At 61.1% G+C, this 113,554-nt stretch carries 108 protein-coding genes, 1 pseudogene and 1 riboswitch (1 of these 110 cut by a window edge); of the genes and pseudogenes, 47 read left to right on the forward strand and 62 right to left on the reverse strand.

Features of this window, described 5'->3' with window-relative positions; translation table 11 throughout:
• Positions 1 to 54: 54 nt before the first annotated feature.
• The 3 genes from CQ007_RS14020 to CQ007_RS18955 form a co-directional block, all read right to left on the reverse strand.
• Positions 55 to 456 (reverse strand): DUF2306 domain-containing protein, encoded by a 402-nt coding sequence (locus CQ007_RS14020; RefSeq protein WP_105646464.1) that lies wholly within the window; start codon positions 454 to 456, stop codon positions 55 to 57.
• Between the two features lie 21 nt (positions 457 to 477).
• Positions 478 to 1,518: a hypothetical protein gene (locus tag CQ007_RS14025; protein WP_105646465.1), complete on the reverse strand. Its 1,041-nt coding sequence runs from the start codon at positions 1,516 to 1,518 to the stop codon at positions 478 to 480.
• Positions 1,519 to 2,459: 941 nt separating this feature from the next.
• Positions 2,460 to 3,635 carry a hypothetical protein gene (locus CQ007_RS18955; RefSeq protein WP_218278887.1) on the reverse strand — a complete coding sequence of 392 codons (1,176 nt, stop codon included), beginning with the start codon at positions 3,633 to 3,635 and terminating at the stop codon, positions 2,460 to 2,462.
• Positions 3,636 to 4,072: 437 nt separating this feature from the next.
• Here CQ007_RS18955 and CQ007_RS14040 point away from each other — a divergent pair, with 437 nt between their 5' ends.
• Genes CQ007_RS14040 through CQ007_RS14055 form a run of 4 tightly spaced genes read left to right on the forward strand, consistent with a single transcriptional unit; the run spans position 4,073 to position 8,758 of the window.
• Positions 4,073 to 5,455: a TolC family protein gene (locus CQ007_RS14040; RefSeq protein ID WP_105646467.1), complete on the forward strand. Its 1,383-nt coding sequence runs from the start codon at positions 4,073 to 4,075 to the stop codon at positions 5,453 to 5,455.
• Complete coding sequence (locus CQ007_RS14045; RefSeq protein WP_105646468.1) at positions 5,452 to 6,450, forward strand: HlyD family secretion protein; 999 nt, start codon at positions 5,452 to 5,454, stop codon at positions 6,448 to 6,450. Before CQ007_RS14040 ends, CQ007_RS14045 begins: the two co-directional genes overlap by 4 nt.
• Positions 6,435 to 7,631 (forward strand): ABC transporter permease, encoded by a 1,197-nt coding sequence (locus CQ007_RS14050; RefSeq protein WP_105646469.1) that lies wholly within the window; start codon positions 6,435 to 6,437, stop codon positions 7,629 to 7,631. The genes CQ007_RS14045 and CQ007_RS14050 overlap by 16 nt, the downstream gene beginning before the upstream one ends.
• Before the next feature lie 11 nt (positions 7,632 to 7,642).
• Positions 7,643 to 8,758, forward strand: a complete 1,116-nt coding sequence (locus CQ007_RS14055; RefSeq protein WP_105646566.1) for an ABC transporter permease — start codon at positions 7,643 to 7,645, stop codon at positions 8,756 to 8,758.
• Between the two features lie 92 nt (positions 8,759 to 8,850).
• Here the strand turns inward: CQ007_RS14055 and CQ007_RS14060 are convergent, their stop codons facing one another.
• Both CQ007_RS14060 and CQ007_RS14065 read right to left on the reverse strand, forming a co-directional pair.
• Complete coding sequence (locus CQ007_RS14060) at positions 8,851 to 9,555, reverse strand: SDR family oxidoreductase (RefSeq protein ID WP_105646470.1); 705 nt, start codon at positions 9,553 to 9,555, stop codon at positions 8,851 to 8,853.
• Positions 9,556 to 9,654: 99 nt separating this feature from the next.
• The gene (locus CQ007_RS14065) at positions 9,655 to 10,071 is read right to left on the reverse strand and encodes an HPF/RaiA family ribosome-associated protein (RefSeq protein ID WP_105646471.1); all 417 of its coding nucleotides are present in this window, start codon (positions 10,069 to 10,071) and stop codon (positions 9,655 to 9,657) included.
• 233 nt (positions 10,072 to 10,304) lie between these two features.
• Here CQ007_RS14065 and CQ007_RS14070 point away from each other — a divergent pair, with 233 nt between their 5' ends.
• On the forward strand, positions 10,305 to 11,162 hold the full coding sequence (locus CQ007_RS14070; RefSeq protein WP_158256779.1) for an alpha/beta fold hydrolase: 858 nt from the start codon (positions 10,305 to 10,307) through the stop codon (positions 11,160 to 11,162).
• A gap of 6 nt (positions 11,163 to 11,168) precedes the next feature.
• Here CQ007_RS14070 and CQ007_RS14075 read toward each other — a convergent pair whose 3' ends face one another.
• Complete coding sequence (locus tag CQ007_RS14075; protein ID WP_105646473.1) at positions 11,169 to 11,447, reverse strand: hypothetical protein; 279 nt, start codon at positions 11,445 to 11,447, stop codon at positions 11,169 to 11,171.
• Positions 11,448 to 11,575: 128 nt separating this feature from the next.
• The gene (locus tag CQ007_RS14080; protein WP_105646474.1) at positions 11,576 to 12,424 is read right to left on the reverse strand and encodes an SDR family NAD(P)-dependent oxidoreductase; all 849 of its coding nucleotides are present in this window, start codon (positions 12,422 to 12,424) and stop codon (positions 11,576 to 11,578) included.
• A gap of 251 nt (positions 12,425 to 12,675) precedes the next feature.
• Here CQ007_RS14080 and CQ007_RS14085 point away from each other — a divergent pair, with 251 nt between their 5' ends.
• The 5 genes from CQ007_RS14085 to phnE (CQ007_RS14105) all read left to right on the forward strand — a co-directional run bounded on the left by CQ007_RS14085 (position 12,676) and on the right by phnE (CQ007_RS14105) (position 16,645).
• Positions 12,676 to 13,104 carry a hypothetical protein gene (locus CQ007_RS14085; protein ID WP_105646475.1) on the forward strand — a complete coding sequence of 143 codons (429 nt, stop codon included), beginning with the start codon at positions 12,676 to 12,678 and terminating at the stop codon, positions 13,102 to 13,104.
• A gap of 277 nt (positions 13,105 to 13,381) precedes the next feature.
• The gene (locus tag CQ007_RS14090; protein ID WP_177424367.1) at positions 13,382 to 14,245 is read left to right on the forward strand and encodes a putative selenate ABC transporter substrate-binding protein; all 864 of its coding nucleotides are present in this window, start codon (positions 13,382 to 13,384) and stop codon (positions 14,243 to 14,245) included.
• The gene (locus tag CQ007_RS14095) at positions 14,242 to 15,057 is read left to right on the forward strand and encodes a phosphonate ABC transporter ATP-binding protein (RefSeq protein WP_105646477.1); all 816 of its coding nucleotides are present in this window, start codon (positions 14,242 to 14,244) and stop codon (positions 15,055 to 15,057) included. Before CQ007_RS14090 ends, CQ007_RS14095 begins: the two co-directional genes overlap by 4 nt.
• Positions 15,048 to 15,884, forward strand: coding sequence for a phosphonate ABC transporter, permease protein PhnE (gene phnE / locus CQ007_RS14100; protein WP_105646478.1), 837 nt, complete (start codon positions 15,048 to 15,050; stop codon positions 15,882 to 15,884). The genes CQ007_RS14095 and phnE (CQ007_RS14100) overlap by 10 nt, the downstream gene beginning before the upstream one ends.
• On the forward strand, positions 15,881 to 16,645 hold the full coding sequence (phnE, locus tag CQ007_RS14105; RefSeq protein WP_105646479.1) for a phosphonate ABC transporter, permease protein PhnE: 765 nt from the start codon (positions 15,881 to 15,883) through the stop codon (positions 16,643 to 16,645). Before phnE (CQ007_RS14100) ends, phnE (CQ007_RS14105) begins: the two co-directional genes overlap by 4 nt.
• A gap of 163 nt (positions 16,646 to 16,808) precedes the next feature.
• Here the strand turns inward: phnE (CQ007_RS14105) and CQ007_RS14110 are convergent, their stop codons facing one another.
• Positions 16,809 to 17,108: a DUF2288 domain-containing protein gene (locus tag CQ007_RS14110; RefSeq protein ID WP_105646567.1), complete on the reverse strand. Its 300-nt coding sequence runs from the start codon at positions 17,106 to 17,108 to the stop codon at positions 16,809 to 16,811.
• A gap of 167 nt (positions 17,109 to 17,275) precedes the next feature.
• Between CQ007_RS14110 and CQ007_RS14115 the strand changes: the two genes are divergently transcribed.
• Genes CQ007_RS14115 through CQ007_RS14135 form a run of 5 tightly spaced genes read left to right on the forward strand, consistent with a single transcriptional unit; the run spans position 17,276 to position 22,116 of the window.
• Positions 17,276 to 18,403 carry a branched-chain amino acid ABC transporter substrate-binding protein gene (locus CQ007_RS14115; protein WP_105646480.1) on the forward strand — a complete coding sequence of 376 codons (1,128 nt, stop codon included), beginning with the start codon at positions 17,276 to 17,278 and terminating at the stop codon, positions 18,401 to 18,403.
• A 58-nt stretch (positions 18,404 to 18,461) separates the two neighbouring features.
• The gene (gene livH, locus CQ007_RS14120) at positions 18,462 to 19,388 is read left to right on the forward strand and encodes a high-affinity branched-chain amino acid ABC transporter permease LivH (RefSeq protein WP_105646481.1); all 927 of its coding nucleotides are present in this window, start codon (positions 18,462 to 18,464) and stop codon (positions 19,386 to 19,388) included.
• Entirely contained in the window at positions 19,385 to 20,641 is a 1,257-nt protein-coding gene (locus tag CQ007_RS14125; RefSeq protein WP_105646482.1) for a high-affinity branched-chain amino acid ABC transporter permease LivM, read from the forward strand. The genes livH and CQ007_RS14125 overlap by 4 nt, the downstream gene beginning before the upstream one ends.
• Positions 20,638 to 21,411 (forward strand): high-affinity branched-chain amino acid ABC transporter ATP-binding protein LivG, encoded by a 774-nt coding sequence (gene livG / locus CQ007_RS14130; RefSeq protein WP_105646483.1) that lies wholly within the window; start codon positions 20,638 to 20,640, stop codon positions 21,409 to 21,411. The genes CQ007_RS14125 and livG overlap by 4 nt, the downstream gene beginning before the upstream one ends.
• 3 nt (positions 21,412 to 21,414) lie before the next feature.
• Complete coding sequence (locus CQ007_RS14135) at positions 21,415 to 22,116, forward strand: ABC transporter ATP-binding protein (RefSeq protein WP_105646484.1); 702 nt, start codon at positions 21,415 to 21,417, stop codon at positions 22,114 to 22,116.
• A 616-nt stretch (positions 22,117 to 22,732) separates the two neighbouring features.
• On the opposite strand, the gene CQ007_RS14140 is transcribed toward CQ007_RS14135, so the two are convergent.
• Positions 22,733 to 23,341: a hypothetical protein gene (locus CQ007_RS14140; RefSeq protein WP_105646485.1), complete on the reverse strand. Its 609-nt coding sequence runs from the start codon at positions 23,339 to 23,341 to the stop codon at positions 22,733 to 22,735.
• Between the two features lie 178 nt (positions 23,342 to 23,519).
• Here CQ007_RS14140 and CQ007_RS14145 point away from each other — a divergent pair, with 178 nt between their 5' ends.
• Complete coding sequence (locus CQ007_RS14145; protein WP_105646486.1) at positions 23,520 to 24,065, forward strand: OmpA family protein; 546 nt, start codon at positions 23,520 to 23,522, stop codon at positions 24,063 to 24,065.
• A gap of 238 nt (positions 24,066 to 24,303) precedes the next feature.
• On the opposite strand, the gene CQ007_RS14150 is transcribed toward CQ007_RS14145, so the two are convergent.
• The 7 genes from CQ007_RS14150 to CQ007_RS14180 form a co-directional block, all read right to left on the reverse strand.
• The gene (locus CQ007_RS14150) at positions 24,304 to 24,633 is read right to left on the reverse strand and encodes a Na+/H+ antiporter subunit G (RefSeq protein WP_105646487.1); all 330 of its coding nucleotides are present in this window, start codon (positions 24,631 to 24,633) and stop codon (positions 24,304 to 24,306) included.
• 8 nt (positions 24,634 to 24,641) lie between these two features.
• On the reverse strand, positions 24,642 to 24,911 hold the full coding sequence (locus CQ007_RS14155) for a K+/H+ antiporter subunit F (RefSeq protein ID WP_105646488.1): 270 nt from the start codon (positions 24,909 to 24,911) through the stop codon (positions 24,642 to 24,644).
• Positions 24,896 to 25,402: a Na+/H+ antiporter subunit E gene (locus CQ007_RS14160; protein ID WP_105646489.1), complete on the reverse strand. Its 507-nt coding sequence runs from the start codon at positions 25,400 to 25,402 to the stop codon at positions 24,896 to 24,898. Before CQ007_RS14160 ends, CQ007_RS14155 begins: the two co-directional genes overlap by 16 nt.
• Complete coding sequence (locus CQ007_RS14165; RefSeq protein ID WP_105646568.1) at positions 25,396 to 26,907, reverse strand: monovalent cation/H+ antiporter subunit D; 1,512 nt, start codon at positions 26,905 to 26,907, stop codon at positions 25,396 to 25,398. The genes CQ007_RS14160 and CQ007_RS14165 overlap by 7 nt, the downstream gene beginning before the upstream one ends.
• Positions 26,907 to 27,233, reverse strand: coding sequence for a Na+/H+ antiporter subunit C (locus CQ007_RS14170; RefSeq protein WP_105646490.1), 327 nt, complete (start codon positions 27,231 to 27,233; stop codon positions 26,907 to 26,909). Before CQ007_RS14170 ends, CQ007_RS14165 begins: the two co-directional genes overlap by 1 nt.
• Positions 27,233 to 30,022 carry a monovalent cation/H+ antiporter subunit A gene (locus CQ007_RS14175; protein WP_105646491.1) on the reverse strand — a complete coding sequence of 930 codons (2,790 nt, stop codon included), beginning with the start codon at positions 30,020 to 30,022 and terminating at the stop codon, positions 27,233 to 27,235. The genes CQ007_RS14170 and CQ007_RS14175 overlap by 1 nt, the downstream gene beginning before the upstream one ends.
• A 195-nt stretch (positions 30,023 to 30,217) precedes the next feature.
• The gene (locus CQ007_RS14180) at positions 30,218 to 30,679 is read right to left on the reverse strand and encodes a hypothetical protein (protein WP_105646492.1); all 462 of its coding nucleotides are present in this window, start codon (positions 30,677 to 30,679) and stop codon (positions 30,218 to 30,220) included.
• Between the two features lie 326 nt (positions 30,680 to 31,005).
• Here CQ007_RS14180 and CQ007_RS14185 point away from each other — a divergent pair, with 326 nt between their 5' ends.
• Entirely contained in the window at positions 31,006 to 31,281 is a 276-nt protein-coding gene (locus CQ007_RS14185; protein ID WP_105646493.1) for a hypothetical protein, read from the forward strand.
• On the opposite strand, the gene CQ007_RS14190 is transcribed toward CQ007_RS14185, so the two are convergent.
• On the reverse strand, positions 31,249 to 32,418 hold the full coding sequence (locus tag CQ007_RS14190) for a 1-acyl-sn-glycerol-3-phosphate acyltransferase (protein WP_105646494.1): 1,170 nt from the start codon (positions 32,416 to 32,418) through the stop codon (positions 31,249 to 31,251). The genes CQ007_RS14185 and CQ007_RS14190 overlap by 33 nt on opposite strands.
• Before the next feature lie 143 nt (positions 32,419 to 32,561).
• Here CQ007_RS14190 and CQ007_RS14195 point away from each other — a divergent pair, with 143 nt between their 5' ends.
• Together CQ007_RS14195 and CQ007_RS14200 are read left to right on the forward strand one after the other, a co-directional pair.
• Positions 32,562 to 32,762, forward strand: a complete 201-nt coding sequence (locus CQ007_RS14195; protein ID WP_105646495.1) for a CPXCG motif-containing cysteine-rich protein — start codon at positions 32,562 to 32,564, stop codon at positions 32,760 to 32,762.
• On the forward strand, positions 32,759 to 33,409 hold the full coding sequence (locus CQ007_RS14200; RefSeq protein ID WP_158256780.1) for an SOS response-associated peptidase: 651 nt from the start codon (positions 32,759 to 32,761) through the stop codon (positions 33,407 to 33,409). Before CQ007_RS14195 ends, CQ007_RS14200 begins: the two co-directional genes overlap by 4 nt.
• A gap of 57 nt (positions 33,410 to 33,466) precedes the next feature.
• On the opposite strand, the gene CQ007_RS19420 is transcribed toward CQ007_RS14200, so the two are convergent.
• Positions 33,467 to 34,309 carry a methyl-accepting chemotaxis protein gene (locus CQ007_RS19420; RefSeq protein ID WP_371919834.1) on the reverse strand — a complete coding sequence of 281 codons (843 nt, stop codon included), beginning with the start codon at positions 34,307 to 34,309 and terminating at the stop codon, positions 33,467 to 33,469.
• A 15-nt stretch (positions 34,310 to 34,324) separates the two neighbouring features.
• Positions 34,325 to 35,602, reverse strand: a pseudogene (locus tag CQ007_RS19425) (HAMP domain-containing protein); the annotation flags it as partial.
• A 137-nt stretch (positions 35,603 to 35,739) separates the two neighbouring features.
• On the opposite strand from CQ007_RS19425, the gene CQ007_RS14210 reads away from it, so the two are divergent.
• From CQ007_RS14210 to CQ007_RS14235, 6 genes are all read left to right on the forward strand, one after another.
• Positions 35,740 to 36,549, forward strand: a complete 810-nt coding sequence (locus CQ007_RS14210) for a M48 family metallopeptidase (protein ID WP_105646497.1) — start codon at positions 35,740 to 35,742, stop codon at positions 36,547 to 36,549.
• Between the two features lie 157 nt (positions 36,550 to 36,706).
• Positions 36,707 to 38,026: an OprD family porin gene (locus CQ007_RS14215; protein WP_105646498.1), complete on the forward strand. Its 1,320-nt coding sequence runs from the start codon at positions 36,707 to 36,709 to the stop codon at positions 38,024 to 38,026.
• 101 nt (positions 38,027 to 38,127) lie between these two features.
• Positions 38,128 to 38,502 (forward strand): YkvA family protein, encoded by a 375-nt coding sequence (locus CQ007_RS14220; RefSeq protein ID WP_105646499.1) that lies wholly within the window; start codon positions 38,128 to 38,130, stop codon positions 38,500 to 38,502.
• Positions 38,503 to 38,751: 249 nt separating this feature from the next.
• Positions 38,752 to 40,038 carry an OprD family porin gene (locus CQ007_RS14225; RefSeq protein ID WP_105646500.1) on the forward strand — a complete coding sequence of 429 codons (1,287 nt, stop codon included), beginning with the start codon at positions 38,752 to 38,754 and terminating at the stop codon, positions 40,036 to 40,038.
• A gap of 155 nt (positions 40,039 to 40,193) precedes the next feature.
• Positions 40,194 to 40,775, forward strand: coding sequence for an alpha/beta hydrolase (locus CQ007_RS14230; RefSeq protein WP_105646501.1), 582 nt, complete (start codon positions 40,194 to 40,196; stop codon positions 40,773 to 40,775).
• 18 nt (positions 40,776 to 40,793) lie between these two features.
• The gene (locus CQ007_RS14235) at positions 40,794 to 41,600 is read left to right on the forward strand and encodes a sigma 54-interacting transcriptional regulator (RefSeq protein ID WP_105646502.1); all 807 of its coding nucleotides are present in this window, start codon (positions 40,794 to 40,796) and stop codon (positions 41,598 to 41,600) included.
• Between the two features lie 9 nt (positions 41,601 to 41,609).
• Here CQ007_RS14235 and CQ007_RS14240 read toward each other — a convergent pair whose 3' ends face one another.
• The 4 genes from CQ007_RS14240 to CQ007_RS14255 form a co-directional block, all read right to left on the reverse strand.
• Positions 41,610 to 42,800: a YeeE/YedE family protein gene (locus tag CQ007_RS14240; protein ID WP_256582296.1), complete on the reverse strand. Its 1,191-nt coding sequence runs from the start codon at positions 42,798 to 42,800 to the stop codon at positions 41,610 to 41,612.
• A gap of 202 nt (positions 42,801 to 43,002) precedes the next feature.
• Positions 43,003 to 43,926: a sulfurtransferase gene (locus tag CQ007_RS14245; RefSeq protein ID WP_105646503.1), complete on the reverse strand. Its 924-nt coding sequence runs from the start codon at positions 43,924 to 43,926 to the stop codon at positions 43,003 to 43,005.
• Positions 43,927 to 44,013: 87 nt separating this feature from the next.
• On the reverse strand, positions 44,014 to 45,246 hold the full coding sequence (locus tag CQ007_RS14250; RefSeq protein WP_105646504.1) for an acyl-CoA dehydrogenase family protein: 1,233 nt from the start codon (positions 45,244 to 45,246) through the stop codon (positions 44,014 to 44,016).
• A gap of 9 nt (positions 45,247 to 45,255) precedes the next feature.
• Positions 45,256 to 46,230, reverse strand: coding sequence for an aliphatic sulfonate ABC transporter substrate-binding protein (locus CQ007_RS14255; RefSeq protein ID WP_105646505.1), 975 nt, complete (start codon positions 46,228 to 46,230; stop codon positions 45,256 to 45,258).
• 320 nt (positions 46,231 to 46,550) lie between these two features.
• On the opposite strand from CQ007_RS14255, the gene CQ007_RS14260 reads away from it, so the two are divergent.
• The 10 genes from CQ007_RS14260 to CQ007_RS14305 all read left to right on the forward strand — a co-directional run bounded on the left by CQ007_RS14260 (position 46,551) and on the right by CQ007_RS14305 (position 54,798).
• Positions 46,551 to 47,198 carry a peroxiredoxin gene (locus CQ007_RS14260; RefSeq protein WP_105646506.1) on the forward strand — a complete coding sequence of 216 codons (648 nt, stop codon included), beginning with the start codon at positions 46,551 to 46,553 and terminating at the stop codon, positions 47,196 to 47,198.
• A 109-nt stretch (positions 47,199 to 47,307) separates the two neighbouring features.
• Positions 47,308 to 48,282: an aliphatic sulfonate ABC transporter substrate-binding protein gene (locus CQ007_RS14265; protein ID WP_105646507.1), complete on the forward strand. Its 975-nt coding sequence runs from the start codon at positions 47,308 to 47,310 to the stop codon at positions 48,280 to 48,282.
• Positions 48,279 to 49,109 (forward strand): ABC transporter permease, encoded by an 831-nt coding sequence (locus tag CQ007_RS14270; protein ID WP_105646508.1) that lies wholly within the window; start codon positions 48,279 to 48,281, stop codon positions 49,107 to 49,109. The genes CQ007_RS14265 and CQ007_RS14270 overlap by 4 nt, the downstream gene beginning before the upstream one ends.
• Positions 49,106 to 49,834, forward strand: coding sequence for an ABC transporter ATP-binding protein (locus CQ007_RS14275; protein WP_105646509.1), 729 nt, complete (start codon positions 49,106 to 49,108; stop codon positions 49,832 to 49,834). Before CQ007_RS14270 ends, CQ007_RS14275 begins: the two co-directional genes overlap by 4 nt.
• Before the next feature lie 121 nt (positions 49,835 to 49,955).
• Positions 49,956 to 50,540, forward strand: a complete 585-nt coding sequence (gene ssuE / locus CQ007_RS14280) for an NADPH-dependent FMN reductase (RefSeq protein WP_105646510.1) — start codon at positions 49,956 to 49,958, stop codon at positions 50,538 to 50,540.
• An 88-nt stretch (positions 50,541 to 50,628) separates the two neighbouring features.
• Positions 50,629 to 51,594 carry a sulfonate ABC transporter substrate-binding protein gene (locus CQ007_RS14285; RefSeq protein ID WP_105646511.1) on the forward strand — a complete coding sequence of 322 codons (966 nt, stop codon included), beginning with the start codon at positions 50,629 to 50,631 and terminating at the stop codon, positions 51,592 to 51,594.
• Between the two features lie 209 nt (positions 51,595 to 51,803).
• On the forward strand, positions 51,804 to 52,952 hold the full coding sequence (ssuD, locus tag CQ007_RS14290) for an FMNH2-dependent alkanesulfonate monooxygenase (RefSeq protein ID WP_105646512.1): 1,149 nt from the start codon (positions 51,804 to 51,806) through the stop codon (positions 52,950 to 52,952).
• A gap of 10 nt (positions 52,953 to 52,962) precedes the next feature.
• Positions 52,963 to 53,751, forward strand: coding sequence for an aliphatic sulfonate ABC transporter permease SsuC (gene ssuC / locus CQ007_RS14295; protein ID WP_105646571.1), 789 nt, complete (start codon positions 52,963 to 52,965; stop codon positions 53,749 to 53,751).
• Complete coding sequence (ssuB, locus tag CQ007_RS14300; protein ID WP_105646513.1) at positions 53,748 to 54,554, forward strand: aliphatic sulfonates ABC transporter ATP-binding protein; 807 nt, start codon at positions 53,748 to 53,750, stop codon at positions 54,552 to 54,554. Before ssuC ends, ssuB begins: the two co-directional genes overlap by 4 nt.
• 28 nt (positions 54,555 to 54,582) lie before the next feature.
• A complete protein-coding gene (locus CQ007_RS14305) occupies positions 54,583 to 54,798 on the forward strand; it encodes a molybdopterin-binding protein (RefSeq protein ID WP_105646514.1) in 216 nt (71 codons plus the stop codon).
• Between the two features lie 52 nt (positions 54,799 to 54,850).
• Here the strand turns inward: CQ007_RS14305 and CQ007_RS14310 are convergent, their stop codons facing one another.
• Positions 54,851 to 56,038: a hypothetical protein gene (locus CQ007_RS14310; protein WP_105646515.1), complete on the reverse strand. Its 1,188-nt coding sequence runs from the start codon at positions 56,036 to 56,038 to the stop codon at positions 54,851 to 54,853.
• Positions 56,039 to 56,287: 249 nt separating this feature from the next.
• Between CQ007_RS14310 and epsC the strand changes: the two genes are divergently transcribed.
• Entirely contained in the window at positions 56,288 to 57,211 is a 924-nt protein-coding gene (gene epsC / locus CQ007_RS14315; protein WP_371919836.1) for a serine O-acetyltransferase EpsC, read from the forward strand.
• A gap of 6 nt (positions 57,212 to 57,217) precedes the next feature.
• Here epsC and CQ007_RS14320 read toward each other — a convergent pair whose 3' ends face one another.
• Entirely contained in the window at positions 57,218 to 57,997 is a 780-nt protein-coding gene (locus CQ007_RS14320; protein WP_105646516.1) for a class II glutamine amidotransferase, read from the reverse strand.
• 179 nt (positions 57,998 to 58,176) lie between these two features.
• On the opposite strand from CQ007_RS14320, the gene zapE reads away from it, so the two are divergent.
• On the forward strand, positions 58,177 to 59,289 hold the full coding sequence (gene zapE, locus CQ007_RS14325) for a cell division protein ZapE (protein WP_105646517.1): 1,113 nt from the start codon (positions 58,177 to 58,179) through the stop codon (positions 59,287 to 59,289).
• Positions 59,290 to 59,404: 115 nt separating this feature from the next.
• On the opposite strand, the gene yghU is transcribed toward zapE, so the two are convergent.
• The 10 genes from yghU to CQ007_RS14375 all read right to left on the reverse strand — a co-directional run bounded on the left by yghU (position 59,405) and on the right by CQ007_RS14375 (position 69,967).
• The gene (yghU, locus tag CQ007_RS14330; RefSeq protein WP_105646573.1) at positions 59,405 to 60,244 is read right to left on the reverse strand and encodes a glutathione-dependent disulfide-bond oxidoreductase; all 840 of its coding nucleotides are present in this window, start codon (positions 60,242 to 60,244) and stop codon (positions 59,405 to 59,407) included.
• A gap of 176 nt (positions 60,245 to 60,420) precedes the next feature.
• Positions 60,421 to 61,362 carry an ABC transporter substrate-binding protein gene (locus CQ007_RS14335; RefSeq protein ID WP_105646518.1) on the reverse strand — a complete coding sequence of 314 codons (942 nt, stop codon included), beginning with the start codon at positions 61,360 to 61,362 and terminating at the stop codon, positions 60,421 to 60,423.
• 9 nt (positions 61,363 to 61,371) lie between these two features.
• Positions 61,372 to 62,436 carry an LLM class flavin-dependent oxidoreductase gene (locus tag CQ007_RS14340; protein WP_105646519.1) on the reverse strand — a complete coding sequence of 355 codons (1,065 nt, stop codon included), beginning with the start codon at positions 62,434 to 62,436 and terminating at the stop codon, positions 61,372 to 61,374.
• A 67-nt stretch (positions 62,437 to 62,503) separates the two neighbouring features.
• Complete coding sequence (locus tag CQ007_RS14345; protein WP_105646520.1) at positions 62,504 to 63,499, reverse strand: tripartite tricarboxylate transporter substrate binding protein; 996 nt, start codon at positions 63,497 to 63,499, stop codon at positions 62,504 to 62,506.
• A gap of 28 nt (positions 63,500 to 63,527) precedes the next feature.
• Complete coding sequence (locus tag CQ007_RS14350; protein WP_105646521.1) at positions 63,528 to 64,514, reverse strand: tripartite tricarboxylate transporter substrate binding protein; 987 nt, start codon at positions 64,512 to 64,514, stop codon at positions 63,528 to 63,530.
• 105 nt (positions 64,515 to 64,619) lie between these two features.
• Positions 64,620 to 66,122 (reverse strand): tripartite tricarboxylate transporter permease, encoded by a 1,503-nt coding sequence (locus tag CQ007_RS14355; RefSeq protein ID WP_105646522.1) that lies wholly within the window; start codon positions 66,120 to 66,122, stop codon positions 64,620 to 64,622.
• 12 nt (positions 66,123 to 66,134) lie between these two features.
• Positions 66,135 to 66,596, reverse strand: a complete 462-nt coding sequence (locus CQ007_RS14360) for a tripartite tricarboxylate transporter TctB family protein (protein WP_256582297.1) — start codon at positions 66,594 to 66,596, stop codon at positions 66,135 to 66,137.
• Positions 66,577 to 67,668 carry an LLM class flavin-dependent oxidoreductase gene (locus CQ007_RS14365; protein ID WP_105646524.1) on the reverse strand — a complete coding sequence of 364 codons (1,092 nt, stop codon included), beginning with the start codon at positions 67,666 to 67,668 and terminating at the stop codon, positions 66,577 to 66,579. Before CQ007_RS14365 ends, CQ007_RS14360 begins: the two co-directional genes overlap by 20 nt.
• A 1-nt stretch (position 67,669) precedes the next feature.
• A complete protein-coding gene (locus CQ007_RS14370; protein ID WP_105646525.1) occupies positions 67,670 to 68,896 on the reverse strand; it encodes an acyl-CoA dehydrogenase family protein in 1,227 nt (408 codons plus the stop codon).
• Positions 68,897 to 69,076: 180 nt separating this feature from the next.
• Positions 69,077 to 69,967 (reverse strand): LysR family transcriptional regulator, encoded by an 891-nt coding sequence (locus CQ007_RS14375; RefSeq protein WP_105646526.1) that lies wholly within the window; start codon positions 69,965 to 69,967, stop codon positions 69,077 to 69,079.
• 104 nt (positions 69,968 to 70,071) lie between these two features.
• Between CQ007_RS14375 and CQ007_RS14380 the strand changes: the two genes are divergently transcribed.
• Together CQ007_RS14380 and CQ007_RS14385 are read left to right on the forward strand one after the other, a co-directional pair.
• Positions 70,072 to 70,680: a cysteine dioxygenase gene (locus CQ007_RS14380; RefSeq protein ID WP_105646527.1), complete on the forward strand. Its 609-nt coding sequence runs from the start codon at positions 70,072 to 70,074 to the stop codon at positions 70,678 to 70,680.
• On the forward strand, positions 70,677 to 72,260 hold the full coding sequence (locus tag CQ007_RS14385; protein WP_105646528.1) for a rhodanese homology domain-containing protein: 1,584 nt from the start codon (positions 70,677 to 70,679) through the stop codon (positions 72,258 to 72,260). Before CQ007_RS14380 ends, CQ007_RS14385 begins: the two co-directional genes overlap by 4 nt.
• A gap of 158 nt (positions 72,261 to 72,418) precedes the next feature.
• Here the strand turns inward: CQ007_RS14385 and CQ007_RS14390 are convergent, their stop codons facing one another.
• On the reverse strand, positions 72,419 to 73,468 hold the full coding sequence (locus CQ007_RS14390) for an NADP(H)-dependent aldo-keto reductase (protein ID WP_105646574.1): 1,050 nt from the start codon (positions 73,466 to 73,468) through the stop codon (positions 72,419 to 72,421).
• A 471-nt stretch (positions 73,469 to 73,939) separates the two neighbouring features.
• Between CQ007_RS14390 and CQ007_RS14395 the strand changes: the two genes are divergently transcribed.
• Positions 73,940 to 75,304: an LLM class flavin-dependent oxidoreductase gene (locus CQ007_RS14395; protein ID WP_105646529.1), complete on the forward strand. Its 1,365-nt coding sequence runs from the start codon at positions 73,940 to 73,942 to the stop codon at positions 75,302 to 75,304.
• A 134-nt stretch (positions 75,305 to 75,438) separates the two neighbouring features.
• The gene (locus tag CQ007_RS14400; RefSeq protein WP_158256781.1) at positions 75,439 to 76,500 is read left to right on the forward strand and encodes an ABC transporter substrate-binding protein; all 1,062 of its coding nucleotides are present in this window, start codon (positions 75,439 to 75,441) and stop codon (positions 76,498 to 76,500) included.
• Between the two features lie 105 nt (positions 76,501 to 76,605).
• Here the strand turns inward: CQ007_RS14400 and CQ007_RS14405 are convergent, their stop codons facing one another.
• The 16 genes from CQ007_RS14405 to CQ007_RS14480 form a co-directional block, all read right to left on the reverse strand.
• Positions 76,606 to 77,691 (reverse strand): ABC transporter substrate-binding protein, encoded by a 1,086-nt coding sequence (locus tag CQ007_RS14405; protein WP_158256782.1) that lies wholly within the window; start codon positions 77,689 to 77,691, stop codon positions 76,606 to 76,608.
• Positions 77,692 to 77,693: 2 nt separating this feature from the next.
• The gene (locus CQ007_RS14410; protein ID WP_218278888.1) at positions 77,694 to 78,671 is read right to left on the reverse strand and encodes an aldo/keto reductase; all 978 of its coding nucleotides are present in this window, start codon (positions 78,669 to 78,671) and stop codon (positions 77,694 to 77,696) included.
• A gap of 82 nt (positions 78,672 to 78,753) precedes the next feature.
• Complete coding sequence (locus CQ007_RS14415; protein WP_105646532.1) at positions 78,754 to 79,743, reverse strand: aldo/keto reductase; 990 nt, start codon at positions 79,741 to 79,743, stop codon at positions 78,754 to 78,756.
• Between the two features lie 201 nt (positions 79,744 to 79,944).
• The gene (locus tag CQ007_RS14420; protein WP_105646533.1) at positions 79,945 to 83,043 is read right to left on the reverse strand and encodes an efflux RND transporter permease subunit; all 3,099 of its coding nucleotides are present in this window, start codon (positions 83,041 to 83,043) and stop codon (positions 79,945 to 79,947) included.
• 25 nt (positions 83,044 to 83,068) lie between these two features.
• Positions 83,069 to 84,208 carry an efflux RND transporter periplasmic adaptor subunit gene (locus CQ007_RS14425; RefSeq protein ID WP_105646534.1) on the reverse strand — a complete coding sequence of 380 codons (1,140 nt, stop codon included), beginning with the start codon at positions 84,206 to 84,208 and terminating at the stop codon, positions 83,069 to 83,071.
• The gene (locus CQ007_RS14430; protein WP_105646535.1) at positions 84,208 to 84,807 is read right to left on the reverse strand and encodes a malonic semialdehyde reductase; all 600 of its coding nucleotides are present in this window, start codon (positions 84,805 to 84,807) and stop codon (positions 84,208 to 84,210) included. Before CQ007_RS14430 ends, CQ007_RS14425 begins: the two co-directional genes overlap by 1 nt.
• Before the next feature lie 43 nt (positions 84,808 to 84,850).
• Positions 84,851 to 86,818, reverse strand: coding sequence for an ABC transporter ATP-binding protein (locus tag CQ007_RS14435; protein WP_256582298.1), 1,968 nt, complete (start codon positions 86,816 to 86,818; stop codon positions 84,851 to 84,853).
• On the reverse strand, positions 86,800 to 87,627 hold the full coding sequence (locus CQ007_RS14440; protein ID WP_105646537.1) for an ABC transporter ATP-binding protein: 828 nt from the start codon (positions 87,625 to 87,627) through the stop codon (positions 86,800 to 86,802). The genes CQ007_RS14435 and CQ007_RS14440 overlap by 19 nt, the downstream gene beginning before the upstream one ends.
• A 41-nt stretch (positions 87,628 to 87,668) precedes the next feature.
• A complete protein-coding gene (locus tag CQ007_RS14445; protein WP_105646538.1) occupies positions 87,669 to 88,478 on the reverse strand; it encodes an ABC transporter permease in 810 nt (269 codons plus the stop codon).
• Between the two features lie 9 nt (positions 88,479 to 88,487).
• The gene (locus CQ007_RS14450; protein ID WP_105646539.1) at positions 88,488 to 89,351 is read right to left on the reverse strand and encodes an ABC transporter permease; all 864 of its coding nucleotides are present in this window, start codon (positions 89,349 to 89,351) and stop codon (positions 88,488 to 88,490) included.
• Between the two features lie 50 nt (positions 89,352 to 89,401).
• Positions 89,402 to 90,196, reverse strand: coding sequence for an ABC transporter permease (locus tag CQ007_RS14455; RefSeq protein ID WP_177424365.1), 795 nt, complete (start codon positions 90,194 to 90,196; stop codon positions 89,402 to 89,404).
• Positions 90,193 to 90,963 (reverse strand): ABC transporter permease, encoded by a 771-nt coding sequence (locus tag CQ007_RS14460; protein ID WP_218278889.1) that lies wholly within the window; start codon positions 90,961 to 90,963, stop codon positions 90,193 to 90,195. The genes CQ007_RS14455 and CQ007_RS14460 overlap by 4 nt, the downstream gene beginning before the upstream one ends.
• 103 nt (positions 90,964 to 91,066) lie before the next feature.
• Positions 91,067 to 92,296, reverse strand: coding sequence for an MFS transporter (locus CQ007_RS14465; RefSeq protein WP_105646540.1), 1,230 nt, complete (start codon positions 92,294 to 92,296; stop codon positions 91,067 to 91,069).
• 60 nt (positions 92,297 to 92,356) lie between these two features.
• Positions 92,357 to 93,499, reverse strand: a complete 1,143-nt coding sequence (locus CQ007_RS14470) for an ABC transporter substrate-binding protein (protein ID WP_218278890.1) — start codon at positions 93,497 to 93,499, stop codon at positions 92,357 to 92,359.
• 24 nt (positions 93,500 to 93,523) lie between these two features.
• Positions 93,524 to 94,933: a DUF3138 domain-containing protein gene (locus CQ007_RS14475; RefSeq protein WP_105646541.1), complete on the reverse strand. Its 1,410-nt coding sequence runs from the start codon at positions 94,931 to 94,933 to the stop codon at positions 93,524 to 93,526.
• Positions 94,934 to 95,201: 268 nt separating this feature from the next.
• Positions 95,202 to 96,740 (reverse strand): amidohydrolase family protein, encoded by a 1,539-nt coding sequence (locus tag CQ007_RS14480; protein WP_105646542.1) that lies wholly within the window; start codon positions 96,738 to 96,740, stop codon positions 95,202 to 95,204.
• A gap of 412 nt (positions 96,741 to 97,152) precedes the next feature.
• Here CQ007_RS14480 and CQ007_RS14485 point away from each other — a divergent pair, with 412 nt between their 5' ends.
• Positions 97,153 to 98,238 (forward strand): sigma-54-dependent Fis family transcriptional regulator, encoded by a 1,086-nt coding sequence (locus tag CQ007_RS14485; RefSeq protein ID WP_105646579.1) that lies wholly within the window; start codon positions 97,153 to 97,155, stop codon positions 98,236 to 98,238.
• A gap of 99 nt (positions 98,239 to 98,337) precedes the next feature.
• Here CQ007_RS14485 and CQ007_RS14490 read toward each other — a convergent pair whose 3' ends face one another.
• From CQ007_RS14490 to hrpB, 10 genes are all read right to left on the reverse strand, one after another.
• Entirely contained in the window at positions 98,338 to 99,717 is a 1,380-nt protein-coding gene (locus tag CQ007_RS14490) for an APC family permease (RefSeq protein ID WP_105646543.1), read from the reverse strand.
• The gene (locus CQ007_RS14495) at positions 99,701 to 100,522 is read right to left on the reverse strand and encodes a cyclopropane-fatty-acyl-phospholipid synthase family protein (RefSeq protein WP_105646544.1); all 822 of its coding nucleotides are present in this window, start codon (positions 100,520 to 100,522) and stop codon (positions 99,701 to 99,703) included. The genes CQ007_RS14490 and CQ007_RS14495 overlap by 17 nt, the downstream gene beginning before the upstream one ends.
• A gap of 128 nt (positions 100,523 to 100,650) precedes the next feature.
• A complete protein-coding gene (locus CQ007_RS14500) occupies positions 100,651 to 101,727 on the reverse strand; it encodes a sulfate/molybdate ABC transporter ATP-binding protein (protein ID WP_105646545.1) in 1,077 nt (358 codons plus the stop codon).
• A gap of 152 nt (positions 101,728 to 101,879) precedes the next feature.
• A complete protein-coding gene (gene cysW / locus CQ007_RS14505; protein WP_105646546.1) occupies positions 101,880 to 102,758 on the reverse strand; it encodes a sulfate ABC transporter permease subunit CysW in 879 nt (292 codons plus the stop codon).
• A 10-nt stretch (positions 102,759 to 102,768) separates the two neighbouring features.
• Positions 102,769 to 103,599 (reverse strand): sulfate ABC transporter permease subunit CysT, encoded by an 831-nt coding sequence (cysT, locus tag CQ007_RS14510; protein ID WP_105646547.1) that lies wholly within the window; start codon positions 103,597 to 103,599, stop codon positions 102,769 to 102,771.
• A gap of 60 nt (positions 103,600 to 103,659) precedes the next feature.
• On the reverse strand, positions 103,660 to 104,676 hold the full coding sequence (locus tag CQ007_RS14515) for a sulfate ABC transporter substrate-binding protein (protein ID WP_105646548.1): 1,017 nt from the start codon (positions 104,674 to 104,676) through the stop codon (positions 103,660 to 103,662).
• Positions 104,677 to 104,896: 220 nt separating this feature from the next.
• Positions 104,897 to 105,076 carry a DUF2292 domain-containing protein gene (locus CQ007_RS14520; protein WP_105646549.1) on the reverse strand — a complete coding sequence of 60 codons (180 nt, stop codon included), beginning with the start codon at positions 105,074 to 105,076 and terminating at the stop codon, positions 104,897 to 104,899.
• A gap of 273 nt (positions 105,077 to 105,349) precedes the next feature.
• On the reverse strand, positions 105,350 to 105,916 hold the full coding sequence (locus CQ007_RS14525; RefSeq protein WP_105646550.1) for a TMEM165/GDT1 family protein: 567 nt from the start codon (positions 105,914 to 105,916) through the stop codon (positions 105,350 to 105,352).
• A gap of 77 nt (positions 105,917 to 105,993) precedes the next feature.
• A riboswitch (yybP-ykoY riboswitch) is annotated at positions 105,994 to 106,122 on the reverse strand.
• A gap of 26 nt (positions 106,123 to 106,148) precedes the next feature.
• Positions 106,149 to 107,168, reverse strand: coding sequence for a methyltransferase (locus CQ007_RS14530; protein WP_105646551.1), 1,020 nt, complete (start codon positions 107,166 to 107,168; stop codon positions 106,149 to 106,151).
• A gap of 213 nt (positions 107,169 to 107,381) precedes the next feature.
• Complete coding sequence (hrpB, locus tag CQ007_RS14535) at positions 107,382 to 109,931, reverse strand: ATP-dependent helicase HrpB (protein WP_105646552.1); 2,550 nt, start codon at positions 109,929 to 109,931, stop codon at positions 107,382 to 107,384.
• Positions 109,932 to 110,046: 115 nt separating this feature from the next.
• Between hrpB and CQ007_RS14540 the strand changes: the two genes are divergently transcribed.
• The 5 genes from CQ007_RS14540 to CQ007_RS14560 form a co-directional block, all read left to right on the forward strand.
• The gene (locus CQ007_RS14540) at positions 110,047 to 110,457 is read left to right on the forward strand and encodes a polyribonucleotide nucleotidyltransferase (RefSeq protein WP_105646553.1); all 411 of its coding nucleotides are present in this window, start codon (positions 110,047 to 110,049) and stop codon (positions 110,455 to 110,457) included.
• On the forward strand, positions 110,457 to 111,341 hold the full coding sequence (locus tag CQ007_RS14545) for a cation diffusion facilitator family transporter (RefSeq protein ID WP_105646554.1): 885 nt from the start codon (positions 110,457 to 110,459) through the stop codon (positions 111,339 to 111,341). Before CQ007_RS14540 ends, CQ007_RS14545 begins: the two co-directional genes overlap by 1 nt.
• 320 nt (positions 111,342 to 111,661) lie before the next feature.
• Positions 111,662 to 112,150 (forward strand): Lrp/AsnC family transcriptional regulator, encoded by a 489-nt coding sequence (locus CQ007_RS14550; RefSeq protein ID WP_105646555.1) that lies wholly within the window; start codon positions 111,662 to 111,664, stop codon positions 112,148 to 112,150.
• 32 nt (positions 112,151 to 112,182) lie between these two features.
• A complete protein-coding gene (locus CQ007_RS14555; RefSeq protein WP_105646556.1) occupies positions 112,183 to 112,380 on the forward strand; it encodes a DUF2788 domain-containing protein in 198 nt (65 codons plus the stop codon).
• 77 nt (positions 112,381 to 112,457) lie between these two features.
• Positions 112,458 to 113,554, forward strand: the 5' portion of a protein-coding gene (locus tag CQ007_RS14560; RefSeq protein ID WP_105646557.1) for an acyl-CoA dehydrogenase family protein. 556 nt of this gene lie beyond the right edge of the window; 1,097 of the gene's 1,653 nt are visible here — the first part of the coding sequence; it begins with the start codon at positions 112,458 to 112,460; its stop codon lies beyond the right edge, outside the window.

Genomic DNA, 113,554 nt, shown 5'->3' on the forward strand with positions numbered 1-113,554 from the left:
CCCCCCCCCCAATGTCAGAGCTTGCGATGATAGCTCCCCTTCACGGTTACCTACCTAACCGAACAGCCATCCATGCAGCAGCCGACCTGGCATGAGAGCAAAGGCGCCCGCTATCAGAACTCCGCCGACATAGACGCCAAGCATATGCGCCCGATGGGCGATAAGCTGATGCCGCCGTGCGGCCCTGATGGCCAAGGGGATGCACACCAGCACCACCGCACTGAAAATATGAATCAAGCCGAAGTGGCCGCCCAGACTCGGGCCGACCTGGGCAGGCATGAACAGGGCGATGATTGCCGTGCTCAGCATCAGTGCCACATAGATCCGGCCAAGCCCGCGGTGAGAGGGCGTCCCCTTTGCCCTCAGTAGCAGGTAACCGCCAATCAGGAAGGCGGGGACCACTGTTGCCAGATGAGCGTAAGCGAGGTGCAGGTAGGTGGGGTACAAAGTCTCCATCCTGCTCCCCTTATCCAGACCTCATTGATCGTCTCCATCTGGCCGCAGCAAGCTGTCGAAGGCGCCCGGCGCTATCACAATCTTTCGCTTTTTTCTCAGCTTGCTCACTACGGGGTCAAAATGCTGGAGGATATTCTGGTGTGCTTCCTGCAGCCAGTTCTCCGCCTGCTTCCACGCCTGGTCCAGACGGCGCTCTACCTCGCTGAACTCTTCTTCCATCTGCCGGCAATCCGAGAGGAAATGTCGCCAACGGGTGCGCTCAAGGGCAACCGCATTATTGAACAGGAACAGGTAGTTGGCTTCCCCATGCTCACTCGTATCCTTCATGAATACGGCAGGGCTATCGCGCACGAATGACTGGCTGAGTTCGGTCCAGCGCTGCTGGAGGTAGTGGAACCACTGCCGCTGCAACTCTTCTAGCTGTTGCTCCAGGCCACCGGCATCCACTTGCATGTCCCAGAGCACACCGTCCTTTTCCTGTTTGCCGTGGTTCTTACCGTGAACATACTCATGGGGCAGCAAACACTGGATCAGATCCCGCCCCTGTTCTTCAAGCTGATCCGTTATATGACTGGCCAACGAACTGAGGGTGGCGTAATGCAGCTTGCCATCGATGATCAGTCGTGCCCAACGGGAAAACCGCAGCGCGTAGTAGTCCCGCTGCTGGTAATCCTCAATCTCCCTGCCGTTCACTTCTTCCTGGAACAGGTAATCGTCAACGTCGTAATCATGCAAGGTGCCGAAGTCGAGCAGGCTGGCATTCTCAGCCATGGACTCGTTGAGCCAGATCATGTCTTCGCCGATACCGGTGGTGAGCAGTTTGGCCCAGTTGAGATGCTCAAGTTTCGACAGTGGCAGATCGCGCCATATTTTCCGGGCGTTTTCGGCGGTACAGGAGATATCCAGCAACTCACCGAGCAATACGGCGTCCACCCTTCTGCTGGCGGCCTCACCCATGGTCGCACGAAACCGCTCCTGCTGATCCGCTGGCCAGGAGTGATAAAGCGGTTCCGCCGCCATCAGGGCCTTGCGGGCTGCGACTTTTATTACATTGTCATCCATGAGCGACACCATTGAGTTTGTGAGGGTGGCGTGTGTTGTGATTCTGGCACGAATCCGAGGCGACGCTCACGCCTCGGCTTGAAATAGATCAAGTACATTTCTGATGGCCACGACCCAGTCACATTTTTGCATACCCATTTTGCATTGAGCTGTGCTTTCCGAAATGTTGACTATTCATATGCCGGCCGCATTCAGGCTTGCGATAACAAGCACAGGCATATTTCAGATAAGGGAGAAGCAAAAAGGGGGCAGGTATATTTTCCACAGGCCTGCACTGCTGTGCTCCTGATCCCGTCGGACCAGGTCTCAGCTGGCTGACAAGCGCGTGTCATCAATGGCACCAGTAACAAGTCCGGTCAAACGAGTGGTTGGTCAAACGAAGAAAGAGCGAGGTATCGATCGCCAGGCCGTTTTCCTGGATCATCGATGTCATGCGGAAACCTGCACCTGCCTGATGAGTATGCAAGCCATAAAGCCCAAAGGGGAGCTTCCGCTCCCCTAATGGTTGTTCTTGTTTTTCTTGAGCTGTTTCTTGTTCTTTTGAGCCGGTGGCAGTGCCACCCTGAAACCCGTCCCGGGTTGTCTAAAGCAAGCGGATTGTTTTGGATGCGCAGGAAAGTCGCTTCCCATTCTCCAAAAAAATCAGTTTGCTGCACTCGCACGTTTTGTTCTTGTTGTGTGTGGAGCTGAATCTTGTTTTTGTTATTGAGTTTTGCGCTTCGCGTTATTATTTTTGTTGTGCTTAATACAAAGCAGGTTACGTGCCAGCTTTAAATATTTGATAAAAATCAATGCCTTATGTAAAAGCAGCAATATCAGAGCCAGCCCTCCATGGGGTAAGTGCTACCTTTCACCCCACTTGAGTGTTACCGAATGTGCGAGCGGTAGCAGAAAAGGGGTCAGATAAGCGCTGGCATCCAGAGGCACCCCTTACCCAGACCTTATTGATCGTCTTCATCCGGCCGCAGCAAGCTATCGAAGGCACCCGGCGCTATCACAATCTTCCGTTTTTTCCTCAGTCTGGTCACCCTTGGGTCATAGTTCTGCAGGATGTTCTGGTGGGCTTCCTGCAACCAGTTTTCCGCCTGTTTCCACGCCTGCTCCAGATGGCGTTCCACCTCGCTGAACGTTTTCTCCATCTGCCGGCAATCCGAGAGAAACTGCCGCCAACGGGTGCGCTCAAGAGCTACCGCATTGTTGAACAGGAAAAGGTAGTTGGCTTCACCATGCTCACTCGTATCCTTCATGAATACGGCAGGCGCATCATGCGTGAATGACTGGCTGAGTTCGGTCCAGCGCTGCTGGAGGTAGTGGAACCACTGCCGCTCCAGTTCCTCGAGCTGTTGCTCCAGGCCACCCGCATCCACTTGCATGTCCCAGAGCACACCGTCCTTTTCCTGTTTTCCATGATTCTTGCCATGAACATACTCATGGGGCAGCAGACGCTGGATCATGTCCTGCCCCTGCTCTTCAAGCTGATCCGTTACATGAGTAGCCAACGAGCTGAGGGTGGCGTAGTGCAGTTTGTCATCGATGATCAGGCGCGCCCAACGGGGAAACCGCAGCGCGTAGTACTCCCGTTTCTGGTAGCCCTCGATCTCCCTGCCGTTCACCTCTTCCTGGAACAGGTAATCGTCAACGTCGTAATCATGCAGGGTACCGAAGTCGAGCAGACTGACATTCTCGGCCATGGACTCGTTGAGCCAGATCATGTCTTCACCGATACCGGTGGTGAGCAGTTTCGCCCAGTTGAGGTCGTTGACTGCTGACAGGGGCAAGTCACGCCAGACATCTCTGGCATTTTCAGGGGCGCAGGCCATGCCCTGCAGTTCGCCGAGCAACACAGCATCCACCCTGTTGCTGGCGGTCTCGCTCATGGTCGCGCGAAATCGCTCCTGCTGATCCGATGACCAGGAGTGATAAAGAGGTTCCGCCGCCATCAGGGCCTTGCGGGCTGCTGCTCTTATTGCATTGTCATCCATGGGCGGCACCATTGAGTTTGTGAGGATGGCGTGTGTGTTGTGATTCTGGCATAAGCCCAGGCGACGGGCAGGAAACCCAGCAACCTGTCCAGAACACTGAAAACCATGTCCCACTATGGCATTGTCGACCTTCACAAAGAGAACAACCAGGTGCGGCCGGTAGCCAGAGCGACTGCATTCCAGATCATGACAGCCTGAGAATCAGCTGCGACAGCGGCCAGGTTCCAATGCCATATACCATCTCCACCCGCGTCATTGCGAGCCGCGTAGCGGCGTGGCAACCCACGGGGCTGGCAATCCAGTGTTGGCGGGGGCTCGGTGTTCATGGATTGCTTCGTCCTCCGGACTCGCAATGACGCGGTTCTGCTCAGATACATTCTCCCAGAACAGTGCATCCAAGCTTTTAGCCATATCGGTGAATGGCGTAGCGCAGGCGCGCTACACCCCATACCTCACCGAAGCAACAGCGAACGGACAGCAAAGGGGCAGCAACAGGCACTCCAGGGCTGAATTAAACGGTACGGCGCTCTATACTCCCTGCATCTTGCTTGCCAGGAATGAAAGGAGACACCATGCCAATATCCCCTGGTCGCAGACTGCTGGCGCTGCTGACACTGGGTTCCCTTACCGCATTCGTCTCTCTTGGTGCCCAGGCACAGCCGCTGGCGCTGGACTTTGAAGAAGCACAAGAGCGCCTCTCGCATGTCTCCGATGCCCTGGCCAGCTCACGCAGCCAGGTGGAGAGCCGTCGCCAGTTGGCCGAGGCCAGCCGCAGTTTGTCCTACCCGGATGTCTCCATTGACATCCGCCGCCTGCACTTCCAGAAAAGCCTCAAGCTTCCACTGGGTTCGCTGGAGCCGGTAGCTGAGGCCTTCGATATCTCCAGTCCGCTGGAGTTCGCAGAAAAGGATTGGCGTACCCGCCCGATCGTGACGGCGACGATGCCGGTCTGGACTGGTGGGCAAATCAGCGCTGCCAAGGCCGCCGCCAATGCAGCGGCGGACGAAGCCGACGCCCTGCTGGCCCGCGCCGGCCAGGATGAGACCGTGCAACTGGTGGAGGCCTACTTCGGGCAGCAGTTGGCGCAACAGGTTGTCGCGGTGCGACTGGAGGTTCGCAACGGCTTGCAGGAGCATTACGAACATGCGCGCAAACTGGAGCATGAGGGTTTTGCCACTCGCGCCCAGCTGTTGCAGGCGCAGGTGGCACTGGATAATGCCGAGCGCGAATACCTCAAGGCAATCAATGACCTGCGCGGTGCTGAAGCGGCACTGGCCGGCCTGTTGCGCAGTGAGGTTCCCATTCAACCCTTGTCGCCGCTGTTTGTAGTACAGGCACCGCTTGAACCCGTTGAATATTTTGTCGAGACAGCAGTGCGCCAGCACCCCGGCCTGGAGCAATTGCGCGCGGTAGGCGAGCAGGCCCGGCAAAAGGTTCTGGCGGAACAGGCCAATTGGAAACCGCGGGTGTATCTGTTCGGCCAATATGACCTGAAACGCGAAGATGCACTGCTCACCGAATCCGACTGGGCCTTTGGGGTCGGGGTGAGTTACACGCTGTTTTCCAATACCGATCGCCATCGCCAGGTGGGTGCGGCGCGCAGTCAACAACTGCAGGTGGAGCACGGTTTGCGCGATACCGCCGTCAAACTGGAAATTGGTGTGGCACGCGCCTGGCTGGCAGCCGACAGCGCGCGCCAGCAATTTACCCTGCTGGAAAGTGCCCTGGACAGCGCCGAAGAAAACCTGCGCTTGCAGGGCTTGTCGTTCCAGGAGGGGCAGGCAACCTCCCTCGATGTGATCGATGCCCGCCTCCAGCTGGGCAAAACCCGCACTGATCGCGCGCTGGCAGCCTGGGAGTTTGATCTTGCCTTGATTCAGTTGCTGGATGTCAGCGGACAGACCAGCCGCTATAGCCATTACCTTCGCCAAGCCGACAAAGTGCTTCCACCATGACCAATACCCGCTCTGCCCTCCCTCGCCTGCTGTTACTGCTGGCTGTTTCACTGGCGCTGGCCGTCGTCATTGTCGGGCTCTGGCTGGCCTTTCGCACCACCACAGGATTGGTACAAGGCATGGCCGACGCCGATTCGGTCAAGGTATCGGCAAAGATTCCGGCCCGGATTGCCGAACTGCATGTGCGCGAAGGTGAACGCGTCACTGCCGGGCAGCATCTGTTCACCCTCGACAGCCCTGAGGTGGAAGCCAAATTCCGCCAGGCCACGGCAGCACTGGATGCGGCCCGCGCCCAGGCGGAAAAGGCCAGCGAAGGGGCGCGCGTGGAGCAGATCAGTGCCGCCGAGGCCAACTGGCAGCGGGCAAAAGCCGCGTCGGACCTGGCGCGGACGACGGCCGTGCGCCTCGATCGTCTGCACAGTGAAGGCGTGGTTACCCGTCAGCAGCGCGATGAGGCCCTGGCCCAGGCAAGCGCCGCCGAAGCCCTGACCAGGGCTGCACGCGCGCAATACGACGAGGCCCTGGCCGGTGCCCGCCGCGAAGACAGGGATGCGGCCGACGCCCAGGTACGCCAGGCCGAAGCAGCGGTAGCCGAGGTCACCGCGGCTCGCGATGAAGCCCTGGGACTGGCGCCCGCCGCCGGCGAAGTCAGCAAGCGTCTGGCCGATGTGGGCGAGCTGGTACCTGCCGGTTATCCGGTGTTCACGCTGGTGGATATCGACCACATGTGGGTGTCCTTAACCCTGCGGGAAGATCAGTTTGGCGCGGTGGGCATGGGTCACGCACTCAAGGGCGATATTCCTGCATTGGCGCTGACCGGGGTTGATTTTGAGGTGTACTTCATCAACCCGGCGGGCGATTTCGCCACCTGGCGGGCCACCCGGCAGTCGGCGGGCTACGATGTGAAAAGCTTTGAAGTGCGCGCCCGACCGGTGGAACCGGTTGCCAATTTCCGTCCGGGCATGAGTGTGCTGTTTCCGTGGCCACAACCCTGAACGGAGCCGCCACCGGCTTTCGTGCATCGCTGCGCAGCTCGGCGCAACGCGAGTGGCGGTTTCTCTGTCACTCGCCCTGGGATATGGCCCTGATTACCTGGATTCCTTGGCTGACCATGATCCTGTTCGCAGCGATGTTCTACAGCGCCGTGCCTCGTGCGCTGCCGGTTGCCGTGGTGGATGACAGTCGCGGCCCGGTCAGCCGCGAGTTGATCCGCGCGCTGCACGCAGCGCCGGCATTGGACGTGCGCTCGCATCCACTGGATCTGCATCAGGCCTGGCCGCTGGTGCGTGCCATGCAAGTAGATGCGGTGATACATATTCCCGCCGATACCGATGATCAGATCCAGCGCGGTCAGCCCGCAACCCTGTTCGCGTTTTATAACGCCGCACTCACCACCGCGGGCGCCTCTGCTTTTCGTGATATCGATGCGGCGGTGAAAAGTCTTTCCGGTCGGATTGTGCTGGAACACACCGCCCTGCAACAGGGCGTGGATATCTTGAAGCCCGCCCCGGTCAGCGCCCAGGTAACCGTGCTGTTCAACCCGGCGCGCAGCTTTGAACAATTTCTGCTGGGCTTGGTGCTGCCTGCGGTGCTGCATCTGATGTTGTGCGTGGCCGTCACCAGTGCCTGCTGCCGCGAGCTGCGCGATGGCACTGCCGGACACTGGCTGGAGACATCTGGCGGCAACCTGCCGGGCGCCATTCTCGGCAAATGGCTGATCTATATCCTGGTGTTTTCCCTCTATGGTTTTGCCGCAGTGCTGTGGATGAGTGTCATTCGCGGTGATGGTATTGCCGGCTCACTGATGGCGCTGCTGGCAGGCCAGGTGCTGATGTACACCGCCTACGCCGCCATCGGCTTGCTGTTGTCCGGCGTAATACGCAATATGGGCACCGCCTTGTCGGGCGTCGGCCTGTACGCCGGCACCTCGCTGGCTTTTTGCGGCGCCACCTTTCCCATCGACGGCGCATCCCTGTTCGCCCGCACCTGGCACTACCTCCTGCCCTTTACCAGCTATGTGAAACTGGATGCGGCGGAACGCTATCTGGCGGCGCCGGCGACAGTGACCTTCACCCATCTGGGAGCGCTGGTGTTATTTATCGTGATACCTGGGGCCATCGGTTATCGTGCTTACCGCCAAGCGGTTCTCGATCCTTCCACCTGGGGGCAGCGATGACCCACACCGCCATGCAAAAAAATCGCGCTGCTTTTGTGGAGGCCTTTGTCAGCACCTTTCGCGCTGTTTTTACCGATCGCGCCGTGGTCATGGTGATGGTCGGTGCCGTTATTCTTTACTCATTCTTTTATCCCACGGGATACCGGCAACAGGTGGCCAGTGAACAACCGGTCGTGATTGTCGATCAGGATCGCACATCCCTGAGCCGGGAACTGATACACCATATCGAGCGCGTCAATGCCGTGCATGTGACGGCCCTGATGGCCAGCGAAACGGAAGCCGCCGCCCAGGTTGCCGCCATGAAGGCCGAGGGTTTCGTGGTCATTCCCCAGGGCTTCGAGCGGGATATCCTGCGTGGCGACCAGGGGGACATTGCCATTTATGCCAGCGGCGCCTGGCTCGGGCAGGCCAACACCGTGCTCACCGGGCTGGGCGATGCCATCACCGGTTTTGCCCGCGAAGCGGCGGTCAGGCAGGCCGCTTTCGCCGGAGCCGCAGCACAGCCGCCGTTGCATCTGGTGCAGCGGCCACTGTTCAACACGCGGGAAGGCTACGGCAGTGCGCTGGTCACCGGTGTGGCCGAACTGATCGTGCAGCAAACCCTGTTGATGGGCATTGCAGTGATGGCAGGAACCCGTCGCGAACGCAGGGGACAATTGTTTTTCTCCGGCACCCAACTGATTGGCATTGCCAGCGCCTGCCTGCTGATCGGCTTCACCAATATGCTCTACTACGCCGGCTTCATGTTCTGGTATCAGGATTACCCGCAAGGCGGCAACTTTCCGGGCCTGCTGGTGGGCGGGCTGTTATTCATTGGTGCGGTGGTGGCCCTGGGTCTGTTCATTGCCAGTTTCTTCCGCACCCGCGAGCGGGCCTACCAGCTTATTCTGGTTACCTCCCTGCCCTTCTTCTTCCTGTCCAACCTCTCCTGGCCGGCCACATCGACACCGGGATGGCTGCTGTGGCTGGCCAAGCTGTTGCCATCGACACCGGGCATCAACCTCATGGTCAAGTTCAACCAGCTGGGCGCCAGCTTTGCCGAGGCCGCATGGGAAATGGTGAATCTGCTGGTGTTGATCGTTGTGTTCGGCGTGTTGGCCTGGTGGCGGTATCGTCGGTCATCCTGATTACCCGTGACGAGGACGTCATCACACCGCTGGCGTAGCGCAGGTGCGCTACGCCCCGACCGGTCTCTCACGGTAATACAGTGCGCAGCCCCTCACCAGGGATGCAATTCCCCATTCCACTTGAAGAAACTGCCGCTGGTCTCCAGGGTCAGCTTATCGACGACGTTCTTGATGCCGGCGGCGCTTTCCTGCGGGGTGATCTCGGCATTGGGGCCACCCATGTCGGTCTGGACGTAGCCGGGATGGATGGTGGCGACGCAGACGCCCTTGGCCTTGAGGTCGATCGCCAGGCTCAGCATCAGCCTGTTCACCGCGGCCTTGGTCGCGCCGTAGGCGTACATGCCTCCGCGATCCCAGGTGGAGGCGGCGATCTGGGTGCTGACGGTCATCACCTTGCCCTTGGCCGCCAGCAGGTTGGGCAACAGCGCCTGGGTCAGGCGGAACGGGCCGATGGTCATGACCTCGAAGGCATTGCGCCAGTCGGCAAAGTCGTCTTCGGTGAATGTCGTGTTCGCCAGACTGTCGATCCTGCCACCGATGATGCCGGCCACGTTCAGCAGTACATCGACCGGGGTGTCACCCAGAATCTGCGCCACTGCATCGATGGATTGGCCATCGGCCATGTCGATGGGGTGCAGGGTCAGTTGTCCGGCAGACGTGGTGGCGATCTGCTTGAGCTCCGCCGCCTGATCGGGGTTGCGGCACAGTGCATGGACGCGGTCGCCGCCGGCCACGTAGTTCTTGACCAGGGCGAGGCCGATGCCGCGGTTGGCACCGGTAATGACGATATTGGCCATGTATTGCTCTCCAGGCTTTGAAAAAGTAGGTGGGGTACTGCAGTAGCCAGGCAGGAGGATGACGCAGGCCAGGACGTGCCCTGGCCTGCCATCGGTCAATCAGATGCCGCGCATCTGCTCCTCGGCGTCCAGATCCTCTTCCAGCAGTTCGTCCTGCCGGTCCGGGTCGGTAGTTGCCGGGGCGGCTGGCTGCGGCGTGGCGCGTTTGCTGCGCAGTTTGCCGAACAGGCTGGTGAGGGCGGCGTGGAGTTTCTCGACAGCGCCATCGACCGCGAGGTTGACCGAGTCGGCCTTGTGGCTGACCGAAATCGGTGCCTGGCCCCGGGGACGTGCTTCGATCTGGCAGCGCTTGTCCTGGGCGCCGGCCTTCTCGCCGTTCTCATCGCTGATATGCACCGTTATCCGGGTCAGTTCCCCGTCGAAGCGCCCCACCTTGCTGGAAACGCTGGCGGTCACCCAATCTGCCAGTCGGGCGCTGCCGTCGATACGGTTATCGCTATGAACCTGAATTTGCATAAGCCTTCCCTCTTCATAACTTGATTCGGAAACCCGCATGAAACTCGTGGCGGTATGCTCAGCCTACGCCATTTGGCAGCGTTTGGGGAAAGATCAGCTGTTTCATGTATCTCAGAAAATGCATCGGCCGTGACTCGCTCATTCCGCCGAACGGTCGCCCGCTGACACTCCCTTGTAACCTGCATCCGGTTAACTGCCCGCCTGTGACATTCGGCTTCTTCGAGGTGTATGACATGTATGCAGAAAAGGCGGTGGTGCGCGTGCACGGCGATTTGAAAGTGCAGACGCGTTTCTATCCCCACCCGCACAGCAGCAGCACCATCATCCTGGTCAACGGCTCCCTGGCTACCAGCGCTGCATTCGCTCAGGCGCTGCGTTTCCTGTGCCCGTTGTTCAACGTGGTACTGTTCGATCAGCCCTATTCCGGCGCTTCGCGGGTACACAACCGCTCCCAGGCGATGCTGGGCAAGGAGGACGAAGCGCTGATTCTGCTGGATCTGATCGAGCACTTCCGCGCTGATCAGGTGATGTCGTTTTCCTGGGGTGGGGTGTCGACCCTGCTGGCCCTGGCGCAGCGGCCTGCACGGATCAGGCGGGCGGTGATCAGTTCGTTTTCACCGGTGCTTAATGCGCCGATGATGGACTATCTCAAGCGCGGCCAGGAGTACATGGCCGCCTGTGACCGTCATCAGATCGCCACGCTGGTGAACGAGACCATCGGCAAACATCTGTCGCCGTTGTTCAAGCGCTGCAACTTCCGCCATGTATCGACGCTGGAAGTGCATGAATACGCGCAGATGCTGCATCACATCCGCCAGGTGCTGAGCCTGGATACGGATCGCTACATGCAATGCGTGGGCAATGTGGATGTGCCGCTGCTGTTTCTCAATGGCGAACTGGATGAATACACCACACCCACCGATGCGCTGTATTTCGCTGATCTGGCCAAGCGCTCCGAGTACGTGACCATCCGCAATACCGGCCATTTTCTGGAAATGGAACATCAGACCGCCTGGGAGGATGTGCGCCAGGCGGTCGAGCGGTTCCTCTTAGCCGCGGACCGGGTAACCGGTCTGCGGAAAGCAAGCTGACAACGGTTATTGCGGCGTGTCCGCTCCGTCACTGGGCGGCGGAGTGGAGCCCGGCTGGGTGCCGTATTCGGTGCCGAGGCCGTCGTCGGGATCGGGAGTAGTCGGCGGCGGCATGTCGCCGCTGTTCGGCGGCAAGGCATCATCCGCGGGATCGACCGGCGTGCCGTAGGCTTCGTCTGCGGGTACGGCGGGGGGTGTGGTGTCGACTGGGCGATTGGGCTCGTCATCACCGCAGCCAGCAAGCAGCAGGGCGAACAACGGTATGCAAAGGTAAGTCAGGCGCATAAGGGTTTCTCCAGGTTGAGGGGCCTCCCGGATTTCGACCCTGGCTGCTGCACCAAAGTGCAGTGTTTTTTTATTACCGCACCCACGCCCTCGTTTTATAGAGGGCGCAGGACGAATGAAGCCCCGGCTCAGGGATTCATCGAGTCGAACACACCCTCCTCCCGATCCGCCGCTTCGGCGCGCAGCTTGATCAGTTGCTTGATCTTGCGGTGCGGGAATACGTAGAACTGGTCCTTTTCCACCGCCTTGAGGGTCATTTCGGCGATCTCGTTGGCCGGGATGCGACCGTGCTCGACGGCGTACTTCAGTGCGGCGGCGCGCTTGAGTGCCATTTCGCTCTTTTCCACCGTCTCGCCCTTGTCCGCCGGGCGGTTGCGATCGGACTGGTGAATGCCGGTGGGGAAGAACGCCGGGCACAGTACGGTCACGCCGACATTGGCCTGGGCATCTCGCAGGTCCAGTGCCAGGGTTTCGGAAATCGCCACCACCGAGGTCTTGCTGACGTTGTAGATACCGCTGCTCGGGCCATTGAGCCAACCGGCGGCGGAAGCGGTGTTGATGATGTGCCCTTCGTTCTGCTCGATCAGCATCGGCGTGAAGGCCTTGATGCCCCAGACCACGCCATACAGGTTGACGCCCAGCACCCAGTCCCAGTCATGCACGGTATTCTGCCAGATCGGGCCGTTGACGCTGACACCGGCGTTGTTGAAGATCAGGTGTGCGCCGCCGAAGCGGCTCTTGCACAGTTCGGCCAGTTCCTGCACCTGCTCCAGCCTGGATACATCCAGACGCATGGTGGCCGACTCGGTGCCCGGATGCGCTGCTTCGACCAGACGCAGGGTTTCCTGCATGCCGGCCTCGTCCACATCACCGAGTACCAGTTTCATGCCACGTGCCGCGCAGCACAGCGCCAGTTCACGACCCAGCCCGCTGCCGCCGCCGGTGATGACTGCGACCTTGTTGTTGAATTCCTGCATGCCTGAGTTCTCCTGTTGGGGCGCTGGCTGTCGTCTGTTGTCGTCCCGCGCAGCGCTGTTGATGCCGATTGCCGGAGCATGCCGCGCCCGCCCGGTGCCCGCCAGCGCTATGTGCCTGGTTGATCAGGGTGCAGCAGCCGTATTTATTTTGTGGCGGGTGCTCCCACCCGCTTGCCCCGCACAAGGTCAAGTTACCTCACCGGCATTTTCTGGCGTAGCCTGTAGGTTGCCGCCATTGACCGGAGTAGCCCATGTTCAAGCTTGCCCTGCTCGCCCCCGTTCTGCTGCTGGCCGCCTGTGCCCAGCCGGTGCAGCCACCGCTGGGCAATGAACTGGCCCGGGTAACCCTGGAAAATACCGCGCGCGGCTCTCTGCAGGCATACCGCCTGGATGGCAACCTGATTCGCCAATTGCGCTTCCCCGATCTGCCACCGGGGCCACACCGGCTGGAGGTACGCTACCAGTTCGAGGTGCCGGGCAGCAGCTCCGGCATGGGAGAGCGGCTGTCGGGATCGCACTGGCGCCGCTGCATCCTAGCCCTGGACGGTGATTTCAGCGCCGGCGAGCGCTACCGGATCAGCGCCTGGCGCCTGGGCTGGCGTGCCCATGCCCGGTTGGAAAATGCCGCCGGCGAGCAACTGGCGCGGGCGCAGGTGCTGCGTTGCGGGCCAGGGGTTTGAGCCAGCCGACAAGACGTCCCGGCCGTCTCGCCTCTACGGAGTGTAGCGCCCCGGTCCACGCTCGGGCGCTACGCTTGGAATGTCATGGCGTGAGTTCGACGGTACAGTTTTTTACCGGCTCCAAGGCGTAGCGCAGGCGCGCTACGCCCCGTTCCCGTGCCATCGGTACCCGACGGTTCCCGCGCTCCGGCGCTTACAGTAAACTGGCGCCCTGCCCCGTCCGGCTCCGACCTCCGGACGGGAGTCTTCCACTATTGAACCGGAGCATCACATGTCGATTTTCAAGCGTCCGCTGGCCGTGCTGGCTGGTATCTGCATGGCTTTTGCCAGCAGCTTTTCCTCTGTTCACGCCGCTGATGCCAAGGTTCTGCGCGTCTCGGCCATCCCCGATGAGGCACCCACCGAGCTGCTGCGCAAGTTCGAGCCGCTGGGCAAGTACCTGGAGCAGGAACTGGGCATGCAGGTGCGCTTCCAGCCGGTGGCCGATTATGCCGGTGTGGTCGAGGCGCTCGGCGCCGGGCATCTCGACCTGGTGTGGCTGGGCGGCTTCACCTTCGTGCAGGCGAAACTGCGCACCGGCGATGCCATCCCACTGGTGCAGCGCGAGCAGGATGAGGTGTTCACCAGCACCTTCATCACCGCCGACCCGCAAATCACCAGCCATCAGGATCTGAAAGGCAAGAGCTTCGCCTTCGGCTCGGTGTCATCCACCTCCGGGCATCTGATGCCGCGCTACTTCCTGCTGCAGGATGGCATCGAGCCGGACAGTTTCTTCAGCCGTACCGCCTTCTCCGGCGCGCATGATGCAACCGTTGCCTGGGTCGAGGCTGGCCGGGTGGATGCCGGGGTGCTGAACACCTCGGTGTGGGAGAAACTGATCGAGGAGAACAAGGTCGATACCGCCAAGGTGCGCGTCTACAGCGTCACCCCGACCTACTTCGACTACAACTGGACAGTGCGCGGCAACCTCGAGGCGCAACTGGTGCAGGACATCAAGGCGGCGTTCCTCAAGCTCGACCCGGAAAACCCCGAGCACAAGGCCATTCTCGACCTGCAGCGCGCCTCCCGCTTTGTCGAGACCAGCCCCGAGAACTACCAGGGTATCGAAGAGGCAGCCCGCTCCGCCGGCCTGCTGCAGTGAGCATACGGCTTGATGGCGTGGGACTGACCCACGCCAACGGATATCAAGCCCTGCAGCAGATCGACCTGAGCATCGTCAGCGGCGAGCGAGTCGCCATTATCGGGCCGTCGGGGGCGGGCAAGACCAGTCTGCTGCGGCTGCTGGGCACCGGCCTGATGCCCAGCGCCGGGCAACTGCAACTGCTCGGCGAACAGCCCGCTACCCTCCGTGGCCGCGCCCTGCGCCGGCTGCGCGCGCGTATCGGTCTGATTCATCAGAGCCCGCCACTGCCACCCCGCCAGCGCGTGGTCACTGCGGTGCTGGCCGGCCGCCTCGGCCAATGGTCGCTGCTGCGGGCGCTGGCCTCGCTGTGCTATCCGCTGGATGCGGCCGGTGCTCGCGCCGCGCTGGAGCCCCTGGACCTGGAAGACAAGCTGTTCACCCGCTGCGATCAGTTGTCCGGTGGCCAGCTGCAGCGAGTCGGTATCGCCCGGGTGCTGTACCAGCAGGCTGATCTGCTGCTGGCCGATGAGCCGGTGTCGGCCATGGACCCGGTGCTGGCCGAACATACCCTCGGCTTGTTGAGCCAGCTCGCCGAGCGACGCAAGCTGACCCTGGTCGCCAGCCTCCACGCGGTGGACCTGGCGCTACGGCACTTCCCCCGGGTGATCGGCCTGCGCGACGGCCGGGTGCTGTTCGATCTGCCGGCAGCCGAGGTCAGTCAGACCCACCTGGCGCAGTTGTACGTCAACGACAGCCTGACCGGACACACTCCCCCCCGGCCCTCAGCCGAGTCGGCGCAAACCGAACAGGCGCCGCGCCGATGCACCTGAGCCGTGCCAAGGCCGATCCGCGGGATCCGGCTGCCCTGCCGCGTCTGCTGCTGACCGTGCTTGCCATTGTGCTGCTGTGGCCAGGGCTGGTGCTGACCGAGTTCAAGCCGGCCACGCTGGTTGAGTCGCGCAACCTGGATGTATTCGCCCGTTTCCTGGCTGGCTTCTGGCCGCCGGACCTGTCCTCCGACTTTCTCCGGCTGCTGGGCCGCGCGACGCTGGAAACCCTGGCCATGGCCACCGCCGGGCTGGCTCTGGCACTACTGCTGGCAGTACCGTTGAGCCTGCTGTGCAGCCGGGCGCTGTCGGTTTCGGCACTGTTGACCGGGCGACCGGCCTGGCTGGCCGATATGCTGCGCTATCCAGCGCGTCTGCTGCTGATCCTGCTGCGCAGCATTCCGGAGATCGTCTGGGCGCTGCTGTTCGTCCGCGCCGTCGGCTTGGGGCCGACCGCGGGGGTCCTGGCTATCGCCATCACCTACAGCGGCATGCTCGGCAAGGTCTATGCGGAGATCTACGAGTCGGTCGACCAGCGACCAGCCCGCGCCCTGCTGCAGGCCGGCAGCTCACGGTTGGCGGCGTTCTGCTACGGCATCCTGCCGACGGCAGCGCAGGAACTGACCTCCTACACCCTGTACCGCTGGGAGTGCGCGGTGCGCGCCTCGGTGATCATGGGCTTTGTCGGTGCCGGCGGGCTGGGGCAGATGATCGATCTGTCGATCCGCATGTTCGCTGGCGGCGAGGTAGTCACCATCCTGCTGACCTTCCTGCTGCTGGTGCTGGCAGCCGACCAGCTCAGCAGTCTGTTGCGACGGCGGCTGGCATGAAGCGGCATATCGAGGCGCTGTTCTGGTTGACGCTGGTCGGCGCTGCGCTGGTGTGGTCGTTCAACTGGCTGCAACTGGACCTGGTCCGCCTGCTGCGCCAGGACAGCCTGCAGCAGATGGGCAGTTATGCCGGCTCGTTCTTCCCCCCGGATACCTCGCCAACCTGGCTGCGGCAGATTTTCAAGGGTGCGCTGGAAACCCTGGCGATCTCGGCCATCGGCACCCTGCTCGCCGCCCTGGCTGGTGCCGCGCTGAGCCTGCTGGCCGCCGGCCGCCTCGGCATGCTGGCCAAGGCCATGTCCCGGCTGCTGCTCAATGCGCTGCGCTCGGTACCGGAGCTGGTGTGGGCGGCGCTGATGGTGCTGGCCGCCGGGCTCGGCCCCTTCGCCGGCACCCTGGCACTGGCGCTGCATACCACCGGGGTACTGGGCCGGTTGTTCGCCGAGGCCCTGGAAAACACCCCACCCGGTCCGGCACTGGCACTGCGCCAGGCCGGGGCCGGACCCGTGGCGGCATTCTGTTACGGCACTCTGCCAGGGGTGTTGACGCAGTGGCTGAGCTATACCCTGTACCGCTGGGAGAACAATATCCGCATGGCTGCGGTACTGGGCTTTGTCGGTGCCGGCGGGCTGGGGCAGATGCTCTATTTCACCCTCAGCCTGTTCCAGCAATCCCGTGCCGCCAGCGTGATTCTGGCGATGCTGGTACTGGTGCTGCTGGTCGATGCGCTGAGTGCCTGGCTGCGCAACCGCCTGGGCTGATCTCGGGTTGTCGAGCCCCTGCTCGACGACAAGCTCCCTGCCCGCTGGGGGGTCGGCGTAGCGCAGGGGCGCTACACCCCCAGGTTAGCCCCCGCTCGACGACAAGCTCCCTGCCCGCTGGCGGTCGGCGTAGCGCAGGGGCGCTACACCCCGGTAACCCCACTCAGTCACGCTCCTGCACCAATACCCAGGGCCGAATGACCACCGCCCACAGGTTGTCCGGGTTGCGTTGGTGCCAGTCGGCGGCCTGGGCATCACTGGCATTGGCCAACTGCCCCTGCTCCATCCAGCCCTTGACCGCGGCGCTGTCATCGTCGATCAGGGCCTGGGCAGCACTCACCAGATCCAGCGCGCGATCCACCACCAGCAGTTCGCCACGGGCAAAATGCGGCTCCAGGTCTTTCCATTCAATCCGGGCGGTGGCGCCGAGAATCGCGGCATAGGTTTCGCTTGGGGCGGACATGGCTTGTGTTCCTTCAGTAAATTGATCCAGCGCATGGTAACCATCGCAGCCCGACATGCAATATCTCCATGCCACATCTCCATGCGACCAAGGCAGAGGTTGGCTGTATCGCACCGGCTCCGCTACAGTTCATTACACAACTCCAATAACATGAGTGAGCAAAGGGTATGAAAAAGACACATCGAAAAGCTCTTTCCCAGTTTCTGGCGATCACCACTCTGGCCGGGGTCAGCAGCCTTTCGCTGGCTGCCGACACCATCAAGATCGCACTGGCCGGTCCGGTTACCGGGCCGGTGGCGCAGTATGGCGACATGCAGTTCACCGGCGCCAACATGGCCATCGAGATGATCAACAAGGCCGGCGGCGTCAACGGCAGCCAGTTGCAAGGTGTGGTATTCGATGACGCCTGCGATCCGAAGCAGGCGGTCGCCGTGGCCAACCGTATCGTCAACGCAGGCATCAGCTTCGTGGTCGGCCACCTTTGCTCCAGTTCCACCCAGCCGGCCACCGACATCTACGAGGATGAAGGCATCCTCATGGTCACCCCCGCCGCCACCAGTCCGGACATCACCAACCGCGGTTACGAGCTGGTGTTCCGCACCATCGGCCTGGACAGTCTGCAGGGTCCGACCGCCGGCAAGTACATCGTCGAGCAGGTCAAGCCGAACAAGGTCGCGGTGATCCATGACAAGCAGCAGTACGGCGAAGGTATCGCCACCGCGGTGCGCAAGGTGCTGACCGAGGCCGGCATCGAGGTGCCGATCTTCGATGGCGTCACCGCCGGTGACAAGAACTTCTCTTCGCTGATCGCCCGCCTGCGCCAGTCCGGGGTGGATTTCGCCTATTTCGGTGGCTACCACCCGGAACTCGGTCTGATCCTGCGCCAGGCCCGCGAGCAGGGGCTCAATATCCCCTTCATGGGTCCCGAAGGTGTGGGTAACAGCGATATCAGCGCGATTGCCGGTGATGCCGCCGAAGGCATGCTGGTTACCCTGCCCAAGGCCTTCGACGAAGACCCGGCCAACGCCCATCTGGTGGAAGCCTTCAAGGAACGCAAGCAGGACCCGCGCGGTCCCTTCGTGTTCCCCTCCTACGCAGCGGTACAGGTGATTGCCGACGGTATCCGCCTGGCTGAAAGCACCGACCCGGCCGAGGTCGCCGAGGCACTGCGCAACAACACCTTCGATACCCCCACCGGCAAGCTGGCGTTCGATGAGAAAGGGGATCTGAAGGACTTCAACTTCGTGGTCTATGAATGGCATGCAGACGGAAGCAAGACGGCACTGACCGAGTGATTCCACCCGCCCCGGGCCCGGTGAGGTTCACGCCGGGCCCGCTGTCAAGGATGTCGCCATGCCCGACTCGTTCTACTACCTGTTGCAACAGCTGCTCAACGGCCTGACCGTCGGCAGTACCTATGCCCTGATCGCCATCGGCTACACCATGGTCTACGGCATCATCGGCATGATCAACTTCGCCCATGGCGAGGTGTACATGATCGGCAGCTACATCGCCTTCATCGTGCTGGCCGCGCTGGCATTGATGGGCATCGAGTCGCTGCCATTGCTGATCATCGGCGCGCTGGTGGTCAGCATGATCGTCACCAGCGCCTACGGCTACAGCATCGAGCGGGTCGCCTATCGCCCGTTGCGCGGCGGCAACCGGCTGATTCCGCTGATTTCCGCGATCGGCATGTCGATCTTCCTGCAGAACCTGGTACGTCTGGCCCAGGGCTCGCGGGATATCGCCATGCCCAACCTGGTGCGCGGCGGCCTCGATATCGGCCCCTCCACCGGCTTCCACGCCACGCTGTCCTACATGCAGATCGTCATTTTCGTGGTGACGCTGATCAGCATGACGCTGCTGACCCTGTTCATCACCCGTTCACGCATGGGCCGTGCCTGCCGCGCCTGCGCCGAAGACCTGAAGATGACCAACCTGCTGGGCATCAACACCAATGCCATCATCGCCCTGACCTTCGTCATCGGCGCCGCGCTGGCGGCGGTGGCCGGGGTGCTGCTGGGCATGTACTACGGGGTGATCAATCCCTATATCGGCTTCATGGCCGGCCTGAAGGCCTTCACAGCCGCCGTGCTTGGCGGTATCGGCAGCATCCCCGGCGCGGTGCTCGGCGGTCTGCTGCTGGGGGTGGCCGAGGCCATGACCTCCGGCTATTTCAGCGCCGAGTACAAGGACGTGGTGGCCTTCAGCGTGTTGATCCTGGTGCTGCTGTTCCGCCCCAGTGGCATTCTCGGTCGCCCGGAGGTGGAAAAGGTATGATGCGCAACCTCAAGCCTGCCCTGATTTCCGCCGTGGTGGTGGTGATTCTCAGCGGCCTGCTGATGGGCATACGCCTGAGTCAGCAGGGCACCGGCCTGGTACTGGTGGGTGCCGGCGCAGATGTGGCGGTGAAGATCGCCGGCGCTGCGCTGTTCATCTTCCTGTTCAACCTGTTCCGCGATCACCTGACCAGCCTGTGGTTGAAGGTGCCCGCCCTGCCCCGCACACCGGCGGCGTTCAGCATCCTCGCCGCCCGGCCGGCGGCACACCGGCTGTTCTGGTGTTTCCTGATCGCCGCCGCGCTGATCTGGCCGTTTCTGAGCAGCCGCAGCAATATCGACCTGGCTACCCTGGTGCTGATCTACGTGATGCTCGGCCTGGGGCTGAATATCGTGGTCGGTCTGGCCGGGCTGCTGGATCTCGGTTATGTCGGCTTCTATGCCGTGGGCGCCTACACCTACGCACTGCTGTCGATGTATTTCGGTATCGGCTTCTGGACCGGACTGGTCGCCGCCGGGGCCATGACCGCGCTGTTCGGCTTTCTGCTGGGCTTTCCGGTGCTGCGCCTGCGCGGTGACTACCTGGCCATCGTCACCCTGGGCTTCGGCGAGATCATCCGCATTCTGCTGAACAACTTCACCAGCCTGACCAATGGGCCCAATGGCATCGGCAACATTCCCAAGCCCGACCTGTTCGGCCTGGAGTTCAGCCGCCGCGCCAGCGAGGGCATGCAGACCTTTCACGAGTTCTTCGGTATCCAGTTCAACTCGGTGCACCGGGTGATGTTCCTGTACTTTCTCGCCCTGCTGCTGGTGCTGCTGACCCTGTTCGTCATCAATCGCCTGCTGCGCATGCCGGTGGGCCGCGCCTGGGAGGCATTGCGCGAGGATGAGGTAGCCTGCCGCTCACTGGGCATCAACCCCACCGCGGTCAAGCTCAACGCCTTCACCATTGGCGCGACCTTCGCCGGGTTCGCCGGTTGCTTCTTCGCCGCGCGCCAGGGCTTCATCAGCCCAGAATCATTCACCTTCATCGAGTCGGCGATCATCCTGGCGATCGTGGTGCTCGGTGGCATGGGCTCGCAGTTGGGCGTGATCCTGGCGGCTGTCATCATGACCCTGCTGCCGGAGATGGCACGCCAGTTCGATGAGTACCGTATGCTGCTGTTCGGCCTGCTGATGGTGCTGATGATGATCTGGCGGCCCCAGGGCCTGCTGCCGATGAAGCGTCCGCACCTGGAGTTGAGAACATGAACGCCACGACTCCCCTGCTGGATGTTGCCGGCCTGTGCATGCGCTTTGGTGGCCTGCTGGCGGTCAATGAGGTGGCGCTGCAGGTCCATGAAGGCCAGATCGTCTCGCTGATCGGCCCCAACGGTGCAGGCAAGACCACGGTATTCAACTGCCTGACCGGCTTCTACAAGCCCAGCGCCGGCAGCATCCGCTTTCGCGGCGAGGAGGTCAGCGGCGTGCCCGGCTTCAAGCTGGCGCGCAAGGGCATGGTGCGCACCTTCCAGCATGTCCGCCTGTTCAAGCAGATGAGCGTGGTGGAGAACCTGCTGGTAGCCCAGCATCATCACATGAACACCAATATGCTCGCCGGATTGCTGAAGACACCGGGCTTTCGCCGCAGCGAGAAGGAAGCACTGGAGCGCGCGGCGCACTGGCTGGAGCGTACCGGGCTGCTGGAGTTCGCCAACCGTACCGCCGGCACCCTGGCCTACGGTCAGCAGCGGCGCCTGGAGATCGCCCGCTGCATGGTCACCCGACCGTCCCTGCTGATGCTCGACGAACCCGCCGCCGGGCTCAATCCGCGCGAGACAGTCGACCTGCAGGAGCTGATCGCCGAGCTGCGCAGCGAGCATGGGCTGACCATCCTGCTGATTGAGCACGACATGAAACTGGTGATGGGCATTTCCGATCATGTGGTGGTGATCAACCAGGGCTGCCCGCTGGCCGCCGGCACGCCGGAGGAGGTCTGCTGCAACCCGGATGTGATCAAGGCCTACCTGGGAGAAACCTGAAGCATGCTGTCGTTCACCGAGGTCAATACCTTCTATGGCAAGATCCAGGCGCTGCACAATGTCAGCCTGGAGGTACAACAGGGCGAGATCGTCACCCTGATCGGCGCCAATGGCGCGGGCAAGACTACCCTGCTGATGACCCTGTGCGGTGATCCCGGTCCGACCAGCGGCAGCATCCGCTACCATGGCGAGGAACTGGCCGGCATGGACACCTGCGACATCATGCGCCGGGATATCGCCATCGTGCCCGAGGGCCGGCGGGTGTTTTCCCGGCTGACGGTGGAGGAGAACCTGGCCATGGGTGCCTTCTTCCTCGACCGGCAGCAGATACAGCCACAGCTGCAGGCCACCCTGGAACTGTTCCCGCGCCTGAAGGAGCGCTACCAGCAGCGTGCCGGCACCATGTCCGGCGGTGAGCAGCAGATGCTCGCGATCGGGCGGGCACTGATGAGCAAACCCAAGCTGCTACTGCTCGACGAACCCTCGCTGGGCCTGGCACCGATCATCATCCAGCAGATCTTCGAGATCATCGAGGAATTGCGCCGCCAGGGAGTGACCATCTTCCTGGTCGAGCAGAACGCCAACCAGGCACTGAAACTGGCCGACCGCGGCTATGTGATGGAGCACGGGCATATCCTCATGCAAGGCAGCGGCGAGGAACTGCTGGCCAACCCGCAGGTGCGGGAGGCCTATCTGGGGGCGTGAAGGTCGCTTCGGACGCCACCCCGCTTCAGCGATGCTGAAGCCCGTCGTCGAGCCGGCGCTCGACAACCCGAAGCAGGGCTGAGCCGGAAGCAATATCGGGGTGTAGCACGCCTGCCCTACGCCAGCGAACTCCCGGCCGTTCCAGCAGCAGCCGTCGTCGAGTCGATCGCGCCCCGGCCCGATCGCGGCCCGAGCCGCTCGACAACCCGGAGCAGGGCTGAGCCGGAAGCAATATCGGGGTGTAGCGCGCCTGCGCTACGCCAGCGAACTCCCAGCCGTTCCAGCAGCAGCCGTCGTCGAGTCGATCGCGCCCCGGCCCGATCGCGGCCCGAGCCGCTCGACAACCCGGAGCAGGGCTGAGCCGAAAGCAATATCGGGGTGTAGCGCGCCTGCGCTACGCCAGCGAACTCCCAGCCGTTCCAGCAGCAGCCGTCGTCGAGTCGATCGCGCCCCGGCCCGATCGCGGCCCGAGCCGCTCGACAACCCGAAGCAGGGCTGAGCCGGAAGCAATATCGGGGTGTAGCGCGCCTGCGCTACGCCGGCGGACTCCCAGCCGTTCCAGCAGCAGCCGTCGTCGAGTAAACGCTCGACAAGCCGAGCTGCGCCGCAATGGGGGCTATATTTCCCCTCCCTGGTAGCCACAACCCTTGAACCGCTGCCCATCGCGCACCAGGGTAGCACTCAGGTGGTAGTAGTCACCGGTGCTGCGCTCGATGCAACCGGATGGATACAGCCACAGCTCCAGCCCCTGCTCATGCACGCCCCGAAAGCCCAGCACGCCGTCAGGCATCTGCTCGCTGATCATCGACAGCTGGCGGCCGCTTTCCGCATCCTCGGTGGTCAGCTGCATGCCCTTCGCGGTGATATCCACCCGCCAGGCCGGATCGAAACTGAAACCGACCCACTGGCTCGTCGCCGCGCTGCTGTCCATGCAGCCCCGCCCGGTGGACTGCACGCGGTGGGTCTTGTGCACTATCCAGCGGCCATCTTCCTCGGCCACCTCCAACTCCGCAAACATCGACTGTTGCCCTGGCTGGCCGACATCATCGAACAGGCGCCGCAACTCCGGAGTCGGCTGCAGCAGCCGGTCATGCTCCCGGCCACAGGCGCGCAATGTCCAGTGTTTGTCCCCGCGCTCCAGCATCCCCGCGACCCGCTGTGCCTCCGACTCGCCCCCGGACGGCCATAGTGACCAGGAGGCACAGCCGCTGAGGCTGAACGCCATTCCCAGGGCCGCAAAAAGCGAAAATCGGCCTTTCCATACCGCCATAGTGTGAACCTCTTTGAAGAATCGTCTATAAACCGATGAATTGCTTGTGTTTGATGGTCACATTCCGTGTTTGCAGTGGTAATCTGTGACCACTTTTCCAATTGGCCCGGGTTTCCCACTGTCTGGATAGAACATGAATATCATAAAAACCTTGACGCTGGCTTCGCTGGTTTTCCTTACGGCCTGTTCCTCGAAGCAGGAAGTAGTACAGGCTCCCCCGGCACCTTCCTGGGCCGACTCCCGCATCGACAACCTCACCACGCTGGCTACCCAGCAGGGCTACGAGATCGAGCGTGAAGGCGAACAGATCCGCCTGCTGATCCCGGTCGATGGCAACTTCCATCCCAAGCGCACCCTGCTGCTGCCGTCCGGCCTGGTGCCACTGAGCAAGGTAGCACAGGCGCTGAAGATCGACAGCGCCAGCCGCCTCACCGTAGTCGGCCACAGCGACAGCGACGGCAGTCACGAACTGAACGAGAAGCTGAGCCTGGAACGGGCCCAGGCGGTGGCCAACGTGCTGCGCCTCGGTGGTATCGAGCGTCAGCGCATGCACCTGCGGGCGATGGCCGAGAACCAGCCCCGTGCCGATAACAGCACCTATACCGGGCGCAAGCTGAACCGGCGGGTGGAGATCATTCTCACCCCGTACCAGGCCACCAGCGTCGCCCTGGCGGAGTGATAGCCTGAACAAGCAAGCGGTTGAGGCCTGTCGTCGAGCAGGCGCTCGACAACCCGGAGCAGGGCTGAGCCGGGAGCAAGGCCGGGGTGTAGCGCGCCTGCGCTACGCCGGCGAACTCCCAGCCGTTCCAGCAGCAGCCGTCGTCGAGTCGATCACGACCCGGTCCAATCACGGCCCGAGCCGCTCGACAACCCAGGCGGCGGAGCTTCTGGCGGAATAGCGCCACACAACGCCTTTCCTAGTGTTTCCAGGGCTCGCCCCGGGTTCTCCCTTCCCTCCTGACCTGCAGTTGCATGGCCGCCTTGGCCAGCATGCTGGCGCTGGTCGGTGCGGTCATGAACAGGAAAACAGTGATCAGCAGCTCATGCAGACCGATTTCGCCGGTACTGCTGAAATACAGCATGGATGCCAGCACCAGCGCACCGACCCCAAGGGTGGTGGCCTTGGTCGGACCATGCAGGCGCATGTAGAAATCCGGCAACTTGAACAGGCCGAAGGAGCCGATCAGCGCGAACAGACTGCCGATCAGCAACAACCCCGCCACCAGCCATTCGATCAGGCCTTCCATATTCGCTCCTATTCGATGATATTGCCGCGCAGCAGGTACTTGGCCACGGCCACGGTGCCGACGAACCCCATCACCGCAATCAGCAGTGCCGCCTCGAAGTACAGGTTCGACCGCAACAGCAGGCCGAACAGGATGAGCAGCGCGATGGCGTTGATATACAGGGTGTCCAGTGCCAGTACCCGGTCGGGCATGTCCGGCCCCCTGAGCAGCCGCAACAGGCATAGCAGCATGGCCAGCGACACCATGCCCAGACAGAGGATGATCACGTTCTGGAGCATTCGAATATCTCCATCAGAGGTTTCTCGTAACGCTGCTTGATCACGTCGATCAGTTCCTGCGCATCCGGTACATCCAGACCATGAATCAACAGGCTGCGGTGATCGTCACTGATATCCGCCGACACCGTGCCCGGGGTCAGGGAGATGGTATTGGCCAGCACGCTGATGGCGAACTCGTCACGCAACTCCAGCGGGTAGACCACGAATGCCGGACGCAACCGGGCATTCGGCCCGAGCACCATGCGTGCCACCTGGAAATTGGCGATGACGATATCGCCCAGCACCCGCAGCATGAAACCGGCCAGTACCCCCGGCCTGTACAGGGTTGGCGGATTCGGCCAGAACAGCCGGGTCAGCTGCGGGATCAGCAGCGCCAGCAGCAATCCCAACAGCAGCGAGCCAAGCGACAGCTGGTTGACCAGCAGCTGCCAGATGATCAGCAGCAGCAGGCTCAGCCAGGGATGGGGCAACCAGCGTCTGCGGCTCACCATGGCCCCCTCCCGCCCAGCACTTGCCGGGCGTAGCCGCTCGGCTCCAGCAACTGCGCCGCGGTGGCATCCAGGTAGCCCAGCAGCGGTTCGGCGAATACCACCAGTAGCGGTGAGCACAGCAGCAGCGCTACCGCTGCCAGCAGGCGCACCCGGTCCAGCGGCTCGCCCGGAGGAGCTGCCGGGTCTATGCGCCAGAACAGTGTAGTGCCAGCCCGGCTCATGGCGATCAGCGCCAGCAGGCCACTACCCAGCAGCAGCGAGTAGAACCAGGCGGCAGCTATTCCGGTGCCGGCGGCGCGCAGCAACAGCAGCTTGCCGACGAACCCGGACAGCGGCGGCAGGCCGATCACCGATATTGCCGCCAGGAAGAACAGGCCGCCGAACAGCGTTGGCCTGGGCAGCGCCGGCCCCGGCACCAGCCGCCCGACGAAGCGCCAGCCACGACAGCGCGACAGCACCCCGGCCAAAAGAAACAGCGCGCCACAGATCCAGGTGGAGTGCACCAGATAAAACAGGCTGCCGACCAGGGCCGCGTGACTGTTCATCGCCAGCCCGGCCAGCAGAGTACCCACCGACACCAGCAACAGATAGGCGACCAGACCGTTCAGGGTACTGGCCGCCAGCGCACCTATGCTGCCCAGCACCAGGGTCAGCAGGCCCGCCGGCCACAGCCAGGCGTCAGCCAGTTGCGCCAGCGGCCCGGCAGCACTCTCGCCGAAGATCTGCGTGTAGACCCGCAGAATGGAATAGATACCGACCTTGGTCATGATCGCGAACAGCGCCGCCACCGGCGGCGTGGCTGCCGCATAGGCCCTGGGCAGCCAGAAGTACAGGGGGAATACCGCCGCCTTGAGGCCGAACACCACCAGCAGCAGCATGGCTGCCGCACCCACCAGCGGGATGTCGGCCGGCGCCAGCTGCGCGACGCGCTGGGACAGATCGGCCATGTTCAGGGTGCCCAGCACCCCGTACAGGGTACCTACCGCAATCAGGAACAGCGCCGAGCCGAACAGGTTGAGCACTACGTAATGCAGCCCCGAGCGGACCCGGGCCGAGCCGGTGCCGTGCAGCAACAGCGCGTAGGAGGCGATCAGCAGAATCTCGAAGAACACGAACAGATTGAACAGGTCGCCGGTCAGGAAGGCGCCATTGATGCCCATCAGCTGAAACTGGAACAGCGCATGAAAATGCGCACCCAGCGCATCGTTTCCACGCACCGCGTACAGCATCGCCGCCGCAGCCAGTACCGCGCTCACCAGCAACATCAGCGCCGCCAGATGATCCACCACCAATACGATGCCAAACGGCGGCGCCCAGTTGCCGGCGGCATAGACCTGCAGGCCGCCGGTGGCCTGCCCCATCAACAGTATCGCCAACGGCAACTGCAACAGCGTTGCCAGCAGACCCAGAATGCGCTTGAGCCGCAGTCGCCGCGGCCCGGCCAGCAGCAACAGCGCACCGCAGAACATGGGCAGGATAATCGGCACAACCGCCAGGTGATCCATCATTGCTCTCCCCTGCCGTCCACGTGATCATTGTCCAGCTCGCCCTGGGCCCGCAACGCCAGCACCAGGGAAAAGGCGGTCATGCCGAAACCGATCACAATGGCCGTCAGCACCAGCGCCTGGGGCAGCGGGTCGGTGTGCGCCGCCACCTGGCCAATGACCGGCGGCATGCCGGTATGCAGACGGCCCATGGCGAACAGGAACAGGTTCACCGCATAGCTGATCAACGTCAGCCCCACCACCACCGGAAAGGTCCGCGCCCGCAGCATCAGGTAGACACCGGACATGGTCAGCACACCCAGCGTCAGGGCATAGAGCAGTTCCATCAGTCGGCCTCCTTGCCAGCCTGGGGTGACAGTCTGCCCAGGTTGGACAGGATCAACAGCGTGGCGCCGACTACCGTGAGGTACACGCCCAGGTCGAACAACATTACTGTGGCCAGCTCGATGTCCGCCACCAGCGCAACGTCGACATGGCCGAAGGCACTGGTCAGGAATGGGTAACCGAACAGCCAGGCACCCAGCCCGGTAAGGCCGGCAATGATCACCCCACCACCGGCCAGCCAGTGGTAGTTCAGCGCCCAGCGCTGATCGGTCCAGGCATTGCCGCTGGCCACGTACTGCAGGATCAGCGCCACCGCGGTGATCAGCCCGGCGATAAAGCCGCCCCCCGGCAGGTTATGCCCACGCAGGAAGATAAATACCGAGACCATCAGCGCCAGCGGCAGGATCAACCGCGACAGGTTGTTCAACAGGAAAGGCTGACGATCCTGCGCCCAGGGTCGGCCCTGGGTATCGGTCAAGGGTCGCCGCAGGCGCAGGCCGTCGATCAGGGCGAAGATCGCGGTGGCGGCAATCGCCAGTACGGTGATCTCGCCCATGGTATCGAAGCCGCGGAAGTCCACCAGAATCACGTTCACCACGTTAGTCCCCCCACCACCGGGCAGGCTGTTGGCGAGGAAGTAACCGGCAATGCTGTCATAGGGGCGGGTAAGCACCGCGAGACACAGCACCGTGACCAGCAGCCCGGCCAACCCGGCAATCAGCACATCGCGACTGCGCCGCCGTGCGGAGGACTCCCGCGGCGTGCGCCACGGCAGGAAGAACAATGCCAGCATCATCAGGATGATGGTCACCGACTCTACCGACAGTTGGGTCAGTGCCAGGTCCGGTGCCGAGAAGCGGGCGAACGCCAGCGCCACGAACAACCCCACCACGCTGAGCATGACCAGCGCTACCAGCCGCCGCCGATGCCAGCAGGCGGTCGCCGCTGCGGCAACCATCAGCATCAGTGCACCGACCAGCGTTGCACCATCCACCGGGGTCATCGGCACCGCGCCACGCACCGACGGCAATTGACGCAGCCAGAAACCACTGACCAGCAGCGCCGTGAGCAGCAGCCAAACCAGGTAGCGCTGCAGCGATACGCCCTCGAAGCGCAGGGTGAACAGCGCCGCCAGATTCACCAGCCGTTGCACCTGCTGTTCGAAGATATCCCTGGCATCCAGCCGTGGCAGATGCACGTGCCAGGCCAGCAGTCGCCGACGACCAAAGTAGATCAGGCAGCCCAGCAGCAGCGCTACCACACTCATCAGCAGCGGCAGGTTGAAGCCGTGCCAGAGTCCGAGACTGTAGGGCGGCAGCTCGCCGCCCAAAGTGGCACCTGCCGCCACCGCCAGCAAACCGGCCACGGTGACGCCAGGCAACAGCCCCACCAGCAGACACAGCGCCACCAGGATTTCCACCGGTACCTTCATGTAGCGGGTCGGTTCATGCGGCGGGAATTTCGGCAGGTTCACCGGCTTGCCATTGAAGAACACGTCATGGATGAAGCGCAGTGAGTAGGCCACCGAGAACACCCCGGCGACCACCGCCAGCAGCGGTATGACCCAGCTGTAGTTGCCGAACTGGTGCTGTTGCAGGGTCTCGGTAAAGAACATTTCCTTGCTCAGGAAGCCGTTGAGCAGCGGCACACCGGCCATCGCTGCGGCAGCGACCATGGCCAGGGTCGCGGTATGCGGCATGTACTGCCATAGACCGTTGATGCGGCGCATGTCGCGGGTGCCCGTCTCATGGTCGATGATGCCCGCGGCCATGAACAGCGAGGCCTTGAAGATCGCATGATTGATGATGTGGAATACCGCGGCGACCGCCGCCAGCCGGGTATCCAGCCCCAGCAGCAGCGTGATCAGTCCCAGGTGGCTGATCGTCGAGTAGGCCAGCAAGCCCTTGAAATCATGCTGGAACAGCGCCGTGCAGGCCCCCACCAGCAGCGTGACAAGGCCGGTGATGCTGACCAGCAGGAACCACAGATCGGTATCCGACAGTGCCGGATACAGGCGCGCCAGCAGAAATACCCCGGCCTTGACCATGGTCGCCGAGTGCAGATAGGCCGATACCGGGGTCGGTGCAGCCATGGCATGCGGCAACCAGAAGTGAAACGGGAACTGCGCCGACTTGGTGAACACACCCAGCAACACCAGCACCAGGATCAGCGGATACAACCGGTGGGCGCGGATCACCTCTCCCGCCGCCAGCACATCGCTGAGCTGATAGCTGCCGACCACCTGCCCGAGCAGGAGCACGCCGGCCAGCAGCGCCAGTCCGCCGCCGCCGGTAACCACCAGGGACATGCGCGCCCCCTTGCGCGCCTCGGTGGAATGCGACCAGTAACCGATCAGCAGAAAGGATGACAGGCTGGTCAGTTCCCAGAAGAATATCATCAACAGCAGGTTTTCCGACAGCACCACGCCGAGCATGCTGCCCATGAATATCAGCAGCAGGCAAAAGAAGCGCCCCATCGGGTCCTGCTTCGACAGGTAATAGCGGGCATAGAGGATGATCAGGATACCGATGCCGAGAATCAGCAGCGCAAACAGGAAACCCAGGCCATCCAGGCGAAAGCTGATACTCAGGCCCAGCCGTTCGATCCAGGGCCAGCTCTCGACCAGAACCTCCCCCGCGAACACGCCGGGCGCCCGGGTCCATAGCAGTACCAGACCCGCTATCGGTGCCAGCATGGTCGCCAGCGCACACAGTGAACGGCCCCTGTTGTGCGTCAGCAGTGGCAGTACGACACACACCATCGGCAGTAGAACGATCAGTGCCAGGATCATCCCGGATACTCCATGGATCTGACGAGGTCTCAGCGCGGGCCGCTTTGAGCGTACCGCTGAAACAAACATAGACCATGGGAGGATTGCCGTGGCATCAACGGCACGGACGAACAGGGACTAAGAGGGATGCCTCGCGTCCCTACGGACGCAAGAGCATGTCAGGCCGAGCTTCATCTCGACCTGACAAGAGATGAACTACTTGCTGACCCGCGAAACACCATTGACCGTGAGGATGCGCACCCTTTCACCGGCAGCGAAGGACACATTCGGATCGACTTCCTGGACATAGGCCCGGGTCGTTCCACCATCCTCGCGTACGGTGATCTCGATACCCTGGTTGCGGGTGATGCCTTCTTCGGCGGCCGCACCGGCCATACCGCCGGCCACCGCACCCAGTACCCCGGTGATGATGCTGCCACGGCCACCACCGACCGAGCTACCGGCCACCCCACCGATCACCGCACCAGCACCGGTGCCGATATTGGTCTTGGTACCCTCGATCTGCACCAGCCGAACCGATTCGACGGTGCCCATGCGTACGGTCTGCGGCGCCCGTGCTTCAGAGCGGCTGTAGGTGTCGCCAGTCAGGTTCGAGGCGCAACCACCCAGTACCAGCAATGCACCGAACAGGCAGCTCATGAGAATTCGTGTGTTCATGTTTCACCATCCCGTTTCCAGTGTGAGACCCTCTTCAGGTCACTCGATTATGCGCTTGTGCCCGCTGTCTGTGTCTCACCGTTGGACTGCAAACAGACGGAAATGTTGCGCATGGCCTTTCATCGGTTTTACCCGCCATCCCGTCGAGATCGACTGCGCTTTGTTTTAGACTACGCGCCAGTTTTTAGCGGCATGGCGAACCATGCACCGCTCCAATGCCTGCCGCAATCAACGGCCATTGTCGCAGGTTTCCGTTCTCGCTGTACCCGCCAGAATAATAACAACGCCCGCAGGTCACGAACACCGACGTTATCGGAGACAATTGCATGCCCATATTTCAGGCAGCGTGGATCTATTACCTGAACAACAGCGCCCTGGTGCTCAACGGCCTGGCGCTGTTCTATGCCCTGAGTGGCAGCTGGCTGATCCTCGCCACCCAGCTGCGTACCGTCCGCGCGCTGCGCCTGGTAAGCGGCCCGACCGCGGTGCTGGCATCCAGCCTGCCGCTGGCCACCCAGCGCAGCAACCGGCTGTTCATGCTGGTCGGCGGCGTCTGCCTGGCGCTGGCGCTAGGCTTGAGCCTGGTCTCCCGACTGGTCTGACACCTGCTGCCGGCTGATCACCGGATTGGCATACTGGCGCAACCACCACTGACGCTGATCCGCCGGGCAGGCGGCCAGGCGCTGGGCAAAACGGGTCTGCTCCTCGGCCAGCACCGCCGCCTCGAACTGCTCGCGCCAGCCGCTGATATCCACGCCTGTCTCTGCTCCCAGGTGTTCAACGGCCAGATAGTTGCTCGGATACAGGCGGTACAGGCTGAGAATCTGCCGGTCCGCCTCGGCCGCCACCGCTTTGGCATCGGCATAATCGCCGGTCAACGGTGTGCCGAAGGCGATATGCACCCGTCCCTTGTAGCCGGTCAGGCCCTTGGCAATCGAACTGTCATCCTCGCCCGGCTGCTTCTGGTAGCTACCGGTACGCTCACGCTGTTCCAGTTCCCGCGCCTTCATCTGGTCGCACGGGTCCCATTCGTAGGCAATGGACACCGGCACCATGTTCAGCGAGCGCACCACATCGGCAAAGTCCTCGTTCTTGCGACTCATGCACAGCATCTTGATGATCGCCGTGTCGGTGCGATCGCAGCCGTCCTTGGCCCGCCCCTCGCTCTGCGCGATCCACACCGAGTGGCCGCCGAGAATCGAGTGGCTGATATAGGCCGACAACGTCTGGTAGACCGACAGCTTCTCCCGCCGCCCGCTGACCGAGCGATGCACGATAAAGCACTTGTTCAGTCGCATCAGGTCACTGACGAAGGAGCGTTGCAGCAGGTTGTCGCCGATGGCGATACGCGGCGTCGGGTGCCCACCATGGTACAACGCGTAGTTGACGAAGGCCGGGTCCATGGCGATATCCCGGTGGTTGGCGAGAAACAGATGGGGCTGGGTCTTGCTGAGATTATCCAGCCCACTGTAGGTAACGGTCAGCGTGCTGCGTTCGATCACCTTGTCCAGCCAGGGTTCGAGGCGCTGCTGCAGTGCCGCCACGGTATCCACTCCCTGTGCCTCGCGGCGCAGCGCGGAGCCGACCAGTTTCGATGTCACGCCCGGCAGCCACCGGCTCAGGCGGGGAAAGCGGTAGCCGGCCAGCGTCTGCAATAGCTCCTGGTCCTGCAGCAGCCGCTGCATGACCGCAGGCACTTCATCATCTCCATAGGGCCGGATGGCATCGAACTCGCCCATGTATTCCTCATTACCTTGGGTATAAAGCGCGCATTATGCGGCGCAGCGGATGGACTCACAATTCCCCTGTGACGGTTTCGTCCAATCCAGGGCCGCAACATGGGCTAAACTACGCATCCCACGCCCTACCCCGGAGCCTCCCCATGCCGCTATTGGACGAACATGCCGATTATTGTCCGCACTGCGGTGAACCGATCAGTCTGCTGGTCGATGTCAGTGGCGGCTCGCAAAGCTATATAGAAGACTGTCAGGTGTGCTGCCAGCCGATCCACGTGAATCTGTGGGTGGATGCCAACCTGCAGAACTATCAGCTGGATCTGCGCCGGGAGGAGGACGCCCTGTGAGTGGCCGGCTAGCCCAGTTCAGCGCCCCGCTGGCCAGCGTGCCGGACAGCTGGCAGCCCAGCTGGAACCTGTCCCCTGGTCAGCGCCTGCTGATCCTGCGCAAGGTCGACAACCAGCTGGAATGTGTGGAGGTGCTGTGGAATCTGACCCCCGGCTGGCTGCGCGACCTGAGCCGCGCGCCTTTCAGTGCACAGGCCGAGTTCCTGCACGACAAGCCGATGTTCCGCGAACCGCTGGTACAGCGCCGTTGCCTGATCCCGGTGGATGGCTTCTACATCTGGAAGCAGCAGGGCCAGCGCAAGCAGCCCTGGTATCTGCGCCGCGAGCAAGGCGGCCTGGCGCTGGCCGGGCTGTGGGAACGCTACGCGTTGGACGACGGCAGTTACTGGGACAGCTGTACCCTGATCACCGCGCCGGCCAAGGGCCTGCCGGCGCGCCTCGGTGAACGCATGCCGGTCACCCTGAACCGGGCGGAGCAGGCCATCTGGCTGGCCGCTGCCACCGCGCCACGGGCGCTGCAACCGCTGCTGCTCAATGCCGACTCCGAAGTGCAGTTGATGTATCCGGTCAACCCGGCGGTCAGCAGCCCCGCCACCCAGGGGCCGCAGTGCTGCAATCCGACCGGATTGGCCGTGCGACTGGACTGACCGGGCGGCCTGCCAGTCAATAACGTCGGCGAGCAGGCGCTCGCCAACCCGACAAGACTACACCTTGAATTGATTGATCAGCCGGCGCTGATGCTCGGCCAGTTTGGTCAGGCCGGCGCTGGCGGTGGATGATTCACCGGCACCTTCGGCTACCGCATTGGCAACCGCACCGATGGTGCTGACGTTGCGGTTGATGTCCTCGGCCACCGCGCTCTGCTGTTCCGCTGCACTGGCGATCTGGATGTTCATGTCGTTGATCACCGACACTGCCTGGGTGATCGAGGTCAGCGCCGCATCCGCCTCTTCGGCCTGCAATACACTTTCGCCGGTACGGCTGCGGCTCTGCTCCATGACCTTGACCGTCTGCCGGGTACCGGCCTGCAGTTGCTCGATCATCTTCTGGATTTCCGCGGTGGAGTTCTGCGTCTTCTGTGCCAGGGTGCGCACCTCATCGGCGACCACCGCAAAGCCGCGCCCCTGCTCGCCGGCCCGTGCGGCCTCGATCGCCGCGTTCAACGCCAGCAGGTTGGTCTGCTCGGCAATACCGCGGATGGTATCCAGGATCGAGGTGATGTTCTCGCTGTCACGGGCCAGGCTCTGCACGGTCTCGGCGGCGCGCTCGATATCCCCGGCCAGGTTCTGGATGGTTTCTGCGGTCTGTTGCACCACCTGCCGGCCGTGACTGGCCGAGCCATTGGCATTGCCCGCCGCCTCGGCCGCCAGACTGGCGTTGCGCGCCACATCCTGGGCGGTGGCGGTCATTTCCGTTACTGCCGTCGCCACCAGTTCGATCTCACTGAGCTGACGCTGCACACCATCGTTGGTACGCATGGCGATGTCGGCGGTATGTTCGGCGGCATCGGTCACCTGCTGCACTGAGCCGACCACCTCGCGGATCATGCCCTGCAACTTGTCGAGAAAGGCATTGAAACCACGGGCTATATCACCGAACTCGTCGCTACGCCGATCATCCAGCCGCTGAGTCAGATCGCCCTCGCCGCGGGCCACATCGTTGAGCATGGCAGCCAGTTGCCGGGCCGGTCGGGCCAGGCCGTAGCCCACCGCCAGCATGATGCCGAGACCGGCCAGAGCGATGACCACACCGATCACCGCCAGGGTAATCGCTTCGCCGGTCTGGCGCTGTGTCAGTTCGGCGTCCAGCGCCTGCAGATCGGCCATCACCACCTGTAGCGGCAGACTGATCAACAGCGACCAGTGGGTGCCGGTGTCACCGATCGGCACCGGCATCCACAGGTCCACTCGACCCGCCTCGCTATCCACCTGATACAGGGACTGTTCACCCAGACGCTGCAGGCTGCTCAACTGTGCCCTGCTCAGTACCTGCGCTGCCGGATCGCCCGGTGCTGCGCCATCGCCGGTCCAGGCCACCAGACGACCATTGGTGCTGACCAGCGCCTGGGCTCCTTGCCCGTCATACAGCCGACGATTGCTCTGCTCCAGCATGGACTGCAGAAACGCCAGCGACAGATCAGCACCAGCGATACCCGCGAACTGTCCATCGAGCATGATCGGCACGGTAAAGGATGACAGCATTATGCTGGTACCACCCAGATCATAGGGCGCCGGATCGATCACGCAGGCACGCTGCTCATCGCGCGGACAGAAATAATACTCACCGGCCCGCACACCGGTTTCCAGCATGCTTTCATCGGTCAACTCGGCCAGGAGATCCAACGTCACCGCACCATCCGCCTCACGAAACCAGAAAGGCATGAAGCGACCATTCTCGTCATGCCCCGGCTCACCTCTTCCCCGATAGAAGTCGTCCAGGTCATCGAATACACCTGGCTCCCAGGTGACATAGGTCGCCAGCAGCGTGGGCTGCTCTTCCAGTATCCGGCGGACGTAGCGCTGCATTTCCTCGCGGCTCATGGCCAACGCCGGCAGACCATCCTCCTGCTCCTCGCCCAACTGCTGGTTGAGCAATGCCAACTGTTCGGTGACCAGCAGGGGCTGCTCCAACTGTCGCTGGATGCGCAGGGTCTCGGCTGAGGCGATGGCCTCGACCTGGCTGCGTATACGCTGCTCCAGCATCTGCTCACTGCGTTCGATAACCACGCTCTGATTGCGCTCGAAGGCGAACAGCGCATACAAGGTCGTGATAGCAACCGCCACGAACAGACAGGCACCTGCCAGCGCGGCAATGGATAACTGGATAGATTTGAATTTCATGAGAGCCTCGGCCAGGGGTCTGATGAACGCTTTATCGGCAGCCACAGTCAAACCTTCAATCCGATCTGCTATTGTTCGAAAAATCGAAGCCGTTAACTTCAACTCCGAAACTCCGAAATCACGGAAGGAAATCCGTCATGCGTACCCGTCGTCTACTTTGCTGCCTGCCGTTCATGTTGCTGGCCAGCTGTGAAAGCGTTCAGACCACTCAGGGTGGGGCCGTCGGTGTGGACCGCAGCCAGTATATGTTCAGCGCATTGTCCAGTGCCGAGGTCGACCAGATGGCCGCCGAGTCCTACAAGGAAATGCTCGACGCCGCCAAGAGCAAGAACCTGCTCAATACCGATGCGGCCATGCTCAAGCGGTTGCGCACCATCGCCGACCGGCTGATCAAGGAAGTCGCCCACTTCCGCCCGGATGCAACCAACTGGGCCTGGGAGGTCAACCTGATCAAGAGCGATGAGCTCAATGCCAGTTGCATGCCCGGCGGCAAGATCATTTTCTACAGCGGCATCATCAGCAAGCTGGAGCTGACCGATGACGAAATTGCCCAGATCATGGGCCACGAAATCGCCCACGCTCTGCGTGAACATGGCCGTGAAGCCATTTCCCGCGCCTATACCACCCAGATGGGTACCCAGGTGATCGGCTCGCTGCTGGGGCTGGGCGAAGGCGCCCGCCAGGCGGCGGACATGGCGGTGCAGTATGGATTGACCCTGCCCAACAGCCGTTCCAACGAAACCGAAGCCGACCTGATCGGTCTGGAGCTGGCGGCCCGTGCCGGTTACAAGCCGGAAGCGGCAGTCTCGCTGTGGCAAAAAATGGCCAGTGCCGCCCAGGGCGAGCCACCGGCCTTCATGAGTACCCACCCGTCCTCATCGGGCCGTATCCAGAACCTGCAGAGCAACATTCCCAAGGTGCAGCCACTCTACGAAGGAGCAAAATAGCGCCTGGATATTCGGGTAAATCACCAACTTGCCCCCGACATTAGTCTATTTTCCGTAATTAGTGGTTGATTTTTCAGGTATTTCATTTATGTTACAGCGGCCGGAATATCCGGCCGCCCCGTGGGCCACCCTGCATAAGCACCCGAGGAGTAGCATGATGAAAAGAACACTAATCGCCAGCGCCGTTGCCGCTGGTCTGCTGAGTCTGCCAACCCTGTCCGTTGCCCAGGGCGGCGGTTTTGTCGAAGACGCCAAGGCCAACCTGAGCCTGCGCAACCTGTATTTCGATGGTGACTACAAGAACAGCCCCAATTCCCCGAGTGATCGCGAATGGGGTCAGGGCTTCATGCTCAAGTTCAATTCCGGCTACACCCAGGGCCCGGTCGGTTTGGGTCTGGACGTGTTCGCCCGCTCGGGTATCCGCCTGGATTCCGGCAGCCGCCGCGGCAAAGCCGATACCAGCCGCCAACCCGGCACCATGTTCCCGCTGGAAAATGACGGCAGCGCCGTAGAGGAATTCAGCCAGATCGATTTCGCTGCCAAGGCCAAGATTTCCAACACCGAGCTGAAAGCCGGTCGCGGCCTGGAGCCGAACCTGCCGATCGCGGTGCGCAATGACGGCCGTCTGCTGCCGCAGACCTACAGCGGCGCCATGCTGACCTCCAACGAAATCGACAACCTGACCCTGCGCATCGGTCACCTGGACGAGTCCAGCGGACGCGCTGCCACCTCTCATGAGGGTCTGCGCATCGGCGGTAGCAACGTCAATGCAGATGTCAACAAGTTCCAGTACCTCGGCGGTGATGCCAAGCTGGGTGAGAACCTGGTAGCCAGCTACTACTTCGCCCAGTTGAAGGATTACTACAACCAGCACTTCCTGGGCGCGGTACATACCCTGGACCTGGGTGCCGGCCAACTGATCACCGACCTGCGCTACTTCGACAGCGACTCCCACGGTGCCAACAGCAGCGCCACTGGCCGTGCCAATGGCTACACCGCTCGCGGCGTGAACAACAATGGCGAAGTGGACAACCGCGCAATGAGCGCCATGTTCACCTACAAGCTGAGCAACCACGCGCTGGGCCTGGGTTACCAGAAGATGAGCGGCGACAGCGACTTCGCCTTCCTGGACAATGGTGGCGGCTCCACTGCCTACCTGATCACCGACTCGCAGATCAACAAGTTCGAGCGTGCCGGCGAGAAGACCTGGGTGGGTGAGTACAGCTACAACTTCGCCGATTATGTACCCGGCCTGAGCTTCGGCGCCAAGTACCTGCGCGGCAGCGACTTCGATGTCGCACCCGGTAACGGTGACAAGGAATGGGAACGCAACCTGCGCCTGGACTACACCGTCCAGCAGGGCTTCCTGAAGGACCTGGGCGTATCCCTGCGTCACGCCAGCCTGCGTACCGATGCAGCCCAGGCTGACCAGGACCAGCTGCGGGTCTACCTGACCTACAACTTCGTTCTGCTCTGATCTACCCAAAGCCCCGGCCCAGCGCCGGGGCTTTGCTATCACCAGGGCACCTTTTCGGGTGTACCATGGTCTCCATGTACAGGCAGTAACCGGAGACCACCATGAACGACCAACCGCAGGGTTTCGGCAAAGCCTTCAGCCACACCGGCTTTCGCTGGAAACTGGGCAGATACGCCCGCGCCGCCGGCCATGAGGTGGTGGAGAAGGCGTTATGGCTGTACTACGCAGCCCAGAGCCCGGATACACCCCGCTGGGCCAAGACCGCCATCTACGGCGCGCTGGGCTACTTCATCTTCCCCCTGGATGCCATTCCCGACTTTGCTGCGGTAGTAGGTTATACCGACGATCTCGGTGTGCTGGCCGCGGCACTGGCCACGGTATCCATGTACATCACCGACGAAATCAAGGACCGCACCCGCCAGACCATGGGCAGGTGGTTCAGCCCCATCCCCGTCAGAACCGACCAGCCTGACTGACAGGCGAGTCAAAGCTGCCTTTCTCGAAGACCCGAACTCAAGGCCCTGGATATCAAGGCGCAGACTTGCGACAGGGAGGCCCACATCAACGGCTTCATCGATCACATATGCAAATATAGAATAAATAAATTCTTTTTTATTCTTTTTTAAAAGTCAAGCTGTCGTTTATGTTACAGCTCTACGTCAGGGTGCCACTCGACCACGCAGAGCCGGATGACGCATCGTCAACATATCAACGGAGCTTGAACCATGAACTATTCCCTGCTTACCCGCGCTGTGGCCGCCGGTATCCTGACCACCGCCCTGCCCTCACTGGCCTCTGCCGCTGAAGGCTTTGTCGAAGGCGCCTCGGCAACCCTCGGGCTGCGCAACTTCTACATCAACCAGGACAACCGCAGTGGCGACGCAGCCCCTTCCAAGGCGGAAGAATGGGGCCAGGGTTTCCTGCTGGACTTTCAATCCGGTTATACGCAAGGCCCGGTTGGCTTCGGTCTCGATGCGCTTGGCCAGGTGGGGATCCGCCTGGATTCGGGTGGACGCCAGGGCAAAGCCGACCGCAGCCGTGATCCGGGCATCGTATTCCCGGTTGAGAGTGACGGCAGCGCAGTAAGCGATTTCAGTCGTATCGACTTCACCGCCAAGGCCAAGATTTCCAATACCGAACTGAAATACGGCACCCTGCTACCCAAGTTGCCGGTACTGACGCTGAACGATGGTCGCCTGCTGCCACAGACCTTCCGCGGCGGCCAGCTGAGCTCCACCGATATAGATCGCCTGAGCCTGGTCGCCGGCCAGATCGAGAAGGCCAAGGGCCGTGCATCCAGCGACTATGAGGAACTGCGCATCGCCGGCGGTACCGAACGGGTCGATCAGTTCCGCTTTGTCGGCGGAGACTACAAGGTGACCGACAACCTGACCGCCAGCTACTACTTTGGCGAACTGGAAGACTACTATCGCCAGCATTATGTGGGTGCTGTGCATCACATCACCCTCGGTGGCGGCAAGCTGAGCACCGACCTGCGCCACTTCGACAGCAATGCCCATGGCGCCAACGATGATCAGGATGCCGGTTATGGCGCCGAGGTCGACAACCGCGCCAGCAGCATCCTGTTCAGCTATGGCCACAGCGGCCATAACCTGGGTGTGGGCTATCAGAGACTGAGCGGCGACAGCAACTTCCCGTTCATCAACAACGGCGACGGCGCCACCGCCTACCTGATTACCGACTCGCAGATCGGCAAGTTCGAACGCGCCGGCGAGAAGACCTGGCTGGCGCGCTACGGCTATGACTTCGCCAATGCCGGCCTGCCCGGTCTGAAAACCTCGGCGACCTATCTGCGCGGCAAGGACATCGATACGGCCCCCGGCGTTCGCGATACCGAATGGGAACGCGATCTGCGGATCGATTACACGATACAGGACGGCTTCCTCAAGGATGTCGGCTTCTCCCTGCGGCATGCCAGCCTGCGCAGCGATGTACAGCGCGACCGCGATGAGGTCCGTGCCATCGTCAACTACACCTTTACCCTGCTGTAACAGGCAGGCGGAGCCCCCAATCGCCCCGAGACGGGGCTCCCACAGAACCCAGCCAAACCGGTGGGAGCGGCGCCCCGCCGCGATTGGCGCCGCAAGGCGCCCGGGGCTCGGTACTGAATTGGCAATACCCAAATTTCCATACGGGGGCAATACCCATGCGCAACGAACTGATCCGCTATCTCATCCTGCCGGGCTGGCAAGGCTCCGGCCCCGACCATTGGCAAACGCACTGGCAGCAATTGCTGCCCAACGCCCAGCGGGTGGAACAGGCGAACTGGCAGCACCCGCAGCGGAGCGACTGGGTGGCTGAGCTTGAGCGCAACGTGGCCGCCGATCCGACTCCAGTGGTGCTGATCGCCCATAGCCTGGGCTGCATCACCGTCGCACACTGGGCCGCCGCGACGTCACCAGCCTTGCGTAGCCGGGTGCGCGGTGCGCTGCTGGTGGCACCCGCGGATGTGGAACGTGACACCTGCGCCGAGCCGCTACGCGACTTTGCCCCCATCCCGCGTCAGCTCCTGGGTTTTCCGAGCGTGCTGGTCGGTTCGAGCAATGACCACGCCGCCAGCCAACACCGCGCAGTGACCCTGGGCAGCGGCTGGGGCAGCCAGACAGTGATCCTGGACCAGGCGGGCCATATCAACACGGCGGCGGGCTATACCCGCTGGGAAGACGGCTTCGTGCACCTGTATCAGTTGCAGAGCCGAATCGAGGAACAACGACGTCAGCGCGCCTGACCGGTTACATAGATACCCATGACCCTATATCAGTCACCTGACACCATCCTCACGCTCGAGCAGGTCGCACCCGGCCCGCTGAGCATACGCGCCAAGGCACTGGTCTTCGTTGACCCGGCCTCGCGGCACCTGCACACCGAGCTGGAACGCCTGGCTGCCACCCCGCTGGCCGTGCTGATCCAGGGTGAAACCGGCACCGGCAAGGAGTTGCTGGCCCGCCAGTTGCACAGTGCCAGCCAGCGACCCGGCCCCTTCGTGGCCATCAACTGCGGTGCCTTGAGCAAAGGCCGGGCCGAGGAAGAACTGTTCGGCACGCAACTGCAGGCACTGCCCAGCGGCCGAACCGGCTGGTACGGCGCAGCCAATGGCGGCACGCTGTATCTGGACGAGATCGGCGATCTGCCGCGTGCCCTGCAGGCAAAGCTGCTTACTGCATTGCAGACACATGAAATCCGCCCGGTCGGCACGGGCCACTACACACCGGTGGATGTCCGTCTGATCGCCTCCAGCAGTTTCGATCTGGCCCGAGCGGTGCAGGCCGGCACCTTCAACGCCCACCTCCATGAGTACCTGACCGATGGCCTGCTACCAGTGCCGCCGCTGCGTCTGCGGGTGGCCGATATTCTCCCGCTGGCCGAGTATTTTCTCGCCATTCATGCGCAACGGCTGGAACTGCCGCTGCCCGCGTTTGACGAGGGCGCAGCCAGTCGCCTGCAGGCCCATCGCTGGCCGGGTAATATCCGCGAACTGGAACAGGTGGTGCACCTTGCCCTGCTGACCAGCCAGAATGGGCTGATCAGCGAGCAGGATCTGCACCTGGTGTGAACCGGACGTTCACACCCAGCCCAACCGCCGCCGCAGCCATAACCCGACCAGCAGACCCGCCAGACAGAACAACGCAAATACCCAGCCCGACAGCGCACCGGCCATGATCCCGGACAGCAGCGTGCCCACGGTGCAACCCAGCGCCAGCATGGCGCCCCACCCCATCAGTACCCCGCCCAGCAGACCGCGCAGGGACTGACCAACAGCCGGACGTTTCGGTTGCCAATCGCCAGAGATCAGCGCACTCGCCCAGGACGCCAGCACCAGAGCACTGATAAAGGCCCCGTTATTCGACAGCAGCGCCTGCTTGACCGCCGTGGCGCAGCCGGAGAACCCGTCCAACCCGTGCAGTCGACCCGGCAGCCAGCCCAGGCTATCTGCAGCCGTGCGTGAGATGCTGCCCAGTTCAGCGGTCACGCCGAGCGGCGCCACCCGCAGGTAGCAGATCACCCCCAGCGCACCAATCAGCAGACCACCAACATAGGTCGGCCAGCGCCGACGCCAGATGCGCTGACCAACCGACAGCGCTGCTGCCTCATGTGGCTGGGTCCGGGCAAAGCGCAGCAACAGCCAGGCCAGCACCGCCAGTAGCGCCAACTGCACCAGCAGCGAACCGGCATAGCCCAGTCGGCCTGGCAGCCAGATGGTCGGCGCATCGGCAATCAGCGTGAGATACAGCGGATTCCAGCTAAGGAAGCCGAGCACGAACCCCAGCAGCACGCCCAGCAGGGCAAATACCGAGGCAAAGGCGCCTTCACCCAGCCGATACAGGTGCGCGCTGATACAGGAACCGGAGATCGCCATGCCCAGACCAAACAGGCCTGCACCCAACGCCAGCACCACGCTGACCGGGCCGATATGCGCATCCGGTGGCAGACGGCCGCTGGACGGGTCCGGCACAAAGGTGCCAAACACCGCGTGATAGCCCAGGCTGCCTACTGCCAGCGCCGCCAGCAGACCGAGCAGGCCATTGGGGTCGCGGCGCTCCACATAATCCCGGGTGATGCAGAAGAAGCAGAAGCGCGAACGCTGCAGCAGCACCCCGAACACCGCCCCGGCCAATAACGAGAAGCTCAAGGCGCGCCCCGCCGGGGTCGGCTCGAACAGTAACCAGGCCCAGCCCAGAATGCCGCTGGCCAATACCAGCGCCAGCAGCAGAGCGCCGCTGGCCGGCCGGTCTGCCGTTGTGTGCTTCATCATCCGCAAGTCCTCCCTTGTATTACCAGTCTGTCCCTACACCCGGCCCACACATGGAGGGCCGGGTTCCATCCCGGCCAGCGGAGGCTCAGACAACCCCAATGGTCGAGATGGAACTCGACCCTCCAAAAAAGCCCCGGTCAGAGCAGCAATGCTGTTCACTCAAGCCGGAGCCGGGGTACTGGAAAGGTTGAAAGCACTGCGGTTACTTGCCGCCCCATACCGTGCCAGCGACATTCACCACCGGCACGCCTACGGCATTGCCGTATTCCGTCCATGAACCATCGTAGTTACGCACCTCGTAACCGAGAATCTTGCTCAGGGCGAACCAGGTATGACTGGAACGCTCACCGATGCGGCAATAGGTGATGATCGGCTCGGAACCGTCCACGCCCACCGCGGCATACACCTTGCGCAGCTCATCCGCCGACTTGAAGGTGCCGTCGGCAGCCACCGCCGAACCCCAGGGCACATTCACCGCGCCGGGAATATGCCCTGCCCGGACGGCCAGCTCCTGCACGCCGTCAGGGGCGAAGATGCGCCCGTTGAATTCATCCGGCGAGCGGATATCGATCAGCCTGGCCTGATCCTTGCCCTCGGCCACCGCGACCACATCGACAAAGCGCGCACGCAGCGCCTCGTTACGCTCACCGAGCGTGATATCACCCGCGGCATGGGCGACCTGACGGGTAGTCAGCGGGCGGCCTTCGCTTTCCCACTTGGCCCGACCACCATCCAGCAGCTTGACGTTGTCCACGCCATACACGTCGAAGATCCACGCGCCCCAGGCAGCGAACCAGTTGTTACTGTCGCCATAGAGAATCACCGTGCTGTCCTGCGATATCCCCGCCTCACGCAGCAGTTTCTGGAAGCTGTCCTGCGAGGCGATATCCCGGCGTACCGGATCGACCAGATCGGTATGCCAGTTGAAATTCACCGCGCCGGGGACATGCCCCCGCTCGTACTGGCCGGGATTGACGCTGACTTCAATAATGCGCAGATCAGCCTGATCCAGGTTCTTCTCCAGCCAGTCGGTACTCACCAGTACATCACTGGCGGCAGCCTGCGCCCCTTGCACTACTGCTGCGGCAGCCAATACCCCGGCTCCGAGCCATTGCTTGATGTTCATACCTTCTCCTTGCCTTTCAGGGTGAGCCCGTGCGGGCTGCTCAAGCTGCCGACGCCACACCGGCGCCGGTCAGTCTCCGTTCTGCCGTCAGCTGTAGACCGAGGGCGCAGGGTGCTCCCCGGTCAGCAGCCAGCGGCCGATATCCTTCTGTTTGTGATCCAGCGGGTCATGCAGCGTGTGTACCCGCACGTTGCGCCAGTAGCGGTCGAAGCCGAATTTGGCTGAGGTCGCCCGTGCGCCCATGGTTTCGAATACCTGGCTGGTGATATCCAGCGCCGCGCGGGCCGACAGCAGCTTGGCTTCGGCGATCTGCAGCGCCAGTTCACCGCGCTGCAGCGCAGTCGGATCGGAGCTTTCCCATAGCTGCTGCAGGCGCTCTGCGGCCCTGTCAGCCAATACACTGGCGGCTTGGAGTTGCGTCCATAGATCCCCCAGACGCAATTGGATAAGCACGTCCGCAGTCGGACGGTCCGCCGTCGAACCGGGCCAGCTGCGCGCCCGCTCATGGATGTAGCGCACCGCCGAGTCCAGTGCGCCCACCGCGTTGCCCAGATAGATCTGCACCAGTACCAGTTGCGAGAAACAGGTACGCAAACTCGCCCGTACCGTGCCCAGCCCCTGCTCCAGCAGATCCTTGGGGTCGACGAACACACCTTCGAAGTTCACCGTACCGCTGTCGGTCTGGCGTTGGCCGAAGCCATCCCAGTCGTCGTTGACCAGCAGGCCGTCACGCTGCGCCGGCACCACCAGAAATACCCGGTCTTCCGGACGCGGCCCGCGCGGCGCGCTGACCATCAATACGTCCGCACCCAGTGCGCCGGAGCAGAACGATTTGCTGCCGTGCAACTGGTAGTGCTCCTCTTCGCGGCGCAGCTGCAGGCCGGTATCGCGCCCATTGGTGGCATTACCCCAGAACCAGTCCTGTTCCACCGTGCGACTCAGCCACTGCTGTTGCTGCTGCGCGCTGCCGAACAACTGCAGGGTCACTACCTGCAGATGGTGAAAGGCGAACAGATGGGCCAGCGAGCTATCCACCGCCGCCAGATAGCGGGTGGTACGGTAGATCTCCGGCCAACGGCTGCCGTGACCGCCCAGGTACCGGGGAATGCTCAACCGCAGCAGTCCACTCTGGCGAATCAGCTGCTTCTCCGACTGTGCCGAACCACCCTGGCGATCCCGCTGCACGGCGCTCTCGGCCAGTTGTGCAGCCAGGGAAAGTGTGGCCTGGCGCCAGGCGTTGTCATCCAGCGCCAGCAGCCGCGGGTTGATGACCGGGGCCACTTCAAGGGACGATTGCAAGGGTGCGCTCGAGATGCTCATGTTCGCTCCTCAAGGTGCCCAGATGTCGACATCATTGGCATCCACTTTCACCGGCAGCAGTCCTTCGGCATGGAAGGTGTCAGCAATACGCTGCTGTTCAGCCAGGCTGTCGCGCTGCACCAGGCGCACTTCATAGCTGCGCTTGCGGTTGGCCACCTCGACGATTTCCGGATCCAGGCCACCCCACAGCGGCCCAAGGATGTCAGCAGCCTCTCTGGGGTTCGCCCGCAGCCATTCGCCACTCTTGCGCAGTTCCTCGAAGATGGTTGCGACAATGTCCGGGTGCTGCTGGGCGAAACTGACCGAGCTCAGGTAGTAACGCTGATAATCAGCCAGGCCGTCACTGCCATCGGCCAGCACCTGCGGGTTCAGTTGGCGCTGCGCGCTGGTCAGGAAGGGCTCCCAGACCACCCAGGCATCCACATTGCGATTCTCGAAGGCGGCACGCCCATCAGCCGGCGTCAGATAGGAAGGACGGATATCGGCAAAGCTCAGCCCGGCTTTTTTCAACGCCTGAATCAACAGGTAATGGCTGCCCGCCGCCTTGGTGACCGCCACGCGCTTGCCCTTCAGGTCGCTCAGCTGGTCGATGCCCGAATCGCTGTGCACGACAATGGCCTGGGCGGTGGGCGATGGCGCTTCCTGGGCAACATAGACCAGGCGCGCACCGGCAGCCTGGGCAAACACCGGAACGGTGTCCGCCACATCAGCGGAAAAATCCACGTTGCCCACATTCAGCGCTTCCAGCAGTGGCAGGCCGCTGGGGAATTCATGCCAGGAAACCTTGACCCCTTGCTCGCCCAGCACCTGTTCGAGGGTGCCCTGGCTGCGCAGCAGGGTGATCAAGGTGGAGGACTTCTGAAAGCCGATACGCACCGTGGTATCGGCAGCTACCGCGCCGGTGAACAGCAGGCTGGCAGCGGTAAACAGGGAAGCCAACAGCGTGCGACGCTTCCGATGCGTGGTCTTGCTTGGAGTGGACATGGGACTCTCTCTACAACGTGACAGGGATGATCCGTCTCGTCACAGAAGCAGAGCCGGATCGGGAACAAGTGAGGTTGGCCTCAATACTGTCCGGTGATCCGGTAGAACAAAGCTAAACAATCTAAAAACAGAAGAATAAATACTTTTTTGGAATTAAGTTATGCCGACTTGTCGAGGTTGGTGCGGACACCTTCTTATTCTGCAATCGAATATTAAAATCACTATTTATTCTTTTTATTCCAATCCATAGCCATGCATAGTGCTCTCATCGCCCGGCGCCCGAAGCGCGCAGGCATCCAGACAGATCACAGGAGAGCACCATGAGCATCAGACTCGGCGATATCGCCCCCGATTTCGAGCAGGACTCCAGCGAGGGCCGCATTGGTTTCCATGAATGGCTTGGCGACAGCTGGGGCATTCTGTTTTCCCACCCGGCGGATTTCACCCCGGTGTGCACCACTGAACTGGGCCTGACCGCCAAGCTGAAGGATCAGTTCGCCGAGCGCAACGTCAAGGCCATTGCCCTGTCGGTGGACCCGGTCGACTCGCACATCGAATGGATCAAGGACATCAATGAGACGCAGAACACCGTCGTCGGCTTTCCGATCATTGCCGACCATGACCGCAAGGTATCCGAGCTGTACGACCTGATCCACCCGAATGCCAACGACACCCTGACCGTTCGTTCGCTGTTCGTCATCGACCCGAACAAGAAGGTGCGCCTGACCATCACCTACCCGGCCAGCACCGGGCGCAACTTCGATGAGATCCTGCGCGTCGTTGACTCGCTGCAACTGACCGACAACTACAAGGTCGCCACCCCGGGTAACTGGAAGGATGGTGACGAAGTGGTGATAGTGCCGTCGCTGCAGGACGAGGAAGAAATCCGTCAGCGCTTCCCGGCCGGCTATCGCGCGGTGCGCCCGTACCTGCGCCTGACACCGCAACCGAACCGCAAGACTGCCTGACAGCACCCGATTTACCCCCTTTGCCGCCTGGTTTCGACCAGGCGGCTGTTTGCCTGACTTGACCTCAAGAAGGAGAAAACCATGCGATTGATATAAGAAAGGAGCCAACATGCCGCTTTCATCCTGGCGTCGACGCCTTGCCGCCGCCCTTATTGCGTTAACCCCCCTGTCCGCCTTCAGCAACACCGGCGAGGTCAGCCTCGATTATGCCTACTACTCGCCACCCAGCCTGGTAATCCGCGATCAGGGCTGGCTGGAGGAACACTTTGCCGAACAGGGTAGAAATGTAAAGTGGGTGCTGTCCCGCGGCAGCAACAACTCCCTCGAGTTTCTCAACAGTGGCGCCACGCAGTTCGCACTGACCTCCAGCATCTCAGCCTTCATCAGTCGCGCCAATGGCCAACCGGTCAAGACCGTCTACAGCTATCTATGGGCCGAACCCAGCGCCCTGGTGGTACCGGAACAGTCGGAGATCAGTGACTTCGAGGATATTCGCGGAAAACGGGTGGCCGCCACCAAGGGTACCGATCCCTATTTCTTTCTGCTGCGCGCCCTGGAGCGCCACAACCTGACTTCAAGGGATGTACGTATCGTGCATCTGCAACACCCGGAGGGACGAACCGCTCTGGAGCAAGGCCGGGTTGACATATGGGCCGGCTTGGACCCGCATATGGCGGCTTCGGAGGCAGCCGGCGCCCGGTTCCTCTACCGTAACCCTGACTTTGGCCTGGCGGCGTTCCTGAATACCAGCGAACGGGTTCTGGAGAGCCAGCCAGAGACGGTGGAAGCGGTAGTCAACGCCTATGAGCGGGCGCGCCAGTGGATCATTGATCACCCGGATCAAACCGCCGAGCTGGTCGCACGGGAAACTGGCCTGCCGGAGGAGGTGATTCGGCTGCAGCTCGCGCGCTATGACTTCAGTCGCCCCGTTCCCGGTCAGGCACATCTCGACGCCATCAGGCCGGTCGTTCCGTTACTGCAGGCAGACAACATCCTGCGCAGCACCGCGGATACCGAGGGCACTCTGACCTCGCTGCTGGCAGCAGACATCGCCCAACGTGTTGTCGAAGGCCAGGCACCATGAATACCCGTGTTCAGCCTCTCAAACGACCAGCATCGGTATGGCAGCCCGCCAGGCGACTGGTGCGTTTCACCCCGGTCGGGGTGCTGCTGCCACTGACCTTCATCCTCCTGCTGGAACTCAGCGTGTACAGCGGCTGGATTCCGGCCTATCTGATGCCCGCCCCGAGTGCGCTGGTGCTGACCTTTCATGAGCTGGCAGCCGGGCCGTTGTGGAGTCATATCCTTGCCAGTTCCCAGCGGGTTCTGCTGGGTTTTGCCATAGGCTCCGGGCTGGCAATACTGCTGGGAACCCTGGTGGGCATGAGCCGGCGTCTCGAAGCCTATCTCGACCCCACCTTCCAGGCGCTGCGAGCTGTACCGGGCCTGGCCTGGGTTCCCTTGTTACTGATCTGGCTCGGCATTGATGAAGTATCCAAGGTTACCCTCATTGCCATAGGTTCCTTCTTCCCGGTGTACATGAACATGGTGGCGGGCGTACGCAATGTGGATCGCAAGCTCGTCGAAGTGGGGGCTCAGCTCGGCTTCTGCCAGGCGACATTGATGCGCCGGATCATGGTACCGGCCGCCCTGCCCTACCTTTTCACTGGTTTGCGCAACGGCCTGTCGATGGCCTGGCTGTGCGTGGTCGCCGCTGAGTTGCTGGCCGCCACTGAAGGCATTGGCTACCTGCTTACCGACGGGCGGGAGGTGTCCCGTCCTGATCTGGTACTGACCGCCATCATCACTCTAGCCCTGATGGGCAAGCTGACCGACAGCCTGTTGAAGCATGCAGAAAAACGCATGCTGCGTTGGCGGGACAGTTTCTCGGGACAGGAGCAGAAACCATGAGCGCGCTGCTACGTCTGCACAATATCCGAAAATCCTTTGCCGAACTCACGGTACTGGACAACGTCAGCCTGGCACTGGCTGCGGGAGAAATCGTCAGCCTGCTGGGACCCAGTGGTTGCGGCAAGAGCACCCTGCTGCGTATCGCCGCCGGACTCGATGCGCACTTTGAAGGGGAGCTGGAACGCAATCCCTTATTGGATTTCGGCTCCAGCTCCGGCATTGGAGTGGTGTTCCAGGAACCGCGTCTGATGCCCTGGCTCAGCGTGGCGGAAAACATCGGCTTCGTTGATGGACGCAAGGCCGATCACCGTTGGACTCAGCAACTGCTCCATGACGTCGGGCTGGAGGGCCGGGGTGAAGCCCTGCCCAAGCAGCTGTCCGGCGGCATGGCCCAGCGCGTGGCCATCGCCCGGGGCCTCTATGGCCGTCCTCAGGTGCTGCTGCTGGATGAACCATTCAGCGCGGTGGATGCCTTCACCCGAATGAAGCTGCAGGACCTGGTGATCAAGCTGGCGGCCCAGTACGACATCAGTGTGCTGATGGTGACCCATGATCTGGATGAGGCGGTATACCTGAGCGACAGGGTAATCATCCTCGGCGGACAACCCAGCCGGATCGTGGCCGAGCTGGCTGTGCCTCTTGCCCATCCCCGAGACCGTCGAGCGGTAGAGCTGGCCTTCCTCAAGGGCGAGGCCCTGACGGCACTGTATCAGCAACCCACTTAGAACAAAAAAGAATTATAAAATGAAAACATATGATTTCAGGTAATACATGTCTCCTGATAATGTTGCATCCACTTGGGAACAATATGACTTTTAGAACCGATCAATATAAGGAATGCCTTTCATGCTGGTTGTAACCATTGGCGGCAGCCCAAGCCAACGATCCCGCACCGGTCTATTGCTGGATAGGGCTGGACACTGGCTGGAGCAACGCGGCATCGAGCGGGTGCACTTTGATATTCACCAGTTCGATCCTGCCGATCTGCTGCTGGCCCGTTTCGATAGCCCCGCTATCCGCCACCTTGCTGACCAGGTCAGCCGGGCGGATGGCCTGATTGTCGGCACGCCAGTGTACAAGGCGTCCTTCTCCGGGGCACTCAAGGTGCTGTTGGACCTGCTGCCGGAACGGGCCTTGAGCCACAAGGTGGTGCTGCCCATCGCCACCGGCGGTACCCCGACCCACATGCTGGCGGTCGACTATGCGCTGAAGCCGGTGCTGGCCGCACTCAAGGCGCAGGAAACCCTGCACGGTGTGTTCGCTACCGACAACCAGATCCAGTATGGCGAGCCGCCGACATTCGATGATCAGTTGCTGCTACGACTCCAGGAAGCGCTGGAGTATTTCGCCGCAGCGCTGGCCCGCCGGCCGGCGCCGATTGATCCCAAGCTGTTGAATGACCGATTGATCAACGCTCACTGGAGCATTTGACCACGTAATAGGCCGGTCACGGCCACCCGCCTTACTCTCCCGCCAACGGGTCAGCAGGCTACCAACACCACACGCAAAGGAGACGACCATGAAACAGGTCACTTTGCGCCGGGGATTGGCAGCGCTACTGACCGCTGCCCTTGCCTTCGGCGCTGTAACACAAGCCACTGCCGACACCCTGCGTATCGGCTATCAGAAATACGGCACCCTGACCCTGCTGCGGGCCAGTGGCGCCCTTGACCAGCGGCTGGCCGAACAGGGCGTGAATGTCACCTGGACCGAGTTTCCCGCTGGCCCGCAACTGCTCGAAGGCCTGAATGTCGGTGCGGTGGACTTCGGCACCACCGGTGAAACCCCGCCGGTATTCGCCCAGGCGGCGGGCGCGGACCTGCTGTATGTTGCCCATGAACCGCCGGCGCCCACCGGCGAAGCGATATTGCTGCCGAAGGACTCACCGATCCAGAGCGTAGCCGAGCTCAAGGGCAAGAAGATCGTCCTGAACAAGGGCTCGAATGTGCACTACCTGCTGGTTCGCGCGCTGGAAGACGCCGGGCTGAGCATCACCGATATCACCCCCATCTACCTGCCTCCGGCTGATGCCCGCGCGGCATTCGAACGTGGCTCGGTGGATGCCTGGGTCATCTGGGATCCCTTCCAGGCAGCCGCCGAGCAACAGATCGGCGCGCGCACCCTGATCGACGGCAGCGGGCTGGTCAGCAACCACCAGTTCTATCTGTCGACCGGCTCCTACGCCCAGGCCAACCCCGAGGTGATCCAGATCCTGATCGAGGAAATCGATGCCATCGGCCAATGGACGCTGGACAACATCGATGAGGCTACCGCGCAACTTGCGCCGGTCATTGGCCTGAACCCGGACATCACCCGCACCGCGATCCAACGCCAGAGCTATGGCACCCGCCTGATCAGTCCGGAGGTCGCCAAGGCGCAGCAGGACATCGCCGACACCTTCCATTCGCTCAAGCTGATTCCGAAGAAGGTGGATATCAGCAAGGTGATCTGGACACCGCAGATCGAGACGGCGAAGGCGCCTTGAGAACCGATGGATTGCCGCGCCCTTCGGGCTCGCAATGACGGAGTGGGGGAAGGCAGCCATATCACAGTCTGCCGGCACCCACTTTCACCATGGCAATGGCAGGGAGGACCAGGGCGCCCAACCCCTTGCTCGTCATTGCGAGCTGCGCAGCAGCGTGGCAATCCATCGCACCTGACCACATATGCATCACAACAGCTGGAGAATGAAACATGTCACTGAATATCTTCTGGTTCCTGCCGACCCACGGCGACGGCCGCTACCTGGGTACCACGCAGGGTGCACGGGCAGTGGACCACAGCTACCTGCAGCAGATCGCCCAGGCCGCCGACAAGCTCGGCTACGGCGGGGTGCTGATTCCCACTGGCCGCTCCTGCGAGGACTCCTGGCTGGTGGCAGCGTCACTGATCCCGGTCACCCAGCGGCTGAAGTTCCTGGTCGCGCTGCGCCCCGGGATCATTTCCCCCACGGTTGCGGCGCGTCAGGCGGCCACGCTGGATCGGCTGTCCAATGGCCGCGCCCTGTTCAACCTGGTCACCGGCGGTGATCCGGATGAGCTGGCCGGTGATGGCCTCAACCTCAGCCATACCGAACGCTACGAAGCGTCCGTCGAATTCACCCGCATCTGGCGCCGGGTGCTGGAAGGCGAAACCGTGGACTATGACGGCAAGCATATCCAGGTCAAGGGTGCCAAACTGCTGTTCCCGCCGGTGCAGCAGCCACGCCCGCCACTGTACTTTGGCGGCTCCTCCGAGGCCGCGCAGGACCTGGCGGCCGAGCAGGTCGAGCTGTACCTGACCTGGGGTGAACCACCAGCTGCCGTTGCGGAGAAGATCGCCCAGGTGCGGGAAAAGGCCGCCAGGCAGGGCCGCAGCGTGCGCTTCGGTATCCGTCTGCATGTGATCGTACGCGAAACCAACGAAGAGGCCTGGCAGGCGGCCGACAAGCTGATTGCCCACCTGGACGATGACACCATCAGCCGCGCCCAGGCCTCGCTGGCACGCTTCGACTCCGTCGGCCAGCAACGCATGGCTGCCCTGCACGGTGGCAACAAGGACAACCTCGAGGTCAGCCCGAACCTGTGGGCGGGCGTGGGTCTGGTACGTGGTGGCGCGGGTACCGCGCTGGTAGGTGATGGCCCGACGGTAGCGGCGCGGGTGAAGGAGTATGCCGAGCTGGGTATCGATACCTTCATCTTCTCCGGCTATCCGCATCTGGAAGAGTCCTACCGGGTGGCCGAACTGCTGTTCCCGCATCTGGAACTGGCGCAACCCGAGCAGCCAAGCGGCAAGCAGTACATCAGCCCGTTCGGTGAGATGCTGGCCAACGACATCCTGCCCAAAGCCGCTGCGCAGAGCTGAGGACGCGATGATGAGAACCTCCGATCAATGGCTGGAGCGGCTGGCACCACTGGCTCTACCCATCCTGCTGCTGGCGGCCTGGCAGATATCCGTCAGCACCGGCTGGCTGTCCAGCCGTATTCTGCCCTCGCCCACGGCGGTCCTGGCTGCCGGCTGGGCGCTACTGCAAAGCGGGGAGATCTGGTCTCACCTGGCGATCAGCAGCTGGCGCGCCGGGGTCGGTCTGGCTATCGGTGGCGGGCTCGGCCTGGTGCTGGGCTTTATCTCCGGCCTGTCACGCTGGGGCGAGCGCTTCCTCGACAGCTCGGTACAGATGATCCGCAATATTCCACACCTGGCACTGATTCCTCTGGTGATCCTGTGGTTCGGCATCGATGAGTCGGCGAAGGTTTTTCTGGTCGCACTGGGTTCGCTGTTCCCGATCTATCTCAATACCTACCACGGCATTCGTAACGTCGATGCCGGCTTGGTAGAGATGTCACGCAGCTATGGCCTGTCCGGCTTCAGCCTGTTCTGGCAGGTGATCCTGCCCGGCGCCCTGCCCTCGATCCTGGTTGGGCTGCGTTTCGCCCTCGGGTTCATGTGGCTGACGCTGATCGTTGCCGAGACCATTTCCGCCAGTTCGGGGATCGGCTATCTGGCGATGAACGCCCGCGAATTCCTGCAAACCGATGTGGTGGTGCTGGCGATCGTGCTGTACGCCCTGCTCGGCAAGCTGGCCGACACCGCCGCCCGCCTGCTGGAGCGGCTGTGGCTGCGCTGGCACCCGGCCTATCAGAAAAAAGGAGCCAAGGCATGACCGCCCAACAGCCACCCCGGCCGAAGAACGGCACTGCGCTGACGGTGCAGGCGCTGAGCAAGTCCTTTGGTGACCTGCAGGTATTGAACAACATCGATCTGGAGATTCCCGCTGGCCAGTTCGTCGCCGTGGTCGGTCGCAGCGGCTGCGGCAAGAGCACCCTGCTGCGGCTACTGGCCGGGCTGGATCAGGCCAGCAGCGGCGAGTTGCTGGCCGGCAGTACAGCTCTGGCGGACAACCGCGCCGACACCCGCCTGATGTTCCAGGATTCGCGGCTGCTGCCGTGGAAAAAGGTCATCGACAACGTGGGCCTGGGTCTCAAGGGCGACTGGCGTCCCAAAGCCTTCGAGGCCCTGAGAGCGGTAGGCCTGGCGGACCGGGCCTGGCAATGGCCGGCCACCCTGTCCGGTGGTCAGAAGCAACGCGTGGCCCTGGCTCGCGCGCTGATCCATCAGCCGCGCCTGCTGTTGCTAGACGAACCGCTCGGAGCGCTGGATGCACTGACCCGGATCGAAATGCAACAACTGATCGAAAGCCTCTGGCAGCAGCATGGCTTCACCGTGCTGCTGGTCACCCACGATGTCAGCGAAGCAGTCAGTGTCGCTGATCGGGTGATCCTGATCGAAGAGGGCGAGATCGGCCTGGATCTGACCATCGACGTACCCCGACCCCGGGCCCATGGCTCCTTCCGCCTGGCGCAGCTGGAAGCCCAGGTCCTCGACCGGGTTCTGGCCAGGCCGGGCAATCCCGAACAGCCGGAAAAACTATCACCCCTGCCCACGCAACTGCGCTGGGCACTCTAACTCCCATCAAGTAAAAGGAACCACCAACATGACCATTCAAGCCATCAACGTACGCAACCAGTTCAAGGGCCACATCCGCGAGATTCTGCGCGGAGACGTCCTCTCGGAAATCGACGTGCAGACCGCCGCTGGCATCGTTACCTCGGTGATCACCACCCGCTCGGTGGATGAGCTGGATCTCAAGATCGGCTCGGAAGTGATCGCCTTCGTGAAATCGACGGAGGTGTCGATCGCCAAGTTGTGAGGTCGTTTTCCCCCTCTCCCCCGCAAGGGGAGAGGGGGAACCACAGACCACCTCAGAACCTGAACACCGCCGCCGCCCCGGATTCACCCGGCAACAGTCCCGAAGGCACCACTACCACCTCGGCGCCATTCTGCACCGCCTTGGGAATCAACTGGTCGAGTACATCGGCGCCTGTCCCTGCCGCCTTGTCATCGCCATCGGTTTCATACAGATCGACCGCACCACTTTGCTGGTTGACCACCCCGGGCAGGTTGCGCCCCGACTCGACCAGCAGTACCGAAACCCGCCCCGCGTACACTGCCTCGCCGATCTGCGCGACGTTCTCGCATGCCAGTTGCTTGCCCTGGGCGGTGCCATAGCGCTCCAGCACCTTATCCAGCCAGGCGTTGTAGCGTTTGCTCATGATCTCGCCGCAATGCTGACGCAGCGCGGCGGCATCAATCAGCGACGGGTCCATCGCCACGCCTTCATCCAGCAGTTGAGCATTGTGGCTGATGGCACGGAAGGCCGCCTGGTTGCGCGGCAACGCGGCCAGGATCAGGGGCAGTCCCGAGCGGCGCGAGTGGTGCTCGGCAATGGCCTTGTCGATGGCGCGGAAGTAGCGCTCGCGGTCGATATCGATTTCATCCTGTTTGCCGCCACCACCGGACTCATGCATGGTCATGCCGCCGGTCTTTTCCGCAGCCCGGCTGAAGCCATCAGGATGCCCGGACTGGTTCTTCTCGGTCAGTTCCGAGCCCAGCGCCTGCTCCAGGCTGCGCGGCACGGCCGGATGCAGTTCGACTTCATGCAGCACATCCTGGTCCCCCTCGCACAGGCGCACCGCATCGCGGGTCACGCAGAGCACCTGGAAGGCCCCCGCAGACTGGCTGATACGCAGCAATGGCTTGAGATAGGGCTGCCGGTCCACCCGAACCTGTTCCGCCACGGGCTGGTGCAGGGAGAACACCTGGAACAGATTGTCGCTGCCCACGATCGCCAGACCGCTGCGCGGGCTGTTCCACAACCGGTCGTCGCCCAGCAGGGCCTCGAAGGGTTCGAGCAGGTCGTGCGGCGCTGCGGCGCCGGAAGCGAGATCCAGTTGCTCACGCAGTTGACGCAACAGATTGCGGTAGCGGATCGGGTTCTGTTCGCGTCCGGGGAAAGTGCGCTCCATGGGCATGTAAAGCGAGAGGAAGGTGTGGTGGCCTTGCTGTTTCAGCAGTTCCGACAATGCCGATTGCGTGATGTGTTCGTACATGGCAGTACCTCGCATCGTGGTTGGACATGCCGTTCCGCCAGGCGGAACGGGGGCTATGGCGTCCCATACCTGTTACGACGAGCATAAGCGCGAGGGAGTTCAGACAGAACGATGCCGGGACGCGCCAAGGCACCCGCGCTGCCGCCCGTCTTCCGGGATATGGATCCGTTACGCGTTCGTGGCCCGGTTCGGGCTTGGCGCGACGCTCTGGAGTGCTACCATGGGGGCATTCTCCGCAACCCAGCCTATATCATGAAACGAGATCACGACTGGCAGCTCGACGGCATCGTCAAACAGCTGCACGAGGCCCGCTCCGAATGGCGCTCAGCACAAGGACGCACCCATGAACCCGGGGACCGGGAGCTTCCCTCACGTACCGTAATGAAGGGAATCATCGAGGCACTGGCCGGGGCGCTGTTTCCCATGCGCCTGGGGCCAGCCGACCTGCGCAAGGCCAATGAGGACTTCTACGTCGGCCACACCCTGGACCTGGCGCTCAACGCGCTATTGCAGCAGGCGGTACTGGAACTGCGTCATGCCAACCGCAAGCAGCCGGTACAGCATGAGGAGCTCGTGCAGCAGGCCAGGGATACGGTCAGGCGCTTTGCCGCCGCCCTGCCCTGCCTGCGCCGGCTGCTCGATACGGATGTGATGGCCGCCTATCACGGTGACCCGGCGGCCAAGTCGGTGGATGAGGTGCTGCTGTGCTATCCAGGGGTCATGGCGGTGATCCATCACCGTCTGGCTCATCTGCTGTATCGCGAGGGGCTGACCCTGCTGGCCCGGATCATCAGTGAGCTGGCCCATTCCGATACGGGAATCGATATCCATCCCGGCGCGCAGATCGGCCCGAGCTTCTTCATCGACCATGGTACCGGTGTGGTGATCGGGGAGACTGCGGTCATCGGCGAGCGGGTGCGCATCTACCAAGCGGTCACCCTGGGCGCCAAGCGCTTCGAGTCGGATGACCAGGGCAAGCTGCTCAAGGGGCAGCCACGTCACCCGATCGTCGAGGATGACGTGGTCATCTATGCCGGTGCCACCATCCTCGGACGCATCACCATCGGTGCCGGCTCCATCATCGGCGGCAATGTGTGGGTGACTCGCAGCCTGCCGCCGGGCAGCAACGTGTCCCAGGCCAGCCTGAAGAACCAGTCGGCGAGCACGCAATAGAGACCCTCAGCCGGGCAGATTGCCCTGCTGTACGGTCTCGCCGCCCTGCCACAGGCGCCACTCGCCCGGCTGGTAGGCATGCCATTGCTCATTGCTGGTCAGCGGTTCGGTAGCGATCACGGTCACCACGTCATTCGGCGTGGTGTGTTCCTGAAAGTCCACCACCAACTCCACATCGCTCAGTTGTGCTGGCCCGAAGGGCGCACGCCGGGTGATCCAGGCCAGTTTGCTGGTGCACAGGGTGAACAGCCATTCGCCGTTGCTCAGCAGCAGGTTGCACACGCCACGGGCCGCGTAGTCCGCGCAGGCCTGGGTCAGGCAGTCGAGGATCTCGGCCTGGCTCGGCTGCTGCACGAAGCGGGCACGCAGGCGGTTCAGCAGATCGCAGAATATCGCTTCGCTGTCGGTGTTACCCACGGGTTGAAACGGTCCGTCCCCGGCGGCGAAATCACTGATCTGACCGTTATGGGCGAAGGTCCAGTACTGCCCCCACAGTTCACGGGTAAACGGATGGGTATTGGCCAGGCTGACCCGGCCGACATTGGCCTGGCGGATATGGCAGATCACATTTTCCGACTTGATCGGGTAACTCTCGATCAATTGTGCAACGGCCGAGCTGTGACAGGGCGCCGGGTCATGGAAACAGCGCACGCCACGCCCCTCGTAGAAGGCCACACCCCAGCCATCGCAATGCGGCCCGGTTCGACCACCGCGCTGCATCAGCCCGGAAAAGCTGAAGCAGATATCCGTTGGTACGTTGGCACTCATGCCCATCAATTCACACATCGATTTCCCCTTGCTGGCCCTATCGGTGTGGCAATCCGCTAGAATTGCACGCACCAGGGACATGGTACTGCAAACACGGTCAATCGACCTCACTCGCAGACCTGAAGACAAACTCATCGCCATCCAGCGATTGGCTCAGAGGCTGGTATCGCACTGGCAGTTGGGCCACCATTGTCACCATGAAAACAGCCACCTTTTGCACTCCTCTCCAGGCTTGGCAGCGGGCCCTGGACCGGGGTTTCATCCCCGATGCAGCTCAATACACAGCGGTACAGACGCTTGAAGCTCTGCACCAGACCCTGCATGACCCGTTCAGCGGCACAGAACCGGTCGGCGTTTACCTCTGGGGCCCGGTGGGTCGGGGCAAGACCTGGCTGATGGACAGTTTCCACAACAGCCTGCAAGTCCCGAGCCGACGCCAGCACTTCCACCATTTCATGCAGTGGGTGCATCGCCGCCTGTTCGAGCTGACCGGCAGCGCCGATCCTCTTGCCATCATCGCCCGGGAGCTGGCGGCCGAGGTGCGGGTATTGTGCTTTGACGAGCTGTTCATCAATGATATCGGCGACGCCAGCATCCTCGGTCGGCTATTCCTGACCATGTTCGCCGAGGGCATGATACTGGTCGCCACCTCCAACCAACCCCCGCAGCAGCTGTATGAACACGGCCACAACCGCGAACGCCTGCTGCCGGCGCTGGCCGCGATCGAGCAGCACATGCAGGTGTTCAACGTGGATGGCGGCCAGGATCACCGCTTGCATCCGGGGCATCGGCACCAGCGCTATTGGGTGCAGGACACCGAGGCCCTGGCCGGCGTGTTCGACCGAGTCTGCGAAGGCCATGCGGTCACCAGCGAACCGCTGCAGCTCAACCACCAACTGCTGCGACCGATCCGGCATTGCCCCCGCGCCATCTGGTTCAGTTTCACCGAACTGTGCGAACGCCCACTGGCCGCCAGTGACTTCATGGCGCTGTGTGACAGCTATCCCGCCATTCTGCTCGGTGACGTGCCGGCACTGAGCAGTGCCCAGCGCGAGGCCAGGATCGCCCGTGGCACCGAGGACGCGGTGGAACAGGTCGCCGCCGGCGACCGCGTGCTGCCGCCGTTATCCAGGCAGGATGACAGCGTGCGGCGGCTGATCGCGCTGGTGGATGAATGCTATGACCGGCGGGTGCCGCTGTATATCGAAGCAGCTGTGCCGCTGACCGAGCTGTACACCGAAGGCGCCCTGCTCTTCCCCTTCCGCCGCACCCTCAGCCGGTTACAGGAGATGCAGCTGGAGCGCTTTTGAGCGCAGGCGCGCTACGCCCCAACGCCATCCCGGGTTGGCGAGCCCCTGCTCGCCGACTGCGTACCGGCTGGCCACTCCGTACAAGCGTGGCGTAGACGCACCACAATTCCATCACTCAATCAAAATCGCTGGCCGAATGCCGCTCCGGTACCTGCTCGTCCAGCTCGCCCCAGGTGCGGTTGACCTTGCGGCCGCGCTGCACTGCCGGACGCTGCCCGATCTCTTCTGCCCAGCGTAGTACATGGGTATAGGTATGGGCTTCGAGGAATTCCGCCGCTTCATACACCTGGTTGGTCGCTACTCCGCCGTACCAGGGCCAGATAGCCATATCGGCAATACTGTACTGCTCACCCGCCACATAGCGATGCCTGGCCAACTGCCGATCGAGCACATCGAGCTGGCGCTTGACCTCCATGGTGTAGCGGTTGATCGGGTACTCGAACTTCTCCGGTGCGTAGGCATAGAAATGACCGAAGCCGCCGCCGAGCAGAGGTCCGCTCCCCACCTGCCAGAACAGCCAATTCAGGCATTCGGTGCGCCCGGCCATGTCCTGGGGAATGAATTGACCGAACTTCTCCGCCAGGTACAGCAGGATGGAGCCGGACTCGAACAGCCGCAGCGGCGGGTTGACGCTGGTATCCAGCATGGCCGGGATCTTCGAGTTGGGGTTGACCTCGACAAAGCCGCTACCGAACTGATCACCCTCGTTGATACGGATCAGCCAGGCATCGTACTCGGCCTCGCTGATGCCCAGCTCCAGCAGTTCCTCGAGCATGATGGTGACCTTGACGCCGTTGGGCGTGGCCAGCGAATACAGTTGCAGCGGCTGCTTGCCGCGCGGCAGCTCACGGTCGTGGGTCGGGCCGGCAATCGGGCGGTTGATGCTGGCGAACTGGCCGCCATTTTCCTTATCCCAGGTCCAGACCCGGGGTGGGGTGTAAGTGTGCTTGGTCATCATATCCTCCCATGGTGGTTCCAACTGCAGACTGCCAGTCGGAGACAGCGATAGGAAGGGATACTACCGTCTGCCCGATGGTCGTTACCAGCCCAGCACTGCCGTTGCTCTGGTGTCCAACCACAGGCATGGGCGGTAACCGGGGGCCGGAGCGATTGGCTGGTATTCATGCAAGCTTATCGATAGGCCTGACTGAATGAGGTATCGACAATCTCGCCGACTTCGAACTTCTCGGGCAAGGCCCCGGTTTCCAGCAGGAAGTCCGCGGTTTCCTGATAGTCCCTGGCGGCCTGTTCATCGATAGCCTCGACGGTCATGCCGGCCTGGCCGATCCAGTGGCGTGACACCGCCTGATCCAGATTCGCGCGCTTGGCCCAGAGATCGGCATACTCGTCCTTGTTGGCCTCGACCCAGGCCCGCGCCTGTTTCAGGCGGCCAAGGAAGTCGGCAATGGCCTCACGCTTGGGTTCGATGGAGTTGGCGTTCGCCGCAATGCTGGACAAGCCGGGCATCAGCCCCTCGGCGGTAATGATCGGCCGGGCGCCGGAAAACACGATCTGCTGGGAGATGTAGGGTTCCCAGACCGGGAAGGCATCGATACTGCCGGTCGGCAACGCGGCGGCGGCATCGATCGGCATCAGCTTGATGAAATCCACATGATCCTGCGGCAGCCCGGCCTGCTCCAGTGCGCGCAGGGTCAGCTGCTGGCTCCAGGCGCCGGGCCAGTAGGCCACTTTCTTGCCCTTGAGGTCATGGATATTCCGGGCTGGGGAATCCTTGGGCACCAGCAGCGCGATGGTCTGCAGATTCTGCCGGGAAACACCGATCAGCTTGACCGGCGCGCCCTTGGCGGCCAGGAACAGAAAACCGGAATCACCGAGAAACCCCAGATCCAGCGCGCCCGCATCCAGGCCTTCGGCTACCGGCGCGGCGGACTGGAAGTGTTTCCACTCGACCTTGTACGGCGCGCCCTCCAGCACGCCGGAGGCTTCCACCGATGCCCGCACGTTATAGTAGTTCTGGTCACCGATTCTCAATACCTGATCGGCGCCATGAACCAGTGGCGCCGCCAGCAGCAGGCCGGCCACGGCGGTACGCAACAGTTTGAATGCTTTCATCTCGACTCCTCAATAAGCCAGCCGTTCGAACAGGCTGGTGGTACGTTCACGAATGGCCGGAATCAGCTCCTTGCCGTACAGCACGGCATCGTTGAGCGGATCGAAGCCACGAATCAGAAAGGTGGAAATACCCAGTTTGTAGTATTCGCCCAGGGCATCGGCCACCTGCTCGGGCGTGCCGACCAGCGCGGTGGAGTTCCACCTGGCGCCGGTGAGCTTCGCCACCCCGGTCCATAGCCGCTGGTCGAGCACGTCGCCCTTGGCCGCCGCGGCCAGCAGACGCTGCGAGCCGACGTTTTCCGGCTGGTGATCGGCCAGCGGCAGGCCCAGGCGGATACGGTTCTCGCGCACCTGCTCGAGCACCTCGGCGGCGCGTTTCCAGGCGGCCTCTTCGGTGTCGGCGACAATCGGCCGGAAGGACACCGAGAAACGCGGGCTACGCCCCTGCGCCTCGGCAACGCTGCGCACCTTGGCAACATGCTCGGCCACCGCCGCCAAGGGTTCGCCCCAGAGCATGTAGGTGTCGGCATGCCGCGATGCCACCTCGATCGCCGCGGCGGAGGAGCCGCTGAAGTAGATCGGAATATGCGGACGCTGCACGGTGCGCACCGCTGGCGAGGCGCCCTGGAAGCGATAGAAACGCCCACTGAAGTCCACCGGCTGTTCGGCGGTCCAGATCGCTTTCAGCGCCTGCAGATATTCATCGGTGCGGGCATAGCGCTGGTCATGATCGAGGTAGTCGCCATCGCGTTGCAGATCCTCATCGCTGCCACCGCTGACCACGTTGAGCGCCAGCCGTCCACCACTGAACTGGTCGAGGGTCGCCAGTTGCCGGGCCGCCAGCGGCGGCGCAATGACGCCCGGGCGGTAAGCCAGAAGAATGCCCAGCTTCCTGGTGGCGGCCACGGCGAACGAACTGACCACCGCCCCCTCCGGCCCGTTGGAGAAATAGCCGACCAGCACCCGGTCGAATCCCGCCGCCTCGTGGGCGCGGGCAAAACCCTTGACGAAGGCGGGATCGACCGCCTCGCCCAGAGGCTGGTCGACCTCGGAGCTGGGTGAGGCGGTGATCATGCCGAGAATTTCAACACTCATGTTCTGAGCTCCCCTTGCGATGTCGATCCACAGTGTCTGCCAGCCATCATTCGATCTTCACGCCCGCCTCGGCGATCACCCCGGCCCAGCGCTGGTAATCCGCCTGGATGATGTTGGCGAACTCCTCGGGCGTGGTGTTTTCCACGCTGATGCCGTTCTCGGCAAAACGCTCGGCGGTCAACGGCGAGGCGGCGATGATGGCGATTTCCCGGCTCAGCCGTTCAATCACCGGCGCCGGCGTAGCTGCCGGTGCGACGATGCCGAACCAGCCGGAAACGACGAACCCCTCCAGCCCCGCCTCCGCGGCGGTGGGCACTTCCGGCAGCAGTGGCGAACGTTCGGCAGAGCTCAGCGCCAGCCCCCTGACCTTGCCGGCACGGATCTGCGGCGCGAGTATGGTCAGGGTATCCACCGCCACGTCCACCTGCCCGCCCAGCAGCCCGGTGATCGCCGGCGCGCTGCCGGCATAGGGAATGTGCAACAGATCAGTGCCACTCAGGTTCTTGAACAGCTCACCCGACAGGTGGCAAAGGGTGCCGTTGCCGCAGGAGGAATAGGTGATATCCCCGGGCCGGGCCTTGGCCGCGGCGATCAGCTCCTGCAGGCTGTCCACTTTCAGGTTGTCGTTCACCGCGATCACGTTGGGAATCGACGCCAGCACGCCAACCGGCGCGAAGTCCTTGAGCGGATCGAAGCGCAGGTTGGTCGCCAGGTGCGGCAGGATGGTCAGTTGCCCGGCGGTCGCCAGGGACAGCGTGTAGCCATCCGCGCTGGCCTTGGCCGCCGCCTCGGCGGCTATCGCGGTGCCGGCGCCGGGTTTGTTGTCGACCACCACCGGCTGGCCCAGAGCGGCAGACAACTGCTCGGCATAGTAGCGGCCAACGGTATCGGCGCCGCCTCCGGGTGGGAACGGCACGATAAGGGTGATCGGCTTGGTCGGCCAGTCGGCGGCCTGGACGCTGGCGGCACTGGCGAACAGCGCCACGCTGCCCAGCGCCAGGGCACGGCCCAGGGCGCCCAGGGAGAAACGGATCTTGCTCATGATCGATGTCCTCACGCCTTGCGGCGTCTCAGTCGAAGGTAATGTTGGCGGAGCGCACGACGTCACCGTACTTGTCGTAATCGCTGCGAATCTGGGTGGCGAAGGCTTCCGGCGTGGATGGCCAGGCCGTCAGCCCCTGGGTCGCCAGTTTGTCTTTCACCTGCTGGGATGCGGCAGCCTGGTTGATCTCCTGGTTGAGGCGCTCGACGATATCCGCCGGGGTAGCCGCGGCAACGGCCAGGCCAAACCAGGACGTCACTTCAAAGCCGGGATAACCCAGCTCGGCCACCGTGGGTACATCCGGCAACAGCGCCGAACGCTCCGCCGAGGCGATGGCCAGGCCACGCAGCTTGCCGCCCTGAATCTGCGGCGCGAGGATGGTCAGGGTATCCACCGCCAGATCGACATTGCCGCCCAGCACCGAGGTCACCGCCGGCGCGCTGCCGCGGAAGGGAACGTGCAGCAGTTCGGTGCCGGTCTGCTGGAGGAAATACTCACCCGCCAGGTGGATGATGGTGCCACTGCCGCTGGACGAGTAGGACAGCTCGCCGGGCTTGGCCTTGGCCAGCTCGATCAGCTCTTGCAGGCTCTGTACCGGCACCTTGTCATTGGCGGCGATCACCACGCCGGTCGAGGCCAGCAACGAGACCGGGGCGAAACTCTTGAACGGGTCGAACTTGAGGTTGTTGACGATATGCGGCAGCACGGTCAACTGGCCGGTGGGCACCAGTGACAGGGTGTAGCCGTCAGCCGGGCTATTGGCCACCAGCTCGGCAGCAATCGCGGTACCGGCGCCCGGCTTGTTTTCCACCACCACGGTTTGTCCGAGCGAGCCGCTGAGGGCATCGGCGTAGATCCGCGCCACGGTATCGGCGGCGCCACCGGGCGGGTAAGGCACGATGAAGGTAATCGGCTTGGTCGGCCAATCGCTGGCCTGGGCCGGCAACGCACCAGCCAGGGCAGAGAGAGACAGCAGCGGCAGCAGAATGCGCCGGGCGAAACGAATCAGAGACATGCTTGCTTTCCTTGTAATCGATTGCTTGAGAAAAAGCCCGACCGTCATTGGCAGTACTGTTGGCAGCCCTGAAATCAGCGAAGTGTCCGGCAGAAAATAGTGGTGTCATTCCTCGGTAAAGGCGGCCTCACGGGTACGGCGAAACGTCGGCAGCAGCATGATCACCAGCAGCCCGACGGCCAGCAGCAGCAAGGTCAGGCTCAGTGGCCGGGTGAAGAACACCGTGGCGTCGCCACGCGACAGCAGCATAGCGCGGCGCAGGTTTTCCTCCATCATCGGCCCGAGGATGAAACCCAGCAGCAGGGGCGCCGGCTCGCAGCGCAACTTGATGAACAGATAGCCCAGCACCCCGAAACCCACCGTCAGCAGCACGTCGAACAGGCTGTTGTTGACGCTGTAGACACCGATGCAGCAGAACAGCAGGATGGCTGGATAGAGCATGCGATACGGCACCGACAGCAGCTTGACCCAGATACCGATCAGCGGCAGGTTGAGCATCAGCAGCAGGACGTTACCCACCCACATGCTGACGATCACCCCCCAGAACAGTTCGGGCCGCTCGGTTATCACCTGCGGGCCGGGCACGATGCCGTGGATCATCATCGCGCCGACCATCAGCGCCATCACCGCATTCGACGGCAGGCCCATGACCAGCAGCGGAATGAAGGAGGTCTGGGCGCCGGCATTGTTGGCCGACTCCGGCCCGGCAACCCCCTCGATGGCGCCCTTGCCGAAGCGCGACGGGTCCTTGGCCAGGCGTTTCTCGACCATGTAGGAGGCGAAGGCGCTGAGCATCGCCCCGCCGCCGGGCAATATCCCCAGGATCGAGCCCAGACCGGTGCCCCTGGCGATCGGCTTCCAGGAACGCCGATAGTCGTCACGGCTGGGCAATATGCGGCCCACCTTGCTGACACTGATCTTGCGGGTTTCATCGCGCTCGAGATTGGAGATGATCTCGCCAATGCCGAAGATGCCCATGGAGATGACCACGAAGCTGATGCCATCGGCCAGCTCCGGCAAGCCGAAGGTAAAGCGCTCTTCGCCCGAATTGACGTCCACACCGATCAGGCCGAGCAGCAGCCCTAGCAGGGTCATGGCCACCGCCTTGAGCAGGTCGCCCTGGGCCAGCACCACCGCGGCGACCAGCCCCAGCAGCATCAGCGAGAAATATTCGGCCGGGCCGAACTTGAGGGCAAAGGCCGCCAGGGGGGTGGCCGCCGCCGCCACCAGCAGGATGGCGAAGCTGCCGGCGATGAAGGAGCCGATGGCGGCGATACCCAGGGCCGCGCCGGCCCTGCCCTTTCGAGCCATGGCATGGCCGTCGAGACAGGTCACCACCGATGACGACTCCCCCGGTAGATTCACCAGGATCGCCGTGGTCGAGCCGCCATACTGGGCGCCATAGTAGATACCCGAGAGCATGATCAGCGCGGCGGCCGGCGACAGGCCGTAGGTAATCGGCAGCAGCATGGCGATGGTGGCGACCGGCCCCAGGCCCGGCAATACCCCTACAAGGGTGCCGAGGGTCACGCCGATCAGGCAGTAGAGCAGATTGTTCCAGGTCAGCGCCGCCTCGACGCCTATCGCCAGATTCGCCAGCAGTTCCATGCGAGAGGCCCCTTATACCGGCAGGACGGGCAAGTGCAGGCCCAGTCCATAAGCGAAAACCAGCACACCGAAACAGGCCAGCGCCGCGCTGATGCCGGCCAGTTCGCCAAGGTGCGTCTTGCGCCGGGCATAACCGCTGATGACGGTCATCACCACGGTGGCCAACAGCAATCCGAGGCTGGGCACCAGCAGGGCAAAGGCCACGACGCTGCCGCCGATGAACAGCGCCGGACGGATGCGGAACAGATCGCCGACCTCCTCGCGCTCCGCACGCGAGAAACTCAGGCTGCGCAACAACACCAGCAGCCCGAGCAGAGCCAGGCAGACGCCTACCAGCGTCGGGAAATAGCCGGCGCCCATGCGCATGGCGGTACCCAGCGGGTAACCCGCCGCGATCCATGCGCCACCGGCGCCAATCAGAATGAACAGCCCACCGGCGACGGCGTCGTGGGGCTTATGCAGACTGATATTCACGGGCTTTCCTCCGGGCATCGATCTTGGCGCGGGTCAGCGGAATCAGCTCGCGGCCATAATCCACGGCATCATTGAGTGGATCGAAACCACGGATCAGAAAGGTGGTCACCCCCAGGTCGTAATAGGCCAGGAAGGCATCGGCAACCTGTTCCGGCGTGCCGACCAGCGCGGTGGAGTTGTGGCTGCCGCCGACCAGCGCGGCGATACCGGTCCACAGGCAGCTGTCCACCCGCTCACCCCTGGCCACGGTTTCCAGCAGGCGCTGGGCGCCGACGCTTTCGCTCTTCTTCGGCAGCACCTGCCCGGCGTTCTCGATACGCTGGCGAGCCGCCCGCAGGATGCCCTCGGCCTTGGCCCAGGCCGCCGCCTCGGTGTCGGCGATGATCGGCCGGAACGACACGCTGAACTGCACCTCGCGACCATGCCGGGCGGCTTCGGCGCGTACCCTGGCAATGGTCTCCGCGGTCTGCTCCAGCGACTCGCCCCACAGCGCGAACACATCCGCATGCTTGCCCGCCACGCGCAGGGCCGCCGGCGAGGAGCCTCCGAAGAACACCGGGATATGCGGCTGCTGGATCGGCTTGATGGCCGAACCGGCACCCTCTGCGCGGTAGATCGCGCCCTGATGATCGAAGGGCTGGTCGCTGGTCCAGACCCTTTTCAGGATGTCGATGAACTCATCGGTGCGCGCGTAACGCTGGTCATGGTCGAGATAGTCGCCGTCCTTGCGCTGCTCGGCATCGCTGCCGCCGCTGATGATGTGCACCGCCAGACGGCCGTCGAGCAGATGATCCAGGGTCGCCAGCTTGCGCGCCGCCAGGGTTGGGGCAACGAATCCGGGGCGATGGGCCAGCAGGAATTTGATCTTCGATGTGGCCAGCCCCGCCAGCGCCACCACCAGGAAGCCGTCCGGCTGATCGGACCAGTAGCCCACCAGCACCCGGTCGAAACCGGCTTCTTCATGGGCCTGGGCAAACCGGCGGATATACTGCTTGTCGAAAATGCTGCCCCTAGGCTCGATGGTTTCCGAGGTCTCGCGGTGCCCGATCATGCCAATGAACTGAATACTCATGTCACACAACTCCTCTGCCGGAATGGGATGCGGGCTCGGCCGCTTGGGCAAAAACCGCCTTGCCGCTGTTGATCAGCAAGGTGTCGTCCTGCGGGGTATGGATACGGCTGCACAATACGTCGCGGTAGTGGCGCTCCAGGGCGTTGCGCCGGCTGAGGCCGGGATTGCCACTGGCCTGCACCGCCAGCTCGACCGTCTGGATGGCCTGATTGGTTACCAGGAACTTGACCTGCCCCGCTCGCTCGGGCGCTACCCGCCCCTGGGACGCCGATTCCAGCAACAGCTGGCTGGAAAACAGCAGGCTGTCGATCCGCCCGACGATCTCCTGGAAACGTGGCAGGCTGGCCAGCGCGGCCCCCAGGTTGGCCGGTTTCCTGTCCTGCAACCAGTTGACGAACCAGTCCCTGGCCGCCCGGGCAACACCGTCATAGACGCTGGAAATCAGTACCGCCATCCATAGCTGGGCCTCGGCATCCAGCTCCGGCCGATGCGCGCTCCAGGGGCTGACGTTGACCGCGTGATCCAGTGGCACCAACACATCGTCGAAACGGATCTCGTGGCTGCAGGTGGCGCGCATGCCCAGATGGTCCCAGTCCTCGATGATGCGGATGCCGGGGCTGTCCTTGTGCACCAGCCAGGCGCCGACCAGCGGATCGGCATCATCGCTGCGGGCCCAGACCAGATACCAGGTAAGGCCATAGCTGCCGGTGGAGTAGATCTTGCTGCCGGACAGGCGCCAGCCTTCATCGGTTCGCCGTGCCAGCATGGCGGGCAGGCCGCCACGGGCGGGAGTGCCGAGATCCGGCTCGACTCGCAGGGCATTGACCAGCGCGCCGTTGCGCACCGCGTCCAGCGAGACGCGCTCGCGCAGGTGGGCGGGCCAGTGGGGACTGCTGTGCAGACGGCCATGCTGCATGTATTGCATGACCAGAATCAGGGCGGTGGAAGGCTCGCCGTAGGCGACTTCACCAATCACCCGCGCCGCATCGGCCAGGGAACCGCCAAGGCCGCCATAGGCCTTGGGCACCGTCAGGCCCAGCAGCCCCTGCTGATGCAACACGGCGAAATTGTCCCAGGGAAAGGCCGCGCTGCGATCGAGGGCCTCGGCGCCGGCCTGGAAGGTGCGCTTCAGGCCGGCCAGCGCCTCGGCGGCCTGGGCCTGATCCAGCCAATCGACCGGTGGCAGGGCGGACGAAAGCGAGTCCGCATGGTGGGTTGCGTAAGACATGGGGGTAGGCTCTTTCCTTAACCGTCTGCTCGTGATGCCACGTTGAGATAGAAGGTTATTCTTATAAAATAAGCACAGGAAAGACTTTTTAGTTATATGCTAATTATTAATTATTTTGATCAAAATATTATTCAATATGCAAAATTAACATATTACAAATACCCGCCCCAGCCAACCCCGCTACTGCCGCAGCCGCTTGGCCACGATACTGCTGAACAATTCCACCGGGCCCTGCAGATTGCCGATGAAGCGTGGCTGGATCAGCCAGAGGTCGATCAGCGGCTTGAAGTCCGCCACGTTGATGATGTCCAGCTCATCACGGTGCTGGCTGTTGTGCAGCAGCGGCTCGGGCACCAGCCCGAGGCCCAGACCATTGGCGACCAGACCCAGCTGCAGTTCGGTGCCGAAGGTCTCCAGATTCAGCTGAAACGCCAGCCCCTGCTCGGCCAGCGCCCGCTGCAGCCCGGCACGAAAGCCGCAGCCGTCGGGATTCAGCACCCAGCCCTGGGCGTGACAGTCGGCCAGCTTGCTCTGCTTGCGCCTGATACTGCCCCTGGCCGCGACGACCAGCAGCTTCATCCGCGACAGGGACTGGCCCTGGATGCCCTCGGGGAATATCTTGCCGGCCGGGAACAGCGCACAGCCAGCATCCAGCTCGCCGAGTTCGATCTTGCTCAGCAGCGTGCTGCCCCAGCCGTTGGAGACCTGGGTTTGCAGGGCGGGATAGGTTTCCTTGAGCTGTTGCAGGGCATCGAGCAACACCATGTCGCCAATGGTCTGCGGCACGCCAAGGCGCAGCATGCCGGTCGGTTCGCCGCCACTGGCCACCAGTTCGCCCAGCGCCCCCACTTCGCGCAGGATGATGCGGCATTGCTCGTAGACCCGCATGCCAATGGCCGTGGGCTTGAGTGGTTTGGTTTGCCGATCGAAGAGCGTCGCGCCGAGGGTCTCTTCGAAATTCTGCACGCGCCGGGTGATGGCCGGCTGGGTCAGTTGCATGGATTCGGCGGCCTGACTGATCGACTGGCTGCGCATGACCGCGACGAAGGCGGCTATATCATCTATTTTCATCATGTAATTGCATATTAGCTTATAAGAAAAATGTTCTTAAAGAATAATAAAAACCTTGCTAGGTTAATAGGAAAATCCTGTTCGTCAGTTATTCAGAGAGGCCCATGCCGACACTACCCAACCACCAGCGACTGCGTCACTTCATCACTGAACTGGCCACCCTGCTGGAGCAGACGAGCGAAGAAAACGCCATTCTCGAGCAGGGCGGCCAGTTGCTGCAGGCCCTGGTCAGCCATGATGACTGGCTGCCGGAAGCCTATGCCCAACCCGACCCGGAACGCTATCAGCAGTATCTGCTGCATGCCGACTCGCGCCAGCGTTTCTCGATCGTCAGCTTCGTCTGGGGGCCGGGTCAGCAGACGCCCATCCATGACCACCGGGTATGGGGTCTGATCGGCATGTTGCGTGGCGCCGAGTATTCCCAGGGCTTCGAACGCGCGGCCAATGGCGAACTGCTCGAGCATGGCCCGCGGATTCGCCTCGAGCCGGGCCAGGTGGAAGCTGTCTCGCCCAGCGTGGGCGACGTCCATCAGGTCAGCAACGCCCACACCGACCGCGTGTCGATCAGCATCCATGTGTACGGCGCCAATATCGGCGCAGTCAAGCGCGCCGTCTACCAGCGCGACGGCAGCGAAAAAGTATTCATTTCCGGTTATTCCAACCACCACCTTCCCAATATCTGGGATGTATCCAAAGAGAGCCAGACTCCATGAGCCGCCCCACCTTGCGTTCCTGCCATGACATCCGCCAGGCCCTGCTCGACCAGCAGGAGGTCGCCCTGATCGATGTGCGCGAAGAGGCCCCATTCGCCGAAGCCCACCCGCTGTTCGCCGCCAATATCCCGCTGTCGAAACTGGAGCTGGAGATCCATGCGCGGGTGCCCCGCCGCGATACCGCCATCACCGTCTACGACAATGGTGAAGGCCTGGCGCAGCGCGCGGCCCAGCGGCTGGAGGCGTTGGGTTATACCCAGGTGGCGCTACTGGAAGACGGACTAGCCGGCTGGCAATCCGCCGGCGGTGAACTGTTCAAGGACGTCAACGTACCCAGCAAGGCCTTTGGCGAACTGGTGGAAAGCCAGCGGCACACCCCTTCGCTGTCCGCCGAACAGGTGCAGGAACTGCTCGATCTCCAGGCCGACGTGCTGGTGGTGGATGCCCGCCGTTTCGACGAATACCAGACCATGAACATTCCCGGCAGCGTCAGCGTGCCGGGGGCGGAGCTGGTACTGCGGCTGGCTGAGCTGGCTCCGAACCCGAACACCCGGATCATCGTCAACTGCGCCGGCCGCACGCGCAGCATCATCGGCACCCAGTCGCTGGTCAACGCCGGCACCGTCAATCCGGTTGCCGCCCTGCGTAACGGCACCATCGGCTGGACCCTGGCCGGCCAGCAACTGGAGCATGGCCAGGACCGACGCTTTACCGAGGTCAGCGAGCAAACCCGCGACAAGGCCGCGCAAGCGGCCCGTAAGGTAGCCGACAAGGCCGGCGTGCAGCGCGCCACCCTGGCGACCTTGCAGGCCTGGCAACGGCAGCCGGAGCGGACCACCTACCTGTTCGATGTGCGCACGCCGGAAGAATTCGAAGCAGGGCACCTGCCCGACGCCCGCTCCACCCCCGGCGGGCAGCTGGTGCAGGAAACCGACCACTTCGCCAGCGTGCGCGGCGCCCGCATCGTGCTGGCCGACGACGATGGCGTACGCGCCAACATGAGCGCCTCCTGGCTGGCGCAGATGGGCTGGGACGTCGCCGTGCTGGACGAACTGGACAGCAGCGCCTTCAGCGAGCAAGGCGCCTGGAAGGCACCACTTCCGCCACTGCCCCAGCCGGAGGAAATCACCCCGGCCACCCTGGCCGACTGGCTGGCTGCGGGCGATACCCAGGTGCTGGACTTCACCGCCAGCGCCAATTACGTCAAGCAGCATATCCCCGGCGCCCACTGGGTACTGCGCGCCCAACTGGCCCAGGCGCTGGAAAACATCCCGCCGGCCCAGCGCTACGTGCTGACCTGCGGCAGCAGCCTGCTGGCGCGCTTCGCGGTTGACGAGCTGCGGGAACTGAGCGGCAAACCGGTATTCCTGCTGCAAGGCGGAACCGCCAACTGGCTGGCCGCCGGCCTGCCCCGCGAGGAAGGCCCGACCCGCCTGACGGTCCCGCGCACCGACCGCTACCAGCGCCCCTATGAAGGCACCGACAACCCGAAGGAGGCCATGCAGGGCTATCTGGACTGGGAGTTCGGCCTGGTCGAGCAACTGGGACGCGATGGCACCCATGGCTTTCAGGTGATCTAGGGGAGGTCCACGACCTGGGGGTCAAGCGGTGCCCAAGTATGAACGCCGCTAGTCAGGCAGAGCCGGGCAACCAGGCTCTGCCTGCCCCCATTTCTATAGCAAAAACGCCCAAACTAACTCCGGTAATGGCTCCACCTTCAAACAGGGAGTCAGACTGATCATGGCGTCGGATTGGGCAGTCTCAAATGTATTTTCTCGATCTCATCCAGCACCTCGCTGCTTAGATCGATGTTGATGCTGTCAATATTCTCGATTAACTGCTGCTGGCTGGTAGCACCAATCAGCGTGCTCCCCACGAAGGGCCGGGAGTTCACGAACGCCAGTGCAAGCTGCGCAGGCGTCACACCCACCTCGTTGGCCAACGCAATGTATTGCTTGATGGATTCTTCCGCCAGAGGTCTGGAATACCGCACAAACCGGTCGAACAGTGTCAAGCGTGAGTTTGCCGGACGCTGCCCATTCAAATATTTGCCAGTGAGGGTGCCGGCAGCCAGCGGCGAATAGGCCAGGAGGCTGACCTGTTCATGTTGTGAGAACTCCGACAGGCCGACTTCGAATGTCCGATTCAACAAACTATAGGAGTTCTGAATGCTGACGATCCGCGGCAGTCCCAGGTTCTCAGCAGCTTTGGTGAATTGAGCCAGCCCCCAGGGCGTTTCGTTGGAGACACCGATATAACGCACCTTGCCCTCACGCACGAAATCCGCCAGCACAGACAGAGTCTCTTCGATTGGAATGCTGGCTTCCTTTTCTGCTAGCCAGGCATAGGACAGCGCACCAAATGTATTGGTGGAACGGTCAGGCCAGTGGAGTTGATACAGGTCAACATGGTCGGTCTGCAGCCGATCAAGGCTGCTGTGCAATGCCTGCGTCAGATTCTTACGGTCATGCCTGGACTCACCATTACGCAGATGTCGGGGCCGGTTGCCACTGGCCGGCCCAGCGGCCTTGGTGGCCAATACCACCTCATGGCGTCTACCGGTTCTGGCCAACCAGGATCCGATATATGACTCGGTGCGCCCCTGAGTTTCAACCGTGGGTGGCACTGGGTACATTTCGGCGGTATCAATCAGGGTGATACCGCGCCCCAGTGCGTAGTCCAGCTGAGCGTGCGCCTCTGCTTCGGTGTTCTGTTCGCCCCAGGTCATGGTGCCCAGTCCGATCAAGCTGACAGTGAGATCCGTGCGCCCCAAAGTACGATATTTCATCATGCAATTTCCTGAATAAGTAAGTTTTATTGAGTCCAGCCGACACAGGGATTCCAAACAGAAACCAACAAGTCATGAAGTTCCCTGCCATGGCGGGATCAATAAGGAAGTACAGCAATAAGCAACAACTGGGCCAGCCGATATTCGGGCCTCATGCAAGCCTGTTCATATTCCAACAGAAATTACCCGCACCGCCGCTTTATCAACAGCAGTAACGGCGAGGATGACCTGCGAGCGAGCCATGATTAGGTGAACAAGCCGAAAAAAGAATTATAAAAACGTCCTGCAGCCTTACTCAGAGGCTGTCCCGCCTGTCGAAATACAACCACTTGCCAACAGACTGCTGGATAACAAGCACCACACCTCTCCCCGCCCTTATAACAGCAACCAACCAGCCTGGTTCAGCGCGTCTGGCATATTTGTTGCTGAGTATCTGTTTGCTATTAACTCACTCGACTAATGGAGTATTTAATGACTCAACGTAAATTACGCCTCGGTGCCTTTATCATGGCTACCGGGCATCATATCGCTGCATGGAGACACCCGGGTTCGCAGATTGATTCAGGCGTCAATATTGACCATTACATCGAAGTGGCAAAGATCGCGGAAAAAGGTCTGTTTGATCAGGTGTTTGTAGCAGACAGCCCGGGCCTGTCGTACCGTGGCAAAGATCAGGAGTCCTTCAGTCGGCAAGGCCGCGTCTCGCATTTTGAGCCGGTGACCCTATGGTCTGCGCTTGCCGCCGTTACCAAGCATATTGGCTTCGTGGCGACGGCCTCCACGACCTACGAGGATCCCTACCTGTTGGCTCGCAAGTTCGCCTCCCTTGACCATATCAGTAAGGGGCGGGCAGCCTGGAACGTGGTCACCACTGCGGCCCAGAACGTGCATGGCAATTTCGGCCTGAATCAGCATCCGGATCCGGCAACCCGCTATGAAAAAGCCCATGAATTCGTCGAGGTGGTGAAGGGCCTGTGGGATAGCTTCGAGGATGATGCTTTTATCCGCGATGCGGAGTCAGGTGTCTATTTCGATCCAGCAAAACTGCACACTCTCAACCATGAAGGCAAGCACTTCAAGGTCAAGGGGCCGCTCAACCTGGAGCGTCCACCGCAGGGGTATCCGGTCATAGTACAAGCCGGCTCTTCCGAGGATGGCCGGGAGTTGGCGGCTGCCACAGCGGAGGCCATCTTCACCGCATGGAATACACTTGAAGAGGCACAAGCCTTCTACCAGGATGTCAAATCCAGGCTGGCCAAATATGGTCGTAAGCCTGAACAGCTACTAATTCTCCCGGGTATTTCCCCGGTGGTCGGCCGTACCCAGGAGGAGGCCGAAGCGAAATGGAAGGCCTTGCAGGATCTGATTCATCCGTCGGTTGGTCTGGGCACCATTGCCCACTTCTGGCCCGATGAGGATCTCAGCAAATGGGATCTCGACGCCCTACCCCCCTACTACCCCACCCCACCGGCTGGCATCAACAGTCGCCAGCACCTGGTGATTGAGCTGGCACAACGAGAAAGGTTCACCGTTCGCCAACTCTACCAGTATCTGGCTGGTGCTCGTGGTCACTGGGTAGTGGTAGGAACGCCTGAGAAGATTGCTGACGAAATTCAGAGCTGGTTTGAAAACGGCGCAGCGGATGGCTTCAACGTCATGCCGCCAGTTCTTCCAGAGTCCTTGAATGACTTTGTCGAGCTGGTCATTCCAGAACTGCAACGTCGGGGATTGTTTCGCACCGAGTACGAAGGCACCACGCTACGTGAAAACCTTGGTCTGGAACGACCGGCCAACCGCTACGCCGATGCGGCTGATCAAGCCCGGAAAGCCGGTTGAAAAGGTACTGACCGCTGACCGGAGCCATCCGGTCAGCTTTGCTAGTGCTCTGCCTGGCAGCCGACCATCCCCATCCGTCAATTCCCATGCAAACCGATTGACCAATCAGGACATTGCCATGACTCCCCCCCATATTGCGATTCGCCTTACCGCTGATCCTGCTACTGTTTTCGCCCTTTTCATTCGCCGATCCGTTGCCGGAGGTAATCAGGCTGGGCATTGCCAATGCTGGCGCAGGAAGCCCACCCCGAGCCGCCATCGGCCCTCTTGGCATTGCCCAGCAACATCAATTGATCGAGCAGGAACTGGCCAACGACAACATCAAGGTGCAATGGATATTCTTCAAGGGTGCGGGACCGGCCGTTAATGAAGCGCTATCCAGCCGACAGATCGACTTTGCTGCCCAGGGCGACCTGCCGTCGATCATTGGTCAGGCAGCCGGTTTGAATACCCGGCTGCTGATGTCGCTGGGCAAGTCGCATTCTTATATAGCGGTAAAAAAGGACAGCGCCATTCAAACAATCAGCGATTTGCGCGGCAAGACTATCGCTTTCCATAAGGGCACCAACATCCACCTGGGCGTGAGCCGCATCCTGAATAAGGGCGGATTGACCGAACGGGATCTGAAGGTTTTCAACCTGGATTCCGCCGCCTCGCTCAGCGCCTTTCTGTCCGGCGATCTGGATGCCCTGTTCGGCGGGCTGAATCTGTTCCGACTGGAAGATCTCGGCAGTGCGCGGTTGATCTACGACACCCATCAGGACCCTGCCTTCGTGCGACAGACCCACATTCTGGTTGATGACACCTTTGCCCAGCGCTATCCGGATATTACCCAACGCGTAGTGCAGGCGCTGGTGCGGGCAGCGCATTACAACGCACTCGAAGAACACGAAGAGGAAGTGCTGCAATCCTGGGCCACCGGCAGCATCACCGTAGACCATTTCAAACGTGAGCTGGCGGGCGCTTCCATCCGTGAAAAAATATCGCCGCTATTCGATACCTACACCACCGGGCTGTACCGCCAATCCATTGCCGATGCCAGAGAGTTCCGGTTGATCCGCAGGAATATTGATCTGGACAGGTGGATAGATGACAGCTTTTTGCAACAGTCACTGGTCAACCTGCAGCTTGAAGACTACTGGCCACCCCTCGACCAGAACAGCCATCCGGAAACAGGAGCAGTAACCGGCCTGTAGCCTGTAGCCTGTAGCCTGTAGCCTGTAGCCTGTAGCCCAGTCCCCTGCCCATTGCTGTCTGGACGCCGGCATCAACTTGACCCAGCGTCCAAGCAGCTCGCTTGCTCATGGGTTGCTGGCTACCCCGGTAATGAGATTGCCCTTGGCATCATGAGTCGGCCAGAAGTCTTCCAGACCGAGCTCCTTCAACGCCGCATCCAGGAAACGGTCATCCTTCCAGTCATCCAGCAAGAAACCACGTCGAATCAATCGATAACGTACCGAGTCATCGATTGATTGCTGATCCGACACCACCGCCAGCTCATCGAACAGAGGGGTGAGACGTAGGCTCAGTGGTTCGTCATCCAGATCCTCACGTACCACCTGCTCGGTAACGCTGCCGATAGCCCAGAGGCCGATAACCTCGTCACGATTTTCCTCCAGAGAACCCCAGTGCGCAGCCCGGACTATGGCCTTGACCACCCTCTGCACGATGTCCGGATACTGCTCTGCGAAAGGCTCATGCACCAGCACATGGCTTTGTTGCATGGCGTCCACATCACCCTTGCTGGTGTAAACAACACGGGCCAGCCCCAGATCGCGCAGACGGAACAGAGTCAGTCCACCGAACAGGCCATCCAGATCGTCCGACTGGAACGCAGCGAGTGCTGTCTGCGGCTCAAGATTGACTATTCGCAGATCCCGCTCTGCCAGGCCATTGTTCTCAAGGATTCGGTTGACGGCCAGATGGGTTGCAGTGCCCTTGTGAAATGCCACGCGCCTGCCTTTGAGATCGGCGATGGAAGCAATCTCGGAATCCGGCCGCACTGCAAGAAAGGTATTGCTTCGCCCGCCGGTCACCATAATGGCCCGGGTCTTCAAACCCACCGAACGGCCAACGATGGACGGCAACCCACCCTGGGTGGCAAAGTCCACCGAGCCGCTACTGAACGCCTCATTAACCGCAGGCCCCTGCCCCTTGAAGAACACCCACTCGATCTCGATACCATCCTTCTCGAATTCCTGCTCCAGATAACGGTGGGCCTGTGCGATGGCCAACGCACCAGTCTGGATTCGTGGCGGATTGCCAACCCCTGCGGACGACACAGCAAAACGAATGGTCCTGGGTGGCTCAGCCAATGCCAGCTGCGGAGCAATGACCAGCAGCAACGCCAACACCAACCTGCGCGGAATAACCTTGCCTATGCTCATGATCATTTCCTGTCCCAGAGCGCTGGGGCAGCAGTGATCTGATCAATCGAAAGCAGCTCATCCGTCGTCAATTGCCAGCTGGCCGCCGTTGCGTTGGCCGCGATCTGCTCTACCGTACTGGCGCCTGCGATGATGCTGGCAACCCAGGGCCTTGCAGCCAGCCAACTGAATGCCAGCTCAAGCAGGCTATGCCCCCGGCTCTCGGAGAATGCGCGCAGTTGCTCCACCACGGCCCAATTATGCTCATTAAGGTATCGCTCACCCAACCGCGGAGTAGTGGTCAAGCGACTGTTCTCCGGTAACGTCGCATGCTGCTGGTATTTGCCGGAGAGAAACCCGCTGGCCAGCGGAAAGTACGGGAGCAAGCCCAGCCCGTACCTTTCCAGCACAACGGCATGCTCGCCCTCGACCTTACGCTGTAGCAGGCTGTATTCATCCTGGGCCGAAATAAAAGCGGCCAGCCCCCGCTCGCGCGCCACGCGCTGTGCCTCAACGATCTGCCAGGGGGCAAAGTTGGATAGCCCCAGATAACGCACCTTGCCTTGGCGAACCAGGTTGTCGAGCGCTTCCACGGTTTCCTCGATCGGTGTGCCGGGGTCTGGCCTGTGCACCTGATACAGGTCGATCCAGTCTGTCTGCAATCGCCGCAGACTGGCCTCCACCGCCTGAAAGATGTAGCGCCTCGATGCGCCTCTCAGCTTGCCTTGCTCATCGAACGGATTGCCGAATTTGCTCGCCAATACCACATGCTTGCGCTGCTCACCCAGCACCTTGCCGAGAATACTCTCCGAGCCGCCCTTGTTGCCGTAGACATCAGCGGTATCAAGCAGGGTAATCCCTGCGTCCAGTGCGGCATGTATCACTTTTCTCGATGCATCCAGATCAAGCCGGCTACCGAAATTATTGGTTCCCAGTCCCACCAGGGACACTTTCAATCCGGAATGCCCAAGCCTGCGTTGGGGGATGTCAATTGAAGGCATGATTCAACTCTCTCCTGTTGCGAAAGCGCCAGGCCATAAGCCGCTGGCTGACGCTCAGTGTTCATTATGAAACTCGCCGGGCTCAACGTGCGGCGTCACCTTTACGGTATTCCTGGGTCAGCTCATCAAAGCGCTGCTTCAACTCGAACGGCAGCGGCGTGTTGATCGCCGCCAAAGTGGCATCCAGTTGAGCGGGATTGCTCGCGCCAATAATCGCGGAGGTCACCACCGGGTTTGCCAACACCCACGCCACTGCTGCCGTGGTCAGTGACAGCCCCACGCTGTCTGACAAGGAGGCCAGGGTTTGCACGGTTTCAAATTGGCGTTCGTGCCAATACCGTTGCTGATAACGCTCGGCTGCCGTACCCAGCGTGAAGCGGGTACCTTCGGTTGGCGCACCATAGCGGTGTTTGCCGGTCAGCAGCCCACCAGCCAACGGGTTGTAGGGAATCACGCCCACCCCCTGTTCCTGCGCCAGCGGCAGCAACTCCCGCTCTATCTCACGGAACAACAGGCTGTAACGAGGCTGCACAGAAACAAAGCGGGAATAACGATGAATATCCGACCGGCCCAATGCCAGGGCCAGACGGTAGGCGAGAAAGTTGGATACCCCTATGTAACGCACCTTGCCTGAATGAATGAGGGTATCCAGCGTGTACAGCGTTTCATCCAGCGGCGTAGCGGGATCATCCGAGTGCAACTGATACAGGTCGATGTAATCAGTGTTCAGACGCGTTAGCGAAGCGTTCACCGCCTCGTGTATATGCTTGCGTGAGGCGCCCTGATTCCATGGCCGCGAGCCCACCGCACCAACAAATTTGGTAGCAACAATAAAGTTGTCACGCTGCCCATGTAGCCAGCGCCCGACGATCTCCTCGGTGCGGCCGACTCTTTCGAGACCACCACCCAATGGATACACATCGGCGGTGTCGAGAAAAGTGATACCCGCATCCGCTGCCTTGCCCAGGATACGGGCAGCTGTGGATTCGTCTGTCTGATAGCCAAAGGTCATGGTGCCCAGGGCCAGACGCGAGACCGTCAGGCCAGTATTGCCCAGTTGTGTATATTGCATCGTTTGCTCCAGTCATGGGTTCTACTCAAAGCGTGCCGAGAGACATTGCTGCCACAGGCCACCCTTCACCGTAAGCAATATGGATGCCATTAAAAATTCATATATTTATCAGTAAGTTACGATTCAAGCAGGTAGAAACGCTGTAACTTTCCACACAGATACATTTCAGCCTGCTGCTAAAGCAGCACGGAATTGCCCCATTCATACGGCATTGGACAGCGGCATCACCGCAGCAGGTGCTGGCCGCCTACGCCCCTCGCCCCATTGTTCGAGTTTTAGATAGATCACTGGCGTGGAGTAAAGCGTGAGCAATTGACTTAACAGCAGGCCACCCACAATCGTGACACCCAGCGGCTGACGGATTTCGGATCCGTGGCCAAAACCGATCAATAGCGGCAGGGCTCCCAGCAGGGCCGCCAGGGTGGTCATCATGATCGGTCTGAAGCGCGTCAGGCAGGCCTGGTATATGGCATCCCGCGGACTCAACCCTTGCTCGCGGCGGGCTGCGATCGCGTAATCAACCAGCAGGATGCCGTTTTTCTTTACAATGCCGATCAGCAGCAGGACACCAATCAACGCAACCAACGAGAATGTCATATCCACCAGACTCAGCAGCAGCAGCGCGCCGACACCAGCGGATGGCAGGGTGCTGATGATAGTGAGCGGATGGATCAGGCTTTCATACAACACACCAAGGATGATGTAGACCGCCAGCAACGCAGCAAGAATCAGCAGTCCCTGGCTGGCCTGTGACTCCTTGAATACCTGGGCGCTACCGCTGAAAGCACCACTGATCTGGTCAGGCATGATGAGCTCCTGCTGGGCCTTCTCCAATACCTTGACCGCCTCTCCCAGCGACACGCCGGCAGCCAGATTGAACGATATGGTGACCGCCGGAGCCAGACCACTGCGATTGATCACTACAGGCCCCGCCATCACCGGCTCTTCCCGCACCACCGAGGACAACGGCACCAGTTGGCCCGTTGTCTGGGAACGCAGCTTGAGGAACTCGGTACTGGCCAGACTGCCCCTGGCCGGTTCTGCCAGCTCAAGAATGACCTTGTACTGATTCACCTCGGTCTGGTACTCGTTCACTGAACGCTGGCCGAATGAGTCGAACAACAATTGGTCAACATCCCGTACGGTCACGCCAAAGTGTGCTGCCGCGTCGCGGTCAATACGCAGATGCTGAACAGCGGCTCCCATCTGCAGATCATCGCTGACATCGCTGAACTGGGGCAGGCTGTGCAGTTGCTCGGTCAGTTGGCTTGCCCAACCATATAGTTGCTCCGCGTCTGTACCGCGCAGCAGATACTGATAGGACACCGGGCCACGCCCTCCCCCCATACTGATATCCTGAGCTGGACGGTTCAGCAGGCTAATCCCGGGTACGGCCGCCAGTTGGGGACGCAGCCGATTGACTATCTCCTGGGCGGAAGACTGCCGCTCGCTGATATCCCTGAGCGATATCCAGAAACGGCCGCGTGACAGTGTCTGGCCCGTTCCGGGCTGGACACCGACCATCTCGAATACCACATCCACGTCCGGGTCCTGCTGAAGGATCGCGGACAACTGCTGGTGCTTGCGGCGCATTTCCGGATAGGAGATATCCTGCGCTGCAATACTGCTCCCCTGCAGGAAGGTGGCGTCCTGTTCGGGAAAGAAATCCTTGGGAATGAACCAATAACCGACAGCACCAGCCACCACCGTCAGGGCAAAGAAAACCAGAACGACACCACCATGATCAAGTGCCATGGCCAGCGTACGAGCATATAACCGCACGCCAAACGGCTCATCAGCCTGAGTCCGGTGCTGATGCCTGAAGCGAGCGATCAGACTGGGGGCCAGGGTCAGGGACACCATCATCGAGATGACCACCGTGGTCGCCAGGGTGATCGAAAATTCGCGCAGCAACCGGCCAACCACACCATCCATCAACAAAAGCGGTAAAAAGGCAGCAATCAACGACAGGGTAATGGCCACGAGAGTAAAGCCCATTTCATTGGCCCCGGCCAACGCCGCCTTGAAAGGCGATAAGCCCTGCTCTCGATAACGATGGATGTTCTCGATCACCACAATGGCGTCATCCACCACAAAACCCACCGCAACCACGAGGGCCATCAGCGTCAGGTTGTTCAGGCTAAAACCCAGAACATACATGACCGCCAGAGTGGCAAATAGGGATACTCCAAGCACCGAAGCCACTACCAGCGTGGCGCCCCAGGAACGCAGATATAACCCCATCACTGCGACCACCAACAGGATCGCAATGGCCAACGTCAGAGCCACGTCGTGTAGTGAGGCGCGGGTCAGAACGGTGCGATCGACCATCACTTCCAGATTGACGCTGGACGGCAACTGCTCCCGCAGGCCGGGCAACAATGCGCGAATCCTTTCGGCGGTCTCCACCATATTGGCTCCGGGCTGGCGCAATACCGCCAATGTCAGCGCCGGCTTGCCGTTCTGGTGGGCAGAGATATAGGCATTTTCACTACCAACGACGACCTCGGCAACATCGCGCAAATGCAGAGCAGCGCCCTGCTGATAGCCAACCACTAGCGCGCCATATTGGTCCGCAGTGAATATCTGGTCATTGGCCGCCAGCGTCACTACTCGCTGCTCTCCGTACAATGCCCCCTTGGGGAAGTTGAGGCTGGCTTGTTGCAAGGCCTGGCGTATATCAGCCATTGTCAGGCCGCTGGCAGCAAGCTGCTCGGGCTTTACCTGCACGCGGATTGCTGGCTTCTGCTGGCCAAAAATACGAATATCGGCAACACCATCCACCTGACTGAGCTGGCGCACCACCAGATTCTCGACCACATCACTGAGCGCGGTGGAGGTCATCAGATCCGACTGCAAACCGAGTAACAACACCGGGAACTGCGCCGGGTTGAGCTTACGCCAGGAAGGCGGAGCCGGCATTTCAGCAGGCAACTGGCCGGCGGCATTATTGATCGCCGCTTGCACCTCCTGCACCGCAGTATCCAGCGGCTTGTTCAGCTCGAACTGCAACTGGATCGAGGTATTACCCAGCGAGCTGCTGGAGGTCATCTCCCTGATACCGGGCACCTGACTCAACTGTACTTCCAGCGGAGTCGCCACCGCCGATGCCATGACCTCCGGGCTGGCTCCGGGCAGTAGCGCATTCACCTGCAGGTTGGGAAAGTCGACTTCCGGCAACGGCGCGATTGATAAGCGCGGCAACGCAAAAAGTCCCAGCAAGGTAATCGCCAACCCCAGAAGAACAGTGGCCACTGGGCGCCTGATGAACCAGCCCAGACCTTGATCATGTACAGCCATCGAATTCCCCTGTCGCCCGGTGATCTCACCGAGCCAAGTTATGGGTATCTGCTGTCAGCCCATCGGGGCTGGCATCAACCACTACCGCGGACACCATGGCGCCATCGCGCAGCTTCACCTGGCCGTCCACCACCACCTGCTCTCCGACGCTCAGCTCACCCGCCACCACCGAACGCTCCCCCAGATCACGTACCAGGCTAATGGGCACGACCTCCACCCGATCATCCTTTTTACGAAACACATAGGGCGAAACCGCACCCTGCATGATTGCGGAACTGGGAATGACCGTCGCTTGCCGATACTGTTCAACCTCCAACCTCACGCGTACCAGTTGGCCGGGCCATAGCACTTCGTCCTTATTGTCGAGTTCCGCCTTGATACGAAATGTGCCAGTTGCCGAACTGATCACCGGCTCTATATGTGCCCGTTGCCCCGTGGCGATCTGCATCCCGGTCTTCTGATCCAGCACCTGCAGCGTCACTCCGTGCTCACGCCAATGCTGCACCTTCGGCAATAGATCCTGGGAAACGGAAAACTCCAGCCCGACCGGATCGATCTGGGTGACTACAACCAGCCCGGTGCTATCGCCAGCACGCACAAGGTTGCCGCTATCCTGTAAGCGGAAACCCACGCGCCCGCTCAATGGCGACACCAGCCGAGTATGTGACAAGGCAATACGGGATGCCTCAAGCCGCGCATCACTGCCTTGCAGCTGCGCCTTCAACTGAGCCACCCTGGATTCTTCCTGGGCCAGCCGCTGCTGCGACAAGGCGCCCTCTCTGGCATGCAGTGACTGGTAACGCGCCAGATCCTGCTCCGCCTCACGCAACAGCACCACCAGTGCCTGACGTGTTGCCTGTGCTTCATCCACCGCCGAACGCCAGCTGCGATCATCAATTCTGACCAGCAGATCGCCCTTGCTCACGGCCTGACCGTCGGTGAACAGCACTTCATCAATGACCCCTTCGATCATGGGGCGAAGCAATACCTGCTGTAATGGTTTGATCTGGCCGATGACATCCAGCCGATAACTGGCGTCCTCAACCCGGACTTCAGCGACATGAACCGGAACACCCGCCGAGGCAGGTCGCGTTGCCGATTGTCCCATGGTCATCGGGCTGGCCAGACTGATCGCCAGCAGGCTTATGATTAGGTTTGTCTTCATCACAGAATCTGCGCGACCTCGGCAAATTCGAGGCGGGGACCTCGGGGAGCCAGGCGACTGGCATCGGCATAGCCAAGATTGATCAATAACAGGCTTTTCCAGCGCCCATCCGGGAAGAACAGCGTATCGACCCGTTCATTGTCGAACCCGGACATGGGCCCGGCGGTAAGCCCCAGCGCACGGGCGGCAAAAATCATGTAAGCCGCCTGCAGCGTTGCATTGGTGAGCGCCGTAGGCTCGATCAGCGCAGGTGTTTTCTCGAAGAAGCCCTTGGCATCAAACGCCGGAAACTGGGTCGGCAGGAACTGATGAAAGTGTGAGTCGTAGGCAACAATCAGCGTCACCGGAGCCGACAGAACCTTCTGCGTATTGCTGGAGGAACACCGTGCAGCCAGCTTCTGCCTGACCTCCTCTGTGCGTACGAACAGGTAGCGGCCAGGCTGTGTGTTGAACCCGGTGGGCCCCAGTTTCGCGTATTCATACAGCTGGTGGAGAACCGTGTCGGTCACCGGCTCATCAGTAAAGTCATGCGCTGAGCGGGCATTGATAAACAGCTGCTCTATGCTGCGCCAATCAATGGCGTCGTTCTGCAATGTCATGGATAGCTCCTTCGAAATACCAGGAAAATGAGTGCTCAATCGCTCAGGTGTAGGTGGTTGCGGATCTATCCGGCGGGTTCACCTCATCCCCTATATCCCGCTCGCTGCGGGGTTCTTCTGCCGCCACCAGCGGCGCGACATGGGCAGCACCACTGGCCTCCTCCGGCAAAAAACCGTTGGACTGTCTGCTCCAAAGTTGCCAGTAGGCGCCTCCCGTCGCCAACAACTGCTGATGGCTACCGTCCTCGACGATCCTGCCATCACTGAACACGAGGATTCGATCCAGGTGGGCAATGGTGGAAAGCCGGTGCGCCACAACCAGCACTGTCTTGCCGACCATGACCTGATCCAGGGTGTCCTGAATGGCTTTCTCGGTGATGGAGTCGAGACTCGACGTGGCTTCATCGAGTATCAGGATGGGGGCGTCTTTCAGAATCACTCGGGCAATGGCAATACGTTGACGCTGCCCCCCTGACAGCTTCACGCCACGCTCCCCTACCATCGAGTCGTAGCCGCCACTGATCTGCGTGATGAAGTCATGGGCATAGGCTTTTTTTGCCGCATCGACGATGTCCTGGTCACTCGCATCCAACCGCCCGTAGCGAATGTTGTCCCGCAGGGTGCGATGGAACAGGCTGGGATCCTGCGGGATCAGGCTGAGTTGGGAATGCAATGATTCCTGGGGCATATCACGAATGTCCTGCCCATCAATCAGGATCTGCCCCTGTTGAATGTCATACAGACGCAGAATCAGACTGACAAAGGAAGACTTGCCTGAACCGGAAAAGCCAACCAACCCAACCCGTTGGCCGGCCGGAATCGATAGGTCGAGCGAATCGAAGACCTGACGGGTGGGGTTATAAGCAAAGCTGACGCCCTTGAATTCGATCGCGCCCCGTTTGATCACCGCCGCCGGTACCATCGGTTTGTCGACCAGCTCATGGGGACGCACAATCGTCTGCACACCATTGGCCACGTTACCGATATATTCAAAGAACTCGAGAAAGCGGCGGGACAGATTGCGCGCCTCGGTAATGATCAGCAAGGACAGACTCACTGCCATGACAAAGTCCGCCACATCAATCTCACCACTTCCCCATAGGGTCAAGGCGTAATACAGCACGCCTATTTTCAACAGCGCTGCAGCGGAAAACTGAAACCAGCGCACCTTTTCCGAATAGCCATTGGACTTCCTGATGGCCTTCATTTCCCGAGTGAAGGCATGCTCCAGTGTCTCCCGCTCGAACCCGAGCCGCGCAAACAGCCGAGCGCTGGTCAGGTTACTGACCGAATCCACTATCTTGCCTGTGGTTTCACTGCGGGCAGCGGATGCCTTGAGCGCGTAGGGCTGACAGCGCCTGGCAAGAACATAGGAAACACTGACGAAGGCAATTGCCCAGAGGCAGACGAACAGAGCCAACTTGAAGTGCGCACCCAACAAAAGAAAGATCGAGACACTGAAGACGATGACAATCGGCCAGAACTCTGTGATCAATGACCACAGGGTTTGTGTCACCCCCATGGATGTTTCACTTATACGATGAGCAAGCGCACCAGCAAAATTATTGCTGAAGTAACTGTGCGAATGATATTGCAGATAGTGGTATATCTGGCGCGTCACATTCTGACGTTGCCGCGGCCCAAGGCGAATCTGGATGGCACCCGCCAGCCGGCCGAATACCACCTCGCCAATACTCAGGCCAATGAAGATCATGATTGGCAGGGTCAAGACGACTATCAGGTCTAGTGTCTGATCTTCAGCCCCAAGTACACTTCTGATGATTCTACTGAGGGCATAAGGAATCAGGATGCCGCAGCTGGCGTTGAGCGTTTCAAACAGCACCATCGCGGCATACCACCAACGGTAGCGCGCGACGAAATACAGAATGAAACGGAACGGCGTACTCGGCAACGACGGGCTACCCGGCGCACGCATGAACGCTGTATCAGCCATGGGTTCCTCTGACGACAAGGCAGGATTGACGCCGCCCATCACCAACTGAACCGCCACAGGTCTATACCGGATGGCCGTTCATGCTCAGGCACCACCGCAATGGGCTCGGCACTGTCGTCACCGAATTCGCGCAGAACATTTTCGCGCAACTGGGAAAAGGCAAAGGAGTTACGATCCCTGGGATGGGGCAGATCGATATCGACAATCTTCCTGATCCGCCCGGGACGCGGCTCCATGATCACCACCCGGTCACCAAGATAGACCGCCTCCTCAACATCATGGGTGACCAGAATCATGGTTATCCCTTCCTTCTGCCAGATATCCAGCAGCTCCTGTTGCAGATGGCTTCTGGTCAAGGCATCCAACGCGCCGAAGGGCTCATCCAGCAGCAGAATTTCCGGTCGATTCACCAACGCACGGGCAATAGCGACCCGCTGGCTCATGCCGCCGGATAACTGGTAAGGATAGGCCTTTTCAAATCCACCCAGACCAACCAGATCAATGTGCTGTTGAATCAGGGTTTTCTTTTCTGCAGCAGGGATATCGCTATTGAGCAGCCCCAGCCCTATGTTCTTTTCCACCGTCAACCAGGGAAACAGGCGGTGCTCCTGAAAGACGATGCCCCGTTGCAGGCTGGTACCGGAAATCCGCGCGCCATTCAGCAGAATATGGCCCTGATAGTCCTCCTCAAGTCCGACGATAAGCCGCAGCAAGGTCGATTTTCCGCAACCACTGGATCCCACAATGCTGACGAACTCGCCGGGCGTAATGGTCAAAGACACATCCTCAAGCACCGGTAATACCTTGTCCTTCACTGCGTACTGCTTACTTAAACTCTTGATATCCAGCGTAGCGGCATTAGCCATAACAGACTCCAATAACTCTAATCGTGAATGTCCAACACATATCAATAGGACGCGGTTGATGCACCACGCCAACGTAATAGACGCGATTCAATAAAGTTGGCCGACAGGTTCAGTACCAGACCTACTGCACCGACAATGATCACGCCAAGCAGCACCTGATCCATCCAGAAGTGCTCCTGACCATCTATCAATAAAGTGCCAATGCCCGGCGCAGCGCTCAGTAGATATTCCGCACCGAGACAAGCCAGCCAGGAATAGATCAGTGCAAGATAAATACCGGTAAAAATCGACGGCATGGCTGCCGGCAGCACTATCCTGGTCACCACCTGTAACCGCGAGAAGGCAAAGGTCTTGCCGACCTCGACAAACTCCCGGGCAACACCCCTGACCCCTTCATAGGTATTCAGCACAACCGGAAAGAATGCCGACAAGGCCAGAAAAACCACTTTGCCCTGCTCGCCCATCCCGAACCAGACCGATATCAGGGGAATCCACGCAAACAGGGAAATCTGTTTCAAGGTATGGAAGGTGGGGCCGACCATCCTGTCGAACAGACGCAACAGCCCCAGCGCGCCACCGAATACCAAACCGGCACTGGCACCAATAACAAACCCCTTGGCCATTCTTCCAAGGCTTGAGCTCAGCGCCAGCCATAGCTCACCGGACGCGGACAGCTCATGGGCCCGTTCGAATACCCGTTGCACCGGAACAAACAGTTGGGAGTCAGTCCAGCCAAAGAAATAGGCCGCCCACCAATAGCCAAGCAGTGCAGTCGGTAACACCCAACCACGTAGCCTCCTTGGTACCAGGGTGGCGATATTGCGCGAAAAGATGCTTGCTGAAGTGCTCATGGTTGCTCCCTAGAACGCGGCCTTACGCCAACGCAGAATGTGTGATTCCACCAACCCGAGAACCTTGTCCAGCAACAAGCCGATAAAACCAATGACAAAGACCGCCGCCAACACCAGGTCGAGCTGGAACAACTGCCGGCCCCAGACAATCAAGTAGCCCAACCCCTCTGTGGACGCCAATAGCTCGACCCCCACCAGCGCCAACCAGGCGTGGGTCAGGCCATAGCGCACGCCATTCCAGATCGGCGGGAATGCCGAGGGAAACACCACCTTCGTGAGTAACTGATATCTGGAAAACTCAAAGGCGCGGGCCACCTCGATATACCTGGTCGGAACGGATCGCAGTCCATTGAAGGTATTCAGGGTAATCGGCACGAAGGCAGACTTTGAAATCAGGATGATTTTCAAAGCCTCCTCCAAACCCACGAGCATCATCAGCAGCGGCAGCCAACCAAGGGACGGCACCTGCGCAAAGATCTTGAATGTCGGATACAGGTAATCCCTGGCCGTTTCCGACAATCCCATCACCACACCCAGCATCAGCCCAAGGCCACAACCCAGGGCAAACCCGGCCAACACGCGCTTGAAGCTGATCCAGGTGTGAGTCTGCAGTTCACCCGTGCCCAGGATGTCGAAGAACGTATCAACGACCAGCAGTGGCGAAGGCAGGATCTGCATCGGCAACCATTCAAAATGGCTGATCAGAAACCAGCACAGCAGCAGCGCCAGCGGAAACGGCCAGGCAAGATAGACATCGCTGCTCCTTGCCCAGCTGGGGACTTTCACTCCGCTGCACAGCTCGCGCAGCAGTGACCGCTTTCCGTTAATCAACGGCCCCAGCGTTTGACCTGATGACCCAGAGGATGAAGGCATGACTTTTCTACTCTTATGACGTAATGACAGAATCCACAACCTTGTTCTAACTAGTAAGAACTTCTCCAGCGCAACGCTTGGCGCTCAAAATGCATGGCGCCCTGGCTCAGCAAGTAACCAATCAGACCAACCACCAGCATTCCAAAAACAATAAGCTCTATGTTGAACGCCGCTCTGCCACGAAATATGGTTTCACCCAGCCCGATAGTGTCGTACGAACGCAACAGGAACTCGGCACCAATAGTGCCAAGCCACGCATAGATCAAACCGAGTTGCAGGCCGGTAAATATCTGCGGCGAGGCTGCCGGCAACAGCAGACGCCACACAAATTGCTTCCGGTTAAACTCATATACACGCGCGACTTCAAGCCACTTTCGCTCTATACCAGCGACACCTTCATGGGTACTCAATGCCACCGGGTAAAACACGGCCAGAGCAATGAGTACCAACTTCGACAACTCGCCATAGCCAAGATAAACGGACAGTAATGGAACCCAGGCAAACAGCGATATCTGCCGGATCACATGAAAGCTGGGGGATAACAGGCTGTTAGCCACCCGCGAGAGTGCCAGCGCGCAGCCGAACACAATCCCGGCAATACTGCCCAGCGCAAAGCCAAGCAGATCCCGGCCAAGGCTGGCAGCCACCCCCAACCAGAATGCGCTACTCTGCATTTCCGCGTGGGCAACCGCGAATACCCCTCCAGGAGGAACAATAAGCCTGGTGTCCACCCATTCAAACCAGGTAACTGTCTGCCAGACGAGCAATGCCAGCAACGGCAATACCCAGCCACGCAGATCGTGCTTTTGAAAGGTCACGGCCAGATGATGAAGGAGTGATTTCACAGGCCTTGCCTCTTCTCGGAAACGGCTGGCTGCCAGGGCTGCACGCGCTTCTCCAGCCAGCCAAGTAGCAGCTCCAATATCAGCCCGACCAGACCGATAACCAGCATGGAAACCACGATCAGATCCATCTGCAGTAACTGGCGACCCCAAACCATCAGATAGCCAATACCTTCGCTGGAAGCCAACAGCTCAACGAATACCAGCGCCAACCATGCCTGCATGATCCCCTGGCGCAGGCCATTGAAGACCCCGGGAACCGTGGCCGGCACAATCAGACGAAACACCACCTGCAGCGGGTTGAAGCCAAAGACCCTGGCTGCCTCCAATAGCTTTCCCGAGATATTGACGATGCTATTGAAGGTATTGATGGCCACCGGCGGAACCACGGCTATGGTAATCGCCGCCACTTTCAGCGCCTCATCAATACCTGCGAAAATGATCAGCAGCGGCACCCAGCCGATGACCGGGAACTGTGCCAGCACGCTGAAACTGGGATAGATATAAGCTCTCGCCTGGCGGGACACGCCCATCATCGCCCCCAGTAGCAGCCCCACTATGCAGCCAATCAGCAAGCTGAGCCCGAGTCGACCAAGACTGATCGACAGGTGCTCCCACAATTCGCCGGAGGCCAGCATCTCCACTAACGAGCTCCATACCAGCGATGGCGGTGGTAACAACTGCTCCGGTACCCAGTGCCGCGTGACAGCCAACTGCCACAGGAAGAACACCATCCCGGGAATCAGCAAACCGTTGCTGGCCCACAGCACTCGATTAAGCTTGATAGGGATAACGCCCCGATAACCAGGCCATTCACTACCAGCAGCTGCCACGCCCGCCGTCGCTGCCGAATATGTCGATTCAACCTTCACACTATCCTCCAGCTTCCATTTGTGTTTCCTCGGACGGTTGCAACTCAGCTTCCGCAACCAATGGCTTTCTGAACTGGTCCCAGATGAAGAACATGAAAATGGGCAGGAACAGCAGAAACAGTACCTGTAGCCCGAACAGATGCCCCAGAGCCCCCCCCGCAATGCCGCCGAACAGTCCACCGGCAGGCCCGACAAAGGCGTTAACACCGGCGATGCGGCCACGCCCCAGCACGCTACCTATCACCGCAAAGCGCCCGATATTCACTACCTGCAGTACGCCCATACCAATACCCAAGGTGCCCGCAGCCAACCACAGCGTCCAGGTACCGCCGCCGGTACCCAGCAGCAGCAGGGATATCGCGATCAGTACGAACGCAAGTCGATAGCTCATTGCAATCCCGACCCTGGATACCAGCAGCCCCCAGCCGAACAACAGTGCAACAAACACGGCCCCCTGCAAGGTCACCAGGCCAGCAGCGGCGGCGGCACTGAAGCCATATGCCGAAATTGCGATAACCACGATAAAGAAGCTGTAGAACTGCATTACCGCCTGACTTGAAAACTCGATCAGACTGATCGTGCGCAACTCGTGGTTTTCTTTCATGAGCAGGAACTGATTGCCCCATTCGCGCAGGCTGAACTTCTCCTCGGTATGCTGCGTCAAGGGTCGGTAAACCCGCATCACCGATGGCGCCATCAAGGCGGTCAGCAGGAACGCCATACTGACCAACAGATACGTTGCCTTGACATCAAACGCTTCCAGGCAGGCAATCGCGATGAAAGGGCCAAGCAGGAACATGCCTATCATGTGCGTTGCTCTGAACCAGCCTGCCTTGCCAAGGCCAACCCGAGTCAACTGGTGCATGAACACCGCGTTCATCGACACAAACCGGAACGGCATACAAAAGCTGATCAGGAAGGTGCACAGCGCCAGCAACAACGGCCCCGTAGCCCACCCGATCACCGCGTAAACACACGCCGCCAGCAAAGAACCAGTGATAAACAGCCGGTGCGGGCCAAACTGATCCACCAGCACGCCCATGGGCAAACTCATCACCAGAATGCCGGCACTTTGTGCTGCCGCAATGATCCCCAGCTCCGCTGGCGAAGATTGCAGACTCACCGCAAATAGGCTGGTTGTCAGTTTGGCCACACCCACACTGATTCCGGCAAATACCTGGAGCAGTGCAAAACGCAACAGGAACTGATGCTCAACAATAAATCTATTCAACGGCTACCCCGGCCAGCAGAACATTTTCGATATAAGGCGACATGCAGATCATTGGAGACTCTATTGCGACTGGACAACAGTCCCCTGCTGATCGGCACTCACCACTTCATGGACATTCTTGATCTTGCCGGTGTCATCGTACTCATCCCAGAACGTCTGCAACTCCAACTCATCCAAGGCATTCAACAGATACTTTGGTTCAATCCAGCCATCGATACTGACCGGTCGGCGAATCAGTTTGTATTCCAGGGCATGATCGATGGAGCGCTGGATAGTCGCCGCAAAATATTCATCCAGTAATGGACTATGGCGCTCCTTCAGCGTGTAACTAGCATATTCCTGTTGATAGTCGTCATAGGTCGTTACCCCCTGGCGTGCAGACAACGCGAAGAAGTCTTCACGATTCTCTTCGAGTGACGCCCAGTGCGCTGCCTTGACCAGCGTCGTGACCAGCCGCTGGGTAATGTCCGGGTACTTTTCTTCAAAGTCTTCCGATACCCAGAAACTGGTGACACTGGTAATGTCCGGATCCCGATCGATGGTAAACAGCCTTTTCGCCACGCCCCTTGCTTCCAGCGAATACGGGGCGGTAATGGAGCCATCAATATCACCGGTGGTCAGCGAGGCACGTGTTGTTTCACCGTTAAGGCTGATCACCCGAAAATCCTTCTCGGTATAGCCGTATTTCGCCAGCACCCTTGCCAGGGTCAATTGCCCGGCAGTGCCCTTGAAAGTAGAGATTTTCTTGCCCCGCAGGTCCTCCAGTGAGCGCGCAGTTGAGCCGGATGGCACCACGAAGTGCGTATCACCAAAGCGCCCCAACGCTGCCACGATCTTGTGTTTCAGTCCCGTAGAGCGGCCAACAATGACGGGCAAGTCCCCATGGTGGCCGAAGTCAATCAGCCCCCGCGCCGTGGCCTCGTTGGTAGCCGGCCCAGCCCCCGGGAAAAAATTCCAGACGATCTTGATGCCATCCGCGGCAAACTCGTCCTCAAACAATTGGTGCTGGTGCGCGACCGCCAATGGATTCCCACCACCGAGTGGGCGCCCGGCAGCACCCGCACTGGAATAGGCAATTCTGATTTCTCTCGGCTGATCCGCTGCCTGAGCGAATACCGGCTGCGCGGTAAGCAACCCCATGGTGACGAAACCCAGAACACCTGTCAGCACTTTTAAAAGAGAGCTATTTATTACATAGAGCATGGTTCATATCTCCAGCAGCTTTTTTTAAAAGCCATATTGAAATTGTGCAGTGGCTCGCAATGAATCAGGGTCATCGTTGCTATATTTATGCTGTGCCAGGTTGAATTGAAACTTTGTTGTCTCGGCAAAGAACACATTCAGGCCAGCGGTATAGATAACGGTCTTATCGTCATCCAGCCGCCGATCCGGGTCGTATTCATCCCCACGAATGAAAAACTGGTATGAAGTAGGCCACCAGTCGTCATACTTCCCCTGACTTCGGATCGAACGTACCCACTGCTCTCCAATGGTGTAGTAAAGGGTTAGATATTGACCTACAGACTCACGCTCGCCGTTAGCCGTATCAAATTTCCCTTTTGCCCATTCATAAGTGAATCCAAAGGGATCATGGTTGTAATAAAGATCAAATCCTATGCGATCCGCATCACCCTGACCTATCTCTTGAATACCACCGACGTCATAAACAATATTGTCTTTACCTTTATAATAGGAAAAGCCAGCCTTCAGCTCCCGGAAAATGGAGTGATAGTCGACCGGCAACGTCGATGCCAAGCGAAGAATGTAATCCTTCTGATCATTGTTATCTGACTTGTTTGGGCCATTGCCATTGACGATCCCAAATGCATATTCCAGCAATGGCGCCCGGTAGTTAAAGCCATAGTCCACATAAGGCTTATAGTCACCACGGATCACCATACCAATCTGTCTGGTTCCCACCCCCAGACCAGACAGGAACTGTGCCGAATCGATCACTGGCCTCAATTCCTCTCCAACCTGTGCTTCCAACCCAAAAGGCATCTGCTGCTGACCAAAGGTCGCGGTGATCTGGTTCTCCTCCAGCCCGGTCACCGTTGGCAAAAAGCTGTAGACCAGATAAGCATCATTCAGATTGAACTGACTGCTACTGTTATTCGACGGGTCGTTTCGGGCATAGGCAAACTGAAGCCGGTAGTCCAGGTTCTTGCCCTCTGCATAGTCACGATAGAGGCTTCCGGTAAAATTGATCTGCGCGGCAGGGATCTCGAAACTCGAGTGCGACTCGTCAGCCGTAGTATTGCTATTGCTGGCGACCCTCTCCGGATTGCTCCACGAAGCTCGGCTAACAACAGTCCCACCTATAGCCGTGCCCCTACGGGTTCTGGCTGTTGTTCTTTCATATTGCCTCTCCTGATCATATTTATAGTTCTCAAGATCAGCTCTTATTCCATTCAGGTCACGGCGTGTGGCAGGTGCATCCAATGCATTCCTTGGTGCCACCGTGCTTTCGTTCCTGGCTTGCACCGCGTCCAGTTGCTTCTTGAGTTCAATAACCGCCTGTTCCAGCCCCTTTACCTGCTGCTCCAGACTCTCTACGGACGCGTCGTTCGCCAACGTATACGCTGGTAGTAGCAACCCGCCCAGAATTACCCCTCCCCGCAAAAAACTTTTCCCCATACCCAAATATCCTTGCTCCGTACGAATGTTTGCCCCCAACGGCTATCTATACAAAGCAAGCACCATGCCATAAAAAATTATCTTTATTTATCAGTTAGTTACGAAAAAATAGTGCTTTCAAGGGATGGCTAAAGCTGGAAAACAAGCAGCCTCTTGTGTGATTCCCAGCATTTCTTCACCAGTCTTTTCCAAACAAAAAAGGCTCCTGCAGTGAGGAGCCTTTTAAATCAACCAGCGGCAGCATCAATCACTGCCCACCATTGCTATCTCACGCCACATCCGCCTGGATGGCAATGCCCCTGTCCACTTCACGTTCAATCACTGTGCCCTTGAAAAAGTTCGGGTTGGCTTCGGTATAAAGTTTATAAGGGTTGCGAAAAACGTAATTCTTGAAATCATCTTCTGTAATAACCCCTTCCTGTACGAGTTCGTATGCCTCCGCCAGCGGCTTGGTGAAATCAGGCACATCCCAGTGACCTACATCGGAAGAGTAGATCGCATTGACCTTGATTCCCAGGGGATTGGCCTTGTCATTAAAAGCGTGAGCGATGGTTCGATCATCAGCCTCCGAGCCAAAGAAGAAGTTGTCCACCCAACGCGATTTGATATCTTCAACTTTGGTGATACCAGCCGCAGCAAAGTCATTGGCCTCATCTGCCGTGGGCTGTTTTGCGTCCTTCGTGTAGTGGGCCCCGAGCGTATCCCTGATCAGGTCTTCGCCCTCGATTGAACGCCCCTGTGTCAGTTCCTTGCCGTACTGCTCAAACAACTGAGTAAGCTGCTTGCGATCGGTCGCGGCGGGATCGTAATTCTTCAGGCCTTCCGGGCTGCGCTTCTCCCAACGGTCCACCAGATGCGTGAAGACCCGTGCGCCCCAATCCGCACCACCTTCAAGTAAGCCAACACGCAGTTGCGGGAAGCGCCTGGTTACGCCGCCAAAGAACAACGCCCTGGCGAAGGCTTCGGAGCCATCGGCGAAATGTCCGATATGATTATTCATATAGTTACTGATCGAGTTGCGCCCTACCCAGCCCTGACTGCCATAGTGGGTGAGAATCGGAACACCCAGCTCGACGACTTTGGCCCAGAACGGATCATAGTCATACTCGCTATCCAGCCCGTAAAAATCGATATAGGAAATGTACTTCTGCAACTCAGGATACTTATCTGAGGGGAACTTTTCCGCCAACGCACGGATCGGCCGCCGCACACCACCCGCGATATTGATAGCCTTCAAGCCCAGCGTGTTTACCGCATGCTCCAATTGAGCGATGCCTTCTTCTGGGGTATTCAGAGAAATACCTGCCACAGGTGTTACTGAAGCGCTGTAAGGCCGCCAAAGCTCAGCGTGATAGCTGTTCACCGCACGCTGCAATGCATCTCTGGCCTCAGCGTCAGATACCCCCAACGGCGCCAATACATTGTTCGGGAACAACACTGAATAGTCCGAGCCTTGCTCCTGCTGCCGCTCATGGAATAGCTCCGGCAGACTGTAGGTCGCCACGTCGAGGGTATTTCTGGTCACCCTGGCCCACCAGGGAGAGCGAATAGTTCGATGATACTGGCGCTCCTCCGGTGTTTGCTCATACCAGCTCTTTCCAGCGCTTACCCCACCCCGATCCAAGCGGCTCGAATGGGCCTTACGTAAAGCATCCACCAGCGTTGCCCCACCATACTCGGCGACATGGTCTTCAATATGCGGTGTGTAATCGGAAGTATGTACATCGGTATCGATGACCGGATAGCCCAAGTTGTTCCGGATCCGGGCTGATGGAGAACTGTGAATTCTGTTTGCGGATTTAGGCATGACTGTCACCCTTGCGTCATTGGTTTGGCTGCAGAACCTACCACCAGCATCTGAATTTCCTGGTGGGATATGTCTCCCAAAGCAGCAACCATGCCAAACCAGAATCTGCCGAGTTATTTCCTGTTTTTTCAGTTAGTTATTAACCAAGCCTCAATACTTAGCCGCTATCTGTGGCACTGAGGAAGTCGACAGAATGTGGATTGCGCAGCACGGTATGCTGATATATCAGCAAAGCCCCATCCGCTCCCTACCTTGATCTCCGACGCCCCCCATGAAAACTGTCTCACGACAGACATGCCTCCGCCCCGAACAACGGCGCGGTTATTTCCTAATGCCAATATAGTATTTGTTGTTATAAAGACAGCGAGATAACGTGTCGTTTTAGTCTATGCAACTGACTGCGAGCTATTACATGAGTAGCACCTATACACACACCTCTCCCCTGCTGACGCTCCCGGATGCGGAAAAACAACCCTTGTCCGTGCGGGCCAAAGCGCTGGTTTTCAACGACCCCGTGTCACGCCAGCTACTGGAGTTTGTTGAGCGTGTCGCGCCCAGCGATGCGCCTGTTCTGATCAACGGAGAAACAGGGACTGGCAAGGAGCTGATTGCCCGCCATATCCATCTGAAAAGTAATCGAAGCGGCCCCTTTGTTGCGGTCAATTGCGGAGCAATCAATGAGAATCTGGCAGAAAGCGAGCTGTTCGGACACGAGGCCGGCGCTTTCTCCGGGGCGGTAAGCCGACGCATTGGCTGGTTCGAAGAAGCCGACGGCGGTACCCTGTTTCTCGACGAGATTGGCGACCTGCCCATGTCCTTGCAGGTCAAGTTGCTACGGGCTCTTCAGGAGCAGGAAATTGTCCGGGTAGGCTCGCGCAAGCCAATCAGGGTCAAGCTGCGGCTGATAACCGCGACTAATATCGATCTGGAACAGGCGATAGAAGCAGGTAATTTTCGACTGGATCTCTACTACCGGATTCATGTGGCGCAGGTGCGCGTACTCCCCCTGCGTGAACGACCACTCGATATCCTGCCTCTTGCGGAGCACTTTCGCGGGATCTATTGCCAACGGTTGAAGATTGACGCTCCGGTGTTCTCTGATGCTGCGGCAGATGCACTACTGAAATACCCCTGGCCAGGCAATATTCGCGAACTCGAGAATGTTGTGCATCTGGCCCTGCTAGTCACCCCTGACAAGGTGATACGCACGGAGCATTTGAAACTCTCAGCAGTGCTTTCCGCCAATCAACTTGCCCAAAGCGAAAGCCTCGATACGCAGTTCCCTCAGGATGTCATACGTGAACAGTTGCACCGCCTGTTCGAGCTTCCCGGACAATCGCTATTCGACGATATACAAGAGCTGCTGACACGTGAAGCGTTTGCATGGAGTGGATTCAACCAGGTGCGCAGTGCTGCTCTGCTTGGTATAACCCGCAACGCCATGCGGACATTATTAACCAATCATGGGTTGATCAAAACGCGAGAGAAAGGGGCCTGACATGCATCATTGCTGGGCCTATCGTACTGCCAGTCGAAATCAGAACGCCGTCACCCCGTTCTGCAGAAGATGCCCTTCAAGTACCCACTTGCCTTGCTGTCAAAAATCCCGCTCCAGGCCTCTTCGCCGATCCCGCAGCAACAGCAAGGGCACACCGGCAACCAGCACGATCAGACCGACGATGGCGCCCGGCCCCGCATACAGAATGCTCGACCACAACAGGCCGAGACAGGTGGCGGCGAACAGCAGTGGCGTCAACGGATACAGCGGCACCCGGAACGGGCGCGCCCGCTGCGGATCGTGGCGACGCAGCATCAGGACCGAGCCCGCCGTCAGCATCATGAACAGCCAGAACACCGGCGCGGTATAGGCGACCATGGTGGCAATGCCATCCCTGGTCATGGCGCCGAACAGGATCAAGCCCAGGGTGATGGCGCCTTGCAGCAGCAGCGCCCGCACCGGCGTCTCGCCGCGATCGTTCCAGGCGCTCAGCATGCCCAGGCGCGGCACATCCCGGCCCAGGGCGTAGTAGACCCGCGCGCCGGTCAGAATGCAGGCGTTGATGGTACTCAAGGCTGCCAGACAGACCACCAGGCTGAACAATGCGGCGGCCAGCGGCCCGGCCACGATATGCATCAGTTGCGCCCCGACCGCATCGGCCTGGCGCAGCCCTTCGAGGCCGAATATCTTCAGGTACGCCAGATTCGCCAGCACATAGACCAGGCTGACGATGGCCGTGCCGATCAACAACACCCGACGCATATTGCGCGCCGGATCACGCAGCTCGCCGGACAGATAGGCCGCCTCGTTCCAGCCCCCGTAGGTCAGCAGCACGAACACCATGCCCATCCCCAGGGCACCGGCCAGATTGCGGTCCAGGGCAACCGAGCCGGCAGCGGTAACCGGCCTGGCCATGTCCGGATCGGCCACCAGCAGGCCGGCACCGATCACGCCGGCGAGCACCACCACGGTCAGCACCGAAAACACCAGTTGCAGGCGCTTGGATTCACGCGTGCCGATCATGTTCAGCGCGGTCAGCACCACCACCGCCAGGGCCGCGTGCACGGCGCTGCCCCAGGAGCCGAGGGGTACCAGTTGCTGCGCGTAATCGCCATAGATGAATGCCACCGCGGCAATCGAGCCGGTCTGGATAACCGTACCCCGCGCCCAGGCGAACAGCAGCCCCAGCCCGGAGCCCCAGGCGCGTTGCAGGAAATGGTATTCGCCGCCCGCATGCGGATAGGCCGAGCCCAGTTCCGCATAGCAGAGTGCACCCACCAGCATCACCAGGCTACCCGCCAGCCACAGACCGATATAGACCAGGGAACTGTCGGTCTGCTGGGCCACCAATGGCGGAAAACCGAAGATGCCGATACCGATGACCACGCCGACCAGTACCGCAACACCATCGACGACTGTCAGACTGCCACGCGGGGCGCCGAGTGCGGCGGAGTGTGTCTGTCTAGATGCGCCGGGCATGCCAATCCTGGCTGGCCGAGTCTTCCTGCGGGACAATACTGTCGCCGTCTACCTTGCCCACATAGTGCTCGGGACCGACGGAAAAGCGAATCTCGTCGCCCCGCAGACTCGCCTCGCCCAGCGGCACGTTGCGCTCACCGTCGATCACGGTGCCCTCGATCTGCTGGTTGATCTGCTCCAGCACCAGGGTCAGCTCACTGCCGTCCGCCGCCGTGAGCTGCCAGTTCCCCGCCACCTTGGCCGGCACTATCCACAGATAGACACTGCTACCACCAACGATATCGAACTGATCAGGTTCCCAGTCTTCCATATCGAAGGCATGGGAGACGATGCGCGTACCCGGCGCCATGGTGTCGAGAATCACCGGTTTCAGCCGATAATTGACCGAACTCAGCAGGTACATGGTCAGCACCGTCGCATCGGAGAAATTCTTCTCGAACAGGTCCCCCTGCTCGAAGATGGCCCGGTCCTCGACACCGGCCTGCCGCGCGTTCTCCTCGGCTTCGGCGACCCTTTCCGCATCCAGGTCGATACCCAGGGCATCGCTCACACCCCAATCGCGTACCGCGGCAATCACGATGCGACCGTCACCGGAGCCGAGGTCGATCAGGCGATCACCCGGTTGCACCTCGGCCATTTCCAGCATGCGGTCAACGACATCGGGTGGGGTCGGGACATAGGGCACATCCAGTCGTGGCAGCGCAACGGCACTGCCGGTGAACGCCAGATGGAAGGACAACAGAGCGACAGCCAGTGCGCGACCAGACACTGCGCGTCCGCTTGATAAGGGGGGAAAAGACGGCATCGATATCTCCTTGACGAGAATCTGCTTACCTTTTTTACGAACCCCCCTCTCCAGTCAAGTTCCATCAATGTCGATCAGGCCGAAACCCAGGAAAAACAGGGAGGCACCTGACAGGTCCTCCCAGTACCTCAGTGGGCCCCTAATGCCCCATCCTCCAGAAACACCCGACTGTTCATCGGCCGAATCCAGGCATCCCCTCCCTGCACCAGCCCCAGCTCGCGGAAGCGCCCGCGGGACATCTCCACGTGCACCGTCTGGCTGCTGTCGTCTGCCTGCAGCTCCAGCCGCACCGTTGGTCCGACCACCGACACCAGGTCGATGCGGGTATGCAGGCTTTCATCATTGGCGGCGCCCAGTACCTCGATATCATGTGGCCGCACATAGGCGATGGCCGGGCTTTCGCCCTGCCCGGCATATTCCGGCGCCGGGATGCGGAACTGACCGATCTGCGCCACGCCATCCCGGACCCGCGCGTGGAACAGATTGACGTTGCCGAGGAACTGATAGACGAAGGGGTTGGCCGGGGTGTCATAGACATCTTCCGGACTGCCATCCTGCTCGACCCGGCCATGGTTCATCACGATCACTCGGTCCGACACTTCCAGCGCTTCTTCCTGGTCATGGGTGACGAATACGCTGGTGACGTGGATCTCGTCATGCAGCCGGCGCAACCAACGGCGCAGTTCGGCGCGCACCTTGGCATCCAGCGCGCCGAAGGGCTCATCCAGCAGCAACACCTTGGGTTCCACCGCCAGCGCCCGGGCCAGGGCAATGCGCTGACGCTGGCCACCGGACAGTTGCGAAGGCAAGCGCTCGGCGGTCCAGTCCAGCTGCACCATTTCCAGCAGGTGCATGACCTTCTTGCGGATTTCCGCCTTGCTCGGCCGCTGGCTGCGCGGCTTGACCGTCAGGCCGTAGGCGACGTTCTCGAACACGCTCATGTGCTTGAACAGCGCATAGTGCTGGAACACAAAGCCGACACCACGGTCACTCACGTGCAGATCGGTGGTGTCCTGGCCATGGAAGCGGATGCGTCCGCTGTCCGGTTGCTCCAGCCCGGCGATGATCCGCAACAGGGTGGTCTTGCCCGAGCCCGACGGGCCGAGCAATGCGGTCAGGTCACCGTTGTTGAGGCTCAGGCTGATATTGTCGACGGCGACAAAGTCACCGAAGCGCTTGTTGACTCTATCGATCTCAATACTCATGGGATTCTCGACTCAAGGAAAAAGGGGAAATTGCGAGCACAGCGCGGCAATCCAATGGCTCCGGCGTAACCGGCAGGATGGATTGCCACGCCTCTGCGAGGCTCGCAATGACGGGGTTTGAGGATGGCGTGCCCTCGATGGCGATTTCCTGATTACGCCTGCGCATTGCGCTCATCCTGCCACTCGACAAAACTCTTGATGGCGATGGTCACCAGCGCCAGCCCGGTCAGCAGTGACGACACGGCAAAGGCGGCAGTGAACATGTACTCGTTGTACAGCACCTCGATATGCAGCGGCATGGTATTGGTCTCACCGCGGATACGGCCCGACACCACCGCCACCGCACCGAACTCGCCCAACGTCCGGGCGTTACACAGGATTACCCCGTAGATCAGCCCCCACTTGATGTTCGGCAGGGTGACGTACCAGAAGGTCTTCCAGCCGTTGGCCCCGAGAGTCAGCGAGGCCTCCTCCTCTTCCTTGCCCTGCTGCTGCATCAGCGGGATCAGCTCGCGGGCAATGAAGGGCATGGTGCCGAAGGCGATCACGATGATGATGCCGGGCACGGCGAAGATGATGCGCATGTCATGCGCCGCCAGCCATGGACCGAGCCAGCCCTGGGAGCCGAACAGGATGACGAAGATCAACCCCACCACCACCGGCGAGATGGCAAAGGGCATGTCGATCAGCGAGATCAGGATCGGCTTGCCACGGAACTCGAACTTGGCGATGGCCCAGGCTGCGGCCACACCGAACACCATGTTGATCGGCACCACGATCAGCACCACCAGCAGTGACAGGCGAATCGCCGCCAGGGCATCCGGCTCGTTGATCGCGGCCCACCAGACCTGCAGGCCCTGCTCGAAGGCGCCATACAGCACCACCGCCAACGGCAGTACCAGAAACAGCGCCAGGAAGGTCAGTGCAATGCCGATCAGTGTCCAGCGTACCCATACAGGTTCTTCGGTAGCGCGGCGCCAGCGTGCGGCCAGCTCGGGGTTCGCCACGTGGGGCAGGGTTTGTGTAGTCATCCTTGTTTCCTCACAGGCCACGACGCTGGGTCCACCACTGCAGGCCGTTAATCACCAGCAGCAACAGGAACGCAGCAATCAGCATGACGGTGCCGATGGCGGCAGCGCCGGGGTAGTCGTACTGCTCGGCCTTGGCGACGATCAGTAGCGGGGTGATTTCCGTGCGATAAGGCATGTTGCCGGAAATGAACACCACAGAACCGTATTCGCCGACCGCACGGGCAAAGGCCAGTGCGTAACCGGTCATCAGCGCCGGCAACAGTGACGGCAGAATCACCCGGCGAATGGTAGTAAAGCGGCTCGCGCCCAGACTGGCGGAGGCTTCCTCACGCTCGGCCTCCAGGTCCTCCAGCACCGGCTGCACGGTACGCACCACAAATGGCAGGCCGATATAGGTCAGCGCTATCACTACCCCCAGTTGCGAATAGGCCACCTTGATACCGAACACATTCAGGTACTGCCCGACCCAGCCGGTCGAGGCGTAGAGCGTCACCAGTGCGATACCGGCCACCGCTGTGGGCAGGGCGAAAGGCAGATCGACCAGCGCATCGACGATCTTCTTGCCCGGGAAGGTGTAACGCACCAGCACCCAGGCCACCAGCGCGCCAAACACCAGGTTGATGGTCGCGCCAATCAGCGATGCGCCGAAGGACAGTTTGTAGGAGGCAACCACTTGAGGATGGCTGACGGCTTTCCAGAAGTCATCCCAGCTCATCATGGAGGTGTACAGCAGCAGCCCGCACACCGGAATCAGGAAGATGAACCCCAGATAGAACAGGGTGAACCCCATGGTCAGCCCGAAACCGGGTATGACCCGTCGTTGCTTGGTGGCAGAAAACATTCATCACCTCGGAAAAAGCCCGGGCGTATGGCGCCCGGGTTAGCTGCAGACCGATTCGGATCAGCGTCGGGAAATGCTTTCCAGAATGCTGTCGAACTTGCCACCGTCGTTGAAGTGTTCGTTCTGGGCCTTTTCCCAGCCACCGAACACCTCGTCGATACCGAACAGTTCGACATCGACGAACTTGTCGGTGAACTCCTTGGCGATCTCCGGATTGCTCGGACGGTAGTAGTGCTTGGCTGCCAGGCGCTGGGCCTCGTCGCTGTACAGATGCTCAAGGTAGGCTTCAGCTACGGTGCGGGTGCCCTTGCGGTCGACGTTCCTGTCGACCACCGTGACCGGCGGTTCGGCCAGGATACTGACCGAGGGCACGACGATCTCGAACTGGCCCTTGCCCAGTTGCTCTACCGACAGGTAGGCCTCGTTTTCCCAGGCGATGAACACATCACCCAGCCCACGCTGGACGAAGGTGTTGGTCGCGCCGCGGGCACCCGGGTCCAGCACCGGTACGTTGGCGAACAGCTTGCTGACGAAGTCATAGGCCTTGTCCTGGTCGCCATTGTTGTGCTTCAACGCATAACCCCAGGCGGCAAGATAGTTCCAGCGCGCGCCACCGGAGGTTTTCGGGTTGGGGGTGATCACTTGCACGTCATCGCGCACCAGGTCATCCCAGTCCTTGATGTTCTTCGGGTTGCCCTTGCGCACCAGCAGCACGATGGTCGAGGTGTAGGGCGAGCTGTTCTTTTCCAGCCGGCTCTGCCAGTTCTCCGGAATCAGATCGGCGTGCTGACGCAGCGCATCCACGTCATAGGCCAATGCCAGGGTCACCACATCGGCGTCCAGGCCATCGATTACCGAACGGGCCTGGGAGCCGGAGCCACCATGGGACTGGCGCACGGTGACGTTGTCGCCGGCAGCCTGCTTCCAGTAGTTGCTAAACGACTGGTTGTACTCGCGATAGAACTCGCGGGTAGGGTCATAGGACACGTTCAGCAGCGTGATATTGGCTGCCAGCACGGAGCCGCTCAACAGGGTGGCAAGACCACCCACCAGGGTATTGCGCAGAATTTTCTTCATGATAAGCACTCGATAAAAGCAATATGGAAAGTCGTTCAGGGTCGGTTTTGATTACCGACACATTCGTCCGGTGGCGCTTTTACCAAGGCGGGTCTGACTGGATGCGGCAAGCCGTGTCATGGTGTTCTCCATGTTGTAGTGTCGGTTGCACACACCTCTGGTTATCCAGTCGGCGGGTGTTTACTGCTAATCTGTTGGCACGTTCCCGTAGTCGGGTGATTCAGGACGCTCTGGTTGGCGGCTGAAAGCGGATCTTTTCCTTGCGCTCGATCTGCACCACCTGGCCGTTGTGCAGGGTGATTTCCACTGCACCGAACTGAATGCTCTTCAACGCTTCAGCAATGGCGGCCAATACCTTCTGATCGTCCACAGCCGCATGAAGTTGTGTTGTTGCGGTCATGGTCTTGCTCCGGATCATGGATTGATACTTGCGTATCGACGGGCAGATAGTAGACGAGCTCAGTTATAGCCAAAAATACTATTTTGGAACTTGAATATTCCTTTAGAGAATATACGGCACAGAAGGATGCAGTACGAGGGACGTAGCGCGCTTGGGGTGTTGCCGGCGCGGACGCTGTCGGCGAGCAGGCGCTCGCCAACCCTTGAGCTGTAGCGCCCCGGTCCGCGTTCGGGCGCTACGCCCGGTGATACTGCCGAGAGACAGCCAGCCGGTTTATCCCAACGCCAGCCATCCGGCATAAAGACCCAGTGCCAGGAAGATCAGCGCGGTTATCACCCGGATCAGTCCCAGCGGCAGCTTGCCGGCCGCCGCGTTGCCGAGGAATACCACTGGCACGTTGGCTACCATCATGCCCAGGGTGGTACCCAGCACCACCCACAGGTAGGCGTCGAACTGGGCCGCCAGCACCACCGTGGCAATCTGCGTCTTGTCGCCCATTTCCGCAATGAAGAACGCCACCAGCGCAGCCATGAAGGCACCGTAACGGCTGATTGGCGGGGTGTTGTCGTCATCCAGCTTGTCCGGCACCAGCGTCCAGGCGGCAACGGCCAGGAAGCTGATTGCCGACAGCGAATACAACCAGGTATCGCTCAATAGGTCGCTGATCAGTTGCCCGACGGCACCAGCCAATGCATGGTTGGCCACGGTGGCCAGCAGAATACCCCAGATGATCGGCCATGGCCGACGGAAACGCGCCGCCAGCAGCAGCGCCAGCAATTGGGTCTTGTCGCCGATCTCTGCCAGCGTGACTACCCCGGTTGAAACGAAGAAAGCTTCCACGGATTTTCCATAAGAGGGCGGGTCGACCATTCCAATGACATATGAACACCCCCGCCCTCGGCTGGTGTGCATATGTCAAAGGTCTCGTCAGACCCAGTCACCCAAGGTGACGGCGGGTCGCAAACGCCACGGCCTGTTGGCCGAATATGTTGACGTTTGCCGTGGAAGGCAGGCTTCCGGAGAGACTACTCCCCTAAGACGGCGGCAACTCTAGCAAGGGCCGCAGGCCAAATCAACCCGGCACCACCGCCGAGTACACCTTGAACCGACTATTCTCGCGCAGCACCTGGCATTGACCGATGTGCGCCTCGATCAGCGGCGGGTACTTGAGAAACCCATTGGCCACGATGCGCAGCTCGCCGCGTGGCAGCAGATTACGCGTAACCTCGTTGAAGAACTGCTCGGCGACGCTGGTGTCATGGCGGATGCCGGTATGGAACGGCGGGTTGCTCACCACGGCGGCATAGCGGCCGTGCACATCGCTCAGCCCATCGGATGGGTAGACCTCGGCCTGCACCTGATTCCGGCCCAGGGTCTCGGCGGCGCAGTGCAGCGCCAGCGCATCGACATCCACCAGTTCGAAGCGGCTAGTGGGATTGCGCCGCGCCAATACCGTGGCCAGTACCCCGGCGCCGCAGCCAAAGTCCAGCACCTTACCGGTGGGCAACGGCGCCAGTTCTTCCAGCAGCAGTTGACTGCCCTCATCCAGCCTGCCGTGGCTGAATACCCCCGGCAGGCTTACCAGCTCGACCTGCTGGTCGGGAAATTCCAGGGTGATGCCCTGTTGCCAGTCTGCCAGGCGGAAGGGTGCCGCCTGACCGTGCACGACGGTGCGCCACAACTGGCAGTGACGCGCCGAGTCGAGTTTTTCAGGTGTACCGCCATAGGGTGCCAGCAATTTCTCCGCCCGGGTGATCCCGCCCTTCTTCTCGCCGACCAGATACAGCGGACAGCCGGTCTTGAGCAGCGGCGCTATCTGCGCCAGCGCATATTCAGCCCGTTCGATAGCCTTGGGCATGACCAGAACCGCGCCATCCAGGCCATCGAGTGTTGGACACAGGTGGGAAAAGTCCAGGCGCTGCTCATCCAGTCTGTTGCGCAGCCCCAGGTACGCCGCATAGTCCCAGCTCCAGACATGCCAATCCGCCGGCAGCTCCCGGGCCAGTTCATCCGCTGGTGGGTTGACCAGCAGCAGACGCTGGCCGGCAAACAGCTCGGCGCTGCGTTGAAGAATCTGGCTGGTGTTGTCCATGGGGGTACTCCGAAGGTGAACCGGGCCGGGCATTGTACGCGCGGCGCGCAAGAGCTGAAAGCCGAGCACTGCACCTACCTGGGTTGTCGCGCCGGCGCGACGACAGCCATGGACCTGCAAACCATGGGTTGTCGAGCGCCTGCTCGACGACGGGCTGGCTCCGCGGCCGCAGGCATGGCGCCCGAACACGGGCCGGGCTACACCCCGAAAGCGCTATACACCCGGCTTGCGCGGCTTGGCCCGGGTAGTCGGCTCCGCCTGCAGCGGGTCATCCGGCCAGTAATGCTTGGGGTAGCGGCCCTTCATATCCTTCTTCACCTCGGCGTAGCTACCGCCCCAGAAACCGGCCAGATCCTGGGTTACCTGCACCGGCCTGCGGGCCGGCGACAACAGGTGCAGCTTGAGCGCCAGTCGCCCACCGGCGATACGCGGGGTGTCAACACTGCCGAACATTTCCTGCAGGCGCACCGCCAATACCGGCGGGTTTTCGCTGTAGTCGATGCGGATGCGCGAGCCGGTCGGCACTGTCCAGTGCGTGGGTGCCAGCTCGTCCAGTTGTCTGGGTAGCGGCCAGGGCAGCAGGTTGGCGAGGATCGCGGTCAGATCCAGCGCCGCAAAGTGCGCCAACCGGCTGACCTTGTCCAGCCAGGATGCCAACCAGTCCTCCAGGGTATCGAGCAGCGCCTGGTCGGATATATCGGGCCAGATCGATTCCTGTTGCTGGTCAACATCCAACTGACGGAGCAGCAGAATACGCGCCTGCCATTGGCGCAACGGGGGATTCCAGGGCAGCAGGTTGATGCCCTGCTTGCGCACCACGGCGCAGAGTGCGCGGTTGCGCTGGGCCGGGTCGATACTTTTCAGCGGTTCGCGGCTGAAGACCAGCGCACCAATGCGACGCTGCTGTTCGGCGACCAGGGTCTCGCTGCGTGCATCCCACTCCAGGGTTTGCTCCTGCTGCAGAAGCTCGGGCAAGTACTGCGGCAGCCATTGCGGATCGAGTGCAGCAGCGAGGAATATGCGTGCGTTGCGCTGGCTGGCATGCCCGCCGAGGCTGGCGATGGCCAGCCATTCCTGCTGCTGCAGACTGTCGACCTGAGCAAAGGCAGCGGAGCGACCATTGGCCAGGCGATAGTCGCTGCCCTGCTCGCCCCGGCGTCGGGCAATGCGATCCGGGTAGGCCAGCGCCAGCAACAGGCCAGCCCAGTGCTCGCTGTCTGGCTCCGCCAGCGGCTGCTTCACATCAGATCGGCCAATCAATCGCTGCCATTGCTCAGCCAGTTGGCGGGCGCGCTGCAATGCGCCTCGATCCAGTGCAGGCTCATTGCGAGGTGAGTCGAACACTGCCAGACGCCGACCGATATCGGCGTCCTCCACGCCGCGCAGCAGATCCCTTTCGCCCAGTATCGCCGCCAGCCGGCAGGCCAGCTTGCCCAACCCCAACTGCTGGCCACGCACCAGCATATGCGCCAGCCGCGGATGCATGGGCAACGCGGCCAGCGCCGCGCCGTGCTCGGTCAACTGCCAGCCGCGCTCATTTGTCTGCAGCGCGGCCAATTGCACCAGCAGATCCCGCCCCTGCTGCAAGGCAGCGGCCGGAGGCGGGTCCATCCACTGCAGTTCCGCCGGATCCTCGATCCCCCACTGCGCCAGTTGCAACGCCAGTGGCGCCAGGTCTGCCTGCAGGATCTCGGCCTGCCCCTGGGCAGCCAGTTGCGCGTGCTGGTCCGCCGACCACAGCCGGTAGCACACGCCAGGCTCCATGCGCCCGGCACGACCGGCGCGCTGCTCGGCAGCGGCGCGGGAAATACGCCGGGTATGCAACCGGGTCATGCCGGATACCGGATCGAAGGCCGGCTCCCGGCACAGCCCCGAATCGATGACCACGCGCACGCCTTCGATGGTCAGGCTGGTCTCGGCAATCGGCGTGGCCAATACGATCTTGCGCCGCCCCGGCAGCGGCGGACTGATCGCCTGACGCTGGGCGGTAAAATCCAGGTCGCCGTACAAGGGAGTGATATCCACCTCGGACCGGTCACCCAACGCCGCTTGTAGACGTGCCTGCAAACGGCGGATTTCCGCGGCGCCCGGCAGAAACACCAGCAGGCTGCCGCTGTCGCTGGCCAATGACTGCAGAATCAGCCGTTCCAGTTGCGGCTCCAGGGGCTGACCGGGGATGGCGGCAGCGCCATGCTCGACGCGCACCGGATACTGCCGCCCTTCGCTGCTGACCAGCGGCGCATCATCCAGCAACCGGCTGACTCCGGCGGCGTCCAGGGTCGCCGACATCACCAGCAGCTTCAGCGGCATGTCGTCACGCAGGTACTGCTGGGTCTGCAGGCACAGCGCCAGGCCCAGATCGGCATCCAGGCTGCGTTCATGGAATTCGTCGAAGATTACCAGGCCAACGCCCGGCAACTCGGGGTCGGCCTGCAGCAGCCGTTGCAAAATACCCTCGGTCACCACCTCGATACGGGTGGCGGCGCTGACCCGGGTCTCCAGGCGGATGCGATACCCCACGGTCTGCCCTACCGGTTCGCCGAGCATCTGCGCCAGGCGCTCGGCTGCGGCGCGGGCGGCCAGCCGGCGCGGCTCCAGCAGGATGATCTTGTGTCCCGCCAGCCAGTCGCTACGCAGCAATGCCAGCGGTACCAGGGTGGTCTTGCCGGCCCCTGGCGGCGCCTGCAATACCACGCTGGGATGGGTCGCCAGCTGTTGGTCCAGTTCGCCCAGCACGGCGGATACGGGAAGGAGGTCGCTCATCGGCTCTCGCAATCGGGGTAAAGGCGGCATTATACCCGCCGCCAGCTTCAAGCCGAGACGCCAGCGGCGTATAGTGACAATCTGAGTCATCACCCCACCATGCACGAGGAATCAAATGCGCCTGAAGGCTCTGGCCAGCGTTCTGCTGAGCACCACTCTGATCACCCAGCTATCCGCCTGCGGCACCATCTTCTACCCCGAACGCCGGGGCCAGATCAGTGGTGAGATCGATCCCGGCGTGGCCATTCTCAATGGCATAGGGCTGCTGTTCTATATCATCCCCGGCCTGATCGCCTTCGCCGTGGACTTTGCCACTGGCGCTATCTATTTCCCGGACGAGCGCTACACCCTGGCACCTGAACGCCTGAACCAGGCGCTCGATGCCGATGGTCAGGTCGACCCGCTCAAGCTCAAGGCCATCCTGGATCAGGACCTGGGGCTGCAGCTGCCGCTGGAGCAGGCCTATCAACTGTCGCACCCACCGACTGAACAACTGGCGCTGCTCGGCCTGCCGGCGCGCGGTTGATGAACGAAGCGGCACAGCAACTGAATCAGCGCAACGCCCGGCTGCTGCGCCTGGCCACCTATGCCTCGGTGACAGTCGCGGTCATTCTGATCACCCTCAAGGCCGTGGTCTGGTTCATGTCCGGCTCGGTGAGCCTGCTGGCTTCGCTGATCGACTCGCTGATGGATGGCGGCGCCTCGCTGATCAACCTGTTTGCGGTCAGCTACGCGCTGACTCCGGCGGACCGGGGCCACCGCTTCGGCCATGGCAAGGCCGAGGCCCTGGCCGGGCTGGCCCAGTCCGCCTTCATTGCCGGTTCTGCGGTACTGGTGTTGCTGCAGGGGATCGATCATCTGTTGCATCCCAGGCCTGTGGAAGCGGCCTGGTACGGGGTTGCGGTAATGCTGCTGTCGATTGTGGCCACCTTGCTGTTGCTGCGCTTCCAGCGTTATGTCATCCAGCGTACCGGCTCTACCGCCATCCGTGCCGATGCCCTGCATTACCGCTCCGACCTGCTGATGAATGCCAGCATCATCGTCGCGCTGATACTCGCCTGGTATGGCCTGCCCGGTGCCGACGCCCTGTTCGGTATCGGCGTTGCACTGTTCATCGGTTTCGGTGCACTGCAGATCGGGCGTGATGCGATCCAGATCCTGATGGATCATGAGTTGCCTGATGAGGTGCGCAAGGAGGCTCTGGAACTGGCCCGCGCCGTGCCGGGGGTGATCGATGTACATGATCTGCGCACCCGCCAATCGGGCCAGCAGTGGTTCATGCAGTTGCACCTGGAGCTGCCCGGCGAGCTGCCGCTGACCGAGGCCCATGAGCTGGGCGAGCAGGTGCGCCATGCGATCCAGCGACGCTTTACCCAGGCCGAGGTACTGGTGCACAAGGACCCGGTTTGACCAGACGCCATGCACAAACGCAAACGGCCGACAAAGTCGGCCGTTTGCGCTGGGTCCGCTGGATATCCTCGTGGAATACTGCCTGTCCCGTGGCCTTGTGGGCGGGGTAGCCGGGTGACGATCGGGTCCGGTAGGACCTGTCGTCTCAGCGCTGCTGGTTCGCGGCAGCTGATTGGACTCGCCGGCTATGGCTTGAAAACATGTGGTTATAGTACCGAGGCAGTCGCGCCATTTCTTGCTTTTTATTGCACACAGAGGAGCATACTGCGCAATAATATCTCCCAAATCACGATATTACCGCAATAATCAAAGGTGGCTTCATGCATGACAACAATCTGGACCGTTATGACCTGAAAATCCTCGCGGCATTGCAACAGGATGCGCGCATCAGTAACCAGGAACTGGCCGAGCGGATCGGCCTGTCACCTTCGCCCTGCTCGCGACGGGTCAAGCAGCTGGAAGACGCCGGCTATATCACCCGCCAGGTGGCACTGCTCGATCCACAGAAGCTGGGACTGACCCTGACCGCCTTCGTGATGATCGGCATGGACCGGCATACGCCGGATCGCTTCGCCAGCTTCGAGGACACCATCCGCAAGTGTCCGGAGGTACTCAATTGCAGCCTGGTCACCGGCATGGATGCCGATTACCAGTTGCGCGTGGTCGTGCCCGACATGGACCATTACCAGCAGTTCCTGCTGGGTACGCTGACCCGCATCGAGGGTGTATCCAGCGTACGCTCCAGCTTCGTGCTGAACCAGGTGGTATCCAGTACGGAATTGCCGCTCAACCATCTGATCAATAAATAACCACCCTCTTCCCTTCACTACAGGAGACCGTCGTGTCCTACGAAGAATTCGAAGCCCTTGCCCTGCCCCTGACCCTCTTCGCCCTGGTGGCGTTCATGGCCTTTATCGTCTGGGATCTGGCCAAACAGTCGAAGGCCGGCCGTTATGGCACCATGGTGCTGTTCTTCGCGCTGGGGCTGGGGGTAGCCGCCTTCGTGATCAAGGAAATCGTGATCACAGTCATCGGCTGATTCCATCGGCCTCGGCCACTCCCTTGAATCCTGACTCACTGCGCTCATACTGTTGGCAAGGAGAAGGAGCCGCGATCATGACACCGAATACCTGTGCCGAAACCCATGAAGTAACCAATCAAGTCCCCCCGCTGGACGGTCTCAACCTCTACCGCAGCGATCTGCCACTGCAACAGTGGGTGCATCGCTACCGGGGCGACTGGGCCGATGAGCAGCTATCGGCCTACGGTCAACTGGCCGGCGGTCCGCTGATGCTGGCCGGCTTCCTGGCCAACGCCAACCCACCGGTGTTCCACAGTCATGACCGCTATGGCCACCGTATCGATGTGGTGGAGTTCCACCCCGCCTACCATGAGCTGATGAGTGCCGGCATAGCCCATGGCATCACCAGCGCGCCCTGGACCGACCCGCGCCCCGGCGCCCAGGTGGCCCGGGCCGCGACCATGTACCTGCACAACCAGGCCGAGGCCGGTACCAGTTGTCCGATGACCATGACCTTTGCCTGTGTTCCAGCACTGCGCCTGCAGCCGGATCTGGCGGAGAAGTGGCTGCCGAAGATTCTCTCCCGCGAGTACGATCCGCGCAATCTGCCGATGGAACGCAAGAGCGGCCTGACCATCGGCATGGCGATGACCGAGAAACAGGGCGGCACCGATGTGCGCGCCAATACCACGCGTGCCTTGCCGGTGGGCAGCGGCGGTCCCGGCCAGCCCTATGAGCTGGTCGGGCACAAGTGGTTCTGCTCGGCGCCCATGTGCGATGCCTTTCTGACCCTGGCGCAGACCGACAAGGGCCTGAGCTGCTTCCTGTTGCCGCGCCATCGTCCCGACGGCAGTCGCAACCAGTTCTATATCCAGCGGCTGAAGGACAAGCTCGGCAACCAGGCCAATGCCTCCAGCGAAGTGGAGTTTCGCGGGGCGTTGGCGTGGATGCTCGGCGAGGAGGGTCGCGGTGTGCCGACCATCATCGAGATGGTGGCCATGACCCGCTTCGATTGCATGATCGGCTCCAGTTCGTTGATGCGCCAGGCGCTGACCCAGGCGACACATCACTGCGCGCACCGACTGGTTGGCGGCCGGGTGCTGGTCGAGCAACCGCTGATGCAGAACGTGCTGGCCGATCTGGCGCTGGAAAGCGAGGCGGCGCTGGCGCTGACCATGCGCATGGCCGGCGC

This window comes from Pseudomonas sp. MYb185 (genome assembly GCF_002979975.1).
In the GTDB taxonomy this organism is placed as follows: Bacteria; Pseudomonadota; Gammaproteobacteria; order Pseudomonadales; family Pseudomonadaceae; genus Halopseudomonas.

Excerpts from the sequence above, each read along its gene's own strand:
- ssuC (WP_105646571.1), top strand. The coding sequence starts at position 52,963 with ATGAGAACCTCCGATCAATGGCTGGAGCGGCTGGCACCACTGGCTCTA.
- CQ007_RS14210 (WP_105646497.1), top strand. The coding sequence starts at position 35,740 with ATGCGTACCCGTCGTCTACTTTGCTGCCTGCCGTTCATGTTGCTGGCC.
- hrpB (WP_105646552.1), bottom strand. The coding sequence starts at position 109,931 with ATGAGCGACCTCCTTCCCGTATCCGCCGTGCTGGGCGAACTGGACCAA.
- cysT (WP_105646547.1), bottom strand. The coding sequence starts at position 103,599 with ATGTTTTCTGCCACCAAGCAACGACGGGTCATACCCGGTTTCGGGCTG.
- CQ007_RS14240 (WP_256582296.1), bottom strand. The coding sequence starts at position 42,800 with ATGATGAAGCACACAACGGCAGACCGGCCGGCCAGCGGCGCTCTGCTG.
- CQ007_RS14340 (WP_105646519.1), bottom strand. The coding sequence starts at position 62,436 with ATGATCACCGCCTCACCCAGCTCCGAGGTCGACCAGCCTCTGGGCGAG.
- CQ007_RS14195 (WP_105646495.1), top strand. The coding sequence starts at position 32,562 with ATGCCGCTATTGGACGAACATGCCGATTATTGTCCGCACTGCGGTGAA.
- CQ007_RS14485 (WP_105646579.1), top strand. The coding sequence starts at position 97,153 with ATGAGTAGCACCTATACACACACCTCTCCCCTGCTGACGCTCCCGGAT.
- CQ007_RS14080 (WP_105646474.1), bottom strand. The coding sequence starts at position 12,424 with ATGCAGGAATTCAACAACAAGGTCGCAGTCATCACCGGCGGCGGCAGC.
- CQ007_RS14350 (WP_105646521.1), bottom strand. The coding sequence starts at position 64,514 with ATGTCTCTGATTCGTTTCGCCCGGCGCATTCTGCTGCCGCTGCTGTCT.
- CQ007_RS14150 (WP_105646487.1), bottom strand. The coding sequence starts at position 24,633 with ATGGAAGGCCTGATCGAATGGCTGGTGGCGGGGTTGTTGCTGATCGGC.
- CQ007_RS14520 (WP_105646549.1), bottom strand. The coding sequence starts at position 105,076 with ATGACCGCAACAACACAACTTCATGCGGCTGTGGACGATCAGAAGGTA.
- CQ007_RS14225 (WP_105646500.1), top strand. The coding sequence starts at position 38,752 with ATGAACTATTCCCTGCTTACCCGCGCTGTGGCCGCCGGTATCCTGACC.
- CQ007_RS14530 (WP_105646551.1), bottom strand. The coding sequence starts at position 107,168 with ATGGACAACACCAGCCAGATTCTTCAACGCAGCGCCGAGCTGTTTGCC.
- CQ007_RS14220 (WP_105646499.1), top strand. The coding sequence starts at position 38,128 with ATGAACGACCAACCGCAGGGTTTCGGCAAAGCCTTCAGCCACACCGGC.
- CQ007_RS14140 (WP_105646485.1), bottom strand. The coding sequence starts at position 23,341 with ATGGCGTTCAGCCTCAGCGGCTGTGCCTCCTGGTCACTATGGCCGTCC.
- CQ007_RS14155 (WP_105646488.1), bottom strand. The coding sequence starts at position 24,911 with ATGCTCCAGAACGTGATCATCCTCTGTCTGGGCATGGTGTCGCTGGCC.
- zapE (WP_105646517.1), top strand. The coding sequence starts at position 58,177 with ATGAAAACAGCCACCTTTTGCACTCCTCTCCAGGCTTGGCAGCGGGCC.
- CQ007_RS14490 (WP_105646543.1), bottom strand. The coding sequence starts at position 99,717 with ATGCCCGGCGCATCTAGACAGACACACTCCGCCGCACTCGGCGCCCCG.
- CQ007_RS14545 (WP_105646554.1), top strand. The coding sequence starts at position 110,457 with ATGAACGAAGCGGCACAGCAACTGAATCAGCGCAACGCCCGGCTGCTG.
- CQ007_RS14410 (WP_218278888.1), bottom strand. The coding sequence starts at position 78,671 with ATGCCTTCAATTGACATCCCCCAACGCAGGCTTGGGCATTCCGGATTG.
- CQ007_RS14365 (WP_105646524.1), bottom strand. The coding sequence starts at position 67,668 with ATGAGTATTCAGTTCATTGGCATGATCGGGCACCGCGAGACCTCGGAA.
- phnE (WP_105646478.1), top strand. The coding sequence starts at position 15,048 with ATGCACCTGAGCCGTGCCAAGGCCGATCCGCGGGATCCGGCTGCCCTG.
- CQ007_RS14245 (WP_105646503.1), bottom strand. The coding sequence starts at position 43,926 with ATGAACATCAAGCAATGGCTCGGAGCCGGGGTATTGGCTGCCGCAGCA.
- CQ007_RS14065 (WP_105646471.1), bottom strand. The coding sequence starts at position 10,071 with ATGCAAATTCAGGTTCATAGCGATAACCGTATCGACGGCAGCGCCCGA.
- CQ007_RS14175 (WP_105646491.1), bottom strand. The coding sequence starts at position 30,022 with ATGATCCTGGCACTGATCGTTCTACTGCCGATGGTGTGTGTCGTACTG.
- CQ007_RS14430 (WP_105646535.1), bottom strand. The coding sequence starts at position 84,807 with ATGACATTGCAGAACGACGCCATTGATTGGCGCAGCATAGAGCAGCTG.
- CQ007_RS14115 (WP_105646480.1), top strand. The coding sequence starts at position 17,276 with ATGAAAAAGACACATCGAAAAGCTCTTTCCCAGTTTCTGGCGATCACC.
- CQ007_RS14270 (WP_105646508.1), top strand. The coding sequence starts at position 48,279 with ATGAATACCCGTGTTCAGCCTCTCAAACGACCAGCATCGGTATGGCAG.
- CQ007_RS14500 (WP_105646545.1), bottom strand. The coding sequence starts at position 101,727 with ATGAGTATTGAGATCGATAGAGTCAACAAGCGCTTCGGTGACTTTGTC.
- CQ007_RS14070 (WP_158256779.1), top strand. The coding sequence starts at position 10,305 with ATGTATGCAGAAAAGGCGGTGGTGCGCGTGCACGGCGATTTGAAAGTG.
- cysW (WP_105646546.1), bottom strand. The coding sequence starts at position 102,758 with ATGACTACACAAACCCTGCCCCACGTGGCGAACCCCGAGCTGGCCGCA.
- CQ007_RS14055 (WP_105646566.1), top strand. The coding sequence starts at position 7,643 with ATGCAAAAAAATCGCGCTGCTTTTGTGGAGGCCTTTGTCAGCACCTTT.
- CQ007_RS14550 (WP_105646555.1), top strand. The coding sequence starts at position 111,662 with ATGCATGACAACAATCTGGACCGTTATGACCTGAAAATCCTCGCGGCA.
- livG (WP_105646483.1), top strand. The coding sequence starts at position 20,638 with ATGAACGCCACGACTCCCCTGCTGGATGTTGCCGGCCTGTGCATGCGC.
- CQ007_RS14450 (WP_105646539.1), bottom strand. The coding sequence starts at position 89,351 with ATGCCTTCATCCTCTGGGTCATCAGGTCAAACGCTGGGGCCGTTGATT.
- CQ007_RS14110 (WP_105646567.1), bottom strand. The coding sequence starts at position 17,108 with ATGTCCGCCCCAAGCGAAACCTATGCCGCGATTCTCGGCGCCACCGCC.
- CQ007_RS14185 (WP_105646493.1), top strand. The coding sequence starts at position 31,006 with ATGCCCATATTTCAGGCAGCGTGGATCTATTACCTGAACAACAGCGCC.
- phnE (WP_105646479.1), top strand. The coding sequence starts at position 15,881 with ATGAAGCGGCATATCGAGGCGCTGTTCTGGTTGACGCTGGTCGGCGCT.
- CQ007_RS14345 (WP_105646520.1), bottom strand. The coding sequence starts at position 63,499 with ATGAGCAAGATCCGTTTCTCCCTGGGCGCCCTGGGCCGTGCCCTGGCG.
- CQ007_RS14135 (WP_105646484.1), top strand. The coding sequence starts at position 21,415 with ATGCTGTCGTTCACCGAGGTCAATACCTTCTATGGCAAGATCCAGGCG.
- yghU (WP_105646573.1), bottom strand. The coding sequence starts at position 60,244 with ATGACCAAGCACACTTACACCCCACCCCGGGTCTGGACCTGGGATAAG.
- CQ007_RS14440 (WP_105646537.1), bottom strand. The coding sequence starts at position 87,627 with ATGGCTAATGCCGCTACGCTGGATATCAAGAGTTTAAGTAAGCAGTAC.
- CQ007_RS14045 (WP_105646468.1), top strand. The coding sequence starts at position 5,452 with ATGACCAATACCCGCTCTGCCCTCCCTCGCCTGCTGTTACTGCTGGCT.
- CQ007_RS14235 (WP_105646502.1), top strand. The coding sequence starts at position 40,794 with ATGACCCTATATCAGTCACCTGACACCATCCTCACGCTCGAGCAGGTC.
- CQ007_RS14125 (WP_105646482.1), top strand. The coding sequence starts at position 19,385 with ATGATGCGCAACCTCAAGCCTGCCCTGATTTCCGCCGTGGTGGTGGTG.
- CQ007_RS14305 (WP_105646514.1), top strand. The coding sequence starts at position 54,583 with ATGACCATTCAAGCCATCAACGTACGCAACCAGTTCAAGGGCCACATC.
- CQ007_RS14495 (WP_105646544.1), bottom strand. The coding sequence starts at position 100,522 with ATGCCGTCTTTTCCCCCCTTATCAAGCGGACGCGCAGTGTCTGGTCGC.
- CQ007_RS14335 (WP_105646518.1), bottom strand. The coding sequence starts at position 61,362 with ATGAAAGCATTCAAACTGTTGCGTACCGCCGTGGCCGGCCTGCTGCTG.
- CQ007_RS14470 (WP_218278890.1), bottom strand. The coding sequence starts at position 93,499 with ATGCTCTATGTAATAAATAGCTCTCTTTTAAAAGTGCTGACAGGTGTT.
- CQ007_RS19420 (WP_371919834.1), bottom strand. The coding sequence starts at position 34,309 with ATGATCCGCGAGGTGGTCGGCTCAGTGCAGCAGGTGACCGATGCCGCC.
- CQ007_RS14285 (WP_105646511.1), top strand. The coding sequence starts at position 50,629 with ATGAAACAGGTCACTTTGCGCCGGGGATTGGCAGCGCTACTGACCGCT.
- ssuE (WP_105646510.1), top strand. The coding sequence starts at position 49,956 with ATGCTGGTTGTAACCATTGGCGGCAGCCCAAGCCAACGATCCCGCACC.
- CQ007_RS14180 (WP_105646492.1), bottom strand. The coding sequence starts at position 30,679 with ATGAACACACGAATTCTCATGAGCTGCCTGTTCGGTGCATTGCTGGTA.
- CQ007_RS14540 (WP_105646553.1), top strand. The coding sequence starts at position 110,047 with ATGCGCCTGAAGGCTCTGGCCAGCGTTCTGCTGAGCACCACTCTGATC.
- CQ007_RS14395 (WP_105646529.1), top strand. The coding sequence starts at position 73,940 with ATGACTCAACGTAAATTACGCCTCGGTGCCTTTATCATGGCTACCGGG.
- CQ007_RS14375 (WP_105646526.1), bottom strand. The coding sequence starts at position 69,967 with ATGAAAATAGATGATATAGCCGCCTTCGTCGCGGTCATGCGCAGCCAG.
- CQ007_RS14215 (WP_105646498.1), top strand. The coding sequence starts at position 36,707 with ATGAAAAGAACACTAATCGCCAGCGCCGTTGCCGCTGGTCTGCTGAGT.
- CQ007_RS14165 (WP_105646568.1), bottom strand. The coding sequence starts at position 26,907 with ATGGATCACCTGGCGGTTGTGCCGATTATCCTGCCCATGTTCTGCGGT.
- CQ007_RS14250 (WP_105646504.1), bottom strand. The coding sequence starts at position 45,246 with ATGAGCATCTCGAGCGCACCCTTGCAATCGTCCCTTGAAGTGGCCCCG.
- CQ007_RS14260 (WP_105646506.1), top strand. The coding sequence starts at position 46,551 with ATGAGCATCAGACTCGGCGATATCGCCCCCGATTTCGAGCAGGACTCC.
- CQ007_RS14160 (WP_105646489.1), bottom strand. The coding sequence starts at position 25,402 with ATGGTGAGCCGCAGACGCTGGTTGCCCCATCCCTGGCTGAGCCTGCTG.
- CQ007_RS14310 (WP_105646515.1), bottom strand. The coding sequence starts at position 56,038 with ATGTACGAACACATCACGCAATCGGCATTGTCGGAACTGCTGAAACAG.
- CQ007_RS14390 (WP_105646574.1), bottom strand. The coding sequence starts at position 73,468 with ATGAAATATCGTACTTTGGGGCGCACGGATCTCACTGTCAGCTTGATC.
- CQ007_RS14380 (WP_105646527.1), top strand. The coding sequence starts at position 70,072 with ATGCCGACACTACCCAACCACCAGCGACTGCGTCACTTCATCACTGAA.
- CQ007_RS14075 (WP_105646473.1), bottom strand. The coding sequence starts at position 11,447 with ATGCGCCTGACTTACCTTTGCATACCGTTGTTCGCCCTGCTGCTTGCT.
- CQ007_RS14190 (WP_105646494.1), bottom strand. The coding sequence starts at position 32,418 with ATGGGCGAGTTCGATGCCATCCGGCCCTATGGAGATGATGAAGTGCCT.
- CQ007_RS14415 (WP_105646532.1), bottom strand. The coding sequence starts at position 79,743 with ATGCAATATACACAACTGGGCAATACTGGCCTGACGGTCTCGCGTCTG.
- livH (WP_105646481.1), top strand. The coding sequence starts at position 18,462 with ATGCCCGACTCGTTCTACTACCTGTTGCAACAGCTGCTCAACGGCCTG.
- CQ007_RS14515 (WP_105646548.1), bottom strand. The coding sequence starts at position 104,676 with ATGAAGAAAATTCTGCGCAATACCCTGGTGGGTGGTCTTGCCACCCTG.
- CQ007_RS14320 (WP_105646516.1), bottom strand. The coding sequence starts at position 57,997 with ATGTGTGAATTGATGGGCATGAGTGCCAACGTACCAACGGATATCTGC.
- ssuB (WP_105646513.1), top strand. The coding sequence starts at position 53,748 with ATGACCGCCCAACAGCCACCCCGGCCGAAGAACGGCACTGCGCTGACG.
- CQ007_RS14475 (WP_105646541.1), bottom strand. The coding sequence starts at position 94,933 with ATGGGGAAAAGTTTTTTGCGGGGAGGGGTAATTCTGGGCGGGTTGCTA.
- CQ007_RS14255 (WP_105646505.1), bottom strand. The coding sequence starts at position 46,230 with ATGTCCACTCCAAGCAAGACCACGCATCGGAAGCGTCGCACGCTGTTG.
- CQ007_RS14420 (WP_105646533.1), bottom strand. The coding sequence starts at position 83,043 with ATGGCTGTACATGATCAAGGTCTGGGCTGGTTCATCAGGCGCCCAGTG.
- CQ007_RS14480 (WP_105646542.1), bottom strand. The coding sequence starts at position 96,740 with ATGCCTAAATCCGCAAACAGAATTCACAGTTCTCCATCAGCCCGGATC.
- CQ007_RS14355 (WP_105646522.1), bottom strand. The coding sequence starts at position 66,122 with ATGGAACTGCTGGCGAATCTGGCGATAGGCGTCGAGGCGGCGCTGACC.
- CQ007_RS14370 (WP_105646525.1), bottom strand. The coding sequence starts at position 68,896 with ATGTCTTACGCAACCCACCATGCGGACTCGCTTTCGTCCGCCCTGCCA.
- ssuD (WP_105646512.1), top strand. The coding sequence starts at position 51,804 with ATGTCACTGAATATCTTCTGGTTCCTGCCGACCCACGGCGACGGCCGC.
- CQ007_RS14275 (WP_105646509.1), top strand. The coding sequence starts at position 49,106 with ATGAGCGCGCTGCTACGTCTGCACAATATCCGAAAATCCTTTGCCGAA.
- CQ007_RS14265 (WP_105646507.1), top strand. The coding sequence starts at position 47,308 with ATGCCGCTTTCATCCTGGCGTCGACGCCTTGCCGCCGCCCTTATTGCG.
- CQ007_RS14060 (WP_105646470.1), bottom strand. The coding sequence starts at position 9,555 with ATGGCCAATATCGTCATTACCGGTGCCAACCGCGGCATCGGCCTCGCC.
- CQ007_RS14170 (WP_105646490.1), bottom strand. The coding sequence starts at position 27,233 with ATGGAACTGCTCTATGCCCTGACGCTGGGTGTGCTGACCATGTCCGGT.
- CQ007_RS14425 (WP_105646534.1), bottom strand. The coding sequence starts at position 84,208 with ATGAAGACAAACCTAATCATAAGCCTGCTGGCGATCAGTCTGGCCAGC.
- CQ007_RS14445 (WP_105646538.1), bottom strand. The coding sequence starts at position 88,478 with ATGAGCACTTCAGCAAGCATCTTTTCGCGCAATATCGCCACCCTGGTA.
- CQ007_RS14085 (WP_105646475.1), top strand. The coding sequence starts at position 12,676 with ATGTTCAAGCTTGCCCTGCTCGCCCCCGTTCTGCTGCTGGCCGCCTGT.
- CQ007_RS14020 (WP_105646464.1), bottom strand. The coding sequence starts at position 456 with ATGGAGACTTTGTACCCCACCTACCTGCACCTCGCTTACGCTCATCTG.
- CQ007_RS14385 (WP_105646528.1), top strand. The coding sequence starts at position 70,677 with ATGAGCCGCCCCACCTTGCGTTCCTGCCATGACATCCGCCAGGCCCTG.
- CQ007_RS14025 (WP_105646465.1), bottom strand. The coding sequence starts at position 1,518 with ATGGATGACAATGTAATAAAAGTCGCAGCCCGCAAGGCCCTGATGGCG.
- CQ007_RS14230 (WP_105646501.1), top strand. The coding sequence starts at position 40,194 with ATGCGCAACGAACTGATCCGCTATCTCATCCTGCCGGGCTGGCAAGGC.
- CQ007_RS14145 (WP_105646486.1), top strand. The coding sequence starts at position 23,520 with ATGAATATCATAAAAACCTTGACGCTGGCTTCGCTGGTTTTCCTTACG.
- CQ007_RS14405 (WP_158256782.1), bottom strand. The coding sequence starts at position 77,691 with ATGAGCATAGGCAAGGTTATTCCGCGCAGGTTGGTGTTGGCGTTGCTG.
- CQ007_RS14040 (WP_105646467.1), top strand. The coding sequence starts at position 4,073 with ATGCCAATATCCCCTGGTCGCAGACTGCTGGCGCTGCTGACACTGGGT.